The organism is Filomicrobium sp. (assembly GCF_025698805.1).
In the GTDB taxonomy this organism is placed as follows: Bacteria; Pseudomonadota; Alphaproteobacteria; order Rhizobiales; family Hyphomicrobiaceae; genus Filomicrobium; species Filomicrobium insigne.
On sequence record NZ_JAILWT010000003.1, the window covers coordinates 1 to 112,308 of the forward strand.

The 112,308-nt window shown below is 57.0% G+C and carries 112 protein-coding genes and 1 tRNA gene (1 of these 113 only partly in view); 59 read left to right on the forward strand and 54 right to left on the reverse strand.

Going from position 1 to position 112,308, the window contains the following annotated elements:
• Positions 1-238: 238 nt before the first annotated feature.
• The 6 genes from K5845_RS07415 to eno form a co-directional block, all read right to left on the reverse strand.
• Positions 239-544, reverse strand: a complete 306-nt coding sequence (locus tag K5845_RS07415; RefSeq protein WP_244464921.1) for a hypothetical protein — start codon at positions 542-544, stop codon at positions 239-241.
• A 251-nt stretch (positions 545-795) separates the two neighbouring features.
• Positions 796-1,239 carry a hypothetical protein gene (locus K5845_RS07420; RefSeq protein WP_046478600.1) on the reverse strand — a complete coding sequence of 148 codons (444 nt, stop codon included), beginning with the start codon at positions 1,237-1,239 and terminating at the stop codon, positions 796-798.
• Between the two features lie 161 nt (positions 1,240-1,400).
• Positions 1,401-2,828 carry a dihydrolipoamide acetyltransferase family protein gene (locus K5845_RS07425; protein ID WP_287958714.1) on the reverse strand — a complete coding sequence of 476 codons (1,428 nt, stop codon included), beginning with the start codon at positions 2,826-2,828 and terminating at the stop codon, positions 1,401-1,403.
• 27 nt (positions 2,829-2,855) lie between these two features.
• Complete coding sequence (locus tag K5845_RS07430) at positions 2,856-3,179, reverse strand: DUF5076 domain-containing protein (protein WP_052743959.1); 324 nt, start codon at positions 3,177-3,179, stop codon at positions 2,856-2,858.
• Positions 3,180-3,388: 209 nt separating this feature from the next.
• A complete protein-coding gene (locus tag K5845_RS07435; RefSeq protein ID WP_244466773.1) occupies positions 3,389-3,709 on the reverse strand; it encodes an FtsB family cell division protein in 321 nt (106 codons plus the stop codon).
• A 210-nt stretch (positions 3,710-3,919) separates the two neighbouring features.
• Positions 3,920-5,206 (reverse strand): phosphopyruvate hydratase, encoded by a 1,287-nt coding sequence (gene eno, locus K5845_RS07440; protein WP_090230620.1) that lies wholly within the window; start codon positions 5,204-5,206, stop codon positions 3,920-3,922.
• Between the two features lie 381 nt (positions 5,207-5,587).
• Here eno and K5845_RS07445 point away from each other — a divergent pair, with 381 nt between their 5' ends.
• The 7 genes from K5845_RS07445 to K5845_RS07475 all read left to right on the forward strand — a co-directional run bounded on the left by K5845_RS07445 (position 5,588) and on the right by K5845_RS07475 (position 9,906).
• The gene (locus tag K5845_RS07445) at positions 5,588-6,769 is read left to right on the forward strand and encodes a porin (protein ID WP_287958715.1); all 1,182 of its coding nucleotides are present in this window, start codon (positions 5,588-5,590) and stop codon (positions 6,767-6,769) included.
• A 116-nt stretch (positions 6,770-6,885) separates the two neighbouring features.
• A complete protein-coding gene (gene queC, locus K5845_RS07450; RefSeq protein ID WP_090229354.1) occupies positions 6,886-7,587 on the forward strand; it encodes a 7-cyano-7-deazaguanine synthase QueC in 702 nt (233 codons plus the stop codon).
• The gene (locus K5845_RS07455; protein WP_052743958.1) at positions 7,566-7,820 is read left to right on the forward strand and encodes a hypothetical protein; all 255 of its coding nucleotides are present in this window, start codon (positions 7,566-7,568) and stop codon (positions 7,818-7,820) included. Before queC ends, K5845_RS07455 begins: the two co-directional genes overlap by 22 nt.
• Before the next feature lie 59 nt (positions 7,821-7,879).
• The gene (queE, locus tag K5845_RS07460) at positions 7,880-8,509 is read left to right on the forward strand and encodes a 7-carboxy-7-deazaguanine synthase (RefSeq protein ID WP_090229351.1); all 630 of its coding nucleotides are present in this window, start codon (positions 7,880-7,882) and stop codon (positions 8,507-8,509) included.
• 51 nt (positions 8,510-8,560) lie between these two features.
• Positions 8,561-8,947 carry a 6-pyruvoyl trahydropterin synthase family protein gene (locus tag K5845_RS07465; protein ID WP_046478607.1) on the forward strand — a complete coding sequence of 129 codons (387 nt, stop codon included), beginning with the start codon at positions 8,561-8,563 and terminating at the stop codon, positions 8,945-8,947.
• Positions 8,948-8,952: 5 nt separating this feature from the next.
• Positions 8,953-9,411 carry a preQ(1) synthase gene (gene queF, locus K5845_RS07470; RefSeq protein ID WP_046478608.1) on the forward strand — a complete coding sequence of 153 codons (459 nt, stop codon included), beginning with the start codon at positions 8,953-8,955 and terminating at the stop codon, positions 9,409-9,411.
• Between the two features lie 186 nt (positions 9,412-9,597).
• Entirely contained in the window at positions 9,598-9,906 is a 309-nt protein-coding gene (locus K5845_RS07475; protein ID WP_076605330.1) for a hypothetical protein, read from the forward strand.
• A gap of 77 nt (positions 9,907-9,983) precedes the next feature.
• Here the strand turns inward: K5845_RS07475 and thrS are convergent, their stop codons facing one another.
• Positions 9,984-11,957, reverse strand: coding sequence for a threonine--tRNA ligase (gene thrS / locus K5845_RS07480; RefSeq protein WP_090229349.1), 1,974 nt, complete (start codon positions 11,955-11,957; stop codon positions 9,984-9,986).
• A 448-nt stretch (positions 11,958-12,405) separates the two neighbouring features.
• Here thrS and K5845_RS07485 point away from each other — a divergent pair, with 448 nt between their 5' ends.
• Together K5845_RS07485 and K5845_RS07490 are read left to right on the forward strand one after the other, a co-directional pair.
• The gene (locus K5845_RS07485; protein ID WP_287958716.1) at positions 12,406-13,584 is read left to right on the forward strand and encodes a TAXI family TRAP transporter solute-binding subunit; all 1,179 of its coding nucleotides are present in this window, start codon (positions 12,406-12,408) and stop codon (positions 13,582-13,584) included.
• 64 nt (positions 13,585-13,648) lie between these two features.
• Complete coding sequence (locus K5845_RS07490; protein ID WP_052743956.1) at positions 13,649-14,914, forward strand: SEL1-like repeat protein; 1,266 nt, start codon at positions 13,649-13,651, stop codon at positions 14,912-14,914.
• Here the strand turns inward: K5845_RS07490 and yidD are convergent.
• Both yidD and K5845_RS07500 read right to left on the reverse strand, forming a co-directional pair.
• The gene (gene yidD, locus K5845_RS07495) at positions 14,911-15,303 is read right to left on the reverse strand and encodes a membrane protein insertion efficiency factor YidD (protein WP_502814126.1); all 393 of its coding nucleotides are present in this window, start codon (positions 15,301-15,303) and stop codon (positions 14,911-14,913) included. The two genes, K5845_RS07490 and yidD, sit on opposite strands and share 4 nt — an antisense overlap.
• A gap of 5 nt (positions 15,304-15,308) precedes the next feature.
• On the reverse strand, positions 15,309-15,791 hold the full coding sequence (locus K5845_RS07500; protein WP_090229343.1) for an iron-sulfur cluster assembly scaffold protein: 483 nt from the start codon (positions 15,789-15,791) through the stop codon (positions 15,309-15,311).
• A 149-nt stretch (positions 15,792-15,940) separates the two neighbouring features.
• Between K5845_RS07500 and hisI the strand changes: the two genes are divergently transcribed.
• The gene (gene hisI / locus K5845_RS07505) at positions 15,941-16,399 is read left to right on the forward strand and encodes a phosphoribosyl-AMP cyclohydrolase (protein ID WP_090229340.1); all 459 of its coding nucleotides are present in this window, start codon (positions 15,941-15,943) and stop codon (positions 16,397-16,399) included.
• Between the two features lie 209 nt (positions 16,400-16,608).
• Complete coding sequence (locus tag K5845_RS07510; RefSeq protein WP_046478613.1) at positions 16,609-17,574, forward strand: patatin-like phospholipase family protein; 966 nt, start codon at positions 16,609-16,611, stop codon at positions 17,572-17,574.
• A 67-nt stretch (positions 17,575-17,641) separates the two neighbouring features.
• Here K5845_RS07510 and K5845_RS07515 read toward each other — a convergent pair whose 3' ends face one another.
• A complete protein-coding gene (locus tag K5845_RS07515) occupies positions 17,642-18,073 on the reverse strand; it encodes a CBS domain-containing protein (RefSeq protein ID WP_046478614.1) in 432 nt (143 codons plus the stop codon).
• A gap of 160 nt (positions 18,074-18,233) precedes the next feature.
• Positions 18,234-18,962, reverse strand: coding sequence for a rhomboid family intramembrane serine protease (locus K5845_RS07520; protein ID WP_046478615.1), 729 nt, complete (start codon positions 18,960-18,962; stop codon positions 18,234-18,236).
• Between the two features lie 343 nt (positions 18,963-19,305).
• On the opposite strand from K5845_RS07520, the gene K5845_RS21195 reads away from it, so the two are divergent.
• The 3 genes from K5845_RS21195 to K5845_RS07530 all read left to right on the forward strand — a co-directional run bounded on the left by K5845_RS21195 (position 19,306) and on the right by K5845_RS07530 (position 21,566).
• Positions 19,306-19,953 carry a PAS domain-containing protein gene (locus K5845_RS21195; RefSeq protein ID WP_353736535.1) on the forward strand — a complete coding sequence of 216 codons (648 nt, stop codon included), beginning with the start codon at positions 19,306-19,308 and terminating at the stop codon, positions 19,951-19,953.
• A gap of 178 nt (positions 19,954-20,131) precedes the next feature.
• Positions 20,132-20,734, forward strand: a complete 603-nt coding sequence (locus K5845_RS07525) for a PilZ domain-containing protein (RefSeq protein ID WP_090229333.1) — start codon at positions 20,132-20,134, stop codon at positions 20,732-20,734.
• A 157-nt stretch (positions 20,735-20,891) separates the two neighbouring features.
• Positions 20,892-21,566, forward strand: coding sequence for a transglutaminase-like cysteine peptidase (locus tag K5845_RS07530; RefSeq protein ID WP_090229331.1), 675 nt, complete (start codon positions 20,892-20,894; stop codon positions 21,564-21,566).
• Between the two features lie 33 nt (positions 21,567-21,599).
• On the opposite strand, the gene K5845_RS07535 is transcribed toward K5845_RS07530, so the two are convergent.
• The 3 genes from K5845_RS07535 to cysE all read right to left on the reverse strand — a co-directional run bounded on the left by K5845_RS07535 (position 21,600) and on the right by cysE (position 23,331).
• The gene (locus tag K5845_RS07535) at positions 21,600-22,133 is read right to left on the reverse strand and encodes a gamma carbonic anhydrase family protein (RefSeq protein ID WP_046480435.1); all 534 of its coding nucleotides are present in this window, start codon (positions 22,131-22,133) and stop codon (positions 21,600-21,602) included.
• 94 nt (positions 22,134-22,227) lie between these two features.
• Entirely contained in the window at positions 22,228-22,443 is a 216-nt protein-coding gene (locus K5845_RS07540) for a DUF3126 family protein (protein WP_046478618.1), read from the reverse strand.
• A gap of 66 nt (positions 22,444-22,509) precedes the next feature.
• On the reverse strand, positions 22,510-23,331 hold the full coding sequence (gene cysE, locus K5845_RS07545) for a serine O-acetyltransferase (protein WP_046478619.1): 822 nt from the start codon (positions 23,329-23,331) through the stop codon (positions 22,510-22,512).
• A gap of 244 nt (positions 23,332-23,575) precedes the next feature.
• Here cysE and K5845_RS07550 point away from each other — a divergent pair, with 244 nt between their 5' ends.
• Both K5845_RS07550 and K5845_RS07555 read left to right on the forward strand, forming a co-directional pair.
• Complete coding sequence (locus K5845_RS07550; RefSeq protein WP_287958717.1) at positions 23,576-24,709, forward strand: polysaccharide deacetylase family protein; 1,134 nt, start codon at positions 23,576-23,578, stop codon at positions 24,707-24,709.
• Entirely contained in the window at positions 24,706-25,230 is a 525-nt protein-coding gene (locus K5845_RS07555) for a GNAT family N-acetyltransferase (RefSeq protein ID WP_052743952.1), read from the forward strand. The genes K5845_RS07550 and K5845_RS07555 overlap by 4 nt, the downstream gene beginning before the upstream one ends.
• Positions 25,231-25,237: 7 nt before the next feature.
• Here the strand turns inward: K5845_RS07555 and acuI are convergent, their stop codons facing one another.
• From acuI to K5845_RS07585, 6 genes are all read right to left on the reverse strand, one after another.
• Complete coding sequence (gene acuI / locus K5845_RS07560; RefSeq protein WP_287958718.1) at positions 25,238-26,227, reverse strand: acrylyl-CoA reductase (NADPH); 990 nt, start codon at positions 26,225-26,227, stop codon at positions 25,238-25,240.
• Between the two features lie 750 nt (positions 26,228-26,977).
• Positions 26,978-27,325, reverse strand: coding sequence for a hypothetical protein (locus tag K5845_RS07565; RefSeq protein WP_046478621.1), 348 nt, complete (start codon positions 27,323-27,325; stop codon positions 26,978-26,980).
• Positions 27,326-27,504: 179 nt separating this feature from the next.
• Positions 27,505-30,195: a methionine synthase gene (gene metH / locus K5845_RS07570; protein ID WP_353736536.1), complete on the reverse strand. Its 2,691-nt coding sequence runs from the start codon at positions 30,193-30,195 to the stop codon at positions 27,505-27,507.
• A gap of 135 nt (positions 30,196-30,330) precedes the next feature.
• Positions 30,331-31,392 carry a homocysteine S-methyltransferase family protein gene (locus K5845_RS07575; protein WP_046478622.1) on the reverse strand — a complete coding sequence of 354 codons (1,062 nt, stop codon included), beginning with the start codon at positions 31,390-31,392 and terminating at the stop codon, positions 30,331-30,333.
• 75 nt (positions 31,393-31,467) lie between these two features.
• Positions 31,468-32,382, reverse strand: a complete 915-nt coding sequence (gene metF / locus K5845_RS07580; protein ID WP_046478623.1) for a methylenetetrahydrofolate reductase [NAD(P)H] — start codon at positions 32,380-32,382, stop codon at positions 31,468-31,470.
• Positions 32,383-32,436: 54 nt separating this feature from the next.
• The gene (locus K5845_RS07585) at positions 32,437-33,465 is read right to left on the reverse strand and encodes an ArsR/SmtB family transcription factor (protein WP_287958719.1); all 1,029 of its coding nucleotides are present in this window, start codon (positions 33,463-33,465) and stop codon (positions 32,437-32,439) included.
• Positions 33,466-33,599: 134 nt separating this feature from the next.
• Here K5845_RS07585 and K5845_RS07590 point away from each other — a divergent pair, with 134 nt between their 5' ends.
• Positions 33,600-34,262: a hypothetical protein gene (locus tag K5845_RS07590; RefSeq protein ID WP_287958720.1), complete on the forward strand. Its 663-nt coding sequence runs from the start codon at positions 33,600-33,602 to the stop codon at positions 34,260-34,262.
• Positions 34,263-34,450: 188 nt separating this feature from the next.
• Complete coding sequence (locus K5845_RS07595; protein ID WP_046478624.1) at positions 34,451-35,053, forward strand: ABC transporter substrate-binding protein; 603 nt, start codon at positions 34,451-34,453, stop codon at positions 35,051-35,053.
• Positions 35,054-35,141: 88 nt separating this feature from the next.
• Here K5845_RS07595 and ettA read toward each other — a convergent pair whose 3' ends face one another.
• From ettA to K5845_RS07615, 4 genes are all read right to left on the reverse strand, one after another.
• Positions 35,142-36,800: an energy-dependent translational throttle protein EttA gene (ettA, locus tag K5845_RS07600; protein ID WP_287958721.1), complete on the reverse strand. Its 1,659-nt coding sequence runs from the start codon at positions 36,798-36,800 to the stop codon at positions 35,142-35,144.
• A gap of 128 nt (positions 36,801-36,928) precedes the next feature.
• A complete protein-coding gene (locus K5845_RS07605; protein WP_287958722.1) occupies positions 36,929-37,696 on the reverse strand; it encodes a CPBP family intramembrane glutamic endopeptidase in 768 nt (255 codons plus the stop codon).
• A gap of 38 nt (positions 37,697-37,734) precedes the next feature.
• Positions 37,735-38,358, reverse strand: coding sequence for a 2OG-Fe(II) oxygenase (locus K5845_RS07610; protein ID WP_046480450.1), 624 nt, complete (start codon positions 38,356-38,358; stop codon positions 37,735-37,737).
• Between the two features lie 116 nt (positions 38,359-38,474).
• Complete coding sequence (locus K5845_RS07615) at positions 38,475-39,515, reverse strand: mitochondrial fission ELM1 family protein (protein WP_244512432.1); 1,041 nt, start codon at positions 39,513-39,515, stop codon at positions 38,475-38,477.
• 208 nt (positions 39,516-39,723) lie between these two features.
• Between K5845_RS07615 and K5845_RS07620 the strand changes: the two genes are divergently transcribed.
• Complete coding sequence (locus K5845_RS07620) at positions 39,724-40,203, forward strand: Lrp/AsnC family transcriptional regulator (RefSeq protein WP_046478627.1); 480 nt, start codon at positions 39,724-39,726, stop codon at positions 40,201-40,203.
• A gap of 21 nt (positions 40,204-40,224) precedes the next feature.
• Here the strand turns inward: K5845_RS07620 and greA are convergent, their stop codons facing one another.
• The 5 genes from greA to carA form a co-directional block, all read right to left on the reverse strand.
• Positions 40,225-40,698 carry a transcription elongation factor GreA gene (gene greA / locus K5845_RS07625; RefSeq protein ID WP_046480454.1) on the reverse strand — a complete coding sequence of 158 codons (474 nt, stop codon included), beginning with the start codon at positions 40,696-40,698 and terminating at the stop codon, positions 40,225-40,227.
• A 115-nt stretch (positions 40,699-40,813) separates the two neighbouring features.
• Positions 40,814-44,095 (reverse strand): carbamoyl-phosphate synthase large subunit, encoded by a 3,282-nt coding sequence (gene carB, locus K5845_RS07630; protein ID WP_287958723.1) that lies wholly within the window; start codon positions 44,093-44,095, stop codon positions 40,814-40,816.
• A gap of 182 nt (positions 44,096-44,277) precedes the next feature.
• Positions 44,278-44,895: a hypothetical protein gene (locus tag K5845_RS07635; protein ID WP_287958724.1), complete on the reverse strand. Its 618-nt coding sequence runs from the start codon at positions 44,893-44,895 to the stop codon at positions 44,278-44,280.
• Positions 44,896-44,993: 98 nt separating this feature from the next.
• A complete protein-coding gene (locus tag K5845_RS07640; protein WP_287958725.1) occupies positions 44,994-46,109 on the reverse strand; it encodes a ChaN family lipoprotein in 1,116 nt (371 codons plus the stop codon).
• 14 nt (positions 46,110-46,123) lie between these two features.
• A complete protein-coding gene (carA, locus tag K5845_RS07645; protein WP_353736537.1) occupies positions 46,124-47,296 on the reverse strand; it encodes a glutamine-hydrolyzing carbamoyl-phosphate synthase small subunit in 1,173 nt (390 codons plus the stop codon).
• A gap of 449 nt (positions 47,297-47,745) precedes the next feature.
• Between carA and K5845_RS07650 the strand changes: the two genes are divergently transcribed.
• From K5845_RS07650 to rpoD, 3 genes are all read left to right on the forward strand, one after another.
• Entirely contained in the window at positions 47,746-48,213 is a 468-nt protein-coding gene (locus K5845_RS07650) for a GatB/YqeY domain-containing protein (protein WP_046478632.1), read from the forward strand.
• Positions 48,214-48,514: 301 nt separating this feature from the next.
• Positions 48,515-50,449: a DNA primase gene (dnaG, locus tag K5845_RS07655; RefSeq protein WP_287958727.1), complete on the forward strand. Its 1,935-nt coding sequence runs from the start codon at positions 48,515-48,517 to the stop codon at positions 50,447-50,449.
• A 251-nt stretch (positions 50,450-50,700) separates the two neighbouring features.
• On the forward strand, positions 50,701-52,686 hold the full coding sequence (gene rpoD / locus K5845_RS07660) for an RNA polymerase sigma factor RpoD (protein WP_046478634.1): 1,986 nt from the start codon (positions 50,701-50,703) through the stop codon (positions 52,684-52,686).
• A gap of 85 nt (positions 52,687-52,771) precedes the next feature.
• Here rpoD and K5845_RS07665 read toward each other — a convergent pair whose 3' ends face one another.
• Both K5845_RS07665 and trhO read right to left on the reverse strand, forming a co-directional pair.
• Positions 52,772-53,737, reverse strand: coding sequence for a cupin-like domain-containing protein (locus K5845_RS07665; protein ID WP_287958728.1), 966 nt, complete (start codon positions 53,735-53,737; stop codon positions 52,772-52,774).
• Between the two features lie 192 nt (positions 53,738-53,929).
• Positions 53,930-54,904: an oxygen-dependent tRNA uridine(34) hydroxylase TrhO gene (gene trhO, locus K5845_RS07670; RefSeq protein ID WP_502814127.1), complete on the reverse strand. Its 975-nt coding sequence runs from the start codon at positions 54,902-54,904 to the stop codon at positions 53,930-53,932.
• Between the two features lie 151 nt (positions 54,905-55,055).
• On the opposite strand from trhO, the gene K5845_RS07675 reads away from it, so the two are divergent.
• Genes K5845_RS07675 through K5845_RS07690 form a run of 4 tightly spaced genes read left to right on the forward strand, consistent with a single transcriptional unit; the run spans position 55,056 to position 57,382 of the window.
• Entirely contained in the window at positions 55,056-55,490 is a 435-nt protein-coding gene (locus K5845_RS07675; RefSeq protein WP_046478636.1) for a ketosteroid isomerase-related protein, read from the forward strand.
• Positions 55,491-55,527: 37 nt separating this feature from the next.
• Positions 55,528-55,887, forward strand: coding sequence for an aspartate 1-decarboxylase (gene panD, locus K5845_RS07680; RefSeq protein ID WP_046478637.1), 360 nt, complete (start codon positions 55,528-55,530; stop codon positions 55,885-55,887).
• On the forward strand, positions 55,884-56,477 hold the full coding sequence (locus K5845_RS07685) for a GNAT family N-acetyltransferase (RefSeq protein WP_287958730.1): 594 nt from the start codon (positions 55,884-55,886) through the stop codon (positions 56,475-56,477). Before panD ends, K5845_RS07685 begins: the two co-directional genes overlap by 4 nt.
• Complete coding sequence (locus K5845_RS07690) at positions 56,474-57,382, forward strand: carbon-nitrogen hydrolase family protein (protein WP_046478639.1); 909 nt, start codon at positions 56,474-56,476, stop codon at positions 57,380-57,382. Before K5845_RS07685 ends, K5845_RS07690 begins: the two co-directional genes overlap by 4 nt.
• 64 nt (positions 57,383-57,446) lie before the next feature.
• Here K5845_RS07690 and K5845_RS07695 read toward each other — a convergent pair whose 3' ends face one another.
• Positions 57,447-58,163: an SIMPL domain-containing protein gene (locus tag K5845_RS07695; RefSeq protein ID WP_287958731.1), complete on the reverse strand. Its 717-nt coding sequence runs from the start codon at positions 58,161-58,163 to the stop codon at positions 57,447-57,449.
• Between the two features lie 119 nt (positions 58,164-58,282).
• Here K5845_RS07695 and K5845_RS07700 point away from each other — a divergent pair.
• Positions 58,283-58,358: transfer RNA gene (locus K5845_RS07700), tRNA-Ile, on the forward strand.
• A gap of 55 nt (positions 58,359-58,413) precedes the next feature.
• Positions 58,414-59,466, forward strand: a complete 1,053-nt coding sequence (locus tag K5845_RS07705; RefSeq protein ID WP_287958732.1) for a mitochondrial fission ELM1 family protein — start codon at positions 58,414-58,416, stop codon at positions 59,464-59,466.
• A 5-nt stretch (positions 59,467-59,471) separates the two neighbouring features.
• Here K5845_RS07705 and K5845_RS07710 read toward each other — a convergent pair whose 3' ends face one another.
• The 4 genes from K5845_RS07710 to K5845_RS07725 all read right to left on the reverse strand — a co-directional run bounded on the left by K5845_RS07710 (position 59,472) and on the right by K5845_RS07725 (position 62,054).
• Positions 59,472-59,849 (reverse strand): cyclophilin-like family protein, encoded by a 378-nt coding sequence (locus K5845_RS07710; RefSeq protein ID WP_046478641.1) that lies wholly within the window; start codon positions 59,847-59,849, stop codon positions 59,472-59,474.
• A gap of 29 nt (positions 59,850-59,878) precedes the next feature.
• Positions 59,879-60,328, reverse strand: a complete 450-nt coding sequence (locus K5845_RS07715; RefSeq protein ID WP_052743946.1) for a cyclophilin-like family protein — start codon at positions 60,326-60,328, stop codon at positions 59,879-59,881.
• Positions 60,329-60,390: 62 nt separating this feature from the next.
• Entirely contained in the window at positions 60,391-61,638 is a 1,248-nt protein-coding gene (locus K5845_RS07720) for a beta-ketoacyl-[acyl-carrier-protein] synthase family protein (protein WP_046478642.1), read from the reverse strand.
• A 140-nt stretch (positions 61,639-61,778) separates the two neighbouring features.
• Positions 61,779-62,054: an acyl carrier protein gene (locus K5845_RS07725; protein ID WP_046478643.1), complete on the reverse strand. Its 276-nt coding sequence runs from the start codon at positions 62,052-62,054 to the stop codon at positions 61,779-61,781.
• 403 nt (positions 62,055-62,457) lie between these two features.
• Here K5845_RS07725 and K5845_RS07730 point away from each other — a divergent pair, with 403 nt between their 5' ends.
• Positions 62,458-64,185 (forward strand): long-chain-fatty-acid--CoA ligase, encoded by a 1,728-nt coding sequence (locus K5845_RS07730; RefSeq protein ID WP_046478644.1) that lies wholly within the window; start codon positions 62,458-62,460, stop codon positions 64,183-64,185.
• Here the strand turns inward: K5845_RS07730 and K5845_RS07735 are convergent.
• From K5845_RS07735 to K5845_RS07750, 4 genes are all read right to left on the reverse strand, one after another.
• Positions 64,164-65,543 (reverse strand): class I SAM-dependent methyltransferase, encoded by a 1,380-nt coding sequence (locus tag K5845_RS07735; RefSeq protein WP_287958733.1) that lies wholly within the window; start codon positions 65,541-65,543, stop codon positions 64,164-64,166. The genes K5845_RS07730 and K5845_RS07735 overlap by 22 nt on opposite strands.
• 116 nt (positions 65,544-65,659) lie before the next feature.
• Positions 65,660-66,964, reverse strand: a complete 1,305-nt coding sequence (locus K5845_RS07740) for an acetyl-CoA C-acetyltransferase (RefSeq protein ID WP_287958734.1) — start codon at positions 66,962-66,964, stop codon at positions 65,660-65,662.
• 34 nt (positions 66,965-66,998) lie between these two features.
• Positions 66,999-69,008 (reverse strand): 3-hydroxyacyl-CoA dehydrogenase NAD-binding domain-containing protein, encoded by a 2,010-nt coding sequence (locus K5845_RS07745; protein ID WP_090229286.1) that lies wholly within the window; start codon positions 69,006-69,008, stop codon positions 66,999-67,001.
• A 25-nt stretch (positions 69,009-69,033) separates the two neighbouring features.
• On the reverse strand, positions 69,034-71,529 hold the full coding sequence (locus K5845_RS07750) for an acyl-CoA dehydrogenase (RefSeq protein WP_287958735.1): 2,496 nt from the start codon (positions 71,527-71,529) through the stop codon (positions 69,034-69,036).
• Positions 71,530-71,895: 366 nt separating this feature from the next.
• Between K5845_RS07750 and K5845_RS07755 the strand changes: the two genes are divergently transcribed.
• The gene (locus K5845_RS07755; RefSeq protein ID WP_287958736.1) at positions 71,896-72,264 is read left to right on the forward strand and encodes an ArsR/SmtB family transcription factor; all 369 of its coding nucleotides are present in this window, start codon (positions 71,896-71,898) and stop codon (positions 72,262-72,264) included.
• Here K5845_RS07755 and K5845_RS07760 read toward each other — a convergent pair.
• Positions 72,234-72,755 carry a thioredoxin fold domain-containing protein gene (locus K5845_RS07760; RefSeq protein ID WP_076605333.1) on the reverse strand — a complete coding sequence of 174 codons (522 nt, stop codon included), beginning with the start codon at positions 72,753-72,755 and terminating at the stop codon, positions 72,234-72,236. The genes K5845_RS07755 and K5845_RS07760 overlap by 31 nt on opposite strands.
• Positions 72,756-72,987: 232 nt before the next feature.
• On the opposite strand from K5845_RS07760, the gene soxY reads away from it, so the two are divergent.
• The 9 genes from soxY to K5845_RS07805 all read left to right on the forward strand — a co-directional run bounded on the left by soxY (position 72,988) and on the right by K5845_RS07805 (position 80,202).
• Positions 72,988-73,464 (forward strand): thiosulfate oxidation carrier protein SoxY, encoded by a 477-nt coding sequence (gene soxY, locus K5845_RS07765; protein WP_287958737.1) that lies wholly within the window; start codon positions 72,988-72,990, stop codon positions 73,462-73,464.
• A 19-nt stretch (positions 73,465-73,483) separates the two neighbouring features.
• The gene (gene soxZ, locus K5845_RS07770) at positions 73,484-73,813 is read left to right on the forward strand and encodes a thiosulfate oxidation carrier complex protein SoxZ (RefSeq protein WP_046478649.1); all 330 of its coding nucleotides are present in this window, start codon (positions 73,484-73,486) and stop codon (positions 73,811-73,813) included.
• A 206-nt stretch (positions 73,814-74,019) separates the two neighbouring features.
• Positions 74,020-74,262, forward strand: a complete 243-nt coding sequence (locus K5845_RS07775; RefSeq protein ID WP_076605334.1) for a CDGSH iron-sulfur domain-containing protein — start codon at positions 74,020-74,022, stop codon at positions 74,260-74,262.
• A gap of 218 nt (positions 74,263-74,480) precedes the next feature.
• The gene (locus K5845_RS07780; protein WP_046478650.1) at positions 74,481-75,395 is read left to right on the forward strand and encodes a branched-chain amino acid ABC transporter permease; all 915 of its coding nucleotides are present in this window, start codon (positions 74,481-74,483) and stop codon (positions 75,393-75,395) included.
• 4 nt (positions 75,396-75,399) lie between these two features.
• Complete coding sequence (livM, locus tag K5845_RS07785; protein ID WP_046478651.1) at positions 75,400-76,794, forward strand: high-affinity branched-chain amino acid ABC transporter permease LivM; 1,395 nt, start codon at positions 75,400-75,402, stop codon at positions 76,792-76,794.
• Entirely contained in the window at positions 76,794-77,705 is a 912-nt protein-coding gene (locus tag K5845_RS07790; protein WP_046478652.1) for an ABC transporter ATP-binding protein, read from the forward strand. Before livM ends, K5845_RS07790 begins: the two co-directional genes overlap by 1 nt.
• Positions 77,702-78,463 (forward strand): ABC transporter ATP-binding protein, encoded by a 762-nt coding sequence (locus K5845_RS07795; RefSeq protein WP_046478653.1) that lies wholly within the window; start codon positions 77,702-77,704, stop codon positions 78,461-78,463. Before K5845_RS07790 ends, K5845_RS07795 begins: the two co-directional genes overlap by 4 nt.
• 59 nt (positions 78,464-78,522) lie before the next feature.
• A complete protein-coding gene (locus tag K5845_RS07800) occupies positions 78,523-78,873 on the forward strand; it encodes a DUF6867 family protein (protein ID WP_046478654.1) in 351 nt (116 codons plus the stop codon).
• A gap of 186 nt (positions 78,874-79,059) precedes the next feature.
• Positions 79,060-80,202: a branched-chain amino acid ABC transporter substrate-binding protein gene (locus K5845_RS07805; protein ID WP_082101146.1), complete on the forward strand. Its 1,143-nt coding sequence runs from the start codon at positions 79,060-79,062 to the stop codon at positions 80,200-80,202.
• 615 nt (positions 80,203-80,817) lie between these two features.
• Here the strand turns inward: K5845_RS07805 and K5845_RS07810 are convergent.
• Entirely contained in the window at positions 80,818-81,015 is a 198-nt protein-coding gene (locus K5845_RS07810; protein ID WP_046478655.1) for a hypothetical protein, read from the reverse strand.
• A gap of 400 nt (positions 81,016-81,415) precedes the next feature.
• Here K5845_RS07810 and K5845_RS07815 point away from each other — a divergent pair, with 400 nt between their 5' ends.
• The 3 genes from K5845_RS07815 to K5845_RS07825 all read left to right on the forward strand — a co-directional run bounded on the left by K5845_RS07815 (position 81,416) and on the right by K5845_RS07825 (position 84,487).
• Entirely contained in the window at positions 81,416-82,435 is a 1,020-nt protein-coding gene (locus K5845_RS07815; RefSeq protein ID WP_046478656.1) for a P1 family peptidase, read from the forward strand.
• 85 nt (positions 82,436-82,520) lie between these two features.
• Positions 82,521-83,828: an adenylosuccinate lyase gene (purB, locus tag K5845_RS07820; RefSeq protein WP_046478657.1), complete on the forward strand. Its 1,308-nt coding sequence runs from the start codon at positions 82,521-82,523 to the stop codon at positions 83,826-83,828.
• A gap of 59 nt (positions 83,829-83,887) precedes the next feature.
• Positions 83,888-84,487, forward strand: a complete 600-nt coding sequence (locus K5845_RS07825) for an RBBP9/YdeN family alpha/beta hydrolase (protein WP_287958738.1) — start codon at positions 83,888-83,890, stop codon at positions 84,485-84,487.
• 61 nt (positions 84,488-84,548) lie between these two features.
• Here K5845_RS07825 and K5845_RS07830 read toward each other — a convergent pair whose 3' ends face one another.
• Positions 84,549-84,875: a DUF1476 domain-containing protein gene (locus K5845_RS07830; RefSeq protein ID WP_046478660.1), complete on the reverse strand. Its 327-nt coding sequence runs from the start codon at positions 84,873-84,875 to the stop codon at positions 84,549-84,551.
• 352 nt (positions 84,876-85,227) lie between these two features.
• On the opposite strand from K5845_RS07830, the gene purC reads away from it, so the two are divergent.
• The 3 genes from purC (at position 85,228) to purQ (ending at position 87,250) form a co-directional block, all read left to right on the forward strand.
• Positions 85,228-86,016 (forward strand): phosphoribosylaminoimidazolesuccinocarboxamide synthase, encoded by a 789-nt coding sequence (gene purC / locus K5845_RS07835; RefSeq protein WP_046478663.1) that lies wholly within the window; start codon positions 85,228-85,230, stop codon positions 86,014-86,016.
• 197 nt (positions 86,017-86,213) lie between these two features.
• Positions 86,214-86,456 carry a phosphoribosylformylglycinamidine synthase subunit PurS gene (gene purS / locus K5845_RS07840; protein WP_046478666.1) on the forward strand — a complete coding sequence of 81 codons (243 nt, stop codon included), beginning with the start codon at positions 86,214-86,216 and terminating at the stop codon, positions 86,454-86,456.
• Between the two features lie 86 nt (positions 86,457-86,542).
• Positions 86,543-87,250, forward strand: a complete 708-nt coding sequence (gene purQ / locus K5845_RS07845; protein ID WP_082101145.1) for a phosphoribosylformylglycinamidine synthase subunit PurQ — start codon at positions 86,543-86,545, stop codon at positions 87,248-87,250.
• Between the two features lie 119 nt (positions 87,251-87,369).
• Here purQ and K5845_RS07850 read toward each other — a convergent pair whose 3' ends face one another.
• Positions 87,370-87,747: a hypothetical protein gene (locus tag K5845_RS07850; protein WP_090229274.1), complete on the reverse strand. Its 378-nt coding sequence runs from the start codon at positions 87,745-87,747 to the stop codon at positions 87,370-87,372.
• Between the two features lie 360 nt (positions 87,748-88,107).
• Here K5845_RS07850 and purL point away from each other — a divergent pair, with 360 nt between their 5' ends.
• From purL to K5845_RS07870, 4 genes are all read left to right on the forward strand, one after another.
• Positions 88,108-90,333, forward strand: a complete 2,226-nt coding sequence (gene purL, locus K5845_RS07855; RefSeq protein WP_046478667.1) for a phosphoribosylformylglycinamidine synthase subunit PurL — start codon at positions 88,108-88,110, stop codon at positions 90,331-90,333.
• A 121-nt stretch (positions 90,334-90,454) separates the two neighbouring features.
• On the forward strand, positions 90,455-90,691 hold the full coding sequence (locus K5845_RS07860) for a BolA/IbaG family iron-sulfur metabolism protein (protein ID WP_046478670.1): 237 nt from the start codon (positions 90,455-90,457) through the stop codon (positions 90,689-90,691).
• A gap of 94 nt (positions 90,692-90,785) precedes the next feature.
• Positions 90,786-91,136 carry a Grx4 family monothiol glutaredoxin gene (gene grxD / locus K5845_RS07865; RefSeq protein WP_046478671.1) on the forward strand — a complete coding sequence of 117 codons (351 nt, stop codon included), beginning with the start codon at positions 90,786-90,788 and terminating at the stop codon, positions 91,134-91,136.
• A gap of 231 nt (positions 91,137-91,367) precedes the next feature.
• A complete protein-coding gene (locus tag K5845_RS07870; RefSeq protein ID WP_287958739.1) occupies positions 91,368-92,486 on the forward strand; it encodes a paraquat-inducible protein A in 1,119 nt (372 codons plus the stop codon).
• A 57-nt stretch (positions 92,487-92,543) separates the two neighbouring features.
• Here K5845_RS07870 and dksA read toward each other — a convergent pair whose 3' ends face one another.
• Positions 92,544-92,909, reverse strand: a complete 366-nt coding sequence (gene dksA / locus K5845_RS07875) for an RNA polymerase-binding protein DksA (RefSeq protein WP_046480480.1) — start codon at positions 92,907-92,909, stop codon at positions 92,544-92,546.
• A gap of 476 nt (positions 92,910-93,385) precedes the next feature.
• On the opposite strand from dksA, the gene K5845_RS07880 reads away from it, so the two are divergent.
• From K5845_RS07880 to K5845_RS07925, 10 genes are all read left to right on the forward strand, one after another.
• Complete coding sequence (locus K5845_RS07880; RefSeq protein ID WP_287958740.1) at positions 93,386-94,234, forward strand: AAA family ATPase; 849 nt, start codon at positions 93,386-93,388, stop codon at positions 94,232-94,234.
• Positions 94,235-94,545: 311 nt separating this feature from the next.
• A complete protein-coding gene (locus K5845_RS07885; RefSeq protein ID WP_287958741.1) occupies positions 94,546-96,006 on the forward strand; it encodes a YcjX family GTP-binding protein in 1,461 nt (486 codons plus the stop codon).
• Entirely contained in the window at positions 96,003-97,079 is a 1,077-nt protein-coding gene (locus K5845_RS07890) for a TIGR01620 family protein (RefSeq protein ID WP_287958742.1), read from the forward strand. The genes K5845_RS07885 and K5845_RS07890 overlap by 4 nt, the downstream gene beginning before the upstream one ends.
• Before the next feature lie 248 nt (positions 97,080-97,327).
• Positions 97,328-98,599: a porin gene (locus K5845_RS07895; protein ID WP_287958743.1), complete on the forward strand. Its 1,272-nt coding sequence runs from the start codon at positions 97,328-97,330 to the stop codon at positions 98,597-98,599.
• 759 nt (positions 98,600-99,358) lie between these two features.
• Positions 99,359-100,630 (forward strand): porin, encoded by a 1,272-nt coding sequence (locus K5845_RS07900; protein ID WP_090229265.1) that lies wholly within the window; start codon positions 99,359-99,361, stop codon positions 100,628-100,630.
• Between the two features lie 127 nt (positions 100,631-100,757).
• The gene (locus tag K5845_RS07905) at positions 100,758-101,936 is read left to right on the forward strand and encodes a vWA domain-containing protein (RefSeq protein ID WP_287958744.1); all 1,179 of its coding nucleotides are present in this window, start codon (positions 100,758-100,760) and stop codon (positions 101,934-101,936) included.
• 154 nt (positions 101,937-102,090) lie between these two features.
• A complete protein-coding gene (locus K5845_RS07910; RefSeq protein WP_090229260.1) occupies positions 102,091-102,639 on the forward strand; it encodes a hypothetical protein in 549 nt (182 codons plus the stop codon).
• A 77-nt stretch (positions 102,640-102,716) separates the two neighbouring features.
• Positions 102,717-103,073, forward strand: coding sequence for a hypothetical protein (locus K5845_RS07915; protein ID WP_046478686.1), 357 nt, complete (start codon positions 102,717-102,719; stop codon positions 103,071-103,073).
• A gap of 298 nt (positions 103,074-103,371) precedes the next feature.
• Positions 103,372-104,517 (forward strand): GNAT family N-acetyltransferase, encoded by a 1,146-nt coding sequence (locus K5845_RS07920; protein ID WP_287958745.1) that lies wholly within the window; start codon positions 103,372-103,374, stop codon positions 104,515-104,517.
• A gap of 221 nt (positions 104,518-104,738) precedes the next feature.
• Positions 104,739-106,205 (forward strand): DUF1254 domain-containing protein, encoded by a 1,467-nt coding sequence (locus K5845_RS07925; RefSeq protein WP_502814128.1) that lies wholly within the window; start codon positions 104,739-104,741, stop codon positions 106,203-106,205.
• A 101-nt stretch (positions 106,206-106,306) separates the two neighbouring features.
• Here K5845_RS07925 and K5845_RS07930 read toward each other — a convergent pair whose 3' ends face one another.
• From K5845_RS07930 to K5845_RS07970, 9 genes are all read right to left on the reverse strand, one after another.
• Positions 106,307-107,089 carry a hypothetical protein gene (locus K5845_RS07930; protein ID WP_287958746.1) on the reverse strand — a complete coding sequence of 261 codons (783 nt, stop codon included), beginning with the start codon at positions 107,087-107,089 and terminating at the stop codon, positions 106,307-106,309.
• A gap of 40 nt (positions 107,090-107,129) precedes the next feature.
• Complete coding sequence (locus K5845_RS07935) at positions 107,130-107,600, reverse strand: DUF1801 domain-containing protein (protein ID WP_287958747.1); 471 nt, start codon at positions 107,598-107,600, stop codon at positions 107,130-107,132.
• Between the two features lie 183 nt (positions 107,601-107,783).
• Positions 107,784-108,824, reverse strand: coding sequence for a hypothetical protein (locus K5845_RS07940; protein ID WP_287958748.1), 1,041 nt, complete (start codon positions 108,822-108,824; stop codon positions 107,784-107,786).
• A 288-nt stretch (positions 108,825-109,112) separates the two neighbouring features.
• A complete protein-coding gene (locus tag K5845_RS07945; protein WP_287958749.1) occupies positions 109,113-109,700 on the reverse strand; it encodes a YceI family protein in 588 nt (195 codons plus the stop codon).
• Positions 109,701-109,849: 149 nt separating this feature from the next.
• A complete protein-coding gene (locus K5845_RS07950; protein WP_287958750.1) occupies positions 109,850-110,353 on the reverse strand; it encodes a DUF1801 domain-containing protein in 504 nt (167 codons plus the stop codon).
• A gap of 6 nt (positions 110,354-110,359) precedes the next feature.
• A complete protein-coding gene (locus tag K5845_RS07955) occupies positions 110,360-110,587 on the reverse strand; it encodes a hypothetical protein (protein WP_287958751.1) in 228 nt (75 codons plus the stop codon).
• A 64-nt stretch (positions 110,588-110,651) separates the two neighbouring features.
• On the reverse strand, positions 110,652-111,071 hold the full coding sequence (locus K5845_RS07960; RefSeq protein WP_287958752.1) for an SRPBCC family protein: 420 nt from the start codon (positions 111,069-111,071) through the stop codon (positions 110,652-110,654).
• Complete coding sequence (locus tag K5845_RS07965; RefSeq protein ID WP_046478698.1) at positions 111,068-111,391, reverse strand: ArsR/SmtB family transcription factor; 324 nt, start codon at positions 111,389-111,391, stop codon at positions 111,068-111,070. Before K5845_RS07965 ends, K5845_RS07960 begins: the two co-directional genes overlap by 4 nt.
• Before the next feature lie 84 nt (positions 111,392-111,475).
• Positions 111,476-112,308, reverse strand: partial view of a GMC family oxidoreductase N-terminal domain-containing protein gene (locus tag K5845_RS07970; RefSeq protein ID WP_287958753.1) — the 3' portion only. 829 nt of this gene lie beyond the right edge of the window; only the last 833 of its 1,662 coding nucleotides appear in the window; the start codon falls outside the window, past its right edge; it ends in the stop codon at positions 111,476-111,478.

Below are 112,308 nucleotides of genomic sequence, written 5' to 3' on the forward strand. Positions count from 1 at the left end.
GCCCCCGCCGACGACAATAGAGGCAAGCCAACCGGCGAGGATGCCGATCAGGAGGAAGATTAGAAGTTGCTGTGTTCGGCGGTCCATTGCGCGATTATCCCGTTGCCAGTTGATCAATTGAAGTCCCGGCTCGTCCGAAGACTAACGCACAGATCTCATGAGTACGAGGGAACGCTGATCACGCCCCCCGTTCTGATTGCTTCAACCCGACGTAGACAACATGGTGACGCAGAGCCGCTTACACGTGGCAGCGCGCACCCAAATAACTATTGAGAAGCGAGTTATAGCGGTTCGCGAGTTCGCGATCTTTTGAGGAGACGCTGCGTCCGGCATTTACAGCTTCTACCTTGGACGGAATTCCGCGTGCGTCCATGCGGTTGAGTTCCGCACGAATGGATTTGCAGCTTTCACCCGCCGGTAACGCTCTCGCACCCGGATCGCCGTAGCCACTGCCACCCTCATTGGCGCAACCAGCAATCAGCATCGCTGCTGCGGCCACGACCAAAAATTTCATGAAACGCGTGTCTGCAGTAGACTTCGACACGTCTCCCTCCGATTCGAAAGTCCCGTAATTAATAGCGGTTTCATCACAGCCGCAGCCGGTTAGCAAGGGCTCGCGGCAACGATGTGTCCTTGTTGCACCACAGCAAGCGTGCTGCTGGCTCGTGGATGTGTTTTTTGCTGAACTTATTGAGATTGCCGACGCTCGGAAATCGCTCAATTCGGAGGCAAAATGCACATTGGCGGGCCAGGAATCCGGCCCGCCAACGTGATGCGATCAAAACCGATGCGTTGTTATTGAGCTGCAGCGGCAGCTTGCTGGGTGTTTGTTGCGGTCGTAGCTGCTTGCTTGGCTGGCGCCGCCGTCGCTCCGGCTGCCGGAGCTGGTGTCGCCGCGGCTGCGGTTGTCGGGGCGAGCTTCGAGCACTTCAATTGAAACTCGCTGTTCGCCTTATCCAACTCGGTCAGTTTCGCGAGTGCTGAGCGCTTGATATTCACCGTCGAGCTTTTGCCACTGGAAATCTTTTCAACCCGATCCGGGGTTCCTTCCTGGCGCAGCTCCTGGATCTTCGCCATGAGCTTCATGCACTCGGGGCTGATGCGATCACTCTCGGCAACTTTGGTTTCATTGCCGCCTAACGATCCGGTCGTCAGCAAACTGGTACCATCAGCGGCGCAACCACCGAGAGCTAGTGCGCTACCCAGCAGGAGTCCTAAAACGAGTTTGCCTTGATACATAGATCACCCCTAAGTCCCGTTATGTGTCACCGACTCCCCGTCGGACCGCTACAGCATCTGAAGCATGGCAGGTGAGTCGCCTCAAGGTTCAAAGCTACCTTGCGGTAGGCTTGCGTCGGACGATAGGTGGTAAAGTGTGGATAGGTGCGCGGCGTTGCGATTCAGACACTGAAGAGAGGAGTGCCGATCGGAGGGCTGAGCATGCTCATGGGCTCTTCGACTAAGGCCTTGATAGTTGCGAGCAATTCGGCGGCGACAGCGATCGGTATCGCGCGAACATCACATGTTAATGTGCAGTTGATTATCGACGCGCTGCGGATTTGGCCGTCAATTACTATTGGCCGGTGTTCCTTTGCCCCGAGGCTTAAGCTGAGCGCGCGTGGAGGTTCGACCACGGGTTCGAATGAGCGTACGCCATAGGCGCCGAGGTCAAGAATAACGGCGGCGGCACCTTCTAGTTCAGCTTGCTCCAAATTATTGGTGTGGGCGCGCTGCGTTAGGTCGATTACGGTTTCGGCAATCTCATCCAAAGTCAGCGTGTCGGCGTTACGTATGACCGGTGAGACTTGCAGTTCTGGAATAAGGACTGCGAAGGCGACGTCTGCTGTTTGATGATGCAGCAGCGCTTTTGGTGTCCACGTGACGTTCGCGGCTGGGACATCATAGAGCGCCAAGCCCAACGCCTTTGCGAAAACGACGCCAGGTGAAGTCGCGGCGGGCAGAGTGGCGAAATCTCCCGATTGACCGCTATGGACGCGTCGCAGGCGAGGCAAGCCATCCACGATGCAGTCAATCGTGAGGCGCGCGCACGGGATTTCCTGTGCCGCTCTTTCAAGCAAGGTGGCGCGCGTGGCCATATGTGGTGTCACGGGAGAGGAAGGAATCTCTCTGACTTTTGGCGGCGATGGTGCTGGACTCGCAAGTGAGGGCCTGATCTCGGCTTCCCACGCCGTCTCATTGGCGCTTGGCGACTTGTTATGTTCAACTTGACGCCTCTTCGGTGCGGGCTTTTCGCTTGGCGTGTCTTGGTTCGCTTTGAGCGCAGCTTCGACATCCCGGCTAACAATCCGGCCTCCAGGCCCTGAGCCGCGCACCATGTCCAGATCAATGGCGTAGGTTTTTGCCAAGCTGCGCGCCCGGGGTGAAGCGAGATGCTTCGAGCAGCGCGAGTGAGTGTCTTGCGGTGGCTGCGTGGCCCTCTGTTCCCGTTGGGGGGCGGCTTGCCGTTGCGGTTCGGGAGAGGGTGTTCGCGTCTGTTGATTTTGAGGCTTGGTCGCACTGCGTCTCGGCGCATCGAGAGGTTGCCAAACTTCGTCAGTCGGCTCGCCGCTGCTCTCAACGCCGCTATCGTCGGGATCAAGAAGCGCCAGGGCAACGTTAGGCGGCATGCCCCACGTGTTCTCCGGCACCAAAATGCGCTTTATGCGGCCTGAGACAGTGGATTCGACCTCGATTGTCGCTTGTCCGGTGTCGATGTCGGCAATGATGTCACCAACAGCAATCTGCTGGCCGACGGACACGCGCCAGCGCATTAAGCGCGCGGGTGGCGTCCGTGGGGGTAGTGCCGGCAGCAGGATCTGGATGGGCATCGGTATCCCGGCTCAGAAACGGATGTATCAGTGCTCCGTGCGACCTTTTATCCGACCGGTCGTTCCTGGTTGGTCTGAATGAACGTGGCGGTCGAATGCATCATACATCTGGGCCAGCGCGTCGGAGCGGTTCATTTGGCCGTCCATCTCGACGGCATTGGCGACATGCTGAGCGACGTCGGCGAGGAGGCGGCCCCATTCGGATACATCATCATGGAATGTCTCGGGATCAAAGATAACGTGCAACGCCCCGTCAGCGACCCAGGCACGAAGGACCTCGATAGCTTCATCCGCCTCGACGACGCCGTCGGGTAGGTCGAGTTCCTCGGGGAGGTCGTCGTCGATATCCATTTGGGCAACTCCTCGGCGTATGTCGCCGCGCATCATTCAAACATGTCAGTCTTGGAACGTAGCAGACCATGCCGGGCTGCCGCGATCCATTGGACAATGATGCCTAACCCCGTTTCAAAATTTGCGCCAGTTGAACGGCACAAAGGGGCGGGAAGTCTTGAGGATATTGCCGTTGATAGCGTTGGAGGTGGCGCTTACAGGCGTCACCTTTACTCGCGGAGCACGATAATCCGGTCTGAGGGATGGGCGTAGCCCAGTACGCCGCGCGCAATCTCTTCGACGAGATCTGGGTGCGGCGGATTTTGATTGAGGAGTGCCACGTCGCGAGCCAGTGCCGACCTGGCGGCCTCGAGACTCTTGATCTCAAACTCCAACAGAGTGGAGCGATCGATCAATCTGGAGCGAGCCTCGAGACCGTGTCGGCCGTGGATCGCGTGGTGGGCGAAGTAAGCTGTGAAACTCAGGCAGGCAAGCAACACCGTAGCCTGCGACAGCTTAGGCCGCCTTACTTGGAAGGTGCGACGAGACACTTTGTTCGAACTCACAATACGCTGAAAAAGATTTGGAGTGGGAACCCCCCTGTCATAGCCTCCGCTGTCTTAAGAGCGTGTGAACAAGACCCAATTTTTTTGCAAATGCGCTCTGGGGTTAGGTGTAGATGATGATCTTTAAATGGAAAGCCCCGCGCGTCGTAGCGACTTGCGGGGCTTTTGCTTGTTTCGAGCCTAATCTATGATAGCTTAACTCCGTCCAGCGCGGATTACGCTGCGTCCGGCGTATTGAGCTACGTCCCCAAGTTCTCCCTCAATCCGGATTAACTGATTATACTTCGCCAGGCGGTCTGAACGGCTGAGCGAGCCTGTCTTGATCTGACCTGCATTGGTCGCAACTGCGAGGTCGGCGATCGTTGAGTCTTCAGTTTCTCCGGACCTGTGGGAGATCACGGCCGTATATCCAGCGCGCTGGGCCATGGCGACCGCATCGAGTGTTTCTGTCAGGGACCCAATCTGATTAACCTTCACTAGAATGGAATTGGCGATGCCTTTTTCGATTCCTTTGGAGAGCCGCTCGGTATTCGTGACGAATAGATCGTCGCCTACTAGTTGGCAGCGATTGCCAATCAATTCGGTCAGAGCTAACCAACCGTCCCAGTCGTCTTCACCCATTCCATCTTCGATCGAGATGATGGGATAGCGGTTGACGAGATCAGCGAGATATTGCGCCATTCCAGCGGAATCGAGCGTTTTGCCTTCGCCGGATAGGTTGTACTTGCCGCCTTTGTGGAATTCGGTTGCGGCGCAATCGAGCGCGAGCATGACATCCTCGCCCGGCTTGTAACCGGCCGCTTCAACGGACTTCATGATAAAGCTCAAAGCCTCGTCTGCGGACTTAAGGCCGGGGGCGAAGCCACCCTCGTCTCCGACGTTCGTGTTGTGACCGGCGGCACTCAAGTTTTTCTTTAGAGCGTGGAAAATTTCAGCTCCGGTCCTGATGGCGTCCGCGCATGACGGTGCGTTGACCGGCATGATCATGAATTCCTGAATATCGATCGGATTGTCCGCGTGTGCGCCACCGTTGACGATATTCATCATGGGAACGGGGAGAACATGGGCGGTGACCCCGCCAATGTAGCGATAAAGCGGTAATTCTGACGCGGTCGCTGCGGCGCGCGCTGTTGCCAGGGAGACGCCAAGAATGGCGTTCGCGCCGAGGCGGCTTTTGTTTGGCGTTCCGTCAATCGCTATCAACGCCGCGTCGATACCGCGTTGGTCTTCAGCATCCATGCCTACGAGCGCGTCGAAGATCTCTCCGTTCACAGCGTCAACGGCTTTGGTTACGCCTTTGCCATTAAAGCGTGAGGCATCTCCGTCTCGCAGTTCCACAGCTTCGTGTGCGCCCGTTGAAGCGCCCGAGGGTACTGCTGCGCGGCCCATCACTCCGTCTTCAAGAATGATGTCGACCTCAACGGTAGGATTGCCGCGGCTGTCGAGGATTTCGCGACCGATGATGTCGATAATTGCCGTCATTCTTGCTCCTTAATCGCCGTCTCGACGATGCGTCTGCCCAAGCAGGTTCAGTTCTTAAGCGTTAGTTTTGGGGAAATTCCCTCAACTCGAAGCGCATTCTTAGCCGAGGCGGTGCGTGTCGGGCTAGGGGCTTTTACGCCCGTCTTTTCGGACTCTCAGAGACCGTAGCTCTGCTGATCGCGCCAGAGTTAATCGGTCGTTTCGATAGGGATAACTGTATCGTATTCGCCACAGGCGTCTGATCCAAGCACCACAAGCGGTTCTTGATCCATATCGAATCGCCTATGCCTTCATCGGAAGCCGGTCTGCAGTAGAGTTTTTATGTTGAGTGGCCGGGGGCAAGTTCATAAACAGCAAAAGGCCTCGCGCGGGGAAAACCACATGACGGAAAAAATCAAAACAACGGCTCTCGGTCTTGTCGCCGGTGCCAGCTTACTGGCTCTTACAGCTTACACGGCGCCAGCTAGCGCTGCCGACCTCGGCGGTGACTGCTGCGCAGACCTTGAAGAGCGCGTTGCAGAACTTGAAGCAACGACGGCTCGTAAGGGCAACCGCAAGGTAAGCCTGGAAGTCTATGGCCAAGTCACGACCGCCGTGATGTGGTGGGACGATGGTTTTGAGGACAACGTCTACGTCGTTGATCCGCAGACCTCTAACACCCGTTTTGGGTTCCGCGGTAAAGCGGCGATCAATTCCGACCTGGAAGCCGGCTACAACATCGAGCTGGGTTGGCAGACTGCCGACGCTACGAAGGTGCGCGAAGACAACGACGAGGGCGAGGACATCCCCGAGTTCCGTCAGGCGCACTGGTACATCAAGAGCAATACCTGGGGTAAAGTTCGCGTCGGTTTCGCCGACACGGCAAACTCGGGTATCGCGGAAATCGACTTGTCGAACGCCAGCGTTGCTGACGGTATGTCGTCCTCGCAGGCTGGCTCGGCCATCATGCAGAACGACATGGGCGGCCCGGCATTCGGCAACTACGAGTTCAACCGCGCTAACGTTGTTCGTTACGATACGCCAACCATGGGCGGTTTCGTAGTGTCGGCTGCTTGGGGTGAAGACGACCTTTGGGACGTCGCTCTGCGCTATGCCGGTGAGCACGGTGGCTTCAAGATTGCTGCAGGTATCGCCTACGGTGAGAACACGGATCGCAACAATGGCGCTGGCCCTACGGATGATCCGGCTATTGAAGTCCTGAACGGTGGTTTGTCCATCATGCACATGCCGACGGGTCTGTTCGTCACGACCTCGGCCGGTACGCGTGACGCCGATGACTTCGCTGATGAAGAGCACTTCTGGTTCTTGAGCGGTGGTCTTGAGCGTAAGTGGTTCACGATCGGTAAGACGACGCTGTTCGCCATGGGCGGTGAGCAGGAAGATCGTTCTGATCGTACAGCGACCTTCTGGGGCCTTGGCGCTGTCCAGAAGATCGACGCTGCGGCGATGGATCTTTACATCAGCTATCGCCACTACGAGCTGGACGGCGGCACGGCTGGACTTGTCGATCCTAACGAAGATAAGTTCGACACCGTTGTCGGCGGTGCACGCATCAAGTTCTGATGTAACGATAAATATTTGGGTCCCCCGACCCAAACTCTTAAAGGGCTGCCATTGGCAGCCCTTTTTTCTTACATTGGGCCAAAGTCCGAACATGAGGAGTTTGAGGGTGGGCGGCGATGCTCGATAGTGCGTTGGTGTTATTCTCGGGTGGCCAGGATTCCACCGTTTGCTTAGCGTCAGCGCTGGACCGCTTTGAGCGCGTTGAAACGGTCGGGTTTGCTTACGGTCAACGGCATGCGCTTGAGCTTGATGCGCGATTGAGGGTGCGCGCGCGCATATCGGAGCTGAATTCGCGTTGGGGCGAGCGGCTCGGAGACGATCATTTCCTCGAACTGCCTGAGTTTGGCAAAATCAGCGATACGGCTCTAACGCGTGACCGCGAAATTGAAATGACGGCGGCCGGATTGCCGTCAACGTTTGTTCCCGGACGCAATTTACTTTTCTTTACGTATGCAGCAGCCGTTGCTTATCGGCGCGGCATTGAAGTGCTCGTTGGCGGCATGTGTGAGACCGACTATTCCGGCTATCCAGATTGCCGTGCAGAGACGCTCGACGCGCTGGAGAAGGCGATTTCGCTCGGTATGGGGCGAACTTTTAAGATTGATACGCCGTTGATGTTCATCGATAAGGCGGCGACCTGGGTCATGACGGAAGAACTTGGCGGCGCGCCGTTGGTCGACCTGATTATCAACGAGACACATACCTGCTACCTCGGAATACGAGGCCGGCTGCATGAGTGGGGCTATGGCTGCGGACATTGTCCGGCTTGTCAGCTGCGGCAGAAAGGATGGGAAAAGTGGCAAGCCGCAAAGAGCTAATCCGTGCGATTGACCTGATCCTTTCAGGTGAAAACGACAAGGCTCACGCCATCGTTCAAAAGAACGATACAGATGCCAATGCCTGCTACATCCACGCCGTTCTACATCGCCTCGAAGGCGATAAGGAAAATGCAAAGTATTGGTACGGGCGGGCAGGCCATCATGAGTGGCCGGCTTCGGATCCAGAAGGGCAGTTGCTGCGCCTTCGAGACGACCTGCTCTTTCAACCCTGATTTGTGCAAGTCATTCGGCCCACTTGACATGGCCGTCACGGCTGGCAACTGCTTGCGCCATGTATCACGTCAAAGAAATATTTCTCACGCTGCAGGGAGAGGGCGCCAACGCTGGCCGGGCTGCCGTGTTTTGTCGGTTTGCCGGCTGTAACCTCTGGTCGGGACGTGAAGTCGACCGGAGCGAAGCGACCTGTCAGTTCTGCGATACGGACTTTGTCGGTACGGATGGCACGGGGGGCGGCCGGTTCGGGACTGCCCCGGATTTGGCCTCAGCGATCTTGTCCAATTGGGCTGGCGGGGAGAACGAGCGTTTCGTCGTGCTGACTGGCGGTGAACCGATGCTTCAGGTTGATGCCGCGCTGATTGATGAGTTGCATCGACTGTGTTTTGAGGTCGCAATTGAGACCAACGGGACGTTGCCAGTTCCTGATACCGTTGACTGGATCTGTGTAAGTCCGAAATCCGGCGCAAAACTGCAGCAAATTCATGGGCATGAGCTAAAATTGGTCTATCCGCAGCCGGGTCTCGATCCAGAGGATCTTGCATACCTTGACTTTGGGCATAGGTACGTTCAGCCCATGGATGGCCCTGATCTTGCGGCCAATACCGCCGCGGCGGTGGCTTACTGTCGCAAACATCCAGAATGGCGATTGTCGTTGCAGACGCACAAACTGATCGGCATCGCCTGATTGGTAGGTCAATTGCTGGTAATGGCTGAAAAAATCTCTTAGAGACGGCTCATGCGAATATATAAGGACTTCAATTTCGAGGCGGCGCACTACTTGCCCAGCGCTCCTCCTGGCCATCCAAATTCCCGCATGCACGGGCACTCATTTCGCGCGCGTATCTGGGTGGAAGGAGAGCCGGATGCGCATAGCGGCCTCGTGTTCCATTTCGACGAGCTTTCGGGGGCGATCGCTGATGCGCGCGAAGCGCTAGACCATCGGCTTTTGAATGATGTCGAAGGCTTGGAAGCGCCGACGCTTGAGCGCATCACGATCTGGCTCTGGAACCGACTTGCCAATCGGGTGCCAGGTTTGGCGCGTGTCGAAGTCGCACGTGATTCCTGCCAGGAAGGCTGTGTCTATGATGGACCCGATCGACGCATGCCACTGGCGGCGGAGTAAATAATATGGGCAGCAAACCAGACGTAACGCTACTTGGCCATGCGGCAGCTATTCCTCAGGCTCCGGAAGAGGCTGTCCTTGAGCGTGTAGAAAATCCACATGTGGACACCCATTACCTTGCACGGTTTACGGCGCCTGAATTTACATCCGTGTGTCCCGTGACTGGCCAACCCGACTTTGCGCATCTGGTTATCGATTATGTGCCTGATGCTTGGCTCGTCGAATCAAAGTCTCTCAAGCTGTATCTGACGTCGTTTCGTAATCATGGAGCGTTTCACGAAGATTGCACCGTGACGATCGGCAAGCGTATCGCTGATCTGATCGCTCCCCACTATCTGCGCATCGGGGGATATTGGTACCCGCGCGGGGGCATTCCCATCGACGTATTCTGGCAGGTTGGCAAATGTCCAGAGGACGTGTGGCTTCCCGATCAAGGAGTAGCTCCTTATCGAGGTCGCGGCTAAGGGCGGACAGATAAATCAATTTTACGCCCGAATTAGCCCAAAATTTGTGCGCTAATTGCTCATTATAAGTCCTGTCTGTAGGCGGCTCTTCATGCCGCAGGCAAATAATTGTAACCCGGCGACGGATTTCGCCGGGTCCAGACGTTCTGCCCGTACGCCGGGAAACGCCAAAGGAGAGAGTACCTCATGAAAAAACTACTCGCGGCGGCCATCGGCCTGTTCGCACTCGGTGCTGTTGCCACCAGTAGCGCCAGCGCTGCTCCGCTTTCGGGTGCCAATGGTTTGGCGGCCAAAACGGAAACCAGCAACGTGATCCAGGTCCATGGCCGGCACCGTGCGTGCAGGCTCGACCGGCGTGGCTGGCACCGTTCGTATCATCGTGGTTCGCGTAGCTGGTGCCGGCCGCGGTGGAAGCGTCACCGCCATCATCATCACCGTTGGCACAAGCGCCGGCACCACCACAAGCACCACCACCACCGGCGCCATCGCCACTAAGTTTTGGTGCTTTCCAAAAAAGATTGGGCCCAGCGCGACGACGTCGCGCTGGGCCCTCTTTTTACCAGGTTGTGCCCTTACGCAGGTTCTTTGACCGGGGCTAGTTCCCTGCGTTGATCAGGCGCAACAGCTTCACGTGTGAGCACACCGATCGCTTCGGACAGCGGCATAACCTGCTGTGCCTGACTTCCTAACCTGCGGATCGATACCTTGGCTTCTTCGGCTTCCCGCTTGCCGACGACGAGGATTACCGGAATTTTCTGCAGTGAGTGTTCGCGGACCTTCAGATTGATCTTCTCATTGCGTGTATCGATCTCAACGCGCAGGCCTGCGGACTGCAGTTCTGCGACGACTTCGCGTGCGTAATCGTCGGCCTCCGACACAATCGTCGCAACGACGACCTGAACCGGTGCGAGCCACAGCGGGAAATGCCCGGCATAGTTTTCGATCAGAATGCCCGTGAAGCGTTCCAGCGAGCCAAACATGGCGCGATGGATCATCACCGGTGTCTTTTTTTCGCTGTTGGCGTCGATATAGAATGCGCCCAGGCGACTGGCCAGATTGAAGTCGACCTGCGTTGTTCCACACTGCCAATCACGCCCGATGGCGTCACGCAGGACGTACTCAAACTTAGGACCGTAGAAGGCACCTTCCCCAGGATTGATGCTGGTTTTAATGCGTCCGGCGCCTTCGCGTTCAATACGTTCCAGAACCTTGGACATCACTGCTTCGGCGCGGTCCCACAAGGCGTCATCGCCAACACGCTTTTCGGGTCGCGTCGAAAGCTTCACGACGATTTCTTGGAAGCCGAAGTCTTCATAGATCGACAACATCAGCTCGTTGATCTTCAGGCATTCGTCTTCGAGCTGATCCTCGCTGATGAAGATATGCGCGTCGTCTTGCGTGAAGTGACGCACACGCATGAGCCCGTGCAAGGCTCCGGATGGTTCATAACGATGGACTTTGCCGAACTCAGCAATCTTCACGGGTAAGTCGCGATAGCTTTTCAGGCCATGCTTGAAGATCTGCACATGGCCAGGACAGTTCATCGGCTTACAGCAGAAGACGCGCTCATCGGGCAACGTCGTGGTGAACATGTTCTCACCGTAGTTTTCCCAGTGGCCCGATAGCTCCCAGAAGTGCTTTTCCATCATGTCGGGCGAATTCACCTCGACATAGCCGGCATCTGCCTGGCGGCGGCGCATGTAAGAGATCAGGGTCTGGAACAGCGTCCATCCTTTAGCGTGCCAGAATACAGAGCCCGGTGCCTCTTCCTGGAAATGGAACAGGTCCATCTCGCGGCCGAGGCGGCGGTGGTCGCGCTTTTCGGCCTCCTCTAGCATCGTCAGGTAGTCTGCAAGTTCCTTATCGCTCGCCCAAGCCGTTCCGTAGATACGTTGCAGCATGGGATTGTTGGAATCGCCGCGCCAATAGGCCCCAGCGATCTTCATCAGCTTGAAGGACTTGCCGATTTGTCCGGTTGAAGCCATGTGCGGCCCGCGGCACAAATCGAGCCAGTCGCCTTGGCGGTAGATCTTAAGATCCTGCCCCTCGGGAATGGCGTCGACCAACTCAACCTTGTAGCTTTCGCCCTTGCCGTCAAAGTACGACTTGGCCTTGTCGCGGCTCCAAATCTCCTTTGTGAAGGGAGCATTGCGCGCGATGATCTCGTGCATTTTTGCTTCGATTGCAGCCAGATCTTCAGGATGGAACGGTTCGTTCTTGGCGAAGTCGTAATAGAAGCCGTTGGCGATCACCGGACCAATCGTTACCTGAGTGCCCGGATAGAGTTCCTGCACAGCTTCCGCCATGACGTGCGCGGCATCGTGCCGGATAAGTTCCAGCGCCTCAGGATCCGTGCGTGTGACGATGCGCACCTGAGTGTCTTCATTAATGGGATCTGACAAATCACTCAGTTCACCATCGCGAACAATGGCGACGGCCTTTTTTGCGAGTGATTTGGAAATGGCTTCGGCGAGTTGAGCGCCTGTGATGCCCTTTGGGTAGGAACGTGCGGCACCATCGGGGAACGTAAGAGTAATATCGGCCATTAGCTGGGCCCCTTCTCTCAATCGCTGCATACCAAGCAGGTAAGATGGGTTGGACGTTGTTGCGTCGCGAGCCGCATTCAAACTGCTGCGGGAGGCTGGCATCTGCGCGGTAGGCGTGCGCCATGTCAAGGCCTGCGCGGCAGTTTGTTGGTTCTTTGGCCCGGTAGTCTCATATGGGAACGCAGGGAGATCAAAGCTACGAGATCAACGTGCGCCGAGGCGCCGCGGCGTGGGACCGTACCTCTGAAGCGATCACGAGATCGCCCAGCTCCTGCCACACATTCTCCTTCTCCGCGTCGAAAAACCGCCCCCAGGCTGGCACCACCTAGGGCACGGAAAGGCAAAAGGTTTTTGCCGTTTGCTGACTGTGGTTGTCGGGGCCACACGAGTTTTGGCAGGTTGGGGAGCCTGCTTGAGTAGTGTTTGCGTACAGGGGCGCGCGTAAACGATGGGCTTCAATTCCATTGGTATGGGTGGTGGGTATCTCACCACGGCTGCTGGATTTGGTGTGTCCGCACGGATTTTTGCTGCTGTTGTTTTCTCGTTCGCAGTATCCCTAACTGCTTCGGCTCAGCCAGCGAGGTCTCCAGCTGCCGGGAAGAGCGGTGGCAACGTCGATGCACAGGCTTTTGTCAGTCGCGTCGCGTCGACTGACGATTTGAGAAATAGACAATCTCTGACTCTCCTTGCTGGCAGCTCTGGTAGCACCGCTCTGCAAATGGCGCAGGATGCCTCCATCGTTCTCGGTGGTGCGGACGATGTCCGCGTGCTCCCGATTGTCGGGAAGGGCGGACCACAGAACATCTCCGATTTGCTGTACCTGAAGGGTATCGATCTTGCGATTACCCAATCAGACGTCCTGGCGGCTTTGTCCCGTGGAGAGCTGGGCGGTGACATCAAGAGCGAGCAGATCGCCTACATCGCCAAGCTGTGCAATGAGGAGCTTCATGTCGTAGCGCGCGGTGACATCGGCGATCTGGGTGAACTTACCGGTCGTGCTGTCAACTTCGGCGAACAAGGCAGTGGGACGCAATTTTCAGCGCGGCGCGTTTTTGCGGCGCTCGGCATTGAAGTGCGCGAAGTCAATTTGAGCCATGCCGACGCAATGGAACGGCTCCAGCGCGGTGAAATCTCAGCGCATGTTTTTCTCGGAGGCAAACCTACTCCGGATGCGCTTGCGATGGAGCGGATTGAGGGCCTTCGCCTTCTGCCCATTGCATATCCGCCGTCATTGGAGGCTGATTACCTTCCCGCCAAGCTGACACATGCGGATTATCCCGATCTGATAGGGGAGGGACAAAGCATAGATACGGTCGCGGTTGGTGCTGTTTTGACCGTCGTGAATTGGCCCGCCAAGCACGAGCGCTATCAGTTGTCGGCCCGGTTTGTTGAAGACCTGTTCGGTAATTTGAAAGGGCTGCGTGAGCCCGCGCGGCATGCGAAGTGGCATGAAATGAATCTACCGGCGCCTGTGCCGGGCATCGTTCAGTTCAGGCCCGCTAAGGCTTGGCTTGAGCGAGAAGTCACCGGTGCCCGCTCGAAAGCTTCAGCGACGCAATCTTCGTCGCGCCAATCTGAGCTGACGAGCAGGTCGAGTGGGGGAGAGGCGGAGAAGCGGTTGCGCTAACCGGGTTGTCCGCAATGCGCTCGAGCTTGGTTCGAGGTGCAATTACCAAAGACTGGGGAAGTACATGAGTTATTCGTCAGGGACATCACAAGACAGCTCGATCAAGGCGCTCTTACGCCGGCTCGACGCCGTGGACCCGCTCGGCGATGAGTGTATCCGTTCCGATCCCATGCAGGTATTGCGTGAGGCTCGTATGAAGGTTGCTGCGCAGGCCTCGCGCAATGATGAGGAACGAGAGACTTCGGATATTGAGGACGGCGAACTCGTTGGCGAGTTCGTTGGTGTCGCTCCCTGGCATGAAATGAGTTCCATCGACGTTTCATCATCATCCGCGGTGAACGACATCAACTCCGAGCGCGAGCCTAGTAAAGGGGAATTGGTCGTTGTCGAAGCTGTAACGGATCAGGTTGTTCGGTCGCGACGTTGGCCGCTTATTGCCGCCGGTTTGGCTATTGTTGTCGTGTGTGCGGGGGCTACGTTTGTGTACGAGCCGACACTGATTAGTGGGCTCGAACAAGCTGGGATTGAGTTGTCTTCCATAATGTCAAATCCAGCAGCAAGCGAAGCGCCACCAATGAAGGCGGCGTCCGTGCAAGATCCCGTCGTTGAGGGTGTCGGTCGCTTTACCATTGCGGCGTTCAGCTTGGTCGGCGCAAATGCGGCGAATATGTCAGCGGAGCCTCGTGCGGAGAACGCTAACTCTGAGATGACCGTCTTAGCGCAGCGGGATGAGACTGCGATCGCCGCTGATGCTGGTGATGAAGTGCGTCTGCCGATTGAACTTAGTCCGGCTCATGGTACTGGCGAAGTCGCGGCGATTGTGCTGCGTGGCTTGCCCCCGGACTACAATGTGGCAGGCGCTATGCCGAGCGGAGATAACAGCTGGGTTCTTTCACCGGATAGCCTGGATGGTGCTCGCATTATCGTGCCGCCGGGCGGGGCTGGCGATGTCACTGTAACAGCCGAACTTTTCGACATGTCGGCCCAGCCGATCGGTTCGCCGCGCTTTATTCTCAAGGTCAAACCGACTGAGGTGACCCGCAGTCTTGATCCTCAGCGCGCACAGGCATTGCTGGCAAGGGGCCGTGGCCTTTTGCAAGCTGGAGACATCAGCGGTGCACGGCTCTTGTTTGAAATGGCTGCGGAGAGCGGTGTCGCGGAGGGCGCGTATGCCTTAGGCGAAACGTTTGATCCGCTTCAGCTTGCTGCTCGCGGCGCAGTCGGTCTGACGGGTGATGCAGCGCGTGCGCGCTTCTGGTATGCGCAGGCCTCTGAAAATGGGGTTGTCGCCGCGAGAGAACGGTTGGCCACGCTGGAGGCAACCAACTAGTCGTTCCGGTGTGGCCGGGATAGCGACTCCGTTGGGCTGGTCCACTGCTCCTCCATATGAGCGCCCGTCCAGCGGCCGTATCTCCATGGCGCAAATGGATGGCGTTCGGTGGAAATGTCCGGCACCGGATCGAAGCCGGCAGATCCGCCCGGCCGGCAGCGGGCCAGGCGAGATAGAGTCAGCCAAAAGCCGCGCCAAGCGCCATTACGATCGATTGCTTCTAGTGCGTATTCGGAGCATGTCGGCAAATGTCGACAATGCCAGCCGAAGAACGCTTTGAAGGTATAGCGGTAGGCGTGGATCGGCGCTTTCAGCAGCAGGCCTGCCCAACCTGACCTTCTGTCGGTAGGGGTGTTAGGGCTGTGATCGTGCTGCTTACAAGTGTTCAATCGGATCAGGTCTCCGTTGTGGCTGCCGTTGTCGGCTGCTCACCAGACTTTCCATGTTCGCCTTCGGCTTCATTGATGGCTTTGCGTAAGGCATCGAAGACAAGCAGTGTTGACGCGTGCCGCGCTTTGTAGTCACGCACCGGTTCCAGAACAGCAAGGTCGGCCCAGCGCCCCTGGGGAGGAGGGCCGTCCTCCTTGAGCATGCGGCGCATGGTGTCCGCGATGTCCGTAAACTCCTCGATTGGGGTGCCGATAATTTCTCGTCCAACGACGGAGGCGGCGGCTTGTCCCAGAAGACAGGCTTTCACCGTTTGCCCGAAGTCGACGACACGGCCATCGGATAACTTCACGTCGACATCGATCGTGGAGCCGCACAGCTTTGAGTGCGCGGATGCCCGTGCGTCAGGATCCGCGAGGCGTTCGGTGCGCGGTATTGCTGCGGCGAGTTCGAGGATCCGCGTGTGGTAAATTTCATCGAGGTCGGCCATAGAAGTCCCTTCGGCTACGCCGATGGCGGAGGATTAGTCCTCCCGCCCAATTCAATCACTATATAGGAGATGGTGCAGGTTGACTCTTGGCGGGTCAATTTGCGGGTTCCTCCTGTATGTAGTGCCGGTCAAGGCGGAGGGAAGCGGTTATGTCTCTAATGGGTCCTGGCGAGGACAAAAGCGACTTGGAGGAGGGGCTGGCATTTCAGCCGCGTTTTGACGGCGCCGGCGTCATCCCGGCCATCGTCACAGACGCGGACACTGGGCAGGTTCTAATGTTTGCCTTCATGAACGCGGAAGCTCTGCAGCTGTCCCTCGAGACGGGAATAGCACATTTCTGGAGCCGATCCCGAGGACGCCTCTGGAAAAAAGGCGAAGATAGCGGCAACCGGCTTCAAATTATTGAGATGCGAACGGATTGCGACCAAGACGTTATCTGGATGCAGGTGCGGATCGAAGGGCATGGGGCGGCTTGCCACACGGGGCGACGGACCTGTTTTTACCGGCGCGTCGTTTTCGAGTCTGAGTCCGGCGTTAAACTCGTTCCGAGCGATGACACCCGATTGTTCGATCCTGAGACAATTTATAGCAAACCTGAAGGAAAATGATCTGTGTGGAAGGCAAAATCTTGAGAGGGTGCGTTTAGGGGCTATGGTTGATGCGGACTAGCGCTGCGTTAATCTTATTGCGGTATTGTGCTTAATCTCGATTAGTACCTCCGTTTTGCTTGCATGAACTCGGTACGCGGACGGTTTGTCGTGCCCAAAGCAGCAGAACGGGAGACGAACACGGTAGCTGTAGGCTCTGGAGACGTTTTATGGAGTACGGCAAGATCGGTTTGGCCCTTGGCGGCGGTGCCGCACGCGGCTGGTCGCATATTGGCGTGATCCGAGCTCTCAGCGCTGCCGGTATCGAACCTGACATCATTGCAGGCACTTCTATCGGAGCTGTTGTCGGGGGCTGCTATGCGGCGGGCCACCTTGACGATCTCGAGGACATGGCCCGAGGGCTGACCGTTCGGGGTGTTTGGAATTTCCTCGATTTCAATCTGGCGGGTACGGGGCTCATCTCTGGAACACGGCTCAATTCGCGATTGAAAAAGGTTTTCGGCGATGTGCGTATCGAAGACCTCGATTGTAAATTTACAGCAGTTGCCACGGAGATCGGGACGGGTCATGAAATTTGGCTGTCTCGTGGAGAACTTGGAGATGCGGTTCGGGCCTCTTATGCACTTCCAGGCGTTCTTAAGCCGGTCAAACTCAATGGGCGTTGGCTGTTTGATGGTGCGTTAGTCAATCCTGTTCCGGTTTCTGTTTGCCGGGCGCTGGGCGCGCGCTATGTCATCGCCGTTAATCTGAATTTCGACCTGTCGAGCCGTGGGACGACCGCCGCTCAGTTTGATCTTTCTGAGGTGGTCGAGGACGAAGAGGCGGAGCCTCTCGCGGATATCGCCCCGCGCAGTTTTTCCAATGGCTTTGGTGCGCGCAGGCTGCTGCAGCGGCAGATCTTCGGAAAAGGCGACAAAAGCGTTCCGGGGATTTCTACGGTTATGGTCGATGCTTTCAACATCGTTCAGGATCGCATTGCGCGCTCCCGGCTGGCTGGCGATCCGCCGGATGCGATGATCAGCCCGCGTTTGTATGGCTTCAATCTGTTTGATTTTCACCGCGCCTCCGAACTTATTGATCTCGGACGGCTCGCGGCGGAACGCGAGTTGGAAACAATACGTCAGGAAATTTCTGTGCGACGTCAGCTCGGTCGCCTCAAGGCTGGGGTCGCATAACATCGGACCTGTCGTAGATCTGGCCGGTGCCTTACGCCACCGGCCAGAATAATTAATCCGAAGCATTTCAGCCGGTGGCCAGATATCCCTGCATTGCTGACACTTGCATTTCTACCTCGGCGAGATGGTGTTTTACGACGTCGCCAATGGACACGACTCCGACGAGTTCTCCATTCATGACGACTGGAGCGTGACGGAAACGACCCTTGGTCATCATGCCCATTAATTCGTCGAGGGTAACGCTCTCTTCGCAAGTTACGACGCTCTTGGTCATAACAGTGGAAACCGGCGCGCGAAGTACTCCTTCGCCTGACGCGGCTATGGCTCGAACGATGTCGCGTTCGGAAATGATTCCGATTACAGTGTTGTCGTCATTGACGATGACGAGAGCACCAATTCGCTTAGCAGCGAGTTGAGAGGCAATCTCCAGCAGTGTTGTGTCTGCTCCGGCCACTGCTACAGCACGGCCTTTGGCCTTTAAAACTGCGGCTACGTTCATTTACAGGCACCTCCAATTCAATGGGTCGCCGCCCTTGCCTTTTGTAATTTGTTGCATATGGCAAGACTGCAAACCCGGTCGGTGCGTTCCGTCAGTTAACGGAACGCCCTGGTTCCCTCCGGAGGTGCATGGTGCGACGATACGACAAAAGTCGCAAGCGTCAGTTGACGAGATAGGGGCGGGGCCTACTCGTAGGCGCGCGGTTGTCGAAGAAGCCAAAGCACAAGAAGCCCGCCGCGTAGCCACCCACGTGCGCTTCCCAGGCGATGCCACCGCCGCTGTCGACGCCAGGTATACCAAGGACGCTGAGAGCGTTAAGCAGAAGCCAGATTGCGGTGACGGCAATAACGCGTTTGTCCGTTAGGGCTTGGTTCAAGCTCATTAGCGGGACGCTGTGGGGAGCCTCGCGCAGAGCTGCGAAATTGTGCCGGTCGATCGCGGAAAACAGGAAGCGCATGACGCCCCCCATCATTCCCGAGACGGCTCCGGAGGCTCCGACGACGGGAACCAGTTCACCAAAGTGGAACGCTAAAAACGTTAATGCTCCGATGACGCCCGTAAAAGCTGTGAAGGCAAGAAAGCGGGGTCCGCCGATACGCAGAGCGATTGCGCCTCCAAAAGCCAGAAACCACGCCGAGTTAAACATCAGATGGGTGACATCGCCATGGACAAGCATGTGCGTAAGGAACGACGTGATGGAAGCGATTTCCCCACCCGGCAACTCTGCGGCGTAGCCTGAGTAGCGCGCAGGAACGAAGGCCATGGCGACGGTCAGCCATTCTTCCTGATCCACAGGCAACATCTGCCGTACGATATGGACCGCAATGAAAATCGCGATGAGCGCCAGCACTGAGTTTGGGACGTTGAAGATTGGCTGGTGATATCGCACTTAAAGTTCCTTTCGCGGGGGCCGTTTTACGTGTCGCGAGCTTTGAAGCGTTACAGCCAGCCCGCGCCTTGGACAAGCTAATCCCCTTAGTTGTACCGGAGTTGAACGCGGCGCGTCGGACCCTATCTGGTCCTCGTTCCTTATTAGGCAAGATTAGACGAGTGTTGTTCGGGGTGCGGGCCTCTTTTCGCTGTAGTGCGGCGGCTGGCATGGAAGGTGCTCAATCAAGGCTATACCCGGTTATGGGCGGTAAATCGTCCCGTTTCTGGACAGTGATTGAAATAGCTTTGACTGGTCTGTCCGCGTTTGGCGGTCGACCCATCGTTCGGGGCCCGCGAGAGCAATGCGACATTCGACTAGCCGTAATTTGTATCGGTATTGGAACGAGGTAAGGGGAGATCGTATCGCCCCCCGGCGATTTGAGATCGAGCCTTCGCGCATATCACATTTGCTGCCAGAGACATTTATTCTGGAAGCTGTGGATGAAGGCAACTTGCGCTACAGGCTGGCGGGCACGCGACTTACGGAGCAGTTCGGCCAGGAATTCCGCGGAGCAAATTTCTTTCATCACTGGATAGGGCTCGAACGCGGGACCGTGATGAGTAAACTCTCAGAGGTCATGCGCTCCGGTTCAGTTGCGGTTATCGCTACGGAGGCCCTCTGTAGCCGCGGACGAAAGGCGAGCTTTGAGTTTGTTGTGATGCCCTTGGTTCATACTCAGGGTTCGATCGATAGGTTGCTTGGAGCCGGAAGTTGCATCAACCCTCCAGCCTGGCTTGGACAAGAGCCGTTGGTTCGTCAACGTCTGATTGATGTTCGAATTATTAGCCCTGAACAGCCGGTTTCATTAAAACTACCGGAGTTTTCTCCGCCCGCAGAAGATCCACCTCCGTTTTTTTCTCATGTGCGCAATGCTCGGATCGTTCGGCAGGACCGACGCCAATTCCGCGTTTATGATGGCGGGCTCTTGACACGGGGAACTGAAACTTAACGACGTTCGCATGCCGTGATTCTGCCACCTCCTGACTGTTTCATATTTGGACGGGACGTTAGCCTAACGTTAACGGCCTCTACCGCATAATCCTCAGCGATGTTCTGAGCACTTGGTGTCTCAGTACGAAACGCGGCGTCTGCCAGCGCGTGCGGGCAGGCGGTGAGAAGGTGCGCATATGTCAGCGACTACGGCACAATTGGTGCTGCGGCACCTCGCGGGTGAACCCGGATCAGGCAGCGAAACTACGCGGCGTAGGTATCGTCGTGTGATGCTGTCGTTGCCTGGGCGCTTTATGCGTGCCGACAAGACCGAGCATGATTGCCAGCTTGTGGATATCTCTGTGGGCGGGGCTTCAGTGAAGAGCGCCGCCGCCGTGGAGAATAATGAGCGCATCGTTGTTTATTTCGAACATCTCGGAGCTCTTGAGGGCGTTGTCGTGCGAGCATTTGCGGGAGGCTTTGCCCTGCGAAGCAGCCTGTCTGCCCATAAGCGCGAACGTCTTGTCGCAAAGCTGACGTGGCTCATCAACCGCAGTGAACTGGAGGACTTCGAGGCGCGCAAGGAAGAGCGTGTCCGACGGTCTGGAAACACGGCGTTGCTTCGTCTGGAAGATGGTCGCGAAGTCGAATGTGAGCTGATCGATATGTCCGTGTCAGGGGCTTTGCTTGCCACGACGTGGCGTCCGCCGCTGGGGTCAATTGTGACTGTCGGCAGACAAAGCGCCACCGTTCGTCGTCATCACCGAACGGGCATCGGCATTGAATTTGGAGCGCAGTAGGGCGGAACCTGATGATGTCCAAACTGTTGAGAATGGGATTGGCAACGGCGTGACGAGGCAAGCACACAAGCCGGTATTAACAGCCAGTTGCCTTGGTGAGGGTTGCGCTGACAAGTGCGTATGTCAGTATGAAACGAGTATGCGGGGGTAATCGAGTATGACGCGCGTCGGTACCGTTTTGACGTTGGCCGTTCTGTGCGCTGCCGTTGGTGGCCCAGCGCAGGGTCAGCAGGTTACGGGCTCTCATCATAAGCCCAGCGCGTCTTATTATGGGCACCGCGCTCCCGCCTTCATGAAAATCTTCGGTCCCGCTCAGCCACCCTACGGTTTCGTACGGTTCTGCGAGTCCAATCCGAAGTATTGCGCACCTCACGGGATTGCCGAGACGCGGCTTACCGCAACGCCAGAGCGTCTCATCGAGCTTGATGAGGTCAACAGGTATGTGAATGATCGTATTCAGCCGCTGACGGATCAGGAGATCTACGGGGTTACGGAATATTGGACCCTGCCTGACAAGTACGGCGACTGCGAAGATTATGTGCTTCTGAAGCGGCAGATTTTGATCGAGCGTGGCTGGCCGCCGAGCGCACTTCTGATCACGGTTGTTCGGGACGAGTATGGTGATGGCCACGCTGTGTTGACCGCGCGGACATCTCAGGGCGACTACATCCTCGACAATAAGGTGTCTGAAGTTCGCGTCTGGAGTTCGACGCCCTACCAGTACGTTATGCGGCAGTCTTACGTGAACCCGCGTGTCTGGGTGTCACTGGAGGAGATGCTGGTGGATCAGCCGTTGGTGATGTCGGGTAACTCCGGTTCCGACCGTGACTGAGCGCAAAATCATTTGCTCCGGCGGGAAAGCTTTTTAGCTTTCCGCTTGGGGCTTCATGCGATCCGAAAAGCGCTTCCAGTTTTCCACATAACGTTCGGCTGCGAGGGAGAACTTCGCGACGTCTTCTTCGCTTAGTTCCCGCACAACGCGTCCGGGAGATCCCATCACGAGAGATCTTGGCGGGATCACTTTGCCTTCTGGAATGAGGGTGTTGGCACCGATAAGACTGCCTTCGCCGATAATACAGCCATTGAGCAAGATCGAGCCGATGCCGATCAAGCTGCGGGTGCCGATTGTGCACCCATGCAGCATAACCATGTGTCCGATGGTGCAGTCGGATGCGATGGTCATGGGAAATCCAGGATCGGTGTGCAGCACGCACCCATCCTGGATGTTCGAACGGTCGCCGATACGGATTGGCTCGTTGTCTCCCCGGATGACGGTACCGAACCAAACGCTCGCTTCGTCGCCGATTTCGACATTGCCAACCACAACGGCGTTCGGAGCTACCCAGTATGCTCCGCTGGCAGGCGTGCGCACCTGATGATCAAGTTCAAATAGGGCCATGAGATCGTCGTTAATGTCGAACCGGCACATTAAGCCGTGAGCGGCGGCTGTGCGGGCTATCGCTTTGTTTAAATGCTCAAGCTTGGTGCGTAATTCACGCGTCCTCGAGATCCATCTCTAGGATGGCCATTTGGAACTGATATTCGGTCTCGCCGTCTTCCACGATTTTGTAGAGCGTGGCGACAAATTCATTGGCGATGAACACCTCGGCCATATCGTTCTTTTTAGGCTGCGGCCGAACTTCAAGGCTCGGGGCGCCGAACGTCTTTCGCAAATAGCCTTGCAGGCGCTCGATCTCGGTTTTCGTCACCGTTTACGTCTCCAGTTCTTATAGGTCGTTTTGCCGGACGAAAGTCCGGCACTCGATGTTGCGCGATTATTCTCCAGGCAGATCCTGGTTCATCGAACGCGCAGGCTCAGAGCATCCTGCCGGACCAACGACTTTCGCTGGAACACCGGCCACTGTGGTTTCGTCGGGGACATCCCGCAGCACGACACTGCCGGCGGCCACGCGCGAGCAATTGCCGACACGGATGTTTCCGAGAATTTTGGCACCGGCGCCGATCAGGACGTTGCAGCCGATCTTGGGATGGCGATCCCCGCCCACCTTGCCGCTGCCGCCAAGGGTCACGCCGTGCAAGAACGAGCAATTGTCCCCAACCACGGCGGTTTCACCAACCACGAAGCCCGTCGCGTGATCAAGCATGATGCCTTGGCCAAAACGCGCGGCGGGGTGGATATCCACGCCGAAAAGCTTCGATGACTGGCTTTGTAAGTAGAGTGCAAAGTCGCGACGTCCTGCGGCCCATAGCTCGTGGGCGAACCGGTACGTCGTGATGGCGTGAAAGCCCTTAAAGTAGAGGAGCGGCTCGATATAGCGCTGGCAGGCAGGATCACGATCATAGACTGCAGCGAGATCTGCGCGGAAGGCGATGCCAAGTTCCGGCTTTTTGGTCAAAACGCCCCGGAAGATATGGCTGATAAGGCCCCCATCTACGTCGGAGTGATCCAGGCGCTGTGCAAGCCGGTGCACGACAGAATCTTCAAGCGAACTTTGACTCAGGACGGTTGCGAACACAAAGCTGCCAAGGGCTGGCTCGCTCCCCATGAGTTCCTCGGCCTCGCTACGGATTTGCGACCAAATAGGGTCGTGTGTCTGCAGCGTGTCAGAACGGGCTTGTGGATTTGGTGACGCCATAGCGACCTCGACGGGTGTGCTGGTCAGGGTTTCGTCTCGGGCTGTAGGACCGAGCCGTAACGATCCGATGTATTCAAGTCAATGTAGAGATCGGTGAGATGATTGCCAGAGTGAGTGCTGAAAGCCCCTTATTGTAGGGGGTGTGAGGCGGTTCGGCGCAGTGCGGTCTACATTTTGTCACTAGGGTTTAACGCAGTCTAAGGCTAAAGCATTAGCCAAATGCGGTGGGCAGGCGAGAACTGAGTTGCTGATACCGAAATGCGTTTTACGTCTCAAACGACCTTTCTTCGCTTCGCTGTGCGGAAGGGGGCGTATCCTCGCTATTATCGCTGCTGCTGCCTTAACCTTGGGTATGGTCACGCAGTCGGGTGTCCGCGCGCAGTCGGGCGATGATATTCACATGCCTTCGTTTGGGGATAGCCGGCTTCTGTCAGCGTGTTTTTCACCTAGTGCGCTCAAAGGACAGCGCGGTGAAATCAAGCCGGTTAAGGGCGTCAGGGCCTTCGACGCGACGACAGCGGCGCGTACCTTGGCGGCTCATTCGCCAATCCCGGCTGGATTATCCGGGGCCATTCGTCGGGTAAATGTGAGGAATGGTGCCAAGCTGATCGCCCTCACGCTCGATCTATGTGAGCAGACCGGAGAGATTGCCGGCTACGACGGTCCCATTATCGATTACCTTCGTGAGAACCAGATCAAAGCGACCCTGTTTACGGGCGGCAAGTGGATGCGATCGCATGAACTGCGGATCCAGCAGCTCATGGCCGATCCATTGTTTGAGATAGGCAATCACGGCGAAGCCCACCGCAATCTCAGACTCTTGTCACCGCGTGCTCTTGCGGCTGAGATTGAAGGCCCGCAGCGGGCTTATGAGGCAGCCAGGGAGGGCTTCGCGAAAGAGCAGTGCGTTGGGAATGTGGCAGGTGGGTTGTCGACCGTTCCGCCGCGGATGGGCCTTTTTCGCTTTCCGTTCGGCGCGTGCAACGCTCAATCCCTGAATGCCGTAAACGCGGCGGGTCTTCTTGCTATTCAATGGGACATCTCTACGGGCGATCCCGATCCTAATACGAGCGCCAAGGCGATCGTCAACACCGTGATGAGAAAAGTGAAGCCTGGTTCCATCATCATCGGGCATGCCAACGGGCGTGGCCATCATACGGCGGCGGCATTGTCGCAACTCATCCCGAAGCTTCGGGCGCAAGGCTATAAGTTTGTGACGGTGAGTGAGCTCTTGGCTGCCGGCACGCCGGAAATCGTGCCGACCTGTTATGATTCACGTCCGGGGGACACGGATCGTTATGATCGACTGCCGTTTCAGAAGCGCGCTACGACTGCCACAGCGCGTCCAGCAGCGGGAGCTGGAGCGGCGGACAGATGACGGCGCGCTATTCGGACCTGCCCTATGAAATTGGTTCGGTCGTTGCACGGGGTGGACGTCAAGAAGCAGTAAGGCTTGAGGCTCTTTCATCGGATTGTGCCGATTATTTCGGAGCCCAATTTTCAGCAATGACGCCGTGGGCCGAGTATGGGTTTTCGCATCAGGATCTCGCTAAGTTCCTGGCGACTTCCGAGGTCGGTGCGGCGCGCATACTGATTAGGGTTGCCGAAGCTCCTGCTGGTGTCGCTGTGATCCGAGGACAGTGGCTGCGTGGCTCCTACCTGCATTTCCTTGGCATTCTCCCGGCCTTTCAGGGACGCGGTGTTGGGGCCGCTGTCCTGTCTTGGTGGGAAACGCATGCGCGCGGCTTCGGTGATCGCAACCTTTGGATCACCGTGTCCGAGTTCAATACGCCGGCGAGATCATTTTACGGGCGACAGGGTTTCAAAGAGGCAGCAGAAATCCCGGGGCTTATTGAAGAGCCTCATTCCGAGATCCTGCTGCGTAAGCGCCTTATCTGAGTTTGCTCTACTCGATCTCGAGAACGACGCGCCCGCGAACTTCGCCGGCCAGGATTTTCGGTGCTAACCCAATGACGTCAGCTAAGGGATGCGTCACGGTGAGTTCGCTAAGCTTGCTGCGGTCCAGGTCTCGGGCGAGACGATCCCACGCTTCCACACGTTTGGCTTTGGGCGCCATAACGCTATCGATTCCGCATAGCGTAATGCCGCGTAGAATGAACGGCGCTACGCTTGCCGGAAGATCCATGCCTTGTGCGAGTCCACATGCAGCAACGGTTCCGCCGTAGCTCGTCATGGCGATAGCATTGGCAAGTGTGGTGCTGCCGGCAACGTCAACGGCACCGGCCCAGCGTTCTTTCCCAAGTGGCCGAGCTTTTCCCGACAGCTCGCTACGATCCATTATTTCAGCGGCGCCAAGTCCCCTTAGAAATTCCGTCTCGCTGGTCCGGCCGGTGGATGCGATGACGTGGTAGCCCAACCTGGCGAGCACTGAGACGGCAATAGATCCGACGCCACCTGCGGCGCCCGTGACCAGGACCGGGCCGGATGCGGGGACGACGCCATGGGCTTCGAGTGCTAGAACGCACAGCATTGCCGTGTAGCCAGCTGTACCAATTGCCATAGCCTCAGCGGCAGTGAAGGCTGCGGGTTGGTGGATCAGCCAATCGCCGTTTACGCGTGCGTATTGGGCGTAGCCACCGTGATGCGTTTCGCCGACGCCCCAGCCGTTTAGGATCACAGCATCACCGGGTTTGAAATCAGGGTGATTCGATTCGGCTACGGTGCCTGAAAAGTCGATTCCGGGAATCAATGGCCAGCGGCGCACGATGGGCGCGCGCGCCTCCAAAGCGAGGCCGTCCTTGTAGTTGATTGTCGAGTGGCTGACGCGAACCAGCACATCGCCTTCCATCAGGTCTTCAGTGCCGAGTTCCACCCAGTCAACTGATTGGCCACCCTCGTCTTTTTTCGAAATCATCAAGGCCTTGAAGCGGTCCATCCAGAAGTCCTTTCAGGCAGTTTACTGGGGCTCAAAGAGCGGCTAGTTCACGCTGAAAAATGGTCGGTTTCCTGGCATATCGTCGACCAAATTTCCGGGTGCGAATACGATGGCGTTATAATTTTTTTGCAGGAGGCCTGCGCAATTTTTTTGCGATGCACAGGTGGGAAAAGCCACACCCGGATTGCACAACTTTGCGTGTATTCAATTCTTCGAAAATCTTAATGGTTACCGACAAGTTGCTGCGAAACATCCTGATGACGAAAGTCGTTAAATTGGAATGGATCTGTATACATAAGCAAGCTGATCGTCGTGTTATAAATAGCTCTACTGAAGCTGCCTAAATGACACGCTGCGAAATGCCTAATTCCACTGCAACGCAGCAATTTTTTCGCTTGTCTCACTTTTAAACACGCAACTAGGATCTGCCAATGGTGTGGTTCTGACTACACTAGGATAGCTACCGTTTATCGGTACAAGGAGGCAACGATGACGCTGCAGATGCGACTTAATTTATTAGCCGCTATCATCTCCTTCGGTTTTCTGGCTGCCATCGTGCTCGGCGCCATCTAACGAAGGGACCGTTGGCTTACCAAGCGGCGGATGATGCTGCAGATATAAAAATCAAAGCCACTCAAGGGCAGAAAATACAAAGAGGCGTGGAACCGGACGAGTTCCGCGCCTCTTTCGCGTTTGGAGTCTGATGTCAGGTAACTCGGCGAAGTTTCAAGGGGCCGCCAGCGCTCGCGATCAACGGCGGGCGAGATATCCCAGGATCGCACCCGCAAGTGGAATGAATTGTGGATTGATTGCTCTGGGAATGCTGACGCCGAATGCCGGAAGGAACACCACGATCGCGGCACCGATGAGAGCGCCGACAAGAGCGGTGGCGAGCGTTGGCGTGCCGGGCATCCGCACGTCTTTCAGAACGAAAGAAAACAGGACGCCAATAATCCACACGATAAGAGCGTAGATCGCCGCTTCGATTGCCGCAGTCGCCAAGCTTCCGAGGTTACTCGGGATGTAGCTCATGACTTTCGGCATGCCGAACCAAGCGGCAATGATTTGCAGGATGACGAGAACGAGGTATCCGAGCATCGTTTGGCCCTCACACTTGGCGTGCAGCCCCCCACGGGCGCAAGTTGCCGTTATCCTCGCGGACTAGCACAGCTGTGGGTTTGGGGAAACGATGCAAACGATGTCGGACGAATTTGTGCCTGGGCACACGTCCGTCCGACACACTTTTGGGGCCCGGCCGAATAGTCAGCCGGGATTGATCAGGCGACTTTCGCGCTACGTTCACGCCGCGGGTCGTAATTGAGAATCGGGGCCAGCCAGCGTTCGGCTGTTTCGATGCTCCAACCCTTGCGCGCGGCGTAGTCCTCGACCTGATCGGCTTCGATCTTGGCGACACCGAAGTAGTGGCTGTCGGGATGCGCGTAGTAGAAGCCCGAGACGGCGGAACCGGGCCACATAGCGTAGCTTTCCGTCAGCTTGATGCCTGTCTGTTTTTCAACGTCCATCAATTCCCATAGCGTGGACTTTTCTGTGTGATCGGGCTGTGCCGGGTATCCCGGTGCCGGACGGATGCCGCGATACTTCTCAGCGATCAGTTCTTCGCTGGTCAGTTTTTCGTTGGAAGCGTAGCCCCAAAGCTCGCGGCGTACTTTTTCGTGCATGGCTTCGGCGAAGGCTTCGGCCAGACGATCAGCCAGCGCCTTGAACATGATCCGCCCATAGTCGTCGGTCTTCTTGAAATGGGCTTCCAATGCTTCTTCTTCGCCGATGCCGGTGGTGACGGCGAAACCGCCGAGGTAATCCGCAAGACCCGTCGATTGCGGCGCGATGAAATCCGCCAAAGCCGAGTGCGCGCGTCCGCGATTGTGATCGCGGGCGATCTGCTGGCGCAGGGTGTGGGCGGTGGCGCGGACGTTTTTGCGATCGTCGTCGTCGAAGAGAAGGATGTCATCACCGACAGCATTCGCTGGCCAGAAACCGACAACGGCATTTGCCGTCAGCCATTTGCCTTCGACGATACGATTTAGCAGTTCCTCTGCATCAGCGAAGAGCTTGCGCGCTTCGGGGCCGACGGTGTTGTCGTCCAGAATGGCGGGATAGCGGCCGCGCAGTTCCCACGTTGAGAAGAATGGGCTCCAGTCGATGTAGGGGACCAGATCCGCCAACGGATAGTTTGAGAACGCCCGCGCGCCCGTGAATGACGGCTTCGGCGGTTCATAGTTCGGCCAATCGATCTCGAAGCGGTTGTCGCGTGCGGCCTGCAGCGTTATCCGGTTTTTCTTGGCTTCGCTGGCATGGTGCGCTTCACGGACCTTTTCATATTCCGCTTGGATGTTCTCTACGAATGATCCGCGATCGTTGTCAGACAGCAGCTTGGAGACAACACCTACGGCGCGGCTCGCGTCGAGAACGTGGATTGCCTGGTTGCGTTCGTAGTTTGGCGCAACCTTGACGGCAGTATGTACGCGACTTGTTGTGGCGCCGCCGATCAAGAGTGGGAGCTGGAACCCTTCGCGCTCCATTTCAGCTGCGACAAAGCACATCTCATCGAGAGAGGGCGTGATCAGGCCAGATAGGCCAATGACGTCGACCTTCTCCTTCTTTGCGGTTTCAAGAATCTTGGCGGCCGGAACCATGACGCCCAGATCGATGACTTCGTAGTTATTACACTGAAGCACGACGCCGACGATGTTCTTGCCGATGTCGTGCACGTCACCCTTTACGGTGGCCATCAGAATCTTGCCTGCGGCAGGCTGATTAACGAGCCCCATTTCCTGCTTTTCCTTTTCCAGGAAAGGCTGCAGGTAGGCGACGGCCTGCTTCATAACTCGTGCAGATTTGACCACCTGCGGGAGGAACATTTTACCCGCACCAAACAAATCGCCGACGACGTTCATGCCGGCCATGAGCGGCCCTTCGATGACATGAAGCGGGCGTTCGGCTTGCTGGCGGGCTTCTTCCGTGTCCTCTTCGATCCAGTCGTTGATTCCGTGGACAAGAGAATGTGTGAGACGATCCTGAACCGGCTTTTCACGCCATGAGAGATCCTGTTCGCGCTTTTTGGGCCCGCCTTCGCCCTTGAAACGCGGTGCCGCTTCAAGCAACCGGTCGGTCGCATCGGGGCGGCGGTTCAGGATGACATCTTCGACCAGTTCACGCAGATCAGGCTGAATGTCGTCATAGACAGCCAGCTGACCCGCGTTGACGATGCCCATGTCCATACCCGCCTGGATGGCGTGGTAGAGGAACACAGAGTGCATCGCCTCACGGACGGGATCGTTGCCGCGGAAGGAGAACGACAAGTTCGAGACGCCGCCCGAAACATGTGTCAGCGGCATCTCTTCCTTGATACGGCGCGTCGCTTCGATGTAGGCCACGCCGTAGTCATTGTGCTCTTCGATGCCGGTTGCGACGGCGAAGATGTTGGGATCGAAGATGATATCCTGCGGTGGGAAGCCGACTTTTTCGGTCAGCAGCTTGTAAGCGCGTTGGCAGATGCTGAATTTCTGCTCGGCTGTTTCCGCCTGTCCCTGTTCGTTAAAGGCCATAACGACCACGGCGGCACCGTAGCGCAAGATTTTGCGCGCTTGTTCGAGGAAGGGACCTTCACCTTCCTTCATTGAGATCGAGTTGACGACGGCCTTGCCCTGTACGCACTTGAGGCCTGTTTCGATGACGCTCCATTTGGAGCTGTCGATCATGATTGGGACTTTGGAAATGTCCGGCTCTGACGCGATTAGGTTGAGGAACGTTTGCATCGCCTTTTCAGAGTCGAGCAAACCCTCATCCATATTGACGTCGATCATCTGTGCGCCGTTCTCGACCTGCTGTCGAGCAACGGAAAGCGCTGCCGTGTAGTCGTTGGCTTCGATGAGCTTTCTGAATTTCGCGGAGCCGGTGACGTTCGTGCGTTCGCCGACGTTGATGAACCGCATTGCTGCTGATGTCATTTACACTTCAACGGACTGATGGGTCCGCCGCCTTTCGCGTTTCTTTCCCGATCTTATCGGCATTTGCCGCAACCGCTTACTGGGTTGATCGAATTCAATCTTGATGGAGGCTGTCCGTGAGTCGATGGGACGAGATCACCCATGTACGAATGGTTCGAGCCCTGACAAGCGCATCTTGGGAGCGATTTCTGGAACCTCACGAGGGGCGTGTTTTTCAACGTGCTCGCGGACGTGCTGGATGTGTTCTGGCGTTGAGCCGCAGCATCCACCAACGATATTCAGTAGACCGTCCTCGGCCCAGGGTTCGAGCAGACACGCCATCTCGTGAGGTGTTTGATCGTATTCGCCCATGGCGTTCGGCAGGCCGGCATTGGGGTAGGCCGACACCCGTGTATTCGCGACGTGGGCAAGTTCAGCCACGTAAGGACGCATCAACTCGGCACCCAACGCACAGTTCAACCCGATCGAGAAGGGTTTTAGATGCGCCATCGAATACCAGAATGCTTCTGCGGTTTGCCCAGAAAGCGTGCGGCCGGAACGGTCCGTGATCGTACCTGAAATCATGATTGGGAGTTCGACGCCTAATTCATCGAACACCTCGAGGGTGGCATATCCTGCGGCCTTGGCGTTCAAGGTGTCGAAGACCGTCTCGATGAGGATGATGTCTGCGCCACCATTTACCAAGCCGCGCACCTGCTCCGAATAGGCTTCGCGCAGGACATCGAAGGAAGTGTTGCGGAAGCCGGGATCGTTGACGTCCGGAGATAAGGAGGCTGTGCGGTTCGTCGGGCCAACGGCGCCGGCAACAAAGCGGGGTTTGTCCGGTGTCTTCTTCGTCCATTTGTCGGCAGCAGCGCGGGCGATGCGTGCTGCCTCAACGTTGATCTCGTATGACAGCTCTTCCATCTGATAGTCGGCCATCGAGATGCGCTGAGCGTTGAACGTATTCGTTTCGAGGATGTCAGCGCCCGCGGCGAGATATTCCTCATGAATTTCCATGATCATGTCTGGCTGGGTGAGCACCAACAGGTCGTTATTGCCCTGCACGTCGCACTTCCAGTCCTTGAAGCGTTCGCCGCGATAGTCGGCTTCGGTCGGTTTGCGTCGCTGGATCATGGTGCCCATGGCGCCGTCGATTATGAGAATTCGCTTTGCGGCAGCAGCTTCCAGTGCGGCCCAGCTCGGCTTTCTTTTCATTGTTTTTTATGACTCCATTCTTTTGTTCGCTTGGGCACTCGCCTCGTTGGGCGTAATACAGTTGGGTGCCGTGTTTCAGGCGGCATTTGCCTTTGCTTTTGCGCTATCGACCGGCGCCGGCCGCAGGCCTAGCAAGTGGCAGATCGCGTAGACGAGATCGGCGCGGTTCAAGGTGTAGAAGTGGAAGCTTTTGACACCTTCATCCACGAGTCCCAACACCTGCTCAGTGGCTACGGCGCTCGCGACGAGGTGGCTCGTCTTTGGATCGTTCTCAAGCCCTTCGAAACGGCGCTCGATCCACGCCGGTATCGTTGCCCCTGTCTTTCGTGCAAAGCCTGAAACCTGCGCGAAGTTGTGGATCGGGATAACTCCTGGTGTAATGGGAACCCAAATGCCAGCAGCGCGTGCGCGCTCAAGGAAGCGCAGGTAATAGTCGCCATCAAAGACGAACTGCGTGATGATGCGATCAGCTCCGGCGTCAACCTTCGCTTTTAGGTTTTCTATGTCGGCGTCGAGGTTGGCACTTTCAGGATGGCACTCGGGATAACCTGCCACTGAGATCTCAAACGGTGCGATGGACTTGAGCCCGCTGACCAGAGCTGCAGCATTGGCATAACCACCCGGTGTCGGAACATAGTGATCGCCGACGCCGCTGGCAGGGTCGCCGCGCAGTGCAACGATATGGCGGACACCGGACGTCCAGTAATCACGGGCGACGTCATCGACTTCAGCCTTCGTGGCATCGACACAGGTCAAATGTGCTGCTGGTTTCAGGTTCGTCTCCTTTATGATGCGGGAGACGGTGGTGTGCGTGCGCTCACGCGTGGAGCCGCCGGCACCATAGGTGACGGACACAAACTCCGGGCGCAAGGGTGCCAGTCGGTGGATGCAATGCCAGAGCGTTTCTTCCATCTTCTCTGTCTTAGGCGGGAAAAACTCGAACGAAACGTCGATCTCTCCGTCTCCCACCAACCTGCTCTTGGGTTCCATATGCGGTCTCTCCTATTTCTTGAATGACGGATGCACGCTCGACGCGCATCGTCGTCACGCCGCTTCGGACTTTTCTGCCAGCCAAAGCGAGACTGTTAGGTTGTCGGTTTTGTCGCCGTGTTGTGGTGAGGGCGGCAAATGGCGGGTCGTGACAGGCTTCAAGCCGCTATCGGCGAGCCAGTTCGTCATGGTGTCTGTTCCAATGCCGAGGCGCTCGTGGGCGTGATCGCGCAGGAATTCGAGCTCATGTGGCGCGAAATCGACGATCAACAAACGGCCGCCTGGGCGAAGTATGCGGGCTGCCTCGTCCAGGGCGCGCTGAGGATCTGACAGGTAATGCAAGATCTGGTGCATGACGACGACATCGGCTTCGTCCGGCATGAGTGCAAGGTTGTAGATGTCTCCGTGGCGCACTTGTGCGTTACGTAAGCCAGCGTTGTCGATCTTGCTGCGCGCATAAGCGAGCATGGCCTGGTTTATGTCGATGCCGACGGCGCGTTGATAACGTTCGGCTAACAATTCGAGCGTTCGACCGGTTCCAGTCCCTAGATCGACAAGAAACTCTATTGGGGCTGGCCCGAGCGCTTCGCTCATGGCCGCTTCAACTTCCGCTTCGGCGACATGAAGCGAGCGGATTTGGTCCCAATCGCTGGCATGGCGCTCGAAGTACAGTTGGGCAATGGCTTCGCGATCGCGCTTCAGGTGTTCGGCACGTTCTCGGTCCCGAATTACGATGGGGTCGTTGAGGTCCGCCATCGCCAGTAACACGGAAGCCAATCGGCCGTTTGCGGTCCTATCGGACAAGTGGAAATAGACCCAGCTTCCCTCGCGGATGCGCTCGATCAAGCCGGCTTCGACCAACAGCTTCAGGTGCCGGCTGAGCCGAGGTTGGCTCTGGCCGAGGATCTGCGTCAGGTCCTTAACGTTGAGTTCGCCCGACGTAAGCAGCAACAGAATGCGCAGCCGCGTAGGTTCGGCCGCTGCTTTCAGGGCTATCACCATCTGGCTCGTAGCCAGTGGCAGCCGCGTTGGGGACAGATCGTTCATGACGGCAATAGATATAAAGATATCTTTATATGTCAAGCGATATGTCGTCTTCTTCAAGCTTGCTGGCTGATCGCGCGTCGCGAAGGCTTAGGTTTGGCTTAAGACCTGGCAGTTATGCTGGCTTTTAGTGTTTCCCAACCGCTGTGCCGCTTCAGATTTCTTGCTTGCTCATGCCATTTTCTTCCTTCGAAACGGTCTCAATCACCGCGCATCGTGATGGATTGCCGGCACACATAGAACAGCGCGTGTGCAACACCGCAGCTCTTGCGCAGCTTTTCTTCCTGCTTCCGGTTCTAGGATTGTTTGCCGCGCCTTATCTGGTGCTGGGTGTTGGTTTTGTTTCTGAACCAATCTTTTCAGAAGTCGTCGCAGAGCGCCCGAGCGCCTTTCTTGCCGTCCTTGCTGGTTTCGGAATGGGCGGCATTTTACTGGGGTTGCCGACTGTCAGATGCCTGCGCCGGCTAGGGAAACGACGCGAAATCACTCTTACGAATAGCTATGTTGAAGTCGACGACCGGAACCTTTGGGGGGCGAGCAAATGGGGGTGTCCGCTCCGCGAGTTCAGTGGCGTCACTCATCACATACGTACCAATGTGTCAGGTGTGCGCCATGAGCTGATCCTTGTGCACCCTGTTTCGCGGCGCTGCCTATTGTTGCGTATTGGGGATCAAATCAGCCTGGAGGAAACCCAGAGTCTGGCGGATCTGCTGGGATTGCCGATGCTTTCAGCGTCGGCCCTCTTTGCTCGGCGATCGCCTCAGGGCGCATCTTCAGGCGACTTTGCAGGTCAACATCGCAGTATTGAGATCAGTGAGGGGATCCGTTGCCCTTAACTTGCCATCTAAGCTCAGTAGCAGGTTTAATGTGCTTTTTTTGGCACGCGGGCGTGCCGTCATTTGGGTTCAGATAAGTTTGACGGGGCGGGGTCGGCATGAAGATTGTATTTTGCCAACCATCAATCAGTTATCGCAGGCCAGCGATTGGACTGCCAAAACAAGCGCGTAGCGCCATGGAGATGTTCATGACCATTGCCCGTTTGCGTTCGGGTCACGGTTTCTTACGGACTCGGTTCGGGGTGTTGGTGCTGGCCAGCATCGCAATGGTCAGTTTCGGAATGGGTGCTGCGCGGGCCGAACAGCCAGTTCAGTACATGCAGCGTGTGGCCAATGAGCTTGTCACCGCCGCACGCCAGGGTACGAGCGATGCCTTCATGCAAGTCATGGAACGGCACGCGGACCTGCCCTCTATCGGGCTCTATTCCCTAGGGTCTTATGCCAAAGCTCTGCCGAGCAGCGAGCGCACGTCCTACTATTCAGGGATGATGTCGTTCATCTCACGCTATGCGGCGTCGCAGGCACCTCAATATCCCGTCGTCAAGGCGGTTGCTATCGGTCAGACGGAAGAAACACGGTCTGGCGTTTACGTGGATAGCGTTGTGACAATGCGTGACGGCACCTCATATGAGGTGCGTTGGTGGCTGATCCGCCGTGGTAGCTCCTTTAAGGTTGGCGATGCGGAAGTTATGGGCTTTTGGGCTCGCGAGCAGCTCAAGCGGCTTTTTGAGACTTACATTTCGGAGAATGGCGGAAACCCAAAAACTTTGGTTCTCGCGCTCAACCGTTGACAATAAGCACGGCTTGAAAAATTACGCCGCCCGAAAGGTCTGACCATCGGGCGGCGTTTTCGTTTCTTGCGCTTTGAAGTTCGCGCGATTAGCGCTCGAAGCGCTTGTATTTGATCCGGTGAGGTTCGACTGCGGCGTCGCCAAGGCGACGCTTCTTGTCTTCCTCGTAAGCTTCGAAGTTGCCTTCGAACCATTCCACGTGACTGTCGCCCTCGAATGCGAGGATGTGCGTAGCGAGACGATCAAGGAAGAAGCGGTCGTGGCTGATGACCACGGCGCAGCCTGGGAAGTCTTCCAAAGCAGCTTCGAGTGCGGAGAGGGTTTCGGTATCAAGGTCGTTGGTCGGCTCGTCGAGGAGGAGCAGGTTGCCGCCCTCTTTCAAAAGCTTGGCAAGGTGGACGCGGTTGCGCTCGCCACCCGAAAGCATATCGACCCTCTTTTGCTGATCGGCCCCCTTGAAGTTAAACCAGCCGCAATAGGCGCGTGAAGGAACTTCCTTCTTGCCGCCGAGCAATATCTGGTCGAGGCCGCCGGAGATTTCTTCCCAAACAGTCTTCTTGGGATCGAGGTGATCGCGCGACTGGTCGACGTAAGACAGCTTCACCGTTTCGCCGAGTTTAAAAGTTCCAGCGTCGGGTGTTTCCTGGCCGGTGATCATCCGGAATAGCGTCGTCTTACCGGCGCCGTTGGGACCGATAACGCCGACAATGCCACCAGGAGGAAGCTTGAAGGACAGGCCGTCGATAAGCAGGCAATCGCCGAAGCCTTTCGTCACGCCGTCGGCTTCGACCACGACGCCGCCAAGGCGTGGACCTTGAGCGATGTGGATGGTGGCGCGGCCAACATCCTCGCGACCAGCTTCCTCGGCCAGCTTTTCATATGCCGTAATACGGGCTTTGGATTTCGCCTGACGTGCCTTGGGGCTTGAACGGATCCATTCCAACTCGCGGCTGAGTGCACGCTGCTTGGCTTCTTCCTGGCCCTTTTCGACTTCGAGGCGCTTCGCTTTCTGTTCCAGCCAGCTCGAATAGTTGCCGTGGTAGGGCACGCCCTGGCCACGATCCAATTCGAGGGTCCACTCGGTCAGGTTATCGAGGAAGTAGCGGTCGTGCGTTACGAGAATGACGCAGCCGGCGTATTCCTTGAGGAAGCGTTCGAGCCAGGCGACGCTTTCAGCGTCGAGGTGGTTCGTCGGCTCATCGAGCAGGAGAATGTCGGGCTTCGACAAAAGTAAACGGGTCAGCGCGACGCGGCGCTTTTCACCACCTGACAGCTTGGTGACGTCGGCATCGCCCGGCGGGCAGCGCAATGCATCGAGGGCCTGTTCGACCTGTGTGTCCAGATCCCAGAGGTTCTGGGCATCGATCTGGTCCTGGAGAGCCGCCATCTCGTCGGCGGTTTCTTCGGAGTAGTTGGAAGCGATCTCGTTGTAGCGGTCGATGAGTGCCTTCTTTTCGGCGACACCTTCCATGGCGTTGCCAAGCACATCCTTTTCAGGATCGAGTTCGGGTTCCTGAGGCAGGTAGCCGACCTTGACGCCATCGGCGGCCCAAGCTTCGCCGACGAAGTCGGTCATCTGGCCGGCCATGATCTTCAACAGTGTCGATTTACCGGCGCCGTTGAGACCGACGACGCCGATCTTGGCGCCAGGCAAAAATGATAGGGAAATGTCCTTCAGGACCTGCTTGCCGCCCGGATAGGTCTTGGACAGCTTGTGCATGTGATAGACGTATTGCGGGTTCGCCATTTAATTGGGCGCCTCTCTCGCTGGATTGTTCGGGAGTCTTGATCTGCGCCGGTTCTAGCCGATCGCGCGGCGCGGCGCAAAGGGGAAGGCTATGTTCCTGCTCTTCCGTGGGCTCACCAAATTCTGTTTCAAAACGCCCATTTGATCATGGAGAAGTTCGAGACGCCGGTGAAGAAGTAGTGGCCGAGGCCGACGGTGAAGATGAGCCAACCCCAAAGGGTGTGTTCCAGCCAGACCGCCCAGAAGGATCGTGTGGCTTCGTAGCGGTAGGCCAGCAACGTGCCGATGACGGCTGTCCCGGCGATTGCGATCCAATTGCCGAAGAGAAAATGGGCAAAGCCAAAAAGGATGCCGTTGGCGAGAATGAGCGCGCCGCGTTCCTCTCCGAAGAGCGGGCCGTAGCGGTGGAAGAAGAAGGTGCGATAGACGAGTTCCTGCACCGGCACGGACAACATCGGGTACAGGATCATAATCCTTTCCCAGGTCTCCGGACGTTGAAGTGGGAAATTGAGATAACGCGCTGGCATCTCTTGCGCGACATATGCTGCGACCATGCCGCCCGCGATGGCGAAGATCGCCAGCATGGAAAGCAGTTCTTTCGGACTCGGCAGACGGATCAGCTCGCGCCGCAGGTAGAACGTCCGGTCCCAAAGCAGAAAGACAATAAAGGCGAGTAGTACGGGCTGCAAAACGACAAACAACGGGACGGATTCGCTGTGTACAGCGTAGTCCAGCGCGATAGGCAGTCCGATGAAGAGCCCCAGCATTTCGATGAGCAGGAGGAGACGTCGCAAAAGCGATGGGACGGCATAGCGCTGTTCGCGCGGCAAAGTTCCGCCGGCGGCGAGGCCGGGCTCTCGGAGCAATAAGCGGTTTGTGCTGGATACTTCCGCCATTCTTCGCCGCACACCTGCCTTGTCAGAGCGGATTTCCGTTAGCTGGCGGCTGTCATCTTTTTGACGGCGGCTGAAAGCGAATGGCGGATCTTGTGCCAGCCCTTGCTGCCTTCGCTGGTCATCCAATTCATCTGCAGCGAGCGCCGCTGGCCTTCGAAGGGATGATGACCATGCCAGGAATTGTCCGAGCGTTTGAAGACTAGGAGAGTGCCGTTGTCCGGAGGAACTTCAGCGACGTAATCGTCCACGTCGGTTCCGTTACGCAGGATGCGCAAGCGCCCGCCGTCCTGGTTCCAGTTCTCATTGAGATAGAGCAGGACGGTGATGATCTTGTCTTTTGAATCCGTATGGATGCGGCCGTCTTTCGCGCGCGTGTAGCCACGCAGGGAGTACATCTTCGGGCGGCCTTCAAGCTCGACTGCAAACTTTTCTTCGATGGCACGCTGGAAGTCAGGGCCGTCCAGCTCCTCGATGACCTCTTTGATGGTCATGTTGGATTCGAGGCTTTCGATCGGGTAGGAGCCACCCTTTTCGATATTCGGATAGGTTTCGGTGATTTGGCGGATACTGTCCGGCGACAGGAACCCAGGTACGATCGTGTGGAGATAAGGCTCGGTCTCGAGGCTGGCGTCCCGGAGAGCGTTAAGGTTCAAGTGCGCCATGCGGATCATCCCTGATGCTTGAAAAAGGGGTTCCTGATCGTCGTCTGTCGTCTTAGCTAGGGCAATGTTCTGCCGGAAATGGGGCCGCGCGCCTAGTTAAAAGACCGCGCGCCTTCTTAACTCATAATACCCGAGAGCATCTGCTTACGCTTTGCGTAGCGGTGATTGATCTCACCGGCAATCCGGGCGGCGGAATCAAGCGGTTCATAAGTCCAGTTTTCGAGGTTTTCAAAGACTGTCGGCAAGGGCCGTGTGGCCCCATGCTCGGCCAATCCCTGGTGAAAGCGCGCGAACTTCGCCGAACCGCCGGACGGCGTGAATATGTAAACGGGCTTTCCAGTGGCGCAGGCTTCACCGCACATGTTTACGCTGTCCGCCGTCACGATAAGAATATCGGCAGCGGCCAGAAAATGTGGATAAGGATTGGCGCCTTCGCCCGTCCAGAGGATGCGAGGGGCATCGCGCGTGGCGTCCTCGGCGGCTGCGATGAGGCGTTGGTGAGTTCGCCGTGATGGCGTGATCAGGAAACTAGCCCCGAGTGCGGATAAGGATCTGAGACTGGCCGCGAAACGTGCGTCATCATCCTCGGTAAATTTGTAGACGCCGTTCTTTCCACCTAGAACAACGGCGACGCGCGGGCTTGGCAGGACTTTGATTTCGTCAGGTAGTTCGTCGGCCAGCTGCTTCAAGCGCGCCGGCGTGAAGCTGTGCGGAGAGGTCAGGGTCGCCAAGACATTGGGGCCGCGGCGCTTATCGTGTTGCGGTACCCAAATCAAATCAGCGGTGCCGGGGCCTGATTTAGGGTCTTGAAGAACGACGGTGTATGTTTGGGGACCCGCAAGTTTCTTGATGGCACGGATATAGGGAATGCTGGCGCGCCCTGTGGCAATGGCGACGGCGGGCCAAGGTGGTGCAAACACGCTGCCGGGCTGCCCCAATTTTGCTGCGGGATCGACTGGTCCCCAAGGCGCCAATATGCGCCAGATCCCCGATGGGTCGACGTCCTTCATCACGTAGTCGAGGCCCAAAGCATCGGCGACGCCCTTGGCCTGGACCACCATGCCCGCTTTGCCATCGGTGATGATCCAGCCCTTTCGTCCAGCCAGAGAACTGGCTGGGGCGGGTGATTGACTGGAAGGTTGTGTCATGTCGGTCATACGGCGGTTTTGACTGTTACTGCGCCTATTGTCGAGTGCGCAAAGGGTCTGAGTGTCTCTTTGCGAGAACTCCCGTTGCCCCATAGGCGGCATACGCTGGTGCGCAATATTATTTCTCTCGTTGATGATAAGGTTGCGCATTATTGCGCCTTGCCCGGCGTTATCCTACCGTCAGGCTGACCGCTGTCCACGCTAGTCCAGGATTGTGATGGGACACACACTCGATACCATTGATTGGAAAATACTGCGGGAGCTCCAGAGCGATGGTCGAATCACGAACGTCACGTTGGCGACCCGCGTTGGACTTTCCGCGCCCGCGTGTTTGCGTCGCGTGCGTGCGCTGGAAGAGTCTGGGTTAATCGCCGGCTACACGGTGCTTCTAGACGAAGTTGCGCTGGGCTTTTCGCTCACGGCTTATGCAATGGTTGGATTACACAATCAGGCCGAAAGCGATCTTCGGGCGTTTGAAAATTTGATCCTGAGCTGGGTATACGTGCGCGACGCTTACATGTTGTCCGGTGAAACGGACTACATGCTGCGCTGCGTCACCCGCGATCTAGCCGAAATGCAGGAGTTCGTTCTCAACGAGCTTACCGCCGCCCCAAACGTAGCGAGCGTGAAGACGTTCTTGACGATCCGTCGCGTCAAACGGGAGCCTGGCATCGCGGTGAAACTGCCGACGGGTTAGCCCTGTCGGCAGCCGCCCAGACTATTTCCAGTCAATGTTGAGAATTTCGAACGAACGGGCCCCTTTAGGCGTCGTCACCTCGGCAGAGTCGCCTTTGGACTTGCCGATGAGTGCACGTGCGATAGGCGAAGAGATCGAGATCTTTCCGTCGCGCAGGTTGGCCTCCAGGTCGCCCACAATCTTGTATGTCACCTCTTCGTCGGTGTCTTCGTCGACGAGTTTGACTGTAGCACCGAACTTCACGGTATCGCCGGACAGCGTCGATACGTCGATGACGTCGGCGCGCGAAAGCTTGTCTTCAAGCTCCGCGACCTTGGCCTCGTTCAAGCCCTGAGCTTCTTTCGCGGCGTGATACTCCGCATTTTCGGAGAGATCGCCGTGCGCCCGCGCTTCCGAGATCGCTTGAATGATGCGCGGGCGTTCTTCCGATTTCAGGCGGTGCAGCTCCTCTTCGAGCCTGCGGAACCCTTCGGTCGTCATGGGCACCCGTTCCATCGCCATAGCTTAACGTCTCCTGCGTGGCCCGGCTGATTGGCCGGGACCAATAGACTTTCTGTCAGTGTACGCGTTTTGAGGTTGCTGCCCAGCATTACGCTCAGGCTGCGAGGGACTAACTTATGCGGCTTGTAAAGCTCTGCAACGGCGCAACTTTGATACCGTCTCCCTTCAGTGCCCTAATTGCGCGGGTGACAGCAACTGCGCCGGCAAGGGTTGTATAGTATGGAATGTGGTGAAGCAAGGCTGTTCGGCGGATATCCTTAGAATCCGCAAGTGCCTTGGCTCCTTCAGTTGTATTGAACACTAGCTGCACCTCGCCATTTTTCATGGCGTCTACGATATGTGGCCGTCCTTCGAGGACTTTATTGACCACTTCGCAAGCAACGCCGTGCTCCTCCAAGTAACGCTTCGTCCCTCTCGTCGCGAGGATTTTGAAGCCCATCGCCGACAATTCTTCCAAGGGCGCAACAATACGAGCCTTGTCGGACTCTTTTACTGAGGCGAAGACTGTTCCGGCGAGGGGTAGCGGTTGGCCGCCACCAATCTGGCTTTTGCAAAAAGCCATGGCAAAGTCCGTGTCAATGCCCATGACCTCACCGGTCGAGCGCATTTCTGGGCCCAGAATTGGGTCAACACCGGGGAAGCGCGCGAATGGGAAGACAGCTTCCTTGACCGCGATGTGATTGAGCTTCGGCGCCTTGAGATTGAAGTCGGCCAGCGGACGACCCGCCATGATCTGTGACGCAATCGCTGCGATGGGGAGACCGATGACCTTCGCGACGAATGGTACCGTGCGCGAAGCCCGCGGATTGACTTCCAGGATGAAGACTTCGCCATCCTTGATTGCGAACTGAATGTTCATCAGGCCGACGACGTTGAGCGCGATTGCCAGGTCCTGCGCCTGACGTTCCATTTCGGCGATGATAGTCGGGTCAAGAGAGTGAGGTGGTAGAGCGCAGGCGGAATCGCCAGAGTGGATCCCGGCTTCCTCAATGTGCTCCATAACACCCGCAATGAACGTGTCCTTGCCATCCGACAGACAATCCACGTCAACCTCGACCGCGTCCGACAGGTAGCGGTCAATGAGTAGCGGGCGGCGGTCGGAGACGATCAGCTCGGAAGGCCGATCCAGGGTAGCGGACAGGCGCGTGATGTACCGATCGATCTCATGGCCGTCATGGACGATTTCCATGGCGCGTCCACCCAACACGTAAGATGGCCGGATGACGACTGGATAGCCGATCCGATCGGCGACGGCGCGTGCTTCGCCGGGTGTTCGTGCAATGCCGCTGGCGGGTTGCTTGAGGCCCAGTTTCTCGATCAGTTCCTTAAAGCGGTCGCGGTCTTCCGCAAGGTCAATGGCATCGGGCGACGTGCCAAGGATCGGGACGCCGGCCTCTTCGAGCGCAGCGGCGAGCTTCAGCGGCGTCTGACCACCGAACTGAACGATGACGCCCTTAAGCTTGCCATTCTTGGATTCGGTACGGACGATTTCAAGCACGTCCTCCGCCGTCAGCGGTTCGAAGTAGAGGCGGTCGGACGTGTCGTAATCGGTTGAAACCGTTTCCGGGTTGCAATTGACCATGATGGTTTCATAGCCCGCATCCGTTAGGGCGAAACAAGCATGGCAGCAGCAGTAGTCGAACTCGATACCCTGGCCGATCCGGTTCGGACCGCCGCCGAGGATAATGATCTTTTCGCGATCGCTGGGCTGGGCTTCGCAAGCGGGTTCATCCACCAAGCCGGACTCGTAAGTGGAGTACATGTAAGCGGTCGGAGATGCGAACTCTGCGGCGCATGTGTCGATGCGCTTGTAAACCGGCGTTACACCGAGCGACACGCGCAGGGTTGTAACGTCAGCTTCTGACATCTTCGCGAGCGTTGCCAACCGTCCGTCTGAGAAACCCATTGCTTTGAGCACCCGCATTTGGCGTGCGGATTTCGGCAGGCCATGGGCTTTGACGCGCGCTTCCATGTCGATGATTTCCTGCAAACGCGCCAGGAACCAAGGATCGATCTTGCAGAACGCGTGGACCTGCTCGTGATCGAGGCCAAGCCGTAGGGCTTGGGCGACCTTCAAGAGGCGGTCAGGTGTTGGTCTGGAGACGGCAGCACGGATGACATTCTTGTCGTCACCCTGGCCAAGACCCTCAAACTCGATATCGTCGAGTCCCTGCAGGCCTGTCTCCATCGAGCGGAGCGCTTTTTGCAGGCTCTCGGCGAATGTACGACCAATCGCCATGACTTCGCCGACGGACTTCATCGATGTGGTCAGTGTGGAGTCGGCGCCCGCGAATTTTTCGAACGCGAAGCGGGGAATTTTGGTGACGACATAATCGATCGTAGGTTCGAACGAGGCGGGTGTGGCTCCCGCTGTGATGTCGTTTTCCAATTCATCGAGCGTGTATCCAACTGCAAGCTTCGCCGCGATCTTTGCGATCGGGAAGCCTGTTGCTTTGGAAGCCAACGCAGAGGAGCGAGACACGCGTGGGTTCATCTCAATGACGACAAGACGGCCGTCTTGAGGGTTTACGGCGAACTGGACGTTAGACCCGCCGGTTTCAACGCCGATCTCGCGCAGCACCGCGATGGAGGCGTTGCGCATGATCTGATATTCTTTGTCAGTGAGGGTCAGCGCCGGTGCGACAGTAATGGAGTCGCCAGTGTGTACGCCCATTGGGTCGATGTTCTCGATCGAGCAAATGATGATGCAGTTGTCAGCGGTGTCGCGAACAACCTCCATCTCATATTCTTTCCAGCCGAGAACGCTTTCTTCAACGAGCACTTGGCTGGTGGGCGAAGCATCCAAGCCGCGCTCAATGATCTCAAAGAACTCTTCGCGATTGTATGCTATTCCGCCGCCTGTGCCGCCCAGCGTGAACGAAGGCCGGATAATGGCTGGCAGGCCAACGAATTCCAGTGCGGCTGAGGCTTCGTCGCGATTGTGCGCCAGTTGGGAACGTGGCGTTTCCAAGCCGATTTTCCCCATAGCCTCGCGAAACAGCTGACGGTCCTCGGCCTTGTCTATGGCCTCCGCATTCGCGCCGATCAGCTCAACGTTCAGTGCAGCGAGCCGACCCTGCTTGAAGAGAGTTAGGGCTGTGTTGAGCGCGGTCTGGCCTCCCATTGTCGGGAGGATTGCGTCGGGGCGTTCGATCTCGATGATCTTGGCGACGACATCGGGTGTAATCGGCTCGATGTATGTCGCGTCGGCCAGATCGGGATCGGTCATGATCGTGGCTGGGTTCGAGTTGACCAGGATGATCCGATATCCTTCGGCCTTCAGCGCTTTACAGGCCTGAGTGCCGGAATAGTCGAACTCGCAGGCTTGCCCAATAACAATGGGCCCCGCGCCGATGATGAGGATGGACTTGATGTCTGAGCGTTTCGGCATATCGGGGGCGTCTTCTATTGCAGGGCAAGCTCTTTGGCTATAGGGCGCTTGCGCATGGTTTGTCGCGGTCGGCCGCGAAGCGGGCGATTTTGAGAATGTAGAGTAAAGATTGTGGTCGTCGTTGTTTTCAGGCAGCAACCGACAGCTGCTGCCTATGTTGTCGTGCGGGAGAGATCCGCGCTCTAATTGCTGGTGGCCGGGGGCTCAATCTTGATCGAGTCCGGATAAGTGTACTTCGCCGTGAAGAATGGGCGCTCGGGTTTGCCGACAGGCGCGACCTCGTTGCGAACCGGGCGACCTGTTTCAGGATCGACGTAAAGCCGGCGTACCGGTAGCCCTTCAGCATGGTTGCCATTCTTCTCAGGTTCGGTGCCTACGTAGAGCTTCATTGGGCGGCCGTCTAGTTCCGCGTCTACACCGCATTTGTAGCTTAGCGGATCCTTAGGCGGATCAACGACGGTTTGCCTCATTTGCTCGTGGAGTTCCTCTGCAAAATCGTCCGGCATGACTTTCCAGCCTTCTCCGTTATTGGACCAGGCCTGATTGCCGATCAGAATAATTTCGCTCGGCTTTGGGTCCGTGAGCGATTTCGCGGTCTGATGCAGCTTATTGGGCAGAACGTAGTCGACGGTCATTTGCACGAGACCGCGTTCGTTAATCAGGTTCGAAATCATGCGGAACGAGCCAGCTTCGCGTTGTTTGGCAAAAGCCGCATCGACTTCTTCGTTGCATGTAGCGGCATGTGCGGTGGCCAGCGGAAGTGATAGAGCAACAAGCGTGAGGGCGAGCAATCGGCGCATAATATTAACTCCGTTGGGAACCGTCGGGCTGCAATCTTTAAATCCAAGGGCGAGGGAGCAGGCAAGCCTACCGATTTCATCATCCTTTAAACGATCAACTACGGCTTCACATCTGTGGCTCTATTCCGCGCCGGTTCAGATTTCCTATCCGTTGAAGGGGTTGGAGCACCTTTGCTCATATCTTTTCGCATCTTCTCGCACGGGTCGGGCCTGTCAGTGCGCGGTGTAAAAACGACGTAATCAACCGCAGGTTTCCCTTCAGGCGTACTGTCAACGTATGCTGCTGGGTTCGTTTCGCCAGGGCGGACCTCCACATGTGCAATGCTGACGATCTGCTTCGGGGTGACGCCTCGTGCCATGAGGAAAAAAGGAACTCCGCGGTCGCGTCGAACATGGCCGTTGCCTGCGATGAGTATGGCTCCCTTGTAGGGGCCGACTGATAGCATGGCGTCCGCCATGGTGGCATCGCGGAAGCGTTGGACGCGGGCCATGGCGGGGAACGCAGCCTCCGGAATCAGCCCACAGTGACTTTTTCCGATTTCCACTGTGAGTGCATTTTCCAGATCACTTGAGAACGCGATATCGAGGCCCAATCGCTTAATCTCGCCTTGTGAAAGAGCGTTGTCCCAGTCCTTGGAGACCTTGCGGCTCAGCTCCTTCGACGGGCTTGCTGGTACGATCACGAGCTGTTCGTAGAGCGCCTGGGATATAATTGGTTCGTATATCTTGAAATCCGGCCAGCCTGACTTGTCCCATTCAAGAAAACGGGCAAGCGCCTTTGGGGGGCGAGGGCGTGGAACTTCTACATCGCGGCCATAGAACCTATCGAGAGCCGCATATTGATCGGCACGGATCATTTCCATGGCGATGATGTCGATCTGCGGTTGCCCCTCAACGATGCGGGCGCCGCGCAGTTTAGAGACCGCCCGGATGGCCCAGGCTTGCCACAAATGGTGATCTGGATTGTCGTGAATTTCGCCGAGCAGCACGAAGCGTGCGAGTGCCAGCGCGCGGCCCATATCTTGTGCCGAGACAACGGTGTTCGAGGCTGTCGCGTAGATTTTCCCAACGAGCGGGTGATCACGGTCGAGTGTGGAAACCCAGTCCGTTGGAGGGGAGGGGACATCTCGATTGTCGGCTCGCGGAGCCGATACGTTCACGAGCATCAGTATCAAGATGAGCGCGACGAACGTAGCGACTGGGCGCCGTAGCATCGAGAAAAGTGTCTTCACCGTGCCACCGATCCCGCAGGCATCGAGCGCTTATGCTCCCGGATGAGTTCCATAAACCGCGTGAAAAGGTAGTGGCTATCCTGTGGGCCGGGAGAAGCTTCTGGATGGTATTGTACGGAGAAAACCGGCTTACCTTCCAACGTGATCCCGCAATTGCTGCCGTCGAAGAGCGATCGGTGGGTTTCCTTTACGCCGTCTGGGAGACTCTCGCGATCAACCGTAAACCCATGATTCATGGATGTAATTTCGACTTTTCCCGTCGTGTGGTCCTTGACTGGGTGATTGGCGCCGTGATGCCCCTGGTGCATCTTTCTGGTTTTAGCTCCGAGGGCTAAAGACAGCATCTGATGACCGAGGCAGATGCCGAACATCGGCAACCCCGTATCGATCAACTTCTTGATCTCTGGCACCGCATAAGTGCCTGTGGCGGCCGGATCGCCTGGGCCGTTGGATAGAAAGATGCCGTCGGGCTGGCGTTCAAGAACGTCGGTGGCCGTTGCTGTGGCGGGCAGAACTGTAACACGGCATCCGGCACTGGCCAGGCAACGCAAAATGTTGCGTTTAAGGCCATAATCAATAGCGACCACGTGGAATTCGGGATTCTCCTGCCGCTCGTATCCGACATTCCAGCGCCAGCGCATCTCATCCCACGTATAGGATTGTCCGGTGGTAACGTCCGGCACGAGATCCATGCCATCAAGCCCTGGCCATGCCGCAGCATCGGCGGCCATCTTCTCGATATCGAATTTGCCGGAGGGTTCGTGTGCGATGACGGCATTCGGCATGCCCTGCTTGCGAATGAGCGCGGTCAAAGCCCGGGTATCTATGCCGCCGATCGCAATAATGTTGCGTGCCTTCAACCATTGATCGAGGTGGGCCGTCGCACGGTAGTTGGAGGGATCACTGATTGGTGCGCGCAGTACACAGCCACGGACGGCGGACGTAGCAGCGAGATTGGAGGTTTCGCCGTCTTCGTCATTAACGCCGACGTTGCCAATGTGCGGAAATGTGAATGTGATGATCTGGCCGGCATAGGAGGGATCAGTCAGAATTTCCTGATAGCCGGTCATCGCCGTGTTGAAGCAGACTTCACCGATTGCAGAGCCGGTGGCGCCCAGTCCTTGACCTGAAATGACTGTGCCGTCCGCCAAAACAAGGCGTGCCGTCAAGGGTTCGTCATCCCATGAGGCCGGAGCGTCTTTGAAGGGGGTTGAAGTCAACTCGAACTGTCCCGATGTTGCATTGCCGCGGGCCCGATATAAGGCGTTCGGCGGGCAGATACAGCCCTGCCGCTCGTTCCAGTAACCGGAAATATCATTAAGGTTGTGTGCTTATCGGCTGGTGGCGGGAAGTCAAGAGAGCCTAGCTCAAGTTTCCATACTCCCCGACGTTCTATGCGACTTTTTTCGACAACAGGCTAAATACGTGAAGGGTGCTTGCAGGTATTGGCCTTGCCCTCTAAACCACGCGGGACTTGCCGCCGCGAAAAGCGCGATATCGGCACACAACGGCTCAGGTAGACACTGGCGCCACTTTTGGCCATGGATACAGACAGTTCCGGCACATAGGCGTCCCGCAGCCCAGCTCCCGGCTGTGGAATTTACGTTATGGAGGCGATATGCGCGAACGCATCAACCAAGCGATGAAGGACGCAATGAAATCTGGCGAGAAGGCCAGGGTTTCGACTTTGCGGCTCATAAACGCGGCAATTAAGGACCGCGACATCGCCGCACGTGCCGATGAAAAGGGACAGACGACCGGCAAAGACCGCGCGGACGAGCAAGATATACTCGCATTGCTGCAAAAGATGATTAAGCAGCGCCGCGAAGCGGCCGACACCTACCGTCAGGCAGGCCGGATCGAGTTGGCCGAGAAGGAAGAAGCCGAGATTCCCATCATCGAAGAGTTTCTGCCGCAGCAGATGAACGAGACAGAGATGCGTGCGGCCGTGAAGACCGTTATGGATGAGGTGGGCTGCAGCGGCTTGAAGGACATGGGACGCACCATGGGTGTGCTGAAGGAACGATTTGCCGGTCAAATGGACTTCGGCCGGGCCAGCGCGATGGTCAAAGAGGAACTGAAGTAGCCTCTTTGAACCAAGTTCCTGTGGAAAGCGGGTAGAGAGCATGGCGCTTTGCTTGCTCCAGGCCTACCCCAGGACGAATCGCTCTAATCTCTGTGGATAGCGTCGTTTTTTGTGCGCTCTCATGAAGCGTTCGAGCCTTATCTGCGCGTTGGTGCGGATGACGCGAGCGCTGCAAGCGGGGTTGAAGGCGATATCGCGCCTCAATCAAGGGGAAAATCGAGATCGCTCAAAAATCTGCAGGCAGGCTCGCCCGGCAGGTTGAGGGCGATACGGTTAGAGAACTGCGATCGAGATACCGCTGATGCGTTTTCCACCTCACATTCTCGATGAGATTCGCTCACGCCTGTCTGTCAGTCAGGTGGTTGGGCGCAAGGTGGCGTTGAAAAAGCAAGGGCGTGAATTCGCAGGCTTGTCCCCCTTTAAGACTGAAAAGACGCCTTCCTTTTTCGTGAATGATCAGAAGGGGTTCTACCATTGCTTCGCTTCGGGTGAGCATGGTGACATCTTCACGTTTCTGATCAAGACGGAAGGTTTGTCGTTTCCTGAGGCCGTCGAGCGTCTGGCGGAAGAAGCGGGTGTTACGCTGCCAAAACCGGCGCCGCGCGATCCCGAATCCCGGGCGCAGGAAGACGAACGGGAACGTCTTTACCGCCTCCTGGAAACGTCGGCGAAGTTCTTCGAAGATCAGTTGCATACGCGCGACGGCCGGGAAGCGAGCGGCTATCTTGTTCGTCGCGGCCTAAGTGAAGCGACGGTCAGCGGGTTTCGCTTGGGATATGCGCCTTATGATCGGACACGGCTGAAAACCTATCTAAGTGCGGCGGGTTTCACCGAACGTGAGATGATCACGTCGGGAATGTTGATCGGCGGGCCGGATATTCCAACCTCGTATGATCGTTTTCGCCATCGCGTGATGTTTCCGATCACCGATCATAAGAGCCGGGTGATCGCATTTGGTGGACGCGCCCTCGATGATGGCCAGCCTGCTAAGTATCTCAATTCGCCCGAGACGCCGTTGTTTCATAAGGGTTGGGTTCTTTTCAATCTTGCGGCGGCTAGGCCGGCCGCGCATGAGGCTTCGCGCATCATCGTTGTCGAAGGCTATATGGACGTGATTGCTTTGGCGCAGGCTGGCGTCAAGGAAGCGGTCGCGCCGTTGGGTACGGCATTGACGCAAGAACAGGTGCAGCTGTTGTGGCGGATGGCTCCCGAACCCATCTTATGCTTCGACGGCGACAGCGCTGGGCGCAAAGCGGCGAATCGAGCGCTCGATACTGCTCTTCCGCATCTGAAGCCTGGAGTTAGTTTGTCTTTCGCGTTCATGCCGGATGGCCTTGACCCGGATGATATGTTGCGCCAATCAGGCCGAGAGGGGTTTGAAGGCGTTATGGCGCGGGCACGGGGCTTTGCCGATGTGCTGTTCTCCCGCGAGTGGGATGCAGGGGATTGGTCAACGCCGGAACGACGGGCGGGCCTGGAGTTGCAGATCCGCAAGTTGACCGCTCAAATTACGGATGACGCGGTGCGTTCTCACTATGAACGCGATATGCGCGATAGGTTGTTTAAGGCCTGGAGGCCGCAACCTGGAGCTGGTGCGCAGCCTGCGCATGCGTCAGGAAGTATGCGGAAACCTGCTTACGGTGCGCCGGCCGCCGCCGGCAAGTGGAGTAGTGGGCGTCCTGGTAAGGCTGCTCGACAAGGAACCCGCGTTGCAGCTAGCAGTAGTTTGAAGCAAAGCCGGCTGGTTGCTGCGGGTGGAGGGTTCCCGCAGAGAGAAGTGCTCCTGGTACGGACATTGTTAAATCATCCGTGGCTTGTCGCCGATTACGCCGAGGAAATCGCCGATATTCAGTTCAGTGCAGAAGGATTGGCGAAGATCAGAGATGGGGTTCTATCTGCTCAAGCGACCGAGAAATCACTTGACAGAAACGAGCTTCGTTCTCATTTGACCTGTTTGGGACTTGACAAGTTCGTCGAACTTGTCGAGCGCTCTATTACGCACCGGTGCGATAAGTTTGTCGAACCCGAAGCCGACGCCGCAGAGGTGGAGACTGGCTTTTGCCACTCCCTCGCGCTCCATGAGAGCCAAGTCGGGCTTCAGAGTTCGCTTCGTGCGGCTTGGCACGAAGAAGACAGCAGCGCAGCATTGGCGCAGATCTGCGAGATCAAGCGGCAACCGTCGACGGAGGCGGAGCCTGCTCTTTCCCCAGTCAAGTCGGGGGATAGTGAGGCTTGAGAGTCGTGGGTCAACATTCAGGGCGAAGGGGCCGCCCATGCAAAGACAGGAACCGAACTTGCATGACGAATGATGGCAAGCCTACGAGAAATTCAGGCGGCACTTCGTCAGTGGTACTCGGGGATCGTTTGGCCACTTCCGACCCAAAACGAGGATTCAACACGAGATTCGATCGTACGTGAGCTGGCGGCAACAACGACGAGGCCGGCTGAACGTCGTCGAGGCCCAACACAACTAGGGTAATCGCGACCATGGCGAATGTGAAAGAAGAAGATCAGGCGAACGCGTCGAGTGCAGAGATCGAGCGCGACAGCCCGCTTCTCGATATGTCCGACCAGGCGGTCAAGCGCTTCATCAAAGCGGGTAAGGCACGCGGTTATGTTACATATGAAGAGCTGAATACCGTTCTGCCGTCTGAGGAGGTTTCCTCAGACCAGATCGAAGACCTTTACGCGATGCTCGCGGATATGGGCATCAACGTCGTCGAGTCCGACGATACCGAAGAGCGCGAGGGTGAAGAGCAATCTGAAGGCGAGGACGAAGAGGAAAGCCGCGCGCTGACCACGCAGGCCGTACCGGCGCGGGCTGAGACGAAGTCTGAACCTAGCGAGCGTACAGATGATCCCGTCCGCATGTATCTGCGGGAAATGGGATCGGTCGAACTGCTTTCGCGCGAAGGCGAAATTGCTATCGCGAAACGCATCGAGGCCGGTCGCGAGGCAATGATCGCAGGGCTTTGCGAAAGCCCGCTGACGTTCCAGGCCATCATCATCTGGCATGACGAGTTGAATGACGGGCGCATTCTCCTGCGCGACATCATCGACCTCGAAGCGACGTACGAAGGTCCGGAAGCCAAGGAGGCCGGCGAGGCCGAAAGTGCGAACGGCTCTACCGAAGAAGGTGGAGAAACCGAAGGCGAAGCGAACGCTGAAGGAGCCGAGAGCGAAGAAGACGAGGAGGACTTCGAGAACTCCATGTCTCTCGCGGCGATGGAAGCCGAACTGAAGCCTAAGGTTCTGGAAACCTTCGAGCGTATTGCGTCCAACTACAAAAAGCTTCGTAAACAACAAGATCGGATGCTTGAGCAGCAGGTGGCGGGTGATCAAGCCTCCAGCCAGCAGCAGCGCGCCTACGACAAGCTCCGCGATGAGATCATCACGGACGTCAAAAGCCTTTCGCTCAATAACAACCGTATCGAAAGCCTCGTTGAGCAGCTGTACGCCATCAACAAGCGGCTTGTTGGTTTCGAGGGGCGTCTGATGCGGCTCGCCGATTCCTGCGGTGTTTCACGGCAGGCCTTTATTGGCGAGTACTTCGGTAACGAACTCGACCAGACTTGGCTCGACCGCATGGCGCAGCAGGGCAAGAAGTGGGCGAACTTTATCAATAATGAACGTGCCCAGATCGACGTGATACGCGGTGATATTCACGAGCTGGCGAGTGAAACCGGCCTTGAGATTCCAGAGTTTCGGCGCATCGTAAAGGCGGTGCAGAAGGGCGAACGGGAAGCCCGCCAAGCCAAGAAGGAAATGGTCGAGGCGAACCTCCGGCTCGTGATCTCAATTGCGAAGAAATATACGAACCGTGGCTTGCAGTTCCTCGATCTCATCCAGGAGGGCAACATCGGTTTGATGAAGGCGGTCGATAAGTTTGAATATCGCCGCGGTTACAAATTCTCGACTTACGCGACGTGGTGGATCCGGCAGGCGATCACGCGGTCTATCGCGGACCAAGCTCGTACGATCCGTATTCCGGTGCACATGATCGAGACGATCAACAAGATCGTTCGTACATCGCGTCAGATGTTGCACGAAATCGGTCGGGAACCGACACCGGAAGAGCTGGCTGAGAAGCTCGCGATGCCACTTGAGAAGGTACGTAAGGTTCTCAAGATCGCGAAGGAGCCGATCTCGCTTGAAACGCCAATTGGCGACGAAGAAGATTCGCACCTCGGCGACTTCATCGAAGATCGCAATGCGGTGTTGCCAATCGATGCTGCGATTCAGTCGAACCTACGTGAGACCACAACACGGGTGCTTGCATCACTCACGCCGCGTGAAGAGCGCGTTCTGCGTATGCGCTTTGGTATCGGTATGAACACTGATCACACGCTGGAAGAGGTTGGTCAGCAGTTCTCGGTTACGCGTGAGCGCATTCGGCAGATTGAAGCCAAGGCTCTGCGTAAGCTGAAGCATCCGAGCCGTTCAAGGAAACTGCGTAGCTTCCTCGACAATTGATCGTGCATCACCCAACGATCTCCAAAACAAAAATAGGACCGCGCAATGCGGTCCTATTTCTTTCCGGGGGCAGTGATCTTGGTCGTCAGTATTGAGTAATGGCTTGCTGTTCTGCAGGGCTCAAATCGATGAGCGCGCCGGGCATTTCTTTGTTCAGTTTGAATGTCTGCATCATGCTGCGCTCGGTTGCAGCCTTGACGCCGACTTTCTTTGCCGCCAGAGCCGCCGCGCATTTCGCATAGGCCCCGATACCGTTCGCTGAGGTCGACCGGGGTTTGACGCCCAGACGGCGACGCATCAGGCCATTGGTGTAGTAAACGCCATAGCGGCGCTTGGTCTCCGGCGTGAAGTAATCCGTCGTGATGGAGACGTTGAGCCCTTCGAGATTGTCAACGCGGTGAGGGGCATTGTGCGGCCAGCTCAAGGCGTACCCTGGTTCGAGAACGATACTTTGAGCTGTCTGATCCCATGACTGGTCGTAGGGGATTTCCTCTTCGGTTTCGCGCAACATGATCCCTTCAAGGACTTCGTCGGGAAGGTGCGTCTTGTCGTTGGGGTCGTATAGCCAAACGCGCTTGCGGCCGCGCAAATGCCAGAGGGAAACCATCGGAATATCGGCGTGGTAGAGCACGCGTGCGCCGGGAGACGAGATCAGAAGGCTCGATTTATGTCCGCTGGTCGTGAGACCGGGGCTCATGCTTTCGATCTGGGCGAATGCATCCGCGACGAGGTCATCGTATTCCGGTGCGATCAGGTCGAAGCGACGGAGGCAGAGCCAGAGTCGTCCGTTGCGGATCGCCTCAAGCGCATACTCTCCCGACACCCCGTTGAGGTCGCCGTTGCGCCATTCCGGCTTCTGACCCTGCTGGGTCATCGTGGTTATCATATAGTATTCGCGCGGATAGCGTTCGATCAGGCGCGCGAGACGTTCGTCCGTGAATAGTCCGGACGAAAGGAAGTCATGTTGAAAATGGGACAGTCCCTTGCCGAATTGGGACATGTCGTTGTTCGGAAACGTGACGCTGCGCGGATGCTCGGTGTGTTGAACCACGGTTTTTTGCTCCTGTTGCCGGCCACAGGCGTCATAAAGGGCGCTCGGTGTGCTGAATTGATCTGGTGGCGTTTCAGGAAGCAAAGCTGAGGCCATGATCTGACCATAGGAGGCCTGCCGGGGATCAGATTTCTCCCAGCATTAAGAATGTCTTGCGGCGTGTAAGGATACGTGTCGGAAGCGCGAAGCGAGCTATCGGCGTCGCGCGTTCGACGGTGCTGGTTGGAAATGGTTCTGACCGCGAGCTTCTGCGAGATCTATCTGGCGCTGCCGATCCGCTGCGCGATTCAGTCGCTCTGGATCAGCCTCAATCGCGCACTTTTCACACTCTTTAGTTGCATAACCTCCACCCTGGCCGGTCGGCGACGAAATCGGTTCCCGGCAGACGGAGCACAGTTGGTAGGAGCCAACCTTTAATTCGTGGCGAAGGGAGACGCGTTCGTCGAATACGAAGCACTCACCCTTCCAGAGGCTTTCATCTGCGGGGACATCCTCCAGGTATTTCAGGATGCCGCCTTTGAGATGGTAGACCTCCTCGAAGCCTTGCTGTTTGAGCAAAGCGGTGGCCTTTTCGCAGCGGATTCCGCCGGTGCAAAACATTGCGACCTTGGGCTTTTTACCAGCGTCAAGATTTTCGCGGACCCACTCTGGAAACTCTCGGAATGATTGGGTCATTGGATTGATGGCGCGTGTGAATGTTCCGATCGCGACTTCATAGTCGTTGCGGGTATCTATCAGGATCGTATCCGGATCAGATATCAGCTCGTTCCAGTCGGCGGGATCGACATACGTGCCCACCGTCGTGCGTGGGTCGATACCCTCAACGCCCATTGTCACGATCTCGCGCTTGAGGCGCACCTTCATGCGCTTGAAGGGCTGTGTGGCGGCTGGCGACTCTTTCCACTCGACATCGTCGCATCCAGGAACCGCCCGGATCGCAGAAAAGAGGCGATCTATCGCTTGCCGGCTTCCGGCAACGGTTCCATTGAGGCCCTCCGATGCAACAAGCAGGGTGCCCCGTATCGCCTCGCGCTCGCACAGGGCGAACAGCTGATCGCGGAGTGCGGAGCAATCTTCGATTGCGGTAAACTTGTATAGGGCGGCGACGGTGATTCCGCTTGCTGGTTGGGCCACGTCGTGATCCCCAGGTTCGATTTCTGTTCTCATGCGTCTGCAGGTAGCGCGTGGTGGCACTGTGTGCAAGATCGCCGTCTTTACTTCGCCGGATAACTGCGGCGCTTCATGACTTGGCCAGGACGAGCGTGGCTGCTAAGCAGAGTTTCGATTTTCAGCATATCGCATGGGAGAACAATCGCCGATGAGCGACAATGCAGCGCAATCCGCCGCTCGCCAAGAGACGGCTGCTTTGATCCGCCGCTACTATGACGCGTTTAATGCCGGTGATTCTGACACGATGCTTTCGTTCCTGACGGATGACGTCATTCACGACGTTAACCAGGGCGAGCGGCGTCAAGGTAAAGAGAAGTTTGCCGCATTCAACGCGCGTATGGCGCATCACTATCGCGAGCAGCTCGAAGACGTCGCTGTCATGGTCGGACGCGATGGTACCCGGGCCGCGGCTGAATTTAACGTCGTTGGCACCTATCTCAATACTGACCAGGGTCTGCCAGAGGCCAAGGGTCAAACCTACCGGTTGCCGGCGGGGACTTTTTTTGAAGTGCGGGCGGGGAAAATCGCGCGCGTTACGACGTATTACAACCTCACAGATTGGATCGCGCAGGTTGCCGGCTGACGTTCCAGCCAGAGCCTCGCCATCACGGAGCCTGCCTATGCTCGTTACGATGCTGAAATGCAAACTGCATCGCGCCACCGTTACGGAATGCGACCTCAACTACGAAGGATCGATCTCGATCGATCCAGAGTTGATTGCAGCGGCCGGGCTTTTGCTCAACGAGCGCGTGGAGATCTATGACATCGATAACGGCAATCGCTTTGCCACCTACGTCATTGAAGGCGCTCCGGGTTCCGGTGTCATCGGTCTGAACGGTGCGGCCGCGCGCCTCGTTTGTGTGGGCGACAAGCTCATCATCTGTGCTTACGCTCAAATGGAAGAACGTGAAGCCCGCAACTGGCAGCCGACCGTTGTTATATGCGATGCCAACAATAGACCACAGAAGCTGCGGATATGAACCTGACTGTCGATTCTCTGACCGGCGATCAGTTGAAATCAGTACTGCCGGATCTGGCGCGCTTGCGGATCGCCGTATTCCGGGCTTGGCCTTATCTTTACGAGGGCTCAGAGGCCTATGAGGAAGAGTATCTGGCCAAGTTCGCCGCGGGTCGTGGCGCGGTCTGCATTGTTGCCCGTGACGGCGACAAAGTGGTCGGGGCGTCCACGGCCTCGCCCATGGTCGAGACCGATGCTGAGTTCATTGAGCCCTTCGAGTCCGCAGGGTACGATATTTCGAAAGTGTTTTACTGCGGAGAGTCAGTGCTGCTGAAAGAGTACCGCGGGCACGGTCTTGGGCATGCATTTTTCGATGGCCGTGAAGAGCACGCGAGGAAACTTGGTGGCTTCGATATCTCGACGTTTTGCCGTGTCGTGCGTCCCGATAATCATCCGTTGAAAGAGCCTGGGTATGTGCCGCTCGATGCGTTCTGGCGTAAGCGCGGCTATGCCCCGGTAGAAGGGCTCGTAGCGCACTATTCCTGGAAGGATATCGGCGAGGACGAGGAGACCTCAAAGCCGATGCAATTTTGGGTGAAGGCGCTGACATGACATTCCGTAAAACGCTGACCGTCGCCTCGGCGCAATATCCGATTGGCGAGCCCAAGAGCTTGTTCGAATGGCAAGACAAGGTTGCAGAGTGGGTGGCGGATGGCGCCAACAGCGGCGCTGAGTTGTTGTTGTTCCCTGAATATGCGGCGATGGAGCAGGCCGCCATTCACGGGATTGAAGTCGCTAGCGATTTGCGGCGTAGCCTTGCTGCCGTCGCGGAGATGGCCGGCGAGCGAGTTGCCTTCCACGCAGCGCTCGCAAAAGAACATGGCGTTCATATCCTTGTTGGCAGCGGCCCCGTCATAGGCTCAGATGAGCGCTATCTCAATGCCGCTCAGTTGGTGACGCCGGACGGCAATATTGGCGAACAGACGAAGCTCATGATGACGCCGTTCGAACGCGATTGGGGCATCTCTTCGGGTGGTCCTGCTCGTGTGTTTGAGACTTCGTTGGGGCGAGTCGGCATCGTGATTTGTTACGACAGTGAATTTCCGCTCATTGCGCGGTCTATGGCCGCCGCCGGCGCTGAGTTGTTGCTTGTTCCTTCCTGTACGGAATTCGTTTCGGGCTATCATCGGGTCCGTACGGGCGCGCTTGCCCGCGCGTTGGAAAATCAGATTGCCTGTGTGACGAGCCCGACGATTGGTGACGCGCCGTGGTCTCCTGCGGTCGATCGCAACAATGGTGCGGCTGGTATTTTCGTGCCTTCCGAACATGGGGTGTCGGATAGTGGTGCGTTGGCGGAGGGCGGCTTGAATTCTCCGGGTTGGGTGTCCGCGACGATCGACTTTGAAGGTCTTCGCCGGCTACGGTCAGCCGGGGAGATGCGTAATTTCACAGACTGGGCCCTGCAGCCCGGGGCTGAGGACAATGGCAGCTCCGCGGAAGTCATCAGCCTCATTTAAGTTGCGATAGCGATGTCGCGGTCCAATTCAACCCGCAACATCGCTTCGGACCTTCTCAGTTCTTTCAGTCGAGTTCCCACGTCACCGTAACGCGTGCTTCCAGAGTTTCCTGGCCTGGCGCGACAGGAACGGCTGAGGCCATCTTTGCGGCGCGGAACATCGGGCGCGGTCCGCCCTCTTCTGAGGAGACGTCTTCGGAAATGCGGACGACGTCCCCGACTTTGGCTCCGGCGGCCGTGGCATAGAGCTTGGCGCGACGTTGCGCGTTTGCGATAGCCTCGCGACGGGCGTCATCCTTCAACGTCTCTGCGTTGGTGACGATAAAGTTCATCCCCTGCATCTGATTGGCGCCGAGAGAAACCATAAGGTCCAGGATTTCACCGAGCTTAGGCAGGTCACGGACGAGTACGTTGACGGAGTTGTTGACGCTGTAGCCGACAAGTTTGGGAGGCCCACCATCCTTGGGGTTATGCTCGTGACGTGGATGTATGCTGAAGTTGGATGTCTGGATGTCTTTGTCAGTGATGCCAGCAGCCTTCAGCCCGTCAATCAGGTTGCTCATGCTCTTCGTGTTCGCATCGAGCGCCTCCCGGGCGGTGGCAGCTTCGCTGACGACACCGCTCGTGATGCTGGCGGCGTCAGGATCGACCTCAACCGAGGCGGAGGCTGAGACAGTGACAGTGCGTTTCATATCGTCGGCCTTGGATGGGGAAATGGCAGTCATGCCGAAGAACAGGACGGCGGCTGCAAAAGTGGCAATTTGGCGCTGTGACAGGGTCATGTTGTCCTCGATTATTGTCGTCGAATGAATAATAACGACGATTGGCACAAAAAGAGGGCTCAAGAGGCATTTAGCGCTACGCGCAAGTCTGCTAAGAACCCGCTTTCGGCGTAATGGAGGGGCCCGTAGCTCAACGGTTAGAGCGGGCGGCTCATAACCGTCTGGTTGCAGGTTCGAATCCTGCCGGGCCCACCACGCGCTGCCTGCCTTTGGGCTTCCCCAACGGCGTTTTCCAAGTCGACCTCGATTGGTGAAGCAAACCGGGGATGCGATGCGCGCGCTCGAAGCCCTGATCTTATCGGATGGCCGGCCGGGCCATTATTCCCTGTCAGAGGGCATCGTGACCGCGATTGCGCAGGTCCGCGAGGTCAATCTTCGGCGCATGCAGGTTGAGCGTCCCTGGTGGTTACCTGCGCGTGCGCTCTCCTACCTCGTCAATTATGGCGTATCGCCTGAGCAAATCCTGCGTCGGGTTTATGGCGTTGACGCGTATGCCTTGGGCTCTCCCGACCTTATCGTGTCTGCTGGCGGAGATACATTGGCGGCCAATATCTCCGCTGCACGTGTGACGGGTGCTGCGAATGTTTTCTATGGTTCTCTGCGCCGTTATCGCCCGAGCGACTTCTCGCTCGTGCTTACATCTTACGCGGAGCAGGCGAAGGGCCCCAACCGCCTGATGACTTTGAAGCCCAGTTCGAACAATCCGGACGAAGCGGAAGCAGCAGGGTCAAGGCCCGTTCGAGCGCCAGGGGACTTTCCACGTGTCGCGGGTCTCATCATTGGTGGAGATGCGGGAACGGTGCGCTACACGGATGAAGACTGGCGAGAGCTTCTGGTGTTCATTTCCGAGTGTGCAGAACTCTGGGGGACGCGTTGGATCGTTTCTAATGCGCCGAGAACGCCGGATCTCGTGTCGGGAATGCTTGCCGGGATGACGGGACCGCAAAGGGCGGTGCAGCAGTTCATCGATATCAGGCAGGTGGGACCGGGCACTCTTGGACCCTTGCTGACCGACTCCGAAGTTATCGTCTGTACTGCGGATTCAAGCACGATGCTTTCCGAGTGCGTGTGGATGCGCCGTCCGGTTGTATCAGTCACGCCACGTGGGTGGGCTCTACCGGCAAACGAGGCTTCGTACCGGGAATGGCTTTCAGCCAATGGCTGGGCCAAGCAGCTTCCGATTGCTCAATTGAATCCTGATAGCTTTTTGGACGTCCTTGATGCCATAGAGCCGCTCGACGTCAATCCGCTCGACAAGCTTGCCGAAGAGCTCAAAGAGCGTCTGTCGCTTCTCATTGAGTAGTGGCTTCAGCTATCGGCTTCGATGATCGCAATATGCTCGCCTGCATGTACGCCGCGCAATTGGCGCACGTCGTCCAGAGCCTGGGCCCAGATGTTACATGGGCTAACGAGTCGGATTTCACCCTTACGGGAGATGGGGGTCGGCCCAAAGCCGATTGCGATGGCGACGCCGTCTGGCCAAAAGGCGATCTCACCGGCTTCCACGACGTCCCGTGCGTCAGGCTCGCGGACATTTTCAACTGGGGCTTCAAAGTAGATTTCTTCGCCCCAGGTGCGGGCGTTGGCGTATATCGGCAGGTTTTCCCAGATCCGATTAGCGGTCGGTGTGTCGAGGAGGCGTGCGCGGATCGCCACCTCTCCCGAACGGATGAGAATTTCGCGCATCGAACCCTCCCAAGTACGTCACGCTGATTTCAGCCGTTCGCTGCGGCCTTGATTGTTACCTTCTCACCGGGCGTCACGCTCTGCAATACGGATGTGTCGTCTATGGCCCGCGCCAGAACGTTGCAGGGGGAGGGGAGGCGGATTTCGCCCGAGCGCGAGATGGGGGTTTGTCCGAACGGGATTAGGAGGCGTTCTTCATGGCTCCAGAAGTATATGTAGCCATGTTCTCCGTTTAACCGCGCGTTGCGTTCCCGGCCACTGCGTACGGGAATTTCGAAATGAAGGCTGTCGCCCCAGCGTTCCGCAGTCGAGAATAGCGGCAATGCCGCCCAGATGCGGTCCGCTCCCGGTGTATCGAGCAGTTGGGCGCGGAGTTTGGCTTTACCCGCAGTTATCTCAATGATGCGTGGTGCGCGCGAGGTTGGTTTGGGCTGGGGACGTGGGGGCTTGTCGCGCGAACGCAGGAAGTTCGTCGGCATGACCGGCTATCCCAGAAGTTGTGGCCGAGCAGCTGCCCGGCCACGTTATCTGCGCGTGATCGTCAGGCAGCCGGTGCTGGGCCGAAGACCAGAACCGCGTTCAGGCCGCCGAAGGCGAAGGAGTTCGACATTGTGTATGTGACCTCCATTTCGCGGCCTTTGTTGGGCACGTAATCGAGATCGCAGGCTGGATCTGGATCGGTCAGACCGATCGTCGGCGGGACCCAGTTTTCTTCCATTGCCTTGATGCACGCGACAGCTTCGATGCCACCGCCCGCACCTAGCGGGTGGCCATGCATCGATTTCGTCGACGAGATTGCCAGCTTACGGGCGTGATCGCCGTATACTTGCTTGATGGCGTTCGTCTCGTTTTCGTCGTTGATGGCGGTCGCCGTGCCATGCGCGTTGAGATAGTCGATTTTTTCCGGCTCAAGCTCCGCGTCAAGCAGTGCGAGACGCATGGCTTCGCTCGGGCCTTCGACTCCGGGGTTGACCATATCGCGGGCGTCCGAAGTGCTGCCGTATCCAACGATCTCAGCCAGGATGTTCGCGCCACGCTTGCGGGCGTGCTCCAGCTCTTCAATGACGAGGATACCGGCGCCTTCTCCGAGCACCGTACCGTTGCGCTTCTTGTCGAACGGGAAGCAGCCTTCCGGCGACAGAACGTGAAGGGCCTGCCAGGCTTTCATGGTGCCGTAGTTGATGACGGATTCGGAAGCGCCAGCGATTGCGACGTCGACAACGCCGCGACGGATATATTCAAGCGCCAAGCCGATTGCGTGGGTTGCTGTGGAGCAAGCCGAACACGTCGCAAAGGTCGGGCCCTTGATGCCGTATTCGATACCGACGTGCGCTGCTGCCGACGAACCGATGATCCGCAAAAGTGTCAGTGGATGGGTTGCGCGCTTGTTGTGGATGAAGAGATTTCGATAGGCCTCTTCGTAGGTGGTTAGGCCTCCGGCACCGGAGCCGATGATGCATGCCGTCCGGTACGGGTCAGCGACGGGCATCTCGAGGCCCGATTGCTTGACGGCTTCATCTGCCGCCGCACCCGCGAACCAGGAGTAGCGGTCAGCGTGCATGATGATCTTGTCACGGCTGAAGTGCTTCAGACGGGCCTTATGGTCGAAATTCTTGATCTGGGCCGCGATCAGGATTTTGAGATCTTCTAACGGGAAGCCGCCAAGCTCGCTTACGCCGCACTTGCTTTGCTTCATCGAATCCCAAAACTCTGGGACGGTGGTACCAATCGGAGTCACGACTCCAGTACCGGTCACGACGACGCGGCGCCTGCCGTTCGTTTCAGTCATTGTTTTTCCAATTCTCCGGCGCAGGACCCGTTAAAAAGCGAACCCCGTACAATAGCGCTAACATGGTTTGGCGCGCCGTGGCGCGACGAGTCCGTCAGGGAACTCCGCCTTCACGCGTGAATGCGGAGATCACGGACAGGTCAAGCCTTCGCAGCTGCAGCACCACCGCTGCTGGCTTCGACGAGCGCGCGGACCTTATCGACAACAGAGCCGACTGTCTTAAAGTCTTCGACGTCTTCATTGGCGTTGTAGGGGATCTCAATACCGAAGGTGTCTTCGATATCGAAAACAATCATCGCGAGATCTAATGACTCGATCGACAAGTCCTGAAGTTCTGTCGAGAGTGCGATATCGTCTCTCGGCTCCTTCATATGCTTCTTCAGAATATCGACAATTTTCGATGCGACTTCGTCCATCTCGCTCTCCTCCCCTAAGTCTTTAAACAAGGGGACCCTTAAATTTCGGTTTCTGACAGTTGAAGGCCCAGGACTATGACAGCTGCGGCGTGACATATACGCAATCGCCGAGCAAGTCTAGCCGCGACCGACCTTACCTTCGTGACCGTCATTATGGCGGCCACGACGACGATATCGCAAGATGCGTGCCGGTTCTGTATCGCACGTTACGTCCACGTTCCCGATGCAGGCACGATCAGCTCTGCTGATGGCGTTCGCCGATGGAAACGTATTGTATGAATGCTTAGCTATTCCTTCAGTAGGCCCGTGGCAATATCCTTTACGCCTACTACGGCTTGTTGCAGACCTGAAGGATATTCCGGTCATAGGACTTAGCCGTCTGCGCGGGGAGTGAAAACCAGCAATGACGAGCCATGATGTCGCAGTATCACCTCAATCCAAGGCTGAATGGCCGTGGTTGAAGGGCTATCCAGAGAATGTCGACTGGTACCGAACGTACAAGAGCGCGCCAATTTACGTGCTTTTGGACGAGGCTGCCTCGTCTCATCCTGAGAATATCTGTACCGATTTTTTGGGTCGAAAGCTTACCTACGGTGAAATTAGCAAGCTTGTAGACGAAACCGCGGCGGGCCTGCAGGCTCTTGGCGTCGGGGCTGGGAGCCGAGTTGGTCTCCTGCTTCCGAACTCGCCTACGTATATCGTTTACTATTTTGCCATCCTGAAGGCTGGAGGCGTGGTTGTTAACTATAACCCGCTTTATACGGTCGAAGAGCTCAGTGCGCAGGTGGTCGATAGCGATACCGAGATCATGGTCACCTTGGATCTGCGCATTCTGTTCGACAAAGTCGAGGCGCTGATCAGCAATGGAACACTGAAGCAGGCGGTGGTGGGGTCGTTCCCTGGATTATTGCCTGCGACGAAAGCGGCGCTTTTCAAGCTTTTCAAGTGGCACGATCTGGCCCGTCCAACGGCTTCACCGGTCAGCGATAAGATTCTTCTGGATGCCGACGTCAGGAAACCTGGCGGAAAGCCCGTGCTTCGCGAGATTGATCCCGACAAGGAACTCGCGGTCCTCCAGTACACAGGTGGCACAACCGGCGTACCCAAAGGCGCCATGCTCAGCCATGCCAACATCTACATCAATACACTGCAAGTCAGTGACTGGGGTCCGGTGTTAGCGCACGGTGAGGAACGTTTTCTCGCCGTTTTGCCGTTTTTCCACGTGTTCGCCATGACGGCGGTGATGAACGTGGCGGTGAAGATGGCGGCGTCCATGATCATTATGGCCCGTTTTCGTCTGAACGATACGCTAGCGTTAATTCACTCGAGCAAACCGACGGTCATGCCGGGAGTGCCGACGCTCTTCAATGCTATTATTAACCATCCGAAATTGAGCTCTTACGATCTCAGTTCGCTGAAATATTGCATCTCGGGGGGGGCGGCGTTGCCCTTGGAGGTGCGCACGCGATTTGAAGAGCTGTGCGGTTGTCCTCTCGTTGAGGGCTACGGCTTGTCGGAAACCTCTCCTGTTGTGACGTGCAATCCCATCGATGGGACGGCTCGGAGCAATTCGATTGGGTTACCGGTTCCAGCGACCATTATTTCGCTACGTGATGTCGATGATCCCGAGCGGGAGGTTGCGACAGGCGAGAAGGGCGAGCTGTGCGTCAAGGGCCCCCAAGTCATGATGGGCTATTGGAAGAACCCCGAAGAGACGGAAAAGGTCTTCACCAAGGACGGCTTTCTGAGGACCGGCGATGTTGCGCGAATGGATGAGGATGGCCGCTTTTCCATCGTGGACCGGATGAAAGACCTCATCATCTGCTCGGGTTTCAACGTTTACCCGCGCCGCGTGGAGGATGCGATTTATGCGCATCCCGATGTTGTCGAAGTCACCGTTATCGGCATCGAAGACTCCTATCGGGGTGAAGCGCCTAAGGCCTTCGTCAAACTCAGGGATGCCGCCGAGGTTACCGAAGAAGATCTTATGACGTTCCTTGAGCCCAAGCTCTCAAAGATTGAGATGCCCTCCGTTATCGAGTTCCGCGAGGAATTGCCGAAGACGCTCATCGGTAAACTTTCCAAAAAGGAGCTCAAGGAGGAAGAACGTCAGCGCCGCGCAGCGAACTGAGTAGTTCGAACAGGGGCGTTCTTTATGCCTATCACCGGTAAAGGGTAAAGGTCGGCTCGGGTGGGCGGCAGTGCCGGTGGACGCTTCGCCGACTTCGAAGCAAGCGTCTGGTATAATCGCGCCGTTCCCCTGTTAAAGCTGATGGCGCAACCTGCTAAGTACGCGACATAAATACGATATTTCGCTTCGCCGACGATGGCGATCGCCGCGTCTTTTTGGGCGATGAGCCGATCATGCCATAGGGTGCAGGTGCGCGCGTAGTGCAAGCGCCAGGCTTCGACATCTTGAACTTCGAAGCCGGCGCGCTCCATCTGCTGAACAGTGTTGCCGATGTCGTCGAGGGCTCCACCAGGAAAGATGTACTTTGCAAGGGCGCGCTGTTCGGGACGCAAGCGATCCGGCCAAAGGTTGCGGCGTTTCTTTGCGCGTCGGGAGATGGCGTGGTTCAGGAACAATCCGTCTTCGCTTAGCAGTGAACGAATCTTGCGCATGTAAGTCGGAATGTTATCGAGACCGATATGCTCATACATGCCGACCGATGCGATCTTATCGTACGTGCCAGTCAGATCGATGTAGTCGATGAACTCCAACGTCACCCGGTCCTGAAGCCCGAGGGCGCGTACCTTTTCTTCCGCGTGGCTTAACTGCTCGACGGAAAGCGTAATGCCGTGGGCGGTAACGCCGTAGTTTTTTGCTGCGTGCGCTACGAGCGCGCCCCAGCCGCAGCCGATATCCAGGAACCTGTCGCCGGGCTTTAGACGCAGCTTGCGGCAGATCATGTCCAGCTTGTCATGCTGCGCGGTGGTGAGGTCGTTTGTCCAATCCGTGAAGTACGCGCAGGAATAGACCATCTCCGGATCGAGGAAGAGCTCGTAGAAGGCATTCGTCAGGTCGTAATGGAATTCGATAAATTCCTTGTTTTCGCCAGCAGCGCGGTTTGCTCCGGTGATGTTGCCGCCGAAGGCGCCTTCCTCGGGCGGCGGCTCGCTAGAGGCGAAGAGAAATGGACGCAACTGGGCGATAACCTTGGCGATATCCATGGCCGTTAGTTTGGCTGAGCGATTGCCTTTGTTGAGGTTCGCCCCAAAGTCGATGAGCGAACCGCCCGAATAGTCGATGCCCTTATTGACGTATTGGCGGATGATGGTGTCCAGCGTCGGCCGGCGCAGGATCGAGGTGATCACGCCTGGCGAGGCGATTTTAATTTCGAAATCGCTCGTAACCTTCTGGCCGAGGGGATGGCGTGAACCATCCCACAGTCGCACACTGGCATCCATGTTGAGGCGGTTCGCCAAGCGCTTTACGAGATTGGTCGCCGCGGCGATCTGCTTGGCGTGTTTGTCCTCGCTGCCCGCCATGGTGCCCTCTTCCGTCGTTGTGCTCGTAGATGTCTTCGAGCAGAGGGCTTAGCGCATTATGACGGTCCCGTCTCGCATTGCAGCGTGGCATGCGAAACGGGAGTGTTGAAACGTTATCAGGCTGCTACGTCCATCGCCTTCGCTTTGGGGCTTTCCAGAATCGCCGCCACGCCCATACCTCCGGCTGTGCAAACCGAGATCAATCCGCGGCCGCCATTCTGATCGAGCAGCTTGGCGAGGTTGGCCATGATACGTGCCCCGGTCGCGGCAAAGGGGTGCCCCACGGCGATGGATGAGCCTTTGACGTTGAGCTTGGTGCGATCGATGGACCCTAGAGGCGCATCTTTGCCAAGTACGTTTTTACAATATTCCGGATCTTCCCAGGCTTTGAGTGTGGCGAGAACCTGGGCCGCGAAGGCTTCATGGATCTCGTAGAAGTCGAAGTCCTGAAGCGTGAGGCCGTTACGATCAAGCAGCTTGGACACCGCGATCGTTGGCGCCATGAGAAGACCGTCGCCGGATACGAAGTCATTACCGATGTGTTGCGCGTCGACGAGATAAGCTTGGATTGGCAAGCCGTGTTCAGCCGCCCATTCTTCCGATGCGAGGAGCACAGCTGCTGCTCCATCGGTCAGGGGGGTGGAGTTGGCTGCTGTCAACGTTGCGGTGTCGGATTTGTCGAAAGCGGTTTTCAGAGTCGCGAGCTTATCGAGGCTGATATCTTCTCGAATGTTGTTGTCGCGAAAAACGCCGGCGCAGGGGACGACCAAATCGTCCATATAACCAGACACATAGGCTTCGGCTGCGTGCTTGTGGCTTTCGTAGGCCAGCTCATCCTGCTCGACCCGAGGGATCTCCCACTTCTTGGCCATAAGTTCGCAGTGCTGACCCATTGAAAGGCCCGTCCGTGGCTCGCTGGTTTGCGGCGGCTGCGGTACGAGTTCACCAGGCCGAAAGCCGCTAAACACCTTAAAGCGCTCCATGACCGTCTTCTTGCTGGCCATCTCGGTCATACGGCGCGCAAACTTCTTGCTGAAGACGATAGGCGGATCTGAGGTTGTATCTGATCCCACAGCAATGCCGCTCTCGATCTGACCTGCCGCAATCTTGGCGGCTATCCCCATTGCCGCCTGCAGGCTTGTGCCGCATGCCTGCATCATGGTGATGCCCGGTGTGGATGGCGCGAGGGTCGTGCTCAGCACCGCTTCACGGGCCAGGTTCCAATCCTTGGCATGCGTGACAACGGCCCCGCCGACGACTTCGTCGACATGGGCCCCTTTCAGATTGAATCGATCGACGAGGCCGGAAAGAGCTGCTGTCATCATGTCGAGGTTGGACAGATCAGCGTACAGCGTCCCCGAACGACAGAACGGAATTCTGACGCCGCCGATGATGGCGACTCGGCGTAGCGTTTTGCTCATTGGGGTGGGGCCTCCAAAAGGATCATAACTATGGTCACTCGGCAGCGTCGCGTGCGGCGGCTTCCGCCTGTTCGCTTGCCCTGAAATGTAGCGGGCCGCCTCGGAACGGAGCGAAACCAGTTCCGAAGATCACACCGGCATCGACAAGGTCGGCATTGGCGACGATGTGGTCATCGCGCGCTCGTTCCGCTTCCGCGATCAACGGTTCAACGAGTTCACGGCCGAGCTTCTTGATATCGGCCTTGTCCCAACGTTTGTCGTTGGACTTTTCGGGTTTGCCGTCTTTCCAGACGTAGTAGCCCCGTCCGGTCTTCTTGCCGAGTTTGCCGGATTTGACGAGTTTGGCGGCGCCAGAGACTTCGTCGCCAAGGCCCAGAATTTGGCCAACGCTCGCGCAGACATCGAGCCCGACTGTGTCGGCCAATTCGATGGGGCCCATAGGCATTCCGAAAGCGCGCGCGGCTTCGTCGATTTTTTCCTTATCCTCACCCGCATCGACGCGAGCCATAGCAGCCATCATGTAGGGTGCGAGAACACGGTTGACGAGGAAGCCTGGGACTGACTTCACAACGAGCGGGAACTTGTCGATCGCAGCAACGAAGATCGCACCCTTGTCGACTTCGCCCTGGCGGCTCATTTCACCGCGAACGACTTCGACCAGAGGCATCTGCGCGGCCGGGTTGAAGAAGTGGATACCGACGAGACGGCCAGGGTCGGCCATCGTCGCGGCAATATCCTCGATTTTGAGGGACGACGTATTGGAAGCAAGCAGGGCGTCAGGCTTGACCTTGTCTTCGAGTTCCTTGAACAGCGCTTGTTTGATTTCGAGCTTTTCGATGATGGCTTCGATGATGACATCGGCGCGAGGTACACCGCGCCCGTCGGGATCTGCGATCAAACGAGCCTTTGCAGCGTCTTGCTGCGCTTTGGTCCGGAATTTTCGCTTGAACAGCTTGCTCTGTGCAGCGATGCCCTTTTCGATCTGACTTACCGACAGATCCTGCAGCGTAACCTCCATGCCGCATGCCACGCACCATCCGGCGATATCAGCGCCCATAGTGCCGGCACCGATAACGTGGACGCGCATCGGCCTCCAGGAAGATTGCTTGGGAGCCTGCGCTTTCAATGCTTCGGAAAGGAAGAAGACACGGCGCAAATTGCGCGACGTGTCCGACACCATCAAAGGAGCGAACGCGGGGCTTTCTTCACGCTTCATATCAGCGTAGCTGCCGCCGTAGCGCTCAAACAGATCAATCAATCGGAAGGGAGCAGGGTAGTGGTCTTCCCGAACCTTCTTGGCTGTTTCGGAACGCATTTTGCCAGCTAGGTATCCGCGGGCTGGCCATTTGGCCAACAAGCCGGCGAAGCCTCCTTTGGCCTTCGACTTGCGGTTCTGAAGAACGGCTTTGCGGGCTGCCCAACGCAGAGCTCCGCGACTTTCGACGAGTTGATCGATGAAGCCTTGAGCGCGCGCTGCGCTGGCGCGGATCATCGAGCCCTTCAGCATCGCCTGCATGGCATTGAGCGCGCCGGCTTGTCGGATCGAGCGTGCGGTTCCGTTGAAGCCCGGGAAGATCCCGAGCTTGACCTCGGGGAAGCCTACACGGGTCGCATCGTCGCGCGTGGCGATGCGGTAGTGGCACGCGAGGACCAGCTCCAACCCACCGCCCACACACACACCGTGGATGGCCGCGACGACCGGAACGGACATTGCCTCAATACGATCGAGCAACGTATTGACCGGCTTTAGCGCCTCGATCACCTGCTGTTCGGTTTTGAGGTCGGCGAATTCGCGAATGTCGGCTCCGACAATGAAGCTCTTCTGCTTGCCGGACATGATCACAAGACCGCGGATCGTGCCTTCGCGCGCACCGGATTGGACGCGATCGATGATTTCGCCAAGTTCTTCGAGGGGGCGGCGCCCTAGCGCGTTAGCCGATTCATTCTCGCGGTCGAAGATGGCCCAGGCGATTCCTTCGAAGTCCACTTCGAAGCGCCAGTCCTTAAGTCCAGTCAGATCCGCCGCAGTTGTTTCGGTCGTCATTTGCTGTCGTTCTCCTTGGCCACGCTTACTCGGCCGCTCTGGACGCCAGCCGCGATTCACTGCGGTCAGCTACTTCATAGTTGGGTTTGAGTTCGGCAGGGTCAAAGTGGTCAACCGCAATCGCGCGAGCGACGTGTTGATCCGCATCGCGGAGTTGATCGGCTTCTGCTTGGGTCAGAACGCCTTTGCTGACGGCTTCGGCGTACCAATCCAGTCCGTGATAGCGACGGACCGTTCCGGCGCGGATAGCACGTTCCAGCTTCTTTTCTGCAGGTTCGGCCGCGATGACCTTTGTGAGGGTAACCTCGAGCAATCCGCCTGCATCATCGGCATCATCGCTGACGTAGATGTGGCGCGTCAGGCGATCGCGCGCTTCACCCGGCTCAAGAGCGAGCGGCAGGATGCTTTTCGCGAGACGGTCCGATGCCGGGCGGTAGGGACGGCCGAACGGGAAGACCAGAACGCTCAGAATGAACCGCATCGGCATCATGGGGAAGTTGTCGATCACGCCGATCAAGGCTTCCTGGCAACGGAACAACCCGTTGCGGGCGGCCAGCTCAACGAGAGGTTTGTCGCTCGGCGGGCGGCCATCATCCTCGAAGCGTTTCAGTACGCATGAAACCAAATAAAGTTCAGAGAGCGCATCGGCCATGCGGCCGGTTAGTTTTTGCTGCGTTTTCAACCCGCCGCCGAGAGATATGACCATCATGTCGGCCAACAGGGCGAAGTTTCGGCTCTGGCGGGAGACTTGGCGATACCAGCGTTCGCGCATGCCGACGTTGTCCGGCGTTCCAGCGAACGCGCCGAAAGTGAGGTTGTGGAACAAAGCGCCAGCGATGTTTGAGATCGTGAACGAGATGTGTCCGCAGAAGGCTTTGTCGAAGGCGTTGAGCCCCGCAGCACGATCCGGATTCTGGATCGCCTTGACTTCATCGTAGAGATGCGGGTGCGAGCGCAAAGCGCCTTGCGCGAACGTGATCAATGTGCGCGTAAGGATATTAGCCCCCTCAACGGTAATCCCCACGGGGACCATCTGATAGGGTGAGAGCAGATAATTGTGTGGCCCATCGCAGATCGCACGACCACCGTGGATGTCCATCGCATCATTGACGGCGCGACGCATGCGTTCGGTGGTCTGGTATTTCATCAGCGCAGAGATCACCGACGGTCGTTCGCCGCGGGAAACCATGGCTGCCGTTACGGCACGTCCGGCTTCGTTGACATAGGCGGACTCGACCAATCGCGCGAGCGGTTCACCGATGCCGTCCATACGGGCTATGGGAATGCCAAACTGTTTGCGAATGCGTGCGTAGGCGCTCGTGAGACGCAACATCGCTTTTGTTCCGGCCGTTGCGGAGGACGGAAGTGAAATAGCGCGGCCCGCGGCAAGGCATTCCATCAACATGCGCCAGCCATTGCCGGCTTGCGCTTGCCCGCCGATTACCCAGGTCATGGGAATGAACACGTCCTTGCCCCAGGTCGGACCGTTGGGGAAAGCCTGACCGCAAGGCAGATGTCGACGGCCGATCTCTACACCTGAGTGTGAGGTAGGGATCAACGCTAGGGTTATGCCGACATCAGTGCCTTTACCGAGCAAGTTGTCTTCGTCGAATAGCCGGAATGCCAGGCCCAGCAGCGTCGCCTTGGGGCCGAGCGTAATGTAGCGCTTGTCCCAGTTGAGCCGGATGCCCAGGACTTCCTGGCCTTTGTAGAGGCCGCGGCAGACGTGGCCGATGTCACGCATCGCGGCCGCATCGGAGCCCGACGTTGGGCCCGTCAGCGCGAAGCAAGGGATCTCCTCACCCTTTGCGAGGCGCGGAAGATAGTGATGTTTCTGTTCGGTGGTCCCGTATTTTTCGATGAGTTCGCCTGGGCCCAGGGAGTTGGGGACCATGACGATTGTGGAGACATCCGGCGAGCGTGATGCGATTTTTCCGAGAATAAGCGACTGGGCCTGGGCGGAGAAGCCAAGCCCGCCATGCTCCTTGGAGATCAGCATCCCGAGGAAGCCGTGTTGGGCTACGAAATCCCAGATTTCCTGGGGAATTTCGCGCTCGGTGAAGCGTATCCGCCAATCATCGATCATCCCACAGAGTTCTTCAGTTGGCCCGTCAAGAAAGGCCTGCTCCTCGTTTGTCAGCACGATTGGAGGAAGGCCACGTAGTTTGTCCCAATCCGGACGGCCGGAGAACAATTCAGCGTCGAAGCCGACGGTGCCGGCTTCAAGCGCCTGCGTTTCTGTGTCCGAGACTTTGGGGAGTGTGCCTTTGAGGAGGCCATAAGCCGGTTTGATCAACACGGCACGGCGCACAGCGGGCAACGTCAGCAGGGCCAGCACGATGGCTGGAATCCAGGCGAGCAGCTGGGTGGCTCCAAACTCCGGTGCGCGGGCAACACCGTCAATCAGGTCGGATTGCGCCAGAAAAGTTGCAATAGCAATTGCACCCGCCCAGACCGTCAGAGGGGCGCGTCGGATCGCAAGGACCCACAGCACTGCTACGAGGACGACAACAAACAACATCAGTTGGTTCTCCACCATGCGGAATTATGTGTGCCAGCCGAAGGTGCCTTGTTTTTCAAGCTAAGCGCATATCAGTGGGCCGAATTTCTTGGCCATAATATAGTGCGGCGCGTTAACCTCGGCTTGACAGCCTGGAAAGATATTTTTCGCTGTGAAATTCGACCTTTAGATCGGTCCAATTCCAATACTCATGCTGGCATGGAGGCGACCGTCCGTTTGTGCACGTTATCGCGCTGGACGGTGCATTTGCCACGGGAGCAAGTATAGCCACATATTCACATGGCGTTCGAGTGGCGCCAAAGGCCGCCGTGACCGGCGAACGTGAGCCCCCAATATTAGTTGCAGGTGGCACGGGAGAAGAACGACGTGGTATTGGAAAGTGATGGTTCGGTTGAACCAGAAGCCATGGAAGCCCCGGATGGTGACTTTCTCGATGCGATGCGCGCGGCGGCTTTAGAGGCGACCAAGCTGCTCAAATCCATCGGTAGCCCGCATCGTTTGATGATTTTGTGCCTGCTTATGGATGGAGAAAAGACTGTCAGCGAGATCTCCGAGGCGATCGGCGCGCAGCAAAGCTTGACGTCTCAACATTTGACGCGGTTGCGTCTGCATGGCCTTGTGGCCGTCGAGCGGCGTGGACAGTTTGCGTATTATTCAATCGCGGACATTGCGGTGCGCGAAATCGTAGAAGTCCTCTATCGCCACTATTGCGCGGGCAAGATGGCCGGCGTCTGAGCTCTGGAAACACCGAGAGGTGTTTTGTCTACGATTGGGCTTACGGCAGCCGGGAGTTCTTTGTCGTCACTGCGGATGCCAGCTTGGCCAAGCAATTTTTCCAACGCAGACCAGAAGTATTCATTGCCTGGATAACCGATAATCCGGCCAACCTCTTTGCCGTCGCTACGCACCAAAATGAAGGTTGGCGTGTAGACGACGCGTTGGAAGCGCTGCGCGGTTGATGAGTCTATATCAAGCTTGACCAAGGGCGCATACCGGCCCGCGGGTGTCGAGGGGTAGTAGCGCCCGACCTCTTTGTCCCAGAGCTTGCAATAGCTGCAGTCGTCCTTTTCGATCATCACCAGACCCAGCTTGCCAGCCTGAGGCGCGGCGAACGTTGCTACGGGATCAATTGCGAGGAGGAAGGCGATCGCCCAAAGCGCGAGAAACGAGGGTGCGCGCGCGCGTTTCACTCTCTTGGCAATTTGCAGCGTAAGACTTTTTGACATAGTTCTGTTCGCCTTGTTCGCTATATGTGAAAGCGGCCTGGGCTTAAGTAATGTGTTTGCCTATATAGAAGCAGATTACTGGAAACCCCTACATCCTCTATTAAATACGTCGTGAGCGGGGGATTATGGCGCCGAACGTGCTTTGAATGAGTGGCTTGGTTTATAGCCGCTGATATCGGGGATGCTCAGACGACGTTGATACATAGTGTTTGCGGGAAGGAGGCCCGGATACATGGTCATGCAATTGCACTTGGAGACGCTCGACCGGCGTCAGTTTGTGGTGGGCGCAGGTGCTGCGGCTGCCATTTTTGCATTGTTCCGCTCAATTCCAGCCTCCGCCGAAAAACCGCAGGATTTCGATGCCACTTTTAAAAGTATTGTTGGCGATGCCGAAACCGGTGATAGCGGCGTAGAAATCAAATTGCCTGAAATTGCTGAGAATGGGAATACCGTCCCATTTTCGATCGCGGTTGAGAGCGCAATGTCTAAGGATGATTACGTCAAAGCAGTTCATTTGCTTTCGACCGGAAATCCTCAGCCAATGATCGCAACATTTCATTTCACGCCACTGTCCGGTACCGCGGACGTCTCAGGCCGTATGCGTCTCGCAAAGACCCAGGAGATTGTGGCCGTTGCTGAGCTGAGCAATGGCAAGTTTCTGGTCGGCAAGCAGATGGTCAAGGTGACGATCGGCGGATGCGGCGGTTAGCCGGGAGGAGAACAGAGCAATGTCTAACAATAAACCCCGCGCGAAAATCTCTCCTGCGAACCCGAAGGTCGGTGACGTCATCGAGGTCAAGACGCTGGTCAGCCACGTGATGGAAACCGGGCTGCGCAAGGATAAGAATGGCCAAGTCATTCCGCGCAATATCATCCACTCGTTCAAAGCGACCTTTGAAGGAGAGCCGGTATTCAGCGGTGATCTCTACCCGGGAATCTCGGCAAACCCGTACATCGCCTTCCACATGAAGGTGACCAAGCCTGGGGCGCTCGAACTCACCTGGGTGGACGACGCCGGCGAGACGTTGTCGACGACGGTTTCGGTCACGGTCGGCTGACGGCTATAGTCAGATCGGGATCGAGATCACAAGGCCTGTCCAAACTGGACAGGCCTTTTTTGTGACGTGGGTGGCACTTGGCAATCGTTAGAATAGGATGCCCGTGTCGGTGCGCGGCCTTGTGCTCAATGAGTAGAGCCGCTAATGGCGAAGGCTAGATTTTGAACACAGGCGGGCCAATGGCCTGACGTCGGGGAGGATGTGACGTGTCGGATGAAAGCGTAGTTGCCCAGAAGGGCCCCTATCAGGTCGAGCTTGTCGGGGGTAAGGCCTACTTTTATTGCCGTTGCGGCCGCTCTCAAAAACAGCCCTTCTGCGATGGCGCACATAGCGCGACCGATATTCAACCGTTACGCTTTGTTCCCGCTGAGTCCGGTACTTACAATTTGTGTGGATGCAAAACGACGGATGACGAACCCTACTGCGACGGCTCGCACAACTTGCTCTAAGATTGTTACCAACAGTCTATGAAGTCCGACTGCTGCACGGTGTTTGCCGCGTTGAGGTGCATTGTTCTATGGGCTTTCGCCTCACTAGGATGCAACACGCCTGTCCATAATCGCACCTTTGCTCAAAATTGCAGCTTTCCTCTCTATTGCCTAGACACTATGAAAATTAAGGTCGGCGGCGACCGCATATTTTTGCTCAATTCAACCGATGAGACCTTATGGATTATTTCGTTCAACAGCTGCTCAACGGTCTTACTCTCGGGTCGGTCTACGGGCTTATCGCCATCGGATACACGATGGTCTATGGCATCATCGGCATGATCAACTTCGCCCATGGCGATGTGTTCATGGTCTCTGTCTTCATCGGCCTCATTCTATTCCTGCTGATCACATCGCTTTTTGGCGGGCTCGCGATCGCGCTGGCGCTCATTATCGTGCTCGTGGCGGCGATGGCTCTCACGGCTCTATGGAGCTGGACCATCGAACGAGTTGCCTATCGCCCATTGCGAGGTTCGTTTCGACTGGCGCCGCTGATCTCAGCGATTGGCATGTCAATTTTCCTGGTCAATTTTGTGCAGCTCGTGCAAGGGCCTCGCAACAAGTCCATACCTCCCATCATTGATGGAAGCTTTACGTTGCCTATGATCGACGGGAACGTAACCGTGGCCTACAAACAGCTCCTCATCATGGGGACGACGGTCGTATTGCTCACTGCATTTTGGTTCATTGTTCAGAAGACGTCTTTGGGACGCGCTCAGCGGGCGTGTGAGCAGGATCGCAAGATGGCGGCCTTGCTCGGCATCAATGTCGATCGCACTATTTCGCTGACATTTGTCATGGGCGCTGCGCTCGCTGCTGTGGCCGGCGTACTGTATCTTGTTCAATATGGGGTCGTTAGTTTTGCTGATGGCTTCGTGCCAGGCGTGAAGGCCTTTACCGCAGCGGTCCTCGGCGGTATCGGTTCGCTTCCCGGAGCGGTGATCGGGGGCTTGTTGATCGGTTTGATCGAGGTTCTTTGGTCAGCGTATTTCTCGATCGATTACAAAGACGTCGCAGCGTTTTCCATTCTCGCAATCACCTTGATCTTCATGCCTTCGGGTATTCTCGGTAAGCCCGACGTAGAGAAGGTCTGAACCAATGGTGGGGACCGGCAAGCGGCGCGAGCCCGCCGACCTCCAGGCCTCGCCCGGCTTTTTGGGCGCTGTGAAAGACGCCGGCTTTCTGGCTCTGCTTACGTTTGGGCTTTCATTTCCGCTCGTTGCTTTCAACGCTTATCAGCATCTTACAGCCGGGCTCATTCTTGAGCCACGTTGGGGCTTGGTGGCCTGGGCGTGCGGCATCGCGTTTTTTGCGCGGCTCGCATGGAACCTGTTTGGCGGTTACATTTCGCGTGGCGGCAGCGCCGCCATCGGCGCGATGTCGAGCTTGGGGAGCCGCACAGGCCTCAGTGTCAATCATATTCGCTGGATAGGGCTTATCTGGCTGCTTTCCTATCCGTTTCTTGCTGTCGCATTGGCAGGACCGGGTGGCGCGCTCAAGTGGATCGATAACTTCGGTATCCAGATTTTGATCTACGTGATGCTGGGTTGGGGGCTCAACATCGTTGTTGGCCTCGCCGGTCTGCTGGATCTCGGATATGTAGCTTTTTATGCCGTCGGCGCTTACTCGACAGCGCTGCTGTCTACCACCTTCGGTTTTTCATTTTGGCTGTGCTTGCCGCTTGCAGGCATCTTTGCTGCGTTCTGGGGGATCTTGCTCGGATTTCCGGTGCTGCGGCTGCGCGGTGACTATTTGGCGATTGTCACGCTCGCCTTCGGCGAAATCATCCGGCTGGTGTTGATCAACTGGGTGGACGTGACGGGCGGTGCAGCAGGCATTTCCGGTATTCCTCGGCCGACTTTCTTCGGCATTCCCTTCAATGCCTCTGATGAAGGGTTCGCGGCGACGTTCGGGCTGACCTTCACTCCCTTGCACAGGCTCTTCTTTCTTTTCTATTTGATCCTCGCCATGGCTCTGCTGACGAACTGGATCACGGTGCGTCTGCGGAAGTTGCCGATCGGGCGTGCTTGGGAGGCGCTGCGGGAAGACGAGATTGCATGTAGGTCTCTCGGTATCGATACGGTTCTGACGAAGCTTACGGCATTTTCGATCGGCGCAATGTTCGGCGGCTTTGCCGGCGCTTTTTTTGCCGCGCGGCTGGGCTTCATCAGTCCGAAGTCGTTTGAGTTCATGGAAAGCGCGGTAATTCTGTCTATCGTTGTATTGGGTGGGATGGGTAGCCAGATCGGCGTGGCGATCGCGGCCATTGCCATGATCGGCGGCACAGAAATCCTGCGAGAGCTCGGCTTCCTCAAGGCTTTGTTTGGCCCCGCCTTCGACCCTGCTCAGTATCGGATGCTTGTCTTCGGGCTTGCGATGGTCGGCATGATGGTCTGGCGGCCGCGCGGCCTTATTTCAAAGCGGGAGCCGTCAATTTTCCTTCGAGAGAAGAAGGCCATTTCCGGGGCCCTGGTGAAGGAGGGGCACGGGTAATGGTGGGCGGTGCTTATGAGCCCTTATTGCTGGTTGAGAATTTGACGATGCGCTTTGGTGGCTTGGTCGCCGTCAAGGATCTATCGTTCACCGTCGGCCGTGGTCAGATCACAGCGCTGATCGGGCCCAATGGCGCAGGCAAGACGACAGTATTCAACTGTCTTACCGGCTTTTATAAACCGACAGGCGGACGTATCGCGCTTGTCGGCGGCGGTGGTGATGTGGATGCCGCTTTAGCCGCCGTTACGGATAGCCCCCGGCGATATCTTCGCTCCCCTGACCGAGAAGTCTATCTGCTCGAGCGGATGGGCGATTCAGAGATCAACGCAAAAGCGAGAGTTGCGCGAACATTCCAGAATATCCGGCTGTTCCAAGGCATGACAGTTCTCGAGAATCTTATTGTCGCGCAACACAACGCACTTAACCGCGCGTCTGGTTATTCCCTTTTGGGGCTTGTGGGAGCGAAGTCATTCCGGGATGCCGAGCGGACTGCGGTTGATCGAGCGGCTTATTGGCTCGACAAAATCGGGCTACTGCATCGCGCGGACGACCCAGCGGGCGATCTTCCCTACGGGGATCAGCGACGTCTCGAGATTATCCGAGCGATGTGCACCGAACCGGCATTGCTCTGTCTCGATGAACCTGCAGCGGGTCTTAATCCGAAAGAAAGCGCTGACCTAAAGGCTTTGATTCTCGAGATTCGGGCTGAGACCGGTACATCTGTGCTCTTGATCGAACATGATATGAGCGTGGTTATGGAGATTTCCGACCACGTCATCGTGCTCGAATACGGGATCAAAATCTCAGATGGCACACCTGCGGAGATCCGCGATGATCCGAAAGTCATCGCGGCGTACTTGGGTGTCGAGGATGAGGAAGTTCTCGCGGTGGAAGCGGAGTTCGAACAATGACGCTTCCTTACGATCCATCATGGGAAAATGCCGGGGATGCCCCAATGCTATGCGTGCGAGGCATTCGCACCTACTACGGGAGCATTATGGCGCTCCGTGGCGTAGATCTGGATGTCTATGCTGGCGAAATCGTCACAATGATCGGCGCCAACGGGGCTGGCAAATCGACGCTGATGATGACGATTTGCGGAGACCCTGCGGCGCGAACCGGCAGCATTCATTTTGAGGGGCGCGATATCACGCGCATGCCGACGCATGACATTGCGCGCCTTAAGATCGCGCAGTCTCCGGAGGGGCGGCGTATCTTTCCGCGCATGACTGTGCTCGAAAACCTCCAGATGGGCGCAGGGCTCGCGGATCCTCGTCATTTTGACGATGACCTCAACTATGTGACGAGCTTGTTCCCGCGCCTCAGGGAAAGGTTGCATCAGCGCGGCGGCACGCTTTCTGGCGGTGAGCAGCAGATGCTTGCGATCGCGCGTGCCCTGATGAGCCGACCGAAACTCTTGTTGTTGGATGAGCCCTCTCTCGGGCTAGCGCCATTAATTGTGAAGCAGATCTTTGAGGTCATCGCTGAAATCAATCAACGCGATGGCGTCACGATCTTCCTCGTTGAGCAAAATGCTTATCATGCGTTGCGGCTGGCGCATCGCGCCTACGTGATGGTCAACGGCGTGATTACAATGAGCGGCGCAGGGGCAGAATTGCTTCGCAGCCCCGAGGTCCGCGAGGCTTATCTGGAAGGTGGACGGCACTGACGCCCATTGCGGCTTTGCGTCTGCGGTTGCAGCGCTGATCGTGGGAAAAGGGAGGGTTTATGGACACATTTTATCCGGCTGAACCCCACGCGTTCGCCGTATTCCTGTTTGCCACGGTTATACTCGGCGGGGCGGCCTCTTGGGCAACGGGGCGCGCTGTCGCCCTAACCTGGAAGCCGTTATGGCAGCTTGTTTTCTATATGGGTCTCATGACGTTGGCTGTGCGCTTTATCCACTACGCGCTCTTTCATGAGGTCTTTCTCTCTCTTCAGCATGTCGGCGTGGATTTTGTGGTCCTCGCTGCCATTGCGTGGCTCGGATACCGGCAGACACGCTCTAGGCAAATGCAGTCCCAGTACCCCTGGCTCTTTAGGCGAACCGGCTTGATAAGCTGGCAACGTCGGAGTTGACCGGATTGGGATGCGTGCGGATTAAAATTGGATGCTGATACCCGACACTTGGTGACAAGCGGGCAAATTTCGGCTCAACATTAGCCATTCACAGCCAAGGGATGATGAGACTTTTCTTTTGGGGCAGCACTTCGTTTGCGGATTTTGTCCGCCATCCAGCAGTTTGAACACATGGAGATCTTGTAAATGCGATTAGGTTGTCTCGTTGGCTTGACCCTTGCCACAGGCCTTGCGCTGGCGGCGTGCGGTGACAGCAACACTCCTGAGGTTGCTAAGGAAGAAGCGATCAAGATCGCGGTCGCCGGACCGCTCACCGGCAAAGACGCGGCTTTTGGTGCCCAGCTCAAGAACGGCGCGGTTCAGGGGGTTGAGGATATCAACGCAGCGGGCGGCATCCTTGGCAAAAAGCTCGAGCTTTCTATCGAAGATGATAACGCCGATCCAAAGCAGGGTGTCTCCATCGCCAACAAGATGGCCGGGGAAGGCGTCAAATTCGTCATCGGCCATTTCAACTCTGGCGTCTCCATTCCGTCTTCGGACGTCTACAACGAGAACGGCATGCTGATGGTGTCGCCGGCATCGACCAACCCGACATTTACGGACCGTGGTTTGTGGAACGTGTTTCGGGTGTGCGGACGTGACGATCAGCAGGGCACAGTCGCCGGGCAGTACATCGCCCACAATTTGGCCGATCAGAAGGTCGCTATCGTTCACGACAAGACGACGTACGGCAAAGGTTTAGCCGATGAAACCAAGAAAGCGCTCAACGAGGCCGGCATCCAAGAAGTTCTCTACGAGGGCATCAATAGTGGTGAGAAGGATTTCTCCGCTCTGATCGCCAAGATGAAGGAAGCTGGCGCGCAGCTCGTGTATTTCGGAGGTGTACACACCGAGGCTGGACTGATCGCACGACAGATGCGCGACCAGGGGCTCAATGCCACGCTGATGTCGGGTGACGGCATCGCCACGGATGAGTTCGCTTCCATCGCCGGCCCGGCTGCCGAAGGGACGTTGATGACGTTTGCCCCCGATCCTCGCAAGCGCGAGGAAGCGGCTGGAGCTCTCAAGAAATTCGAGGAAAAAGGCATCACGCCTGAGGCCTACACGCTTTATTCCTACGCCGTTGCTCAGATCTTCAAGCAGGCTGCGGAAGCTGCCAAGTCCACCGAGCCTAAGAAGGTGGCAGATCAGATGCGCTCGGGACAGACGTTCAATACGGTTATTGGTGATATCGCTTTTAACGACAAAGGCGACGTAAACCGGTTGGATTACACGATGTACACTTGGAAGAAGGTGGACGGGGATCGGATCTCGTACGTCGAAAACTGATCTTCGTATTGCTGATAGCTATCGACGCGAGCGCCTCCGAATTTCGGAGGCGCTTTTTTGTTGAGAAACTTTGTGCTGCGCAGCATTTGATACGAGATGGATTGGCCGTGTGATTGGTTTCGCGGGATTTATAGTGTGCTTCTATCTGGCGATAGCGCACACGCGCATGAAGCGCCGGCCCACAGTCGGCCGATTTGGGCCGGCCAGATAAAACATGTGCTCGTAGATTGTCCGATGGAATAGATAATAGGTTGGGGCATTCGTGAGATAAATCCCACCTAATGGCGCGTTGTTTTTCGCGCACTTTCTTTAAATCGTTGTTTTCAAATAGCGGTCATTCGCATTCCGAACCAATGTGTTCGATTTCTGCCATCAGCTATTTTTGAAAATATCTAGCAGAGAACGCGCAGGTCGCGTTTCGGCTCTCTTATGTGGGCCAAACCAAATTCTGCGTATTCTTCATCGGCGTGCTCTAAATTAGCAAAACCGATATGTGTATAATTGCTATCTCTATTTCATGTGGCATACCGGCTTAAGAATGAGCACGTAAGCCACCTTGGTGCGTTAGACTGACCTCTCTCGTAAAACACGTCGCTCCCACGCTCTTGGCATAAGTCAGCGCCCTTGCGACTGAGCCAAACAATCTCTCAATAGCGCTGCTTCGAGACGGCGCAGATCGTCAGGGATTGTCTGACCAGCTTCGCGGCGGCGGCGGATGCATTCTTTGACCATCGCATAGCCTTCGCGTGGATCTTCCAACGCGTCGATCCGACCGTTTAAGTCGGCGACTTCTTGTTGAACCTCATTTAGCATTCCATTCTCCCTTAGTTCTGAAATCCTGAACAACTAAAACTCTGGCCTTCTATTGGTTTTTACGTCCAGCGATTCATTTGTTCAGCCTAGTAGACAGATAACGTTTAAAGGCAGCAATTTCAGTTGCTGTCCTTAAAAGTGTTGAGCTCCCGTTGCGATTTGAACACTTCTGGCTCGTCCTCCTGCGAGGTATTTCCCGGCGGCCACGCGATAGGGCCCGAAATTGTGCTCAGATCTTGGCCCACTCACAGAAATCAAAGGTTCCTTTCTCAAAGTGTTGCAGGCGTGGCGCAACCATGATTGCGTCAGGCTCCTGCATGTTCGTTTTGCGGCACCCTCGTGCGAAAGCCCCGTCAATTCACATAGGTCCGAATTTTCGGATCACAACTCGAATGAAACAATGAGCGCTCTCCGCAATCACATCTGTGATGTTAGACAAATCCAAGTTGGCTCCGCGCACGATGCGTCAATTTGTTCCGGCGTGACGGTTGTACTTCCGACGCGCCCTTGCATTGCCGCCGTGGATGTCCGTGGGGGCGGGACAGGCACCCGTGAGATTGAGGCCTTGGGATTGGCTGGTACGGTCGATGAGGTGCATGGGATCGTTCTGGCGGGTGGCTCGGCTTTCGGATTGGCGGCGGCTACCGGGGTTCAAGCTTGGTTGGCCGAACGCCGGATCGGCTTGAATGTCGCCGGCGCGCGCGTTCCGATCGTGGCGCAGGCGATCTTGTTCGACCTTCTAAACGGGGGAAACAAAAGCTGGGGGGAACGCAACCCTTATGAGCGTCTGGCGCGGACTGCCTGCGACGAAGCGTCTGGGGAGGCTGCCGAGATCGGGAGCGTTGGCGCCGGCTTCGGTGCAACGACCGCGAACTTGCGCGGTGGATTAGGGAGCGCTTCGGCAGATGTTGGTGATGGTGTGGTGGTGGGTGCGCTGGTGGCCGTCAACGCCGTTGGGTGCGTTACGATGGGTGATAGCCCTCATTTCTGGGCATGGCCGTTCGAACAGGATGAGGAGTTTGGCGGGCGCGGGCCTCCGGTTTCTTATCAAAACAAAGGCGCGCCACCCCTTCTCAAGGGTGGGCCGGGGCAAAATACTACGATAGCGGTGGTCGCGACGAACGCACGGCTCGATAAGCGTCAAACTCACCGGTTGGCCGTAATGGCACAAAGCGGTCTCGCGCGCGCTATCCACCCTGTGCATTCTCCGCTTGATGGAGATCTGGTTTTCGCGATGGCGACAGGCGAAGTCGAACTGAAAGATCCCATCATCGGCTTGACCACCCTCGGCTGCGCTGCAGGCGACGCGCTGGCGCGTGCTGTCGCGCGGGGTGTTTATTTTGCTGCACCTGCGCAAGCCGGTTGGCAGGGCCCCCAGAGCTATCGTCAAAGATTTGGTGCAAGACCAGCAAACAAATAGAGGAAGCGGCCGGGTCCTCAATTGAAGCCGGGTAGCTGCTCTGCTACAGGCTCAGTGGATATTTGGAACCCGTAGAAAGACGCCAATGATCCCTCGTTACTCCCGGCCGGAGATGGCCGCCATCTGGGCCCCTGAGTCCCGTTTTCGTATCTGGTTCGAGATCGAGGCGCATGCTGCCTCTGCGATGGCCGAGATGGGTACGATACCGAAAGAAGCGGCCGAGACTATTTGGGCTAAGGGACGCAACGCGACATTCGACATCTCTCGGATCGATGAAATCGAAGCGGTCACGAAGCATGACGTGATCGCGTTTCTGACGCATCTGGCGGAAATCGTCGGGCCAGACGCCCGATTCGTTCATCAGGGCATGACGTCCTCCGACGTTCTCGACACCTGCTTCAACGTCCAGTTGGTGCGTGCTGCCGACATTCTCATTGCGGATGTCGATCGATTGCTGACCGCTTTGAAGGCGCGCGCCTTCGAGCACAAGAACACCATCACGATCGGGCGCAGCCACGGTATCCACGCGGAACCCACAACCTTCGGCGTGAAGCTTGCCTACGCGCATGCTGAGTTTGAGCGTGCGCGCGACCGTTTGCTGGCTGCGCGCGATGAGGTCGCGACCTGCGCACTGTCCGGTGCGGTAGGCACATTCGCGAATATCGATCCTCAAGTCGAAATCTACGTGGCGGAAAAGCTCGGGCTTAAGCCGGAACCGGTGTCGACGCAGGTCATTCCGCGCGACCGACATGCGATGTACTTCGCGACCTTGGCGGTTGTTGCCTCGTCGATCGAGCGGCTTAGCGTTGAAGTCCGCCATCTTCAACGGACCGAAGTTCTCGAAGCCGAAGAGTTCTTTTCGCCGGGGCAAAAGGGTTCTTCAGCCATGCCTCACAAGCGTAACCCTGTGTTGACGGAAAACCTCACGGGGCTTGCACGTATGGTTCGCGCCTATGCACTGCCGGCGATGGAAAACGTGGCGTTGTGGCACGAGCGCGATATTTCGCATTCATCTGTCGAGCGGATGATCGGACCAGATGCGACAGTTACACTGGACTTTGCGTTGGGCCGTCTCGCGGGCGTGATCGAGAAGCTTGTGGTTTATCCGGGCACCATGCAGCGTAACCTCGACAAGCTCTCGGGCTTGCATAACTCCCAACGCGTTCTGTTGGCGCTTACGCAAAAAGGCGTCAGCCGGGAAGACGCCTATCGCCTGGTGCAGCGCAATGCCATGAAAACGTGGGAAGAGGGGCGCGATTTCCTCAGTGAACTCAAGGGAGATAGCGAAGTTAGCGCGCATTTGTCGGCTGCAGAACTCGATGCGATGTTCGACAATGCATATCATCTCAAGCACGTGGACACGATTTTTGCGCGGGTCTTCGGAGAAGCCTGACGGACCTGCCATCACATGATTAGGTCATACGAAGCCGTTTTGGAGCGATCAAACCTCTCATGCGCACTTCAGACGTGGAAATTCTGATTGTGCCGGGCTGGTCTGGCTCAGGGCCCGATCATTGGCAATCTCGGTGGGAACGCAGCCTCAAGACGGCACGACGTGTCGAGCAAGAGGACTGGTTGAAGCCGCAGAGCGAGCAGTGGTCGGCTCGGATCGCCGGCGCGGTGGCAGCGTCGGAAAAGCCCGTTGTGCTGGTGGCTCACAGTTTGGGTGTGATTTCGGTGGCCCACGCTGCACCGCGTCTCGATCTGACGAAGGTGGCCGGAGCATATCTGGTCGCACCGGCTGATATTGAAAACGCGAAGGACTGGCCGGTTACCGAAGGGCATTCGTTTGAACAGGATGTGCGGGACTTCGGCACGATGCCCCGCGAACCGCTCCCATTTCCTTCGACGCTCATTGCGTCGCACACCGATCCCTATTGCTGCTTCGAACGGGCGAAGGAGATTGCAGCGATGTGGGGTTCGAAGTTGCTTGAAGCGGGCGACGCAGGCCACGTCAATGTTGCGTCTGGTCATGGCCCCTGGCCGGAGGGGCTTTTGCAGTTCGGCCTGTTCTTGAAGGATTTGCAGGAGCCCGCTGCAGGGACGAAATGACGATCATCCCTGCAGCCTTCTCCAAGGACTGCCGGGCACAAACTTCTCGGACAGCGATCCGTTAGCTCGCGCTGCCTTCGATCTGATTGATCGCTTGCGCGAGCATTTCGACCATCTGCTGCTGGATCTCTTCGTCGCTGACCGAAATTCCCTTCGCCTCGAAGTCTGCGCGAAGCTTTCGGATCACGTCGTCATCGCCCTTTTCCTCAAGGTCCGCACGCCGGACTTCCTTCTGATATTCGGCAACGGCGTCTCCCGTGAGGCCGAGCTTTTCGGCGGCCCAGGCGCCAATCAGATTATTGCGACGTGCTTCCGCTTTGAATTTAAGTTCTTGATCATGCGCGAATTTTTTCTCAAAGCCCTTTTGACGCTCATCGAATGTGGTCATGCTGTTTCTACCTGTGATTGCTGTTAACGAAAACTACTCGCGCTTTAATCGCTACCGCGATGTCGCACCCCTTGGCGGCGGACTTGGCCTGAATAACGTTCGAGTGTTGGCAAATCAATGACTTGCCTGTTGTCGATAACCGTTCCGCAAATCGCCTATTGTAAAGATTGTTTATGGGGGGGCATTCAGCTAGTGTCAGCCACCTGGACCAGACCGATCTGGACTCGCTGATGTTGCAGCGCCACATAGAGTGGCACGCAGCAAAATCCCGACATCAGACCGGTCTAGCGTTGCGGTCCCATTACAAAGAACACACTGAGACATGAGCTCCATCATACTTAAAGGACCAGGCATGAACAGGCGCCGTCGTATCTACGAAGGTAAGGCGAAGGTTCTGTACGAAGGACCCGAACCGGGAACGCTCATCCAGCATTTCAAGGATGACGCTACGGCCTTCAACAACAAAAAGCATGCCTTAATCGAGGGCAAAGGCGTCCTCAACAATCGTATCTCGGAAATGGTCTTTCAGAGGCTGGGCGAGATCGGAGTTCCGACGCATTTTATCCGCCGTCTCAACATGCGCGAGCAATTGATCCGCGAAGTCGAGATCATTCCGCTCGAAGTCGTTGTCCGCAACGTTGCGGCCGGCTCGCTGGCGACACGGCTGGGACTTGAGGAAGGCGCGCAACTTCCACGTTCCATTATCGAATTCTACTACAAGGCTGATTCCCTGAACGACCCGATGGTTTCGGAAGAACACATCACGGCGTTTGGATGGGCAGCGCCGCAGGAGATCGATGAGATCATGCAGCTCGCACTGCGGATCAACGACTTCCTGGTCGGTCTGTTCCTCGGAATCGGCATCCGTCTCGTAGACTTCAAAGTGGAATTCGGCCGTCTTTGGGAGAATGATCAGATGCGCATAGTTCTGGCTGACGAGATCAGCCCGGACTGCTGCCGTCTGTGGGACATCCAGACGTCGGACAAGCTCGACAAGGACCGTTTCCGTCGCGACCTCGGCGGTGTGCTTGAGGCGTATCAGGAAGTTGCCCGGAGGCTGGGCGTTCTCAATGAGAATCGGCCATCCGTGGGCGCAACGCCTGTGCTCGTTGCGTCCAACCCGACGGGCAAGCCGCATTAGGGTCTTTTGCTTTTCGTTGAAAAGCGGAAAGTCCCTAACTGTTCGTTTTGGCGTGCGTCGTGTCGGAAAATCAGTTTCCACTCTTCCGGAAGCACGCTACCAGTTGAGAGATCCCGAGGCGCTCAATATACGTTGGGCGCCTCGCCGCTTCATTTCGGCGCAGCCCCATTTTGTCGGCTCGCGGCTAAAGAGACGTCATGAAAGCACGCATCAAGATTACACTCAAAAACGGCGTTCTCGATCCGCAAGGCAAGGCGATTGAGCATGCATTGTCGTCCCTTGGATTTTCCGGCGTCAACGAAGTGCGTCAGGGAAAATATATCGAGGTCGATCTGGCGGATGGTGATGCGGCGAACGCGCGCGAGACCGTCGAGAAGATGTGCAAAGACCTGCTCGCCAATACGGTGATCGAAAACTACGACATCGAGATTGCCAGCTGAGGTGATTGCGGGGCGTTGTGTGCTTGCGCCTATAGGGCGAGAGTTCGCCGCTGGCGCTGATTTGCGGCCTAGGGAGACATAATCAAATGATCCGCTCCGCTGTTATCGTGTTCCCCGGTTCGAACTGCGATCGCGACGTGAAGGTCGCTCTTGAGGCGATCACGGGTTTTCCGGCGCGGATGGTGTGGCACGGCGAATCAGAAGTTCCTGCTTGTGATCTGATTGTTCTGCCTGGCGGATTTTCCTATGGCGACTATCTGCGCTGCGGTGCGATGGCTGCGCATTCGCCGATCATGCGCGATGTCGTGGCCAAAGCTAAGGCCGGAACCCCATTGCTTGGCATTTGTAACGGGTTTCAAATTCTGCTTGAGACCGGTCTGCTGCCGGGTGCGCTGATGCGGAATGCCTCGCTGCGTTTCATCTGCCGCGACGCCTTTTTGCGCTGTGAAACGAAGGATACGTTCTTCACCCGTTGCAACCGTGTGGGTGAGGTTCTGCGGATGCCGGTCGCGCACCATGACGGGAACTATTTCGCGGATGAAGATACGTTGGACCGTCTTGAGGAGGATGGTCGCGTGGTCTTCCGCTATTGCGATGCTGATGGAGCGGTTACGGAGGCTGCGAATCCCAATGGCTCACAACGTAACATCGCCGGCATAACAGACAGTACGGGACGAATTCTCGGGCTGATGCCGCACCCTGAACGCTTGTTCGAGCCCCAGCTTGGCGGAACCGACGGACGTCGGATTTTTGAAAGCGCTGTGGTCAGTATCGCTGAAGCAATGGTCGGCTGACGCCACGTTGCTGCGTTTCGATCGTTTATCTCTGAGACATAAAGCAAGAGAGGGCTGAAGCCCTCTCTCGGCCGCATCCCAACCCCTGCGTGTTTTTCGGCTGGGTTCTGCGGAACTGGTTAGATGCGCGGTGCGACGGCGACGTGGTCAAGCGGCGTTACCGTCATCTTCGCGGCGTTCGCGGTGCAATCGAAGCCGAGCGATTTACCGTTAGATGTATCGACACGGGCGGGACGGCCCGGGGCGACGGCGACAATCATGCGTGTTGCTGCGCCAGGAACGGTGTCTTCTGTGTAAGCCTCGGTAAGCATAAGGGTGAGGTGGCAAACACCATCACGATCCAGAAAATAGCTTACGGCGCGTTTGTTTCCCAAGTCGAAGCTCTGGCCGTGACCGGGCGTCAGCTCAATTGGGCGTACACCCTGGCCAGCCATGACCGTCGTCGCGGTAATGACGCAGACTGCAACAGTACTCAGTATGGTTTTAAACGGGGTCATCAGAGTTCTCCTCGCAAAGATCATCTCATCGTCAGCTCATGCGGCTAGCGTCGATGCCGGGCTTGCAAGACTTTGTGCCCAGTCGTTAGTGGCCAGCGTGGAGAAACACTTAGCGCTCTTCTCATTGGTGAGGCATGCTAATTTGTGCATTGCAGCAATACGCATGCTGCAGCGCGGTTCGGCCGCGCGGCAGAGCGCTTCACCCGCTCGGTGAAAAGGCACTACCCGAGTGGGTGAGGTCTCCACCGGATATTGTGCCGCATTAGTCGTTGAGGCTCTGGGATGTCGCGAGTTTGGCGTCTATAAGCGGGCCAGGCTACACCGGCGCTTGCCGTCCCCCGTCGCGAGAAGAAAACAGCAATGAATGATGCCACCGAAAGCACGGTTCCGTTCGAAGTGACTGATGAGCTTATTGCCGAGCACGGTTTAAAGCCGGATGAGTACACACGGCTGCTCGAGATCATGGGGCGCCAACCGTCGCTAACGGAGCTCGGCATTTTCTCCGTGATGTGGTCAGAGCACTGCTCCTATAAGTCTTCGCGGTTCTGGCTGAAGACGTTACCGACGTCGGGTGCCTGCGTGATTCAGGGGCCCGGCGAAAATGCCGGCATTGTCGATCTTGGCGAAGGCTGGGCGGCCGTCTTCAAGATGGAAAGCCACAATCACCCTTCGTACATCGAGCCTTATCAGGGTGCTGCGACAGGGGTCGGCGGTATTATGCGCGACGTGTTCACGATGGGTGCGCGCCCGGTTGCCAATCTTAATGCGCTCCGCTTTGGCGATCCCTCCCACCCCAAAACGCGCCACCTTGTTTCAGGCGTCGTGTCAGGCATCGGCGGATATGGCAATTGCGTGGGCGTGCCGACTGTCGGCGGTGAGGTGAACTTCGACGCGGGCTACAACAACAACATTCTCGTCAACGCCATGTGTGTCGGCTTAGCACGCACCGACAAGATCTTTTATTCGGCCGCCAAGGGCGTTGGGTTGCCTGTCGTATACGTCGGTTCCAAAACGGGCCGTGACGGCATTCACGGCGCGACGATGGCTTCGGCGGAGTTTGACGACAAGTCGGACGAAAAGCGCCCAACTGTACAGGTTGGCGATCCCTTCACAGAAAAGCTGCTCATCGAGGCTTGCCTCGAGCTGATGGCATCGGATGCCATCATCGCCATTCAGGATATGGGCGCTGCAGGTCTGACGTCGTCCACCGCGGAGATGGCAGACAAAGGCGGGGTCGGGATCGAACTCAATCTGGACCAGGTTCCGCAACGCGAAACCGGCATGACGGCCTACGAGATGATGCTGTCGGAGAGCCAAGAGCGGATGCTGATGATTCTGCGCCCGGGCTCCGAAGCCGCAGCGGAAGCCGTGTTTCGCAAATGGGATCTGGACTTTGCGGTGATCGGGCGCACGACCGACACAGGCCGGATGATCGTGACACACAAGGGGAAAGTAGAAGCCGATATCCCCGTTGCGACGCTCGCCAATTCGGCGCCGCTCTATGAGCGCCCTTGGGTGCCGCACGAGCCGGCAAAAGTTATCCTTCCACAATGGGTGCCACCGCCTGACGCTGGTATTTTGCCGTGCCTCAAGACGCTTATGGGTACCCCGGCGCTAGCCTCGCGTCGCTGGGTCTGGGAGCAGTACGATCACATGGTGATGGGCGACACTGTTCAGCGCCCGGGTGGTGACGCTGCGGTGGTGCGTGTGCACGGGACACAAAAGGGGATTGCGGCCTGTTGCGATGTTACGCCTCGATATGTGGCTGCGGACCCAGAGATGGGTGGCAAACAAGCGGTCGTAGAGACGTGGAGGAACCTGACAGCCGTCGGTGCGGATCCACTCGCAGTCACTGACAATCTTAATTTTGGCAACCCGGAGCGACCCGAAATTATGGGGCAGATCGTCGGTGCCATTAAGGGAATTGGGGAAGCTTGTCGGACGCTCGACTACCCGGTCGTGTCCGGGAACGTCTCCCTTTATAATGAAACAAATGGCGTTGGGATTCCGCCGACGCCGGCCATTGGCGGCGTGGGGCTCATTCCTGATGTCCAAAAAATGGCTTCCGTCGGTCTCAAGCGGGAAGGTGAGCTTCTCGTCCTGATCGGCGAAGAGAAGGGTTGGCTTGGCCAATCGCTCTACCAACAGCACGCTGCGGGAAAGCTCGAGGGCGCCCCGCCGCCGGTCGATCTAGCTGCTGAGCTCAAGGCGGGGCGGCTTGTGCGCGCGCTGATCCGTGAGCGCGTGTGCGATACCGTGCACGACTGCTCGGACGGTGGTTTGTTGGTTGCCGTAGCGGAAATGGCTCTGGCGGGTGACATGGGTGCAGAGCTTTTCGTTTATGAAGGCAAGCTACCGGGTCATAGCGTCTGGTTCGGTGAGGATCAGGGGCGCTATGTGGTTTCTGTTGCTCCGGCGGCGGCTGAAGAAGTTCTCGGCCGGGCGCGTCTGCTGGAGTTGCCAGCCCGGATCGTTGGGCGTACCGGAGGGGCGTCGTTGACGCTGGCGGGTGAGGCGTCATTGCCGCTCAGTGAGCTTCGCGTGGCACATGACTCCTGGCTTCCCAATTATATGGCTGGTGTTTAAGGCTTTTTACTTGGCTTGGCAGTGACGGTGGCTCGCTTTGCTCTAGCGACATCTCTATAATTTGAGGCCAAGGGGTGCTTTGCGCCCGTATGCTAATCAGCTAGAGGAGAAGCGGTACGATATGCCGATGACAGCCAATGAAATCGAGCATCTGATCAAGGAAGCGTTTCCCGACGCTGTCATCGAAATTCGGGATCTGGCGGGCGATGGCGATCACTTCGCTGCGCACGTCGTAACGTCAGCTTTTAAGGGCAAAAACCGCGTCCAGCAGCACCAGATGGTTTACAGCGCGTTGCAGGGACGAATGGGTGGCGTGTTGCACGCGCTGGCATTGACCACGGCGGTGCCCCAAGATTGACTTTAACTGAAGCGACACCCAAGTTCGATGCTGGCGGATTGTCGAGATCCTATCGGTGAATTACGCCGGTGCAGATTTTTAAGGAAGGGCGGAGATGAGTAGCCAAGACGTCAATGACTGGATCCGCAAGCAGATCGCGAATCACGACGTGGTCTTGTTTATGAAGGGGACGAAGCAGTTTCCGCAGTGCGGATTTTCGGGCCAAGTTGCGCAGATCCTGGGTTATCTGGGCGTTGATTATCAAGACATCAACGTTCTCGACGACATGAGTGTGCGTGATGGCGTCAAAGCCTTTTCCAATTGGCCGACGATCCCGCAGCTCTACATCAAAGGCGAGTTCCAGGGCGGTTGTGACATCGTCCGTGAGATGTTCCAGGACGGCTCACTGATGCAGGTGCTCGACGAAAAAGGCATCCTCTACGACAAGTCGAAATTGATGGCCTGATCGGCTGTCATCCGCCTCATATCTGCTCGTTATCTTGACCTCGGGGAGTGCAGTTGTCGCTATTTGCTCTCCCCGGACGTCGTTACCGTTGAATCGTCCTAATTTTATCCCTCAGCATGCTTTAATGGATGTGGTCGTTTCGACGGCCGCGTACAGTTGCGCGCATTTTCAGGATTGTGGGGAGGACGAACTCAGAGGATGTGGCTTGGAGGCCGGCGTTTTTTCCTAAGCTTGGCTATACTCGGTGCGAGCGTATGTCTTGCGCTCGGGATCACATTGCCGGTCATCCGACTTACCCAATACATGTTCTGGTCGACCCAGCACTCCTTGCTTTCGACTGTCGAGGTTCTGCTTGCTGATGGCCAGCTCTTCCTCGGGCTGACGGTGCTGGTCTTCTCGATTATCTTTCCCGTAGTGAAGCTCTTGTACTTGTTGCTCGTTTCGACGCTTCCACATGAGGAGATTCTCCGTCAGCGCTGGCGTTTGAGGGCTCTCGAATGGCTCGGCAAATGGTCAATGCATGACGTGCTCGTACTGGCGTTGATGATTTTCTTCATCAAGAGCCAGGGTGTTTACGACGCGACGAGCCTTAACGGCGTGTACTTTTTCACCGCTGCCATCGTTCTCATGATCCTAGCCTACGCGTGGCTTCCGGCCGTGGCCAAGGACAGGGCTTTGATCGCTGCGCGTGCTTCCGGCACCGTACTGCCTGACATGACGCCGGCGGGCGCTTCCAGCCGAAGCCAGCTTCCGCAGATTTCAACGCAGGAAAAACCGGTTCAGCGCCGAACTACGATGCGCAATTTCGTGCTGTCGTTTTTGATCATCCTGGCGACTGTGTTCTTCGCGCTCGGGGTGATCCTGCCCGTCATCCGCTTCACGACGGTCTATGTCTGGACCAACGAACATTCTCTCGCGACGATCATCTACGCACTCTATCGGAACGAGGAGTTTTTCCTTTGCGCCGTTTTGTTTGTCTTTTCGGTGCTCTTTCCGTTCCTGAAGCTGTTCTACCTGCTGACGCTCGTTACCTCTCCAGACCTCAGTCCCGAATTTCGCGACAAGTCGATTTCGACGATGGAATGGCTTGGGCGTTATTCCATGACCGACGTCATGGTACTGGCGTTGATGATCTTTTATGTGAACTCGTCGGGATATACGGAGGCGCGCGTTCTTCCGGGCGTCTATTTCTTTGCGGCCTCGGCGCTTATCACCATGCTCGCTTACGGCTGGGCCAGCACGACTGCACCCGTTCCTTCTCAGTCGGCGAGCAGCCGTGTGGATGTGGAACCCGACACCAATAGCACTCGCAGCCCGCAGCGGCGTCCTGCAGAGGTTCCTGAGCTTTAGTTTGGAGAGCGAATTGCCGGCGGAGCCGTTAACTTACTCCGCCAGCCAGAAGAAATATCAGTCTTCGCGATAGACGCGTTCACGACGTTCGTGACGCTCTTGCGCTTCGAGCGAGAGCGTCGCAATGGGCCGTGCGTCCAGACGCTTCAACCCGATCGGTTCGCCGGTCTCCTCGCAATAGCCATAGCTTCCGTCATCGATCCGGGCCAGGGCCGCGTCGATCTTGGAGACGAGCTTGCGCTGGCGATCGCGTGCGCGGAGTTCTAGCGCCCGGTCGGTTTCAGACGTTGCTCGGTCTGCAAGGTCAGCATGCTGCGTTGCATCCTCATACATGCCCGCCAGAGTCTCGCGCGTTTCGCGGATAATCTCCTCTTTCCAGTTTAGTAGTTTCCGCCGGAAATAGGCGCGCTGGCGATCGTTCATGAACGGCTCGTCGTCGCTTGGGCGATAGCCCTCTTCGAGCACTATCGACGACGCCGCAGCGCGCTGCGCGTCTTGGCCGCGCGGGGCATTCTCACTTGCCGTCTTAGTCGTGTCCCGCTTGCTCATCAAAGCCTCCAGGAGCAGATCGTTGACGTTCCTGTACCCATCAACAAGGGCTCCGTGCATGTTTTGTGCCCGGTATGTATGTGAACCTCTGTGACTGTCAAGAATTTGTAGATGGGGCAAGAAATATCGTTGAATTCTGGTGCAGCGCTACAATGCGAAGCGCGCACGCTCAAGGTATTTTTCTGCCCTCCCCCTCACATGCGGGTGATCCCTTGGTGGCATGTTCGCCTGCTGCGCTGGCGTTCTGAGTATTTCGCGGGGGTGGCGTTTTCTCCAATTGGGTCATAAAAGTGGAATTAACGAGGCTGGCAGCTCCGATAGTGGGAAACCGGCCCATATAAGGGATGACCATGAAATTCGAAGGTAGCTCGTCGTACGTCGCGACGGATGATCTGCGTATCGCTGTGGATGCCGCCATCATGTTAGAGCGGCCACTGCTCATCAAGGGTGAGCCGGGAACGGGAAAAACGGTTCTCGCACTTGAGGTTGCGAAGGCGCTCGGGCTGCCGATTATCGAATGGCACGTTAAATCCACGACAAAGGCGCAACAAGGCCTCTACGAGTATGATGCCGTCTCGCGGCTGCGTGATAGTCAGCTTGGAGAGTCGCGGGTTAATGACATCAAGAACTACATCCGCAAAGGCAAACTCTGGGAAGCGTTCGACAGTGAAGTGCGGCCCGTTCTGCTGATCGATGAGATCGATAAAGCAGATATCGAGTTCCCCAACGATCTTCTTCAGGAACTCGACCGGATGGAGTTTCACGTCTACGAAACGGGGGAAGTTGTGCGTGCCGCGCAACGCCCCATCGTCATCATTACCTCGAACAATGAGAAAGAGCTCCCCGACGCCTTTCTGCGGCGGTGCTTCTTTCATTTCATCAAATTTCCGGACCCGGACACGATGCGCGAAATCGTGGATGTCCATTTTCCCAATCTCAAACAACAGCTCGTTTCGGAGGCGCTCCGGGTATTTTACGAACTCCGTGATGTTCCAGGCGTGAAGAAAAAGCCGTCGACGTCAGAGCTCCTTGATTGGATTAAGTTGCTCTTGAACGAGGACATCGGTCCGGAAACGCTACGTGAAAGCGATCCACGCAAGCTCATTCCACCGCTTCACGGGGCCCTGCTCAAGAACGAGCAGGATGTTCATCTGTTCGAACGGTTGGCGTTCATGGCGCGGCGCAAGGGCGAAGCTTAAGGCGTTTGTCTGCCCCTGGACTACATCTTAAACATACGCACAAGCGCGCTCATCCTACGTTCAGGATCAGCGTGATATTTCTTTGCCATCACAAGTTCTTGAGAGCCAAAGGAGCTCAATACTCGGATGGCGGGAGAAATTATCCGTAACAGCATCATTCTGATTGTCGGCTTAATCGTGATTGGAGCCGGGATCCTCGTGTTACTGCCAGCTTGAAGGTCGAACGTGCGTTGCAGTGCATATCCGTCGCTGGATCTTGCACTGCGTCACGACATTAGCGACTTATGGGGAGGTATGAGCGAGGCCTTCTATTGAGACTCCCCCAAATTTCCCGAGACACCCGTTTCACGCTAGAGCACGCCGGTGCGTATGTTGGCGACTTGATCACGCCCACTCTGCGGTTGGGTGTGACCGGGCTTTCGCGTGCCGGTAAGACCGTTTTCATCACGGCCCTCGTCAAATGTCTCTGTGAGGGTGGTGCCAATCCACCTTTCGCTCGGCTCTCCGGTATCGAAGGATTGCGCGCCTATCTTGAGCCGCAACCGGACGACGATGTCCCGCGCTTCCAGTATGAGGATCACCTCAATGCGCTTCAGAGTGAACCGCCTCATTGGCCGCAAAGTACGCGCCGTATCAGTGAACTGCGGCTTACGTTGGAGTGGCCTTCGCGCGGCGGTCTATTCGAGTTTCTCGGACTTTCTCAACGGTTGCATATCGACATCGTCGATTATCCGGGTGAATGGCTGATTGATCTGGCGCTGCTGGACCAATCCTATCAAGAGTGGTCCCAACACGCGCTTTATACGGTTCAGCGGCCGGTCTTTTCCGCCTTGGCCAAGCCGTTTTTGGAATTTCTGTCGACCGTTGATCCGGAAGGCGTCGCGGATGAGCAAGTGGCGATCCGAGGCGCGGAACTTTACACTCAATTTCTTCAGTCGGCGCGCAATTCAGGCACGCCCTATGCGGGACTTGGCCCTGGTCGTTTTCTTTTGCCGGGGGATCTTGAGGGGTCGCCACAGCTCACGTTCTTTCCCACGAAGACGGAAGGCGGCGCGGTTGAGTCTGAAAGCCTGCTGGCGCTACTCGAAAGGCGTTTTGCCAGCTATCGCAAGAATATCGTCAAACCGTTTTTTGAAGCACACTTCAGCCGGATCGACCGTCAGATCGTCCTTGTCGATGTGCTCAGTGCTTTAAACGGGGGGGCAGAAGGGTTACGCGCCCTCGAAGACGGCCTTGAAGGCGTTATGCGTGCCATACGTCCGCGTTCGGAGAGTTGGCTGGCCTATATCCTGGGGCGACGTATTGATCGCATCGCCTTCGCCGCAACAAAAGCCGATCACGTGCACCGCAACGCTCATAGGCAATTGGAAGATATTCTTTCCAACTCGGTCTCTCGGGCTGCAAAGCGCGCGGAAGCAGCGGGAAGTGCTTTCCAGTGTATTGCTTTGGCCGCTCTGCAGGCGACAACCGATGTTCATAAGGACATTCAAGGGGAGCACCTTTTTGGAGTGCGTGGGATACCGGAAGCTGGCGAGCGGATTGGTGTCAGAACGTTCGATGGTTCACGCGGCGCCGTCGTATTTCCCGGTGACCTCCCGGAAGATGCGCTTGACGCTTTTGATGAGGATCGGGCCCGCCCGGAACATTTCGGGTTCGTAAAATTCAGGCCGCCGACGCTTGAGCGTCGGGAAGCCGGAGCCCAGGTAAACGCCTGGCCACACATTGGGCTAGATAAGGCTTTTGCGTTCTTGTTCGAGGATCATTTGCCATGACCGGTGGTGCACGCGGAGGACGAAAGCCACAAGCCTTCGACCCCGACGATCCCGATTTCATCGTTACAGAAGAGATTCCGCAAAGGCAAAGCGATGCCGGCGGGGCGCCTTCAGATGCGACAAACACGGATGCCGGTGACACCAGCGTTTCTTCACTTCGGACGACGACGCGTAGGGGCCTTGGCTGGGGAACCTTGTTGCTGGGCTCGCTTGTGAGCCTCGGACTTCTCGCCGCCACGCTTTGGGTAACGGACTTTGTCACCGCCACCCTGGCGAGAGACGATTGGGTTGGCTGGCTCGCGCTTGGACTTGCGTCTTTGGCTGCGCTAGCGGCAACAGCACTCATTCTTAAAGAGCTCATTGGATTTTTCCGCATGGCGCGTCTGGCGCGATTGCGCCGCGATGCGGAAACGGCTTTGCGTACGCGCGACGCGGCGATGGAGCGACGCGTTGTCCAAAGCCTGAAGACCCACGTGGCGCGGTCGCGAGACGGCCGCTGGGATGTTCGGCGGTTTCGCGAAGAAGAACGTCACATGCGGGCACCGGGAGCCTTGCTTGGCTTAGGGGAGCGGGTTCTTCTCGCTCGGCCAGACGCTCAAGCCCGCCGGCTTGTGTATGAATCCGCGCGCCGCGTCGGGGCTTCAACGGCTCTTGTTCCGATCGGGTTTATCGTTGTGGGGTTCGTACTTTTTGAAAATCTTCGCATGGTGCGGCGGCTGGCGGGCGCTTACGGGGGGCGTCCAGGGTTTTTCGGGGGCCTGCGTTTGTTTGGCTGGATTATCGGGCATATGGCGGCGACGGGCGTGATCGCCTTGACCGATGACCTTTGGGGGCAAGTGCTCGGGCAGGATATGCTGCGCCGGATATCTCGGAAATTAGGGGAAGGCGCCTTTAATGGCGCCATGACAGCACGGCTTGGGGTTGCGGCGATTTCAGTCTGTCGGCCGGTTCCCTTTACCGAAACCAAGCCGCCGCGGGCTCGTCATATTTTTTATGAGGCTTTTCCAGAGCTACGACCGGCCTTCGGCGCAAAGGGCACATCCAAAAACCGCGACAGTCAGGGGGAAGACTAAACTTTTGGTCGCCGTGGCCTGATTTTCCCAAATGGTACACCCTCACGACAAGCGTGACTTGTGTGCAACTGAGGCGAATCATTCAGGCTTACAAATAGTAGGCGCCTATTTCCTCATTGTCATTATTCTGCATAAGTCGTGGGCGAGCGGTGATTGTGTTGGGAGGAAGCCTCACATCGCTTTGGGACCTTGGGTTGCGTTGCATCGCGTGCTCCGCGCTTAAGAGTAGAGTAGACGGGAGAAGGTAAATGCATAAGTTTAGCTTAGGCGCGCTGGTCGCAGCCGGCCTTCTGGCAGGCGGCCTGACATCCGGCAGCGCATCCGCGGCAGATCTTGGGGGAGACTGCTGTGCAGACCTCGAAGAGCGTGTTGCAGAACTCGAAGCGACCACGGCCCGCAAGGGTAACCGCAAGGTGTCGCTCACAGTCTCCGGCTGGGTCGGGCAGCAGGTGATGTTCTGGGACGACGGTGTAGAATCCAACACCTACGTAACAGACCTGGGCACCACGCTGGGTTCTCATTTCAAGTTCACTGGCCAAGCACAAATTTCGTCAGAGTGGAGCGCCGGTTACGTGCTGCACATCGAAGCGATTTCGAATGACAGCTTGGGTGTCAGCCAGGACGTTCCCAACACGGGAGGCTCGGTTCTCGGCAACAGCGCGCAGCTTCTTCAGTCCTACTGGTTCTTGAAGAGTGAGCGTCTGGGTAAGCTGTCTGTCGGTCAGCAATCTCAGGCCTCTGACAACGCGGCGATCCTCGTGGACGGTTCGGGCTCACTGGTTCCGGCGAACTGGGTGGCGTTCGACGTCAACAGCTTCTTCGTCCGTGACACTGCCGGCAATCTCACCAATGTTACCTGGGGCAATGGCGGATTTACTTGCGGCGGCATGGGTGGCGCTTGGGGCGACTGTAACGGTCTGACGACGAATTCTGTTCGTTACGACACGCCTATCTTCGGTGGCTTCTCAGCATCCGCCTCTTGGGGTGAAGATGACTTCTGGGATGTCGCGGTGCGTTATGCTGGTGAATTCAGCGGTATCAAGCTTGCTGCTACGGCTGCCTATAACGAAGTTACCGATGCCGGTATGGGAGCACTCGACAATGAGACGTTGAGATACTTCCAGGCTGGCCTGTATCTTCAGCACATGCCTACAGGTCTCTTCGCACTTGGTAACTACGGTTACCTGGACTCCAATAGCTTCACTGGCGATGCTGAAACTTGGTATGTTAAGGCTGGTTGGCGCACACGCTTCAACTCTTTGGGTCACACGATTTTCTACGGCGAATATCTGAACAACGAAGGTTCAGGTAGCTTCGTCAACTTCGATCCACTTGGTGATGGCTCCGCGTTCGCTTCCTCGTCTGAACTTGATGTCTGGGGGCTGGGCGTTGTGCAGGAAATCGATGCTGCTGCCATGTCGCTGTGGGTCAAGTATCGCAACCTTGAGTATGATGATAACTCTGGTGTCGATTACGACGACTTCCACTACGTCGGCGCCGGAGCTCTGATCTCCTTCTAATCAGAGCGCAAACCACCAGAAGCGAATAACGTTGAAGCGGTTCTCAGATTTTGGGGACCGCTTCTTTCTATTTTAGAGCGCGGTGATTGTTTTATGGCGCGGGCTCACGGTTTCCCGATGCAAGCTCGATTGTCACGCTGCTCGAAACGTGAGCGATCCATACGATCCTTATGTTCGGCGTCGGAGTTGTGCAGTTCCATTTCTTTATTCGAAGCGAGATCCGTCATAGCGCTGCGCTATTCGCATGTGCGCGCAGTGCTTTCTGTCGTAAGAGACACTCTCGTTAGCTGGCCTGCATGACGTCCTTGTTTCCGTGCTCACATGCCGAGGTGTGCATTTGTGCATCACTTTTCGGCTTTTCAGGACGTTCAAGCACCTTCTGCGGCATACGCCATGCTCATATTTTGCACAGCAGTACGCATTTATTACCCAACTCTTAACCGATTTGAGTCTGTCGCTGATGTTGCTGGTTGGTTTTCTCTTTTTCCTTCGGCGCCAACGCGTTGCGTGATTTTCGTTTGAAGCGAGTGGTGAAACCCCTCAAACGTTATGTTGCTGCCTTGCCACTATTTCATCCACCGGCGATTTAATTCACCACTCATTGTTTGTGGCGGGAATGAGAATCAACCAACCTCCGGGCAAGCGGTATTGCCATCTTTAGATTGATTTGGATGCCGCGTTACGAGAGCGCGGCATAGTTTTGCGTTTGTGTATTCGGCGTCCGCCATCTTGAAGCCAACGCTGACTAGGAGACGGTCAATGAATAAATTTAGTCTGAGCGCCCTGGTGGCCGCCGGCCTGTTAATAGGCTGGCTGACGCCGAGCGCGTCGGCTGCAGACCTTGGGGGAGACTGCTGCGCCGATCTTGAGGAGCGCATTGCTGAACTCGAGGCCACGACAGCCCGTAAAGGCAACCGCAAGGTGTCCCTTACGATTTCCGGCTGGGTCGGACAGCAGGTGATGTTCTGGGACGACGGTTTGGAATCCAACACTTACGTCCACGACCTCGGCACCACGCTGGGTTCGCACTTTAAGTTCACTGGCGGCGCTCAGATCAACTCTGAGTGGAGCGCTGGTTATGTGCTGCACATCGAAGCGATTTCCAGCGACAGTTTGACGATCAGCCAAAATGTCGACAACGGCCCTGCTGCTCTGACTGGCCGTCCGCAGGATGCTCAGGTTCTTCAGTCCTACTGGTTCTTGAAGAGCGAACGGCTCGGTAAATTGGGCGTCGGTCTTCAATCTCAGGCGACCGACAACCTCGCAATTCTGGTTGACGGCTCCGGTTCGCTGGTTCCAGCCAACTGGGTGGCCTTCGACGTCAACAGCTTCTTCATCCGTGACGGTGCCGGTAATCTTACTGACGTTACGTGGGGTGCTGCTGGGCCCTGCGCCGGCATGGGTGGTGCCTGGGGTGACTGTAACGGTATTCCCCGGAACGTCGTTCGCTACGATACGCCGACCTTCGCCGGCTTCTCGGCTTCGGCATCGTGGGGCGAAGATGACATGTGGGATGTCGCTGCGCGTTACGCGGGCGAGCATGGTCGCCTTAAGTTGGCTGCCGCCATCGGCTACAACGAAACGACCGACATGGATATGGGCGCTCTCAACAACGAGACGACGCGTTACTTCCAGGCAGGTCTCTACGTTCAAGACATCTCTTCTGGCCTGTTCGTGCTGGGTAACTACGGATACCTGGACTCGAGTGAATTCAGCGGAGATTCACAGACTTGGTACGTCAAGGCCGGTCTGCGTCGGAAATGGCACGCACTTGGCCACACCGTGCTTTATGGCGAATACCTGAACAACGAAGCAGATGGTACACGCTTCGTAGCTGACCCCGGCGTAGCTGGTTTCGGTATCCCGTCTGACTCCGGTCTCGACGTCTGGGGCCTGGGTGTCGTGCAGGAAATCGATGCTGCCGCAATGTCGATGTGGATCAAGTATCGCAACCTCGAGTATGATGATAACTCGGGCGTTTCCTATGACGACTTCCACTACGTTGGCGCGGGTGCTCTGATCAACTTCTGATCTTAGACACGCACAAGCACTTAAACGAGAAGCCGCTCATTTGAGCGGCTTCTTTGTTTTGTGATAGGGGTCGATACCCTGTATTCTTGATGCGTTCTCAGTTTTGTATGGCAAGGTGCGATAGCTCGTGTTCGTAGACTTCTTCCATCAACTCAAGGCCGCAAAGGTCCCGGTCACTTTGCGTGAGTACCTCACTCTGATGGAGGGTCTTGCTGCGGATATCGCCGGTCGGCGGGTGGAGGATTTCTATTATTTGGCGAGAGCAACTCTCGTGAAAGACGAGCGCCATCTCGATCGCTTTGATCAGGTTTTCGGACAGACCTTCAAAGGCTTGGAAACCTTATCTGATGGCGTGGCGGAAGTTGAGATCCCCGAAGAGTGGTTGCGCTCTCAAGCCGAACGCTACTTCTCCGAAGAGGAGAAGGCGCAGATCGAAGCTCTCGGCGGCTGGGAAAAGATTATGGAGGAGCTCCGTAAGCGTCTCGCCGAACAAAAAAGGCGTCACTCCGGCGGGTCAAAGTGGATCGGCACCGGGGGAAAATCACCGTTCGGCGCGGATGGCTACAACCCCGCCGGCGTGCGGATCGGTCAGAAGGGCAACAGGAATTTTCGCGCCGTCAAAGTCTGGGACAAGCGCGAGTTTCGCGATTTCGATGACACGCGGGAACTTGGGACCCGGAACATCAAGGTGGCGCTCAGGAAGTTGCGCCAGTTTGCTCGAGCGGGCGCTGCGGAAGAACTCGATCTTGAAAGCACGATCCGCCACAGCGCCGATAAGGGCTATATCGATGTTCGGTTGCGCCCGGAGCGCCGCAACGCAATCAAGGTACTGATGCTCTTTGACGTCGGCGGGTCTATGGACTGGCACGTCCAAGGCGCTGAGGAACTGTTTTCAGCCGCCCGGAGCGAGTTCAAACATCTTGAGTACTACTACTTCCACAATTGTCCTTACGAGTTTGTTTGGCGGGACAACGAACGTCGTTGGACGGAGCGCACACCAACGTGGGACGTGCTTCATACTTACCCTTCTGACTACAAAGTGATCTTCGTCGGAGATGCCTCGATGAGCCCGTACGAGGTCAGTATCGCCGGCGGCTCTGTTGAGCATATGAACCCGGAAGCTGGCGCCGTCTGGCTTCAACGTGTCCGGGATACCTTTCCCAGCTGTGTTTGGCTCAACCCTGTAAGCGAAGATGTTTGGGATTGGACGCCGTCCATCAAAATGGTCCGGCAGCTAATGGGGGGACACATGTATCCCCTTAATCTGGATGGCTTGGAACGGGCTATCCGCGAGTTGATGCGGTGACCGTGTCGCAACTTTAAGTAACGAAAAGTTACTTCTCAGCCCTCTGAAATGGCGATTCTGGGGAAGGTTCGTGGCTTGTTCGCCCATACTCATTGACGCCTTCAAGGAGCTAGGGCAAACCTTTGCGATGCCTAAAATTCTCGGAGGACCTCCCATGTCTGCTCGGTTGGTGATGAGCGCATTTCTCGTGCTCGGGCTTGCAGCCTGTTCCTCCGCAGGTGGCGTGACCACGGGCTCACTGATTGGTGGCGATGATCAGAAAGCCGCAGCGGCAGCGCCCCAAGTCAGCAATGACCCAACAGCACGCGCACTGCAGGTAGGGAGCCTGTCAGCCCGGGCGTCCAAATGCGGTTATAACTTTGATGCTGCTGCCTTGAAGTCGAATTACCTCGCGTATGAAGCCGCACAGGGCGTTCAAGTCACGGATCTTGGCCGGCTCGAGGTGATCTACGAGACGGGTTACAACGGCGTCGGGAAAGCCGCGGCAGCTGATCCCAATTACTGCAATGCCACCCGGACGGCGCAGATCAAGACGGATCTCGCACGGCATCTCGCGGGAGATTATTCTGCACCGCCTCAACAGGTTGCAAAGGCCGAGGAGCAGGGTTTTCTGGGCGGGTTCTTTGACGGCGATACCGTCGATAGCGGCCCATCATTTGGCTCTGAGAGCTGGTGGGAGAGCCAGCGCGACAAGCTTCCCTGATTGCATTGCTATTTGCTGGCGCGCATCTCGCTCGGCTCTACTCTTAGCGAACCCGTCGAATTGGGCGCGAGGGACTTTTGCAGCAATTACTGTGGCTGGAAACTCTGCTGAAGGCGACGGGCGGGGCTGTGTTGCTGCTGTTGCCGCTGACGGCCTGTCGCATACTGGGACTTCCTAAGCCTCAAACGGGTTTTTGGCCGCGCCTTCTCGGCGCGCTGCTTCTTGGTGTTGCTGCAGCATCGTACGCCGAGGGTGTTGGCTGGCGTGGCATCGGGCCTACGGGCTTAATCCTTATTAACTTCATCTCGGCTAGCGCGATCTTCGCGCTCTTGGTCCTCCAACGCGCGGCAGAGACTGCCCGTGGCCGGCTGGTGCTGAGCGTACTCGCCGGGTTGCTTGTGCTGCTGAGCCTCTTGGAAATCGCTCATATCTAGCGCACCCCAGCGGCTGCACGGCGTTTCCTTTCCGGGTTGTGTGTACGCGTGACGCGACGGCATGAAGTTTGCCGGGTTCATGGGCAGATGTTCCAAAGTGATACGGACAGCCCCCATGTACGCCTTCGCTTCCGCAGACAGCTTTTTCGGCTCCTCTAATTTCGATCGCGCCGATAGCCCGATCTTTACGCGAACTTGTGAAAGTTGCCGTAATCTGCAGAACGGCTCCTGCCTCGGGTCGAGGTGCCACAATCGCAAAGGACAGCGCAAAGGCGCACCACAGTATGAGGCAAGTCTCTTGCTCGAACTTGTTACGGACCGCGCCGAATTTGATGCGCTGGCTGAGGAATGGGCGGAGCTCTATGACCGCTCCGGGGCCTTCAGCAATCCGTTTCTTTCTTTTGGCTGGTGTTGGAACTGGTGCAATCACTTCCTTGGTGAAGGCTCCGGCACGGAGCTGTGCATCCTGACGGGACGTCGGTTCGGACGGCTTGTGATGGTCTGGCCCATGGTGCGCCAGCGTGTTTTCGGAATGACCAATCTGACCTGGCTCGGAGCGCCCGTATCTCAGTATGGCGATGTGCTCGCCGAGAAGTCTTCCGATGATCTCGAATTGCTGGAGATGGGCTGGGACTATCTGCGCCGTGAAGTGAGCGCGGATTTCATCTCGCTTGGACGGGTGCGCGACGACGGCACCATCACGCCGCTTCTAAAGAAGCTCGGTGTACAGGTTACGCGACAGGATTCGGCGCCTTACGTCGATCTGGCGAGCGCGGACAGCTTTGATGCTTACGCGGAACGTTATTCGTCCCGTCATCGGAAAAAGCGCCGGCGCTCGCTGCGGCAGCTGGAAGAGAAAGGCGTTGTCAATCACGCGTTTCATTACGACGGCGCCGAGGCGCGCGTGCTGACGGAGCGCATCATTGAGATGAAGCATCGTTGGCTCAAGGAAAAAGGCATCGTTTCGAGCGGGCTGTCAGATCAGCGGACGACAGCGTTCTTCGCCGACGTTGCCGAAGGGGTTGGCGGGTATTCTACGGGTTGCCGTGTCATCGCGCTTACCTGTGGCGACGAGCTCGTTGCGGGAGAGATTTCCTTCGCGAGCAAAGACAACGTTAGCGGCCATATCGTTGTGTTCAACAGCGACTACGACAAGCAAAGCCCTGGGCTGCTGATGACGGAAGATAATCTGCGGCTCTGCAAAGAGTTTGGCTATGAGCGTTATGACTTCATGGGCCCCTGCGAGCAGCACAAGCTGGACTGGGCCGATGGTGTGGTTGACATGAACGACTATGCGAAGGCTTCAAGTCTTCGCGGCTATCTCTGGGTCAATGGATATCTCGGCTGGGGCCGCCCGCGCCTCAAGAAGCTCGTGAACTCAATTCCACCGGGCGTTCGAGCCCGGGTCGCAAAGCTGCATCCGGCGCTTGCTCGGTTCGCTTAAGGGATCGCCCAATATTCCGCAAACGTCGGTGTCCGTAACACGGCATTACCCGCCCAATGCGTTGTTACGTCCAGCAACGATTAGGCGTTCTTACTCTGTATCTAATTGACGTTGTTAGCCATACCTGCCGCTAGCCCGTGCTCGCGTTGCGCATGCCGCCTATGGTTGCGGCGCGAAGACCCATCATTTCTAGTGGCCTGGCAAATACGGAGGATGGACTTATGACGTCGACGTCCGTGGCCAATTACGTTTTGGCAGCTCTCATTTTTTCTCTGGTTGCTACGGGCAACACCTCAGCAAAATCGCAATCGATGCCTGAGGATGAAGCCAACGCGATCGCGACTAACGCCTACATTTATTTTTATCCCATCGTCACGATGGACGTTACGCGCAAGCAATTGACGAACCTGAAGCCTGACTCCGGTTCGTATGGTGGACCGCCTAACTGGTTCGCGAACGTCCGCGCGTATCCTAAAGCGGAAGACAGGGGCGTCGTGCGGCCCAATTTCGATACGCTTTATTCCAGCGCATGGCTCGATCTCAGCAAGGAGCCCGTCGTTATATCGGTTCCAGATACCGACGGCCGTTATTACCTGCTTCCCATGCTCGATATGTGGACGGACGTGTTTGCATCGCCGGGTTGGCGGACCACAGGCACCGAAGCTGCAAATTTCCTCATTGCACCGCCAGGGTGGCGGCCGGATCTGCGGGATCGGTTTGCGGAAGAATTCAAGCTGCCGGAAGGCACGCAGCGGATCGACGCGCTGACGCCTCATGTCTGGGTCATCGGACGCACCAAGACGGACGGCCCCTCGGATTACGAGGCCGTCCACAAAATTCAGGACGGCTTTAAGGTCACGCCTCTGACGCAGTGGGGCAGAGAGACAAAAGTGCCGGAACATAAGATCGATCAAAGCGTCGACATGAAAACGCCGCCAAAGGAGCAGGTCGATACGATGCCCGCCGGCAAGTACTTTGCCTATGCTGCCGAGCTGCTGAAGGAAAACCCACCCCATGGCACGGACCAGCCGATCCTGGCGCGGATGAAACGGCTGGGTATCGAACCCGGCAAGAGCTTCGACATTGCGAACGTTGATCCCGTCATCAGAACGGCGTTGGAGAACGCTCCGAAGGCTGCACGGCAGTTGATGGATTGGAAGTTGCCGACGCTTGCCCGGGTAGCCAATCATTGGTCGTTGAACACTGACACGATGGGCGTCTATGGGAATTACTACCTGAAGCGCGCAATCGTGACTCAGCTCGGTCTCGGCGCCAATGTGCCGGAGGATGCGATCTATCCGCTCAGCCTGGGCGATAGCGAGGGCAAGCCCCTCGACGGCAGTAACGCCTACGTTCTGCATTTCGACAAGGCGGATATCCCGCCGGTCGATGCGTTCTGGTCAGTAACCCTTTACGACAAGGAGGGCTTTCAGGTCGCCAACAGTCTAAATAGGTTCGCCATTTCGAGCTGGATGCCATTACAGCGGAATGCCGATGGATCTCTCGATCTGTATTTCCAGCGCGAGAACCCCGGCAAGGACAAGGAAACAAACTGGCTGCCGGCACCAGAAGGGCCGTTCAACCTGACGATGCGTCTGTATGCGCCGAAGACGAAAGCACTGACGGGCGAATGGACGCCGCCCGCGATCAAGAAGATGGATGCGATTCCCAGTCTTGCGATTCAGTGAGGCAGAGTCGGGACGCTGTGACTTCAATGGTCACAGTGTCCCGTTGCGGCGTGAAGTCAGCTTTGCACGGGCCACTGCTCGGCAGATCTGGAGATATTCAGTTACTCGGGACCTAAGACCTTTTTGACGCGATCGCGGAGAAAGAGTCCGACAGATAGACCCAAGCCGATGATGCTGATGAGCGCGAGCCAGTACGACGTGTTCGTGGCTTCACCGCTCGCAGCGGAAACAATGCGCTCCTCCACATTTTCAAGCGTTTCACCGATCAGATACTCGGCGTCGAGTGTGCCGTCAGGCGTCACGGTACCAACAGCGATCACGGGACCGCCAGGCACAAAACCGCGAAAGCGTCGTGCACGGGTCCACGTTCCCGGAGGTTCCGTTGTTCTTGCTCGGGTGTGGTCCCATTCCGAAATCACGGGATCGTTTGACCAACTTACGCGGGGCGAGAAAGTGTAGTTGGGTCGCGCAAGGCGCATTGCCCCAGTGGATGTGTCGATGCGGAATGTCTTTTTCCAGCTGGTTTCCTCTTGCCAGGTTCTGGTTTGGTGTCTGCCACTACCGTGGTAGGACTCTTCCACGTAGGCGACAAAGTGCTGGAATATCGGTTCTTCATCACGCGCGATCGTTCCTGTTAGCACGGCCCGTGTGCCTGATGGCTGTCCGACTGCATCCGGCAGGGCTGCCAGATCGCTTTTTACGGTTTCGGCCTTCGATGTCACTCCGTAGTGATCGGCCGCCGAGCCCGCGAGAATGATCAGGAACATCAGCGCAAACATTCCGTAAGCAATCAGATCATTACCGAGGTTATCCGTGAGGCGGTCCCAAGTGCCTACTCCGGAAGAATTGTCAGGTGCTGATTGTCCGGGATCGCGACTTTGCATCGTCCTGCGGCTTTGGAGGTAGAGTGTTTCGTTACGCTCCTTATACGCCTTTTTTCTTCTTTTGCGTGCCGGCAGGTCGAGAATTAGCGTGGGACGTGTTTAGCGCCACGGCGGCGCGAATGAGTGCCCTCAGTGCCTTTTCGTCAATCTTGTCGCCTTCGTGGATATCGATGGCACGCCTCGCATTGCCTTCGAGGCTGGCGTTGAAGAGGCCTGAAGGGTCATTGAGGGAAGCGCCCTTGGCGAAGGTCAGCTTCACCTTATCCTTATAGGTTTCGCCGGTGCAGATGATGCCGGTGTGCTCCCACACCGGAACGCCATTCGGGTTCGACGGCTTCCGCCATTTCACCTCTTCGACGATTTCGGGATCGGCCTTTTTGATGACGCTGCGCACGCGCGCGAGCATCGCGCCGCGCCAGTCGTCGAGCGCTTCGATTTTAGCGTCGATGAGTTGGGAGGGGGAGGGTGTGGCGGTTGATTGCGTTGGGGTGGGTTTGTTTTTTGTCATCATTATTATCGGTTCTTGACGGTTGCGGTCTGCACCCTTCCACACTGTATTGCGCGCCTTTGTGTCGGTCCTTGATTCCGGCTAGCGGGTTCTCGCTCACTCGATGGCGTGGTTTCCTCTTGGGGGCGCAGCTGACCTCCAATCTACTCAAACAATCCGCTGCCCAACGTGATTATTGGATAGCAATTAGTGGTTCACGCCCGGGCTAAACAAGTCGTCGTGCTTGTCAGGTTTACGATACGAGCCAAGCAAAGCGGAGAGAGCGTTGTCGTCAAGAGGAGGGCCCAGATCAACGTCGTTGAACTTCAAAACTCGCAACACCCGGCCAGTGCGACGTTGCCCCTTCGGGTAAGCTAGTTGCACCAGAATCGTATCAATTATTTCTGGATCCAGCCGCTTCGAATGAACGTGGCGCCAGAACTGCGCATCATAAATCCTGAAGAAACGGTCGTGATTGAGGTGGTCTTTTCCTTTCCACGGGCGCTTCTCGTCCTTCATATCCCAATTCGGCGAAGTGACCTTCAAAGAGGCCAGCTCTACTTCCCATTCTATCTCCCGAGTCGTCGCTTCGAGGGGAACAACGGCCACATGCATCAGAGCAAAATCCTTTCGTCTGATTGGGAACGACGGTGTCTCATCGAACCCAATGCCCAACACTTTTGGATCGCTCGCTAGCGCCTGATAAAATTCGTTCCGCGCCGAGTAGGCTTCTTGAAATCTCTCTGGGGTCACGCCAACCCGTCGCAGCGCGCGGACGTCTGTAGTCAAGAACGACTTGGTTGAATCAACGACAATGCGGCTCATCAATTCGTCACAAGCAGCATCGTGTCGGTCGCTGTCGGGCTCTAAGGGCGCTGTTCCTTCCTCCAGAAGCTCCTTGAGCTGAATTCCGACCTGTTCCGCATAATAGGCTGGCTCATGGCCAGTAAGTCCGCGAATGAAGGCTTTCCCGACATCGCTTTCTGAGAGTGTCCAAGCAATACCGTAGCCAGCTATTAAAATGACCCCTAGCCGGGCAAGGAAGGTGCCCTCTTCAGGGGGAAAGACAACAAACTCGTATTGGAGTTCTCCTCCGAAAATCTGTTCGTTGAGCGAGTCAACAATTGTTCGGGTCCGGCTAGCCGTCTCAACGAAAGTATCAAAGGGGATGTAATGTTCAGGCACGTCGAAATGTATCGGGATTATCCCAATCGGCGCTTCTTTGGGAGTGCTTGTCCGTTCGGGCAAGATGGGCCTCGCTCGAGCTTGATGAACGAAAACTCTGGAGCCCTGTAAACCGGGCACGCAAAATTTGTCGGGGCCCCTCAATCAACAGATGATTGTCAGCAAACGGCAAATCCAGCAAGATTTAAACCTATTTTTAGGTTCGCAATTGCGAGAGAGGCGCTGTTCCCACGCGTACTGCACCCCATTAGGTCGGCAATGGGTCAAGAGCGGACTCTCCAATTTGACCGTCAAATTGGAAAGAATACGCGCACCTTTTCCCTGACCACTTGCTCGCCTAGTGTAAAAAGCCTAACGCTTCGGACGCACGATGGCATCAATTTCGATGCCGATTTCGTCGGCGACCATGTCCGCGTATGAGGTCATCTTGAATGCGCTGCGAGAGATTTTGGTCTTCCCAACGAACCGCTTTCTGCCCTTGCTGTATTTGAGCGCCGGGTTCTCGTGCTTCGTGAGCGTGACGTCGAGCGTGACGGGTTTCGTGATCCCGTTGATGGTCATGTCACCGGTGATCTGGGCTGTGTCCGCGTCCGTGGACTTCACCGATCGGCTGCGGAAGGTGAGCGTCGGCGCGGCCTTGGCGTTGAAAAACTCCGCGCCCTTCAGCGTATCGTCGATGATCGGCTGTCCGGTTTCGACGCTTGCCGTGGCGATCTTGGCAAAGACCTGGCTCTTCTGCGGCGCGCGCTCGTCAAACTCCAGGTTTCCCTCAACGCGGCTGAACCGGCCGCGCTGCGTCGCGAAGGCCATCACGTAGGAGAACCGCACCTCGGTGCGCTTGCTGTCGATGATGTAGTTTTCGGCTTGAGCAAATTGGACCGGCACAAATGCCATCGCAATGGCCGGCAGCGTGGCTTTCCACGCATGAGGTTTTCGCATTCCATTTCCCCCGATCCGAACGGTGATCGCGGCGCATTGTCAGCGCTTTCCCTCATCCCGGATCGGGGTTTACATGCGTGGTTTGTCGAAATTGTTGCATGCCGAAGGTTTTGAGTTGCCGTCGTTCGCACGGCTCACAAATTGGCGATTCACATCTTTTCGCCGGGCAGCTTACTCGCTTGCTTTATCCAATCGATGAGTTGCGCTTCGTCGAGTTCGTCGTGCTCGTAGATGTCGAGATAGCGTACGTCCTTTTGCTTGGATGTGCCCGGTGGCGTGGGCTTCAGAGACGCGCCGCGGAAGAACGCCACTTTGATGTACTTCGTGAAGCAGTGAAAGCTGAGGAACCAGCCTTCGCCTTCGACGCCATAGAACGGCGAGTTCCATTTGACGGCTTTGCTCACGTTAGGGACGGCGCTTTCGATCAGCGCGTCGAGGCGATGGCCCACGTCGCTTTTCCAGCCCGGCATGGCCGCGATGTAAGCCTGGACCGGTGCATCACCATAGCCCTTGGCGATTTGCGGATTGCCGCCTGACAGCAGGACGACTTCGCCGGGCTTCGGTTTCGGCATCGCCTTGGGCGGTTTGGTCGTTTTCTTGGCTGCTGGCTTCTTCGCGGCCGTCGCTGATTTCTTGGGTGTCTTGTCAGCCATCCGCGATCATCCCTGCCCGACGGTTTGCCCTTCGCGGCGCCACTTAGCGGCATATGGGGCCGCGAACATATACAGGCCGGTCAACAGAAGCAGGAACAGCGGCGGCAGCGGCATGTAGACCACGAAGGCGGGAGGCTCGCCCAGCCCTATGGCGACGAAGTTGGCGATGACGGTCGCCGTGAAGATGATGGACACCCAGCGATGAAATTGCCGAATCCAATTGTTCCGGGTCATGCGAAGCTCCTTTTGATTGTGAGGCACCTGTTTGGCGGCGGCATTCATTTCAAGCCAACTGACTTCAGTCCGTCCTCGCCAAAACTTGCTCCAAGTTCGCGAAGAACTTCTGCCACCCGGCTTGAGCGCCGCCGAAAGCCTGCTTCTGATCCGGCCGGAAGCCCGACTGCTCCATGCGCAGCAGGGTGCCTGAGCTTGTGGGGGTGAGTGTAAAGGTCACCACGCTCTTGAGATTGTAGGCCGCATCGTCGTGCGCAAAATTCCAGGTGTATGACAACGCCTTGTTCGGCTCGATGGCGAGGACTTCGCAGTCCAGCACCCCGCCCCAGTCCCCGCGAAGATTGAACTGGTGACCAACGACCGGATTGAAGTCGTTCTTCATGAGCCATTCCTCAATCAGGTGCGGTTGCGTGAGCGCGCGCCAGATCTTTTCCGGCGGATGGGGGATCTCACGTTCGACAGCGACAGAACGCGTTTCGGTCATTGATCCATCCTTCTCAGTAAGTCTTCGAGGTCGTCGAACCGGCTCTCCCAGAATCCAGCCATCTGGCTTGTCCAGTCGATCAGTGGGGCCAACGCTTCAACCTGGGCGCTGTAATGCGTTTGGCGGCCTTCATGGCGGTCATGCACCAGGCCGGCCTGCTTCAGGATTGCAAGATGCTTTGAGACGGCCGGTTGTGAGATTCCCGCGTGTGCCGTCAGCGCCCCGACGGTCTGCTCTCCGTTGCGGCACAACCGCTCGAAGATGGCCCGCCGCGTCGGATCGGCGAGCGTTTTGAAGAGCTGGTCGGGAGCGTTCGACATTGATATCCATAACTCAGCGGTTATGGATTGACGTATAACCGTTGGATTATACGTGAGTCAAACGGGTGCTCGGAGCGGCACTCCCTACATCGCGGCATCGCGGAGCGGACGCAGCGGTGCGGCTGTGACGTCGAGCTTTCTCTGGAGGCGTTCGGCAACCAATATCATCGCGCGTTCCGCCAGCGCGGTAATCGTCAAGAGCGGGCTGACGCCGATCGCGGATGGGGCGGCTGCGCCGTCGCATACGTAAAGCCCATCGTGAACACCTGTGGGTCCCTTTGCCGGGTCAAATACCCGACCGTCGTGTGCGACGACGCCGTTCTCCACCGTGTCACCCATTCCACATCCGCCGAGGGGGTGGGCTATGATCCGGTTGCCGCCGAAAGCCCTCATCGTAAACGGATTGGGGCTGAATACGCCTCCGACGCCTTCGATCAACGCCTTGACCTTCTGCTCCGCTCTTTGGCGTTCCGGTGCGCTGCTGTAGCCTGGCCAGTCGACGATTACGCGGTCGTTTTGAAGTTTCAGGCGGCCGCTGGCGTCGTCATGCGCGACGACGTAGAGGAGCTGTGTCCGGCTCATTTCGTTGCCGTAAATGCCGTCCTTGAGAAGCTTACGGGCACGCGTGATGTTCAGTTGCAGCAAATTCTTGACGGGGGCGAGCCCGGCCATGACGGTCAACATGGTACCGTCGTGAATCCACAACGGCCCATCATCGTCGCCGAGATCGATCAGCGCCATGCTGTGAGGTCCAACCGTTGCGGCTCCTCGTGGTGCCTGAGACGGGAAGCCCGTGGCAATGGCATTGACCGGTTCGTCAAGGCCGCTCGCGATGACGAGGTCGTCTCCGTTCGCTGAAAAATTCTCACCCAGCTTTGCCGAAAGTTTGAGGCCATGCTCCTGCGCGCGCAAAAGCA

What these genes read in the sequence shown, in the direction of transcription:
- K5845_RS07420 (WP_046478600.1), bottom strand. Translation starts at nt 1,239, where the DNA reads ATGTATCAAGGCAAACTCGTTTTAGGACTCCTGCTGGGTAGCGCACTA.
- K5845_RS07425 (WP_287958714.1), bottom strand. Translation starts at nt 2,828, where the DNA reads ATGCCCATCCAGATCCTGCTGCCGGCACTACCCCCACGGACGCCACCC.
- K5845_RS07430 (WP_052743959.1), bottom strand. Translation starts at nt 3,179, where the DNA reads ATGGATATCGACGACGACCTCCCCGAGGAACTCGACCTACCCGACGGC.
- eno (WP_090230620.1), bottom strand. Translation starts at nt 5,206, where the DNA reads ATGACGGCAATTATCGACATCATCGGTCGCGAAATCCTCGACAGCCGC.
- K5845_RS07445 (WP_287958715.1), top strand. Translation starts at nt 5,588, where the DNA reads ATGACGGAAAAAATCAAAACAACGGCTCTCGGTCTTGTCGCCGGTGCC.
- queC (WP_090229354.1), top strand. Translation starts at nt 6,886, where the DNA reads ATGCTCGATAGTGCGTTGGTGTTATTCTCGGGTGGCCAGGATTCCACC.
- queE (WP_090229351.1), top strand. Translation starts at nt 7,880, where the DNA reads ATGTATCACGTCAAAGAAATATTTCTCACGCTGCAGGGAGAGGGCGCC.
- K5845_RS07465 (WP_046478607.1), top strand. Translation starts at nt 8,561, where the DNA reads ATGCGAATATATAAGGACTTCAATTTCGAGGCGGCGCACTACTTGCCC.
- queF (WP_046478608.1), top strand. Translation starts at nt 8,953, where the DNA reads ATGGGCAGCAAACCAGACGTAACGCTACTTGGCCATGCGGCAGCTATT.
- K5845_RS07475 (WP_076605330.1), top strand. Translation starts at nt 9,598, where the DNA reads ATGAAAAAACTACTCGCGGCGGCCATCGGCCTGTTCGCACTCGGTGCT.
- thrS (WP_090229349.1), bottom strand. Translation starts at nt 11,957, where the DNA reads ATGGCCGATATTACTCTTACGTTCCCCGATGGTGCCGCACGTTCCTAC.
- K5845_RS07485 (WP_287958716.1), top strand. Translation starts at nt 12,406, where the DNA reads ATGGGCTTCAATTCCATTGGTATGGGTGGTGGGTATCTCACCACGGCT.
- K5845_RS07490 (WP_052743956.1), top strand. Translation starts at nt 13,649, where the DNA reads ATGAGTTATTCGTCAGGGACATCACAAGACAGCTCGATCAAGGCGCTC.
- K5845_RS07500 (WP_090229343.1), bottom strand. Translation starts at nt 15,791, where the DNA reads ATGGCCGACCTCGATGAAATTTACCACACGCGGATCCTCGAACTCGCC.
- hisI (WP_090229340.1), top strand. Translation starts at nt 15,941, where the DNA reads ATGTCTCTAATGGGTCCTGGCGAGGACAAAAGCGACTTGGAGGAGGGG.
- K5845_RS07510 (WP_046478613.1), top strand. Translation starts at nt 16,609, where the DNA reads ATGGAGTACGGCAAGATCGGTTTGGCCCTTGGCGGCGGTGCCGCACGC.
- K5845_RS07515 (WP_046478614.1), bottom strand. Translation starts at nt 18,073, where the DNA reads ATGAACGTAGCCGCAGTTTTAAAGGCCAAAGGCCGTGCTGTAGCAGTG.
- K5845_RS21195 (WP_353736535.1), top strand. Translation starts at nt 19,306, where the DNA reads ATGCGACATTCGACTAGCCGTAATTTGTATCGGTATTGGAACGAGGTA.
- K5845_RS07525 (WP_090229333.1), top strand. Translation starts at nt 20,132, where the DNA reads ATGTCAGCGACTACGGCACAATTGGTGCTGCGGCACCTCGCGGGTGAA.
- K5845_RS07530 (WP_090229331.1), top strand. Translation starts at nt 20,892, where the DNA reads ATGACGCGCGTCGGTACCGTTTTGACGTTGGCCGTTCTGTGCGCTGCC.
- K5845_RS07535 (WP_046480435.1), bottom strand. Translation starts at nt 22,133, where the DNA reads ATGGCCCTATTTGAACTTGATCATCAGGTGCGCACGCCTGCCAGCGGA.
- cysE (WP_046478619.1), bottom strand. Translation starts at nt 23,331, where the DNA reads ATGGCGTCACCAAATCCACAAGCCCGTTCTGACACGCTGCAGACACAC.
- K5845_RS07555 (WP_052743952.1), top strand. Translation starts at nt 24,706, where the DNA reads ATGACGGCGCGCTATTCGGACCTGCCCTATGAAATTGGTTCGGTCGTT.
- acuI (WP_287958718.1), bottom strand. Translation starts at nt 26,227, where the DNA reads ATGGACCGCTTCAAGGCCTTGATGATTTCGAAAAAAGACGAGGGTGGC.
- K5845_RS07565 (WP_046478621.1), bottom strand. Translation starts at nt 27,325, where the DNA reads ATGCTCGGATACCTCGTTCTCGTCATCCTGCAAATCATTGCCGCTTGG.
- metH (WP_353736536.1), bottom strand. Translation starts at nt 30,195, where the DNA reads ATGACATCAGCAGCAATGCGGTTCATCAACGTCGGCGAACGCACGAAC.
- K5845_RS07575 (WP_046478622.1), bottom strand. Translation starts at nt 31,392, where the DNA reads ATGAAAAGAAAGCCGAGCTGGGCCGCACTGGAAGCTGCTGCCGCAAAG.
- metF (WP_046478623.1), bottom strand. Translation starts at nt 32,382, where the DNA reads ATGGAACCCAAGAGCAGGTTGGTGGGAGACGGAGAGATCGACGTTTCG.
- K5845_RS07590 (WP_287958720.1), top strand. Translation starts at nt 33,600, where the DNA reads ATGCCATTTTCTTCCTTCGAAACGGTCTCAATCACCGCGCATCGTGAT.
- K5845_RS07595 (WP_046478624.1), top strand. Translation starts at nt 34,451, where the DNA reads ATGACCATTGCCCGTTTGCGTTCGGGTCACGGTTTCTTACGGACTCGG.
- ettA (WP_287958721.1), bottom strand. Translation starts at nt 36,800, where the DNA reads ATGGCGAACCCGCAATACGTCTATCACATGCACAAGCTGTCCAAGACC.
- K5845_RS07605 (WP_287958722.1), bottom strand. Translation starts at nt 37,696, where the DNA reads ATGGCGGAAGTATCCAGCACAAACCGCTTATTGCTCCGAGAGCCCGGC.
- K5845_RS07610 (WP_046480450.1), bottom strand. Translation starts at nt 38,358, where the DNA reads ATGGCGCACTTGAACCTTAACGCTCTCCGGGACGCCAGCCTCGAGACC.
- K5845_RS07615 (WP_244512432.1), bottom strand. Translation starts at nt 39,515, where the DNA reads ATGACCGACATGACACAACCTTCCAGTCAATCACCCGCCCCAGCCAGT.
- K5845_RS07620 (WP_046478627.1), top strand. Translation starts at nt 39,724, where the DNA reads ATGGGACACACACTCGATACCATTGATTGGAAAATACTGCGGGAGCTC.
- greA (WP_046480454.1), bottom strand. Translation starts at nt 40,698, where the DNA reads ATGGAACGGGTGCCCATGACGACCGAAGGGTTCCGCAGGCTCGAAGAG.
- carB (WP_287958723.1), bottom strand. Translation starts at nt 44,095, where the DNA reads ATGCCGAAACGCTCAGACATCAAGTCCATCCTCATCATCGGCGCGGGG.
- K5845_RS07635 (WP_287958724.1), bottom strand. Translation starts at nt 44,895, where the DNA reads ATGCGCCGATTGCTCGCCCTCACGCTTGTTGCTCTATCACTTCCGCTG.
- K5845_RS07640 (WP_287958725.1), bottom strand. Translation starts at nt 46,109, where the DNA reads ATGCTACGGCGCCCAGTCGCTACGTTCGTCGCGCTCATCTTGATACTG.
- K5845_RS07650 (WP_046478632.1), top strand. Translation starts at nt 47,746, where the DNA reads ATGCGCGAACGCATCAACCAAGCGATGAAGGACGCAATGAAATCTGGC.
- dnaG (WP_287958727.1), top strand. Translation starts at nt 48,515, where the DNA reads ATGCGTTTTCCACCTCACATTCTCGATGAGATTCGCTCACGCCTGTCT.
- rpoD (WP_046478634.1), top strand. Translation starts at nt 50,701, where the DNA reads ATGGCGAATGTGAAAGAAGAAGATCAGGCGAACGCGTCGAGTGCAGAG.
- trhO (WP_502814127.1), bottom strand. Translation starts at nt 54,904, where the DNA reads ATGAGAACAGAAATCGAACCTGGGGATCACGACGTGGCCCAACCAGCA.
- K5845_RS07675 (WP_046478636.1), top strand. Translation starts at nt 55,056, where the DNA reads ATGAGCGACAATGCAGCGCAATCCGCCGCTCGCCAAGAGACGGCTGCT.
- panD (WP_046478637.1), top strand. Translation starts at nt 55,528, where the DNA reads ATGCTCGTTACGATGCTGAAATGCAAACTGCATCGCGCCACCGTTACG.
- K5845_RS07685 (WP_287958730.1), top strand. Translation starts at nt 55,884, where the DNA reads ATGAACCTGACTGTCGATTCTCTGACCGGCGATCAGTTGAAATCAGTA.
- K5845_RS07690 (WP_046478639.1), top strand. Translation starts at nt 56,474, where the DNA reads ATGACATTCCGTAAAACGCTGACCGTCGCCTCGGCGCAATATCCGATT.
- K5845_RS07695 (WP_287958731.1), bottom strand. Translation starts at nt 58,163, where the DNA reads ATGACCCTGTCACAGCGCCAAATTGCCACTTTTGCAGCCGCCGTCCTG.
- K5845_RS07710 (WP_046478641.1), bottom strand. Translation starts at nt 59,849, where the DNA reads ATGCGCGAAATTCTCATCCGTTCGGGAGAGGTGGCGATCCGCGCACGC.
- K5845_RS07715 (WP_052743946.1), bottom strand. Translation starts at nt 60,328, where the DNA reads ATGCCGACGAACTTCCTGCGTTCGCGCGACAAGCCCCCACGTCCCCAG.
- K5845_RS07720 (WP_046478642.1), bottom strand. Translation starts at nt 61,638, where the DNA reads ATGACTGAAACGAACGGCAGGCGCCGCGTCGTCGTGACCGGTACTGGA.
- K5845_RS07725 (WP_046478643.1), bottom strand. Translation starts at nt 62,054, where the DNA reads ATGGACGAAGTCGCATCGAAAATTGTCGATATTCTGAAGAAGCATATG.
- K5845_RS07730 (WP_046478644.1), top strand. Translation starts at nt 62,458, where the DNA reads ATGACGAGCCATGATGTCGCAGTATCACCTCAATCCAAGGCTGAATGG.
- K5845_RS07735 (WP_287958733.1), bottom strand. Translation starts at nt 65,543, where the DNA reads ATGGCGGGCAGCGAGGACAAACACGCCAAGCAGATCGCCGCGGCGACC.
- K5845_RS07740 (WP_287958734.1), bottom strand. Translation starts at nt 66,964, where the DNA reads ATGAGCAAAACGCTACGCCGAGTCGCCATCATCGGCGGCGTCAGAATT.
- K5845_RS07745 (WP_090229286.1), bottom strand. Translation starts at nt 69,008, where the DNA reads ATGACGACCGAAACAACTGCGGCGGATCTGACTGGACTTAAGGACTGG.
- K5845_RS07750 (WP_287958735.1), bottom strand. Translation starts at nt 71,529, where the DNA reads ATGTTGTTTGTTGTCGTCCTCGTAGCAGTGCTGTGGGTCCTTGCGATC.
- K5845_RS07760 (WP_076605333.1), bottom strand. Translation starts at nt 72,755, where the DNA reads ATGTCAAAAAGTCTTACGCTGCAAATTGCCAAGAGAGTGAAACGCGCG.
- soxY (WP_287958737.1), top strand. Translation starts at nt 72,988, where the DNA reads ATGGTCATGCAATTGCACTTGGAGACGCTCGACCGGCGTCAGTTTGTG.
- soxZ (WP_046478649.1), top strand. Translation starts at nt 73,484, where the DNA reads ATGTCTAACAATAAACCCCGCGCGAAAATCTCTCCTGCGAACCCGAAG.
- K5845_RS07780 (WP_046478650.1), top strand. Translation starts at nt 74,481, where the DNA reads ATGGATTATTTCGTTCAACAGCTGCTCAACGGTCTTACTCTCGGGTCG.
- livM (WP_046478651.1), top strand. Translation starts at nt 75,400, where the DNA reads ATGGTGGGGACCGGCAAGCGGCGCGAGCCCGCCGACCTCCAGGCCTCG.
- K5845_RS07790 (WP_046478652.1), top strand. Translation starts at nt 76,794, where the DNA reads ATGGTGGGCGGTGCTTATGAGCCCTTATTGCTGGTTGAGAATTTGACG.
- K5845_RS07795 (WP_046478653.1), top strand. Translation starts at nt 77,702, where the DNA reads ATGACGCTTCCTTACGATCCATCATGGGAAAATGCCGGGGATGCCCCA.
- K5845_RS07800 (WP_046478654.1), top strand. Translation starts at nt 78,523, where the DNA reads ATGGACACATTTTATCCGGCTGAACCCCACGCGTTCGCCGTATTCCTG.
- K5845_RS07805 (WP_082101146.1), top strand. Translation starts at nt 79,060, where the DNA reads ATGCGATTAGGTTGTCTCGTTGGCTTGACCCTTGCCACAGGCCTTGCG.
- K5845_RS07810 (WP_046478655.1), bottom strand. Translation starts at nt 81,015, where the DNA reads ATGCTAAATGAGGTTCAACAAGAAGTCGCCGACTTAAACGGTCGGATC.
- K5845_RS07815 (WP_046478656.1), top strand. Translation starts at nt 81,416, where the DNA reads ATGAGCGCTCTCCGCAATCACATCTGTGATGTTAGACAAATCCAAGTT.
- purB (WP_046478657.1), top strand. Translation starts at nt 82,521, where the DNA reads ATGATCCCTCGTTACTCCCGGCCGGAGATGGCCGCCATCTGGGCCCCT.
- K5845_RS07825 (WP_287958738.1), top strand. Translation starts at nt 83,888, where the DNA reads ATGCGCACTTCAGACGTGGAAATTCTGATTGTGCCGGGCTGGTCTGGC.
- K5845_RS07830 (WP_046478660.1), bottom strand. Translation starts at nt 84,875, where the DNA reads ATGACCACATTCGATGAGCGTCAAAAGGGCTTTGAGAAAAAATTCGCG.
- purC (WP_046478663.1), top strand. Translation starts at nt 85,228, where the DNA reads ATGAACAGGCGCCGTCGTATCTACGAAGGTAAGGCGAAGGTTCTGTAC.
- purS (WP_046478666.1), top strand. Translation starts at nt 86,214, where the DNA reads ATGAAAGCACGCATCAAGATTACACTCAAAAACGGCGTTCTCGATCCG.
- purQ (WP_082101145.1), top strand. Translation starts at nt 86,543, where the DNA reads ATGATCCGCTCCGCTGTTATCGTGTTCCCCGGTTCGAACTGCGATCGC.
- K5845_RS07850 (WP_090229274.1), bottom strand. Translation starts at nt 87,747, where the DNA reads ATGACCCCGTTTAAAACCATACTGAGTACTGTTGCAGTCTGCGTCATT.
- purL (WP_046478667.1), top strand. Translation starts at nt 88,108, where the DNA reads ATGAATGATGCCACCGAAAGCACGGTTCCGTTCGAAGTGACTGATGAG.
- K5845_RS07860 (WP_046478670.1), top strand. Translation starts at nt 90,455, where the DNA reads ATGCCGATGACAGCCAATGAAATCGAGCATCTGATCAAGGAAGCGTTT.
- grxD (WP_046478671.1), top strand. Translation starts at nt 90,786, where the DNA reads ATGAGTAGCCAAGACGTCAATGACTGGATCCGCAAGCAGATCGCGAAT.
- dksA (WP_046480480.1), bottom strand. Translation starts at nt 92,909, where the DNA reads ATGAACGATCGCCAGCGCGCCTATTTCCGGCGGAAACTACTAAACTGG.
- K5845_RS07880 (WP_287958740.1), top strand. Translation starts at nt 93,386, where the DNA reads ATGAAATTCGAAGGTAGCTCGTCGTACGTCGCGACGGATGATCTGCGT.
- K5845_RS07890 (WP_287958742.1), top strand. Translation starts at nt 96,003, where the DNA reads ATGACCGGTGGTGCACGCGGAGGACGAAAGCCACAAGCCTTCGACCCC.
- K5845_RS07895 (WP_287958743.1), top strand. Translation starts at nt 97,328, where the DNA reads ATGCATAAGTTTAGCTTAGGCGCGCTGGTCGCAGCCGGCCTTCTGGCA.
- K5845_RS07900 (WP_090229265.1), top strand. Translation starts at nt 99,359, where the DNA reads ATGAATAAATTTAGTCTGAGCGCCCTGGTGGCCGCCGGCCTGTTAATA.
- K5845_RS07910 (WP_090229260.1), top strand. Translation starts at nt 102,091, where the DNA reads ATGTCTGCTCGGTTGGTGATGAGCGCATTTCTCGTGCTCGGGCTTGCA.
- K5845_RS07925 (WP_502814128.1), top strand. Translation starts at nt 104,739, where the DNA reads ATGACGTCGACGTCCGTGGCCAATTACGTTTTGGCAGCTCTCATTTTT.
- K5845_RS07930 (WP_287958746.1), bottom strand. Translation starts at nt 107,089, where the DNA reads ATGCAAAGTCGCGATCCCGGACAATCAGCACCTGACAATTCTTCCGGA.
- K5845_RS07935 (WP_287958747.1), bottom strand. Translation starts at nt 107,600, where the DNA reads ATGATGACAAAAAACAAACCCACCCCAACGCAATCAACCGCCACACCC.
- K5845_RS07945 (WP_287958749.1), bottom strand. Translation starts at nt 109,700, where the DNA reads ATGCGAAAACCTCATGCGTGGAAAGCCACGCTGCCGGCCATTGCGATG.
- K5845_RS07950 (WP_287958750.1), bottom strand. Translation starts at nt 110,353, where the DNA reads ATGGCTGACAAGACACCCAAGAAATCAGCGACGGCCGCGAAGAAGCCA.
- K5845_RS07955 (WP_287958751.1), bottom strand. Translation starts at nt 110,587, where the DNA reads ATGACCCGGAACAATTGGATTCGGCAATTTCATCGCTGGGTGTCCATC.
- K5845_RS07960 (WP_287958752.1), bottom strand. Translation starts at nt 111,071, where the DNA reads ATGACCGAAACGCGTTCTGTCGCTGTCGAACGTGAGATCCCCCATCCG.
- K5845_RS07965 (WP_046478698.1), bottom strand. Translation starts at nt 111,391, where the DNA reads ATGTCGAACGCTCCCGACCAGCTCTTCAAAACGCTCGCCGATCCGACG.